We start from the raw sequence: 114195 nt of genomic DNA, 5'->3' as shown, positions 1-114195 counted from the left end.
ACAGCACACCGTAGGCGACGGTCGTCCCCGGATTGCGGTCCACATCGATCTGCACCACTTTCAGCCTGCCGTCCTCCTCGGCGGCGATGTCCCTCAGCACCGGCGCGAGCTGCCGGCACGGCCCGCACCAGTCAGCCGTGAACTGCACCAGTACGGGCAGGTCGGCCCCGATCACCTCCGCCGTGAAGTCGGCGTCGGTCACCTCGCCCAGTCCGCTCGCCAACGTCACCGTGTCGGCCCTCCCAGTTCGCATACCGGTTCCGGACCCCCCGGAACCAGCGCCTCGGCAGCCAGCTCGTCCCGCGCCCGCTCAGCCCGGGCCAACTGCCCCGCGACCTCTTCCCGGGCTGCCGTCAGCTGTCCGATGAGCGCGTCCAACTCCTCCAGCTTGCGCCGGTAGACCAGCAGCGACGCCGGGCAGGAGTCGCCCTGCGGATGCCCGGCGCGCAGACACTCCACGAACGGTCGTGTCTCCTCCAGACCGAACCCGAAGTCCTGCAACGTCCGGATCTGCGTCAGCAGCCGCAGATCGCTCTCGTCGTACCAGCGGTGCCCCTTGTCGTCGCGCCGGGCAGGCAGCAGCCCCCGCGCCTCGTAGTAGCGCAGGGTGCGGGTGGTGGTCCCGGCTCGTGCGGCCAGCTCGCCGATTCGCATAGCAACGACCGTAGGCCTTGACGCCGGCGTCAAGGCAAGGCCGGGGGCAGAAGCGGCTTGCTGCGCACCGGTGAGGTCAGCACGAGCGACGTCGTGGTCCGGCCCAGCGCCGAAGTCTGCTCCAGGATCTCCTCCAGGTGCCTGCCCGCCCGTCTCAGGACCGCCGCCGAGGTCTCGCCCAAGCGGCTCGGGCTCCCCGGTTCGTACCAGCCCCCGCGTCAGGTCAGCCACGCCGTCGGCCATCGCTGGCCGACCGGGGCCTTCAGACCATGACCCCGGCCGACTCCTCCACCTCCAGCAGGGAGGCGCTGTGCCGCTCCTCCTCAAACTTCGGGCGTCCGCCGCGCAGACCGAACAGGCGCTTGGTCAGGGCGATGTAGAGGACGGCGAGGACGTTCAGCACCAACGTGGTGATCTTCAGCCAGCTGATGTGCTCGGTGAGTTCGTAGATCTCCAACGGGAGGAAGGCGGCCGTGGCGACCACCGTCAAGTACTCCGCCCACCGCTTGGCGTACCAGAGGCCGATCGCTTCCACCAGCTCGATCAGCGCGTAGGCCAGCAGCAGACCGGCCAGCAGCAGCAGCGTGGAGTGCTTGTAGCCGAAGGCCTTCTGTAGGGATCCGACGACCGGTGAGTGGTCCAGGTCGTAGTGGAAGTGCCGGAACACCGGACGGAAGACGTCCAGGTACTCGTTGAAGAGCCGGCGCACCGCGTCCTGGCTGTTGCTGAACCTCCACACCGCGACCGCGACGAGCACGATGAACACCCCGCGTACGACCCGCTCGACGGCCAGGAAGCGGAGGATGAACAGATCGCGGAGGACCTTTCCGCGCGGTACCAGCGGGGCGTCCCCGGCCGGTCCGGAGCCGTGCGGCTCGCCGAGCACGAAGTCGCCGCAGCGCAGACAGCGCCACACGTCCCCGAGCGCGGTCCGGGCGTGCAGCCGTACCCGCAGCCGGGGATCGTCGGGCGCGTAGGTCACATGACCCTTGCGCGCGCAGGTCCGCCGGTCCCAGTCGATCTTCATCCCCCGTGCCTCCATACACAGACAGACGCCACGCACGAACGTGCCGTTCCGGTCGATCCGGAACGGCACGTTAGCGAACGGCGGTAGGAGCCGGTCAGCTGGTTCCGGTGCCCACCAGCTCCGCCTCGGCGGCCGGCTCCGGCGCGGGGGCCTCGCGGCGCGGCAGCAGGAAGGCCACCAGGATCGTGCCGGCGCCGAGGATCACGGCGCCGATCAGGCTGGTGTGGGCGACAGCATCGGAGAAGGAGGAACCGACGGCATCAGCCATCTGCCGGGCACCGGTGGCGAGTTCGGCGGCCTGCTGCTTGAGCTGGGCAGCCTGCTGCGGGTCAGACGCCTGCGCCGCCTGTGCGGCCAGTTGGTGCGCCTTGTCGCCGATGCCCTGGGCCACCGCGTACCCGGCACCGACCGAGTCCTGGGCCGTGTCCAACGCGCTCGCCGGGAGCTTGCTGCCTGCGGTGGCGTCAGTGAGGTGGTCGCCGTACGAGGTCGCGAGCAGCGAGCCGAGGATGGCGATGCCGAGGGAGCCGCCCAGCTCCAGCGAGGTGTCATTGACCGCACCCCCGACGCCCAGGTCGGACTCCGGGAACGCGCCCATGATGGCGTCGGTGCAGGGCGAGAGGGCCAGGCCGATGGCGAGGCCGAGGATGATCAGGGGCGCCAGGAAGTCGCCGTAGGTGGAGCCCGCGTCCACCCCGGTCAGCAGTGCGAGGGCGGTCGTGCCGCCGACCATGCCGGCGCTGACGGTCCACTTCATGCCCACGCGCGGGGTGAGCCAGCCGGTCAGGGCCGAGCCGACGAACACGGCTCCGGCCAGCGGGAGCATGCGGACGCCGGTCTGCAGGGCGTCGTAGCCGAGGACGAACTGCAGGTGCTGGGTGAGGTAGTAGAAGGCACCGAAGACGGCTAGGAAGAACAGGGCGACGGCGAGGTTGGAGCCCGCGAAGCGGCGGCGGGTGAAGCGGCGCACGTCCAGGATCGGACGGGGGTGGCGCAGCTCCCACAGGGCGAAGGCGACGAGGCCGGCACCCGCGGTGATGGCAGCCGTGATCGCCTTGCCGTCCCAGCCGAAGTGCGGCCCCTCGATGATCATGTACACCAGGGAGCCGGTCCAGAGCACCGACAGCAGGCCGCCGACGTAGTCGATGCGGTCGTGGTGGCCGGCCTTCGACGGAGGTACGAGGACGAAGGCGGCCACGATCGCGACGGCTGCGATGGGCACGTTGATCAGGAAGGTCGAGGACCAACCGTGGTCGCGCAACAGGGCACCGGCGACCACCGGTCCGGCCGCGATGGCGAGCCCGGCGGTGGCGGTCCACAGGGTGATCGCCTTGGCACGTTCGGCGCGCGGGAAGGTCGCGGCGAGCAGCGAGAGGGTGGCGGGCATGATCAGCGCCGCACCGACGCCCATCACGGCGCGGGCCGCGATGACGGTGGCGGCGCTACCGGCGAGGTAGCCGAAGACGGCTCCGCCGCCGAAGACCACGAGGCCCAGGACGAGCGCACCGCGCCGACTGTACTTGTCGCCGATCGCGCCGAGCAGCAGCATCAGCGCCGCGTACGGGACGGTGTAGCCGTCGATCACCCATTGCAGGTCGGCGCTGGAGAGACCCAGGTCCCTCGTCATGTCGGGAGCCGCGACGGTGAGGGCGGTGTTCGCCATCACGATGATCAGCAGGCTCAGGCAGAGCACCAGCAGCGCCCACCAGCGCCGTGCGTACGGGCGCTCCATCTTCTCGACCGGTTCGGTCATGACGAGTCGCATGGCAGGGATTGCCTTCCTCGGATCGCGACAGGACTTGCACAACGGCGTGCAATTGCACAACGATGTGCAATGTACGCTGCTGCACAGCAGTGTGCAAGTCGCTGAAGGGCGTGCAGAATGGCTGCCATGACCACGGGTAACACCAGCCGCGCCGACGCCAACCGACGTCGCATCCTCGACGTCGCCCTCGCCGAACTGCTGCGCGATCCTGACGCCTCCATGGACCAGATCGCGCGCGCCGCGGGAGTCGTGCGACGGACCGTGTACGGCCATTTCCCCAGTCGTGAGGCGCTGATCAGCACACTCGTCGATGACGCCGTGGCAGCCCTGGTGGACGCGGACGCACGAGCCCGCGCCAAGGTGACCGACCCGGCGGAGGCGGTGGCCCGTTCGGTACTCGCCGTCTGGGACATCGCCGACCGCTATCGGCTGCTGATCGCCCTGGCCCAGCGCACGGTCACCGTGCAGGGCATCCGCGAACGCCTCGCACCGCTGCGCGAGGGGAAGGTCCAACTGCTCCAGCGGGGTCTGGACGAGGGGGTGTTCCACTCCCCTCTGCCCGCGCCGGCGCTGGCGTACGTGCACGAGCAGATGCTGTTCGCGGTGATGGAGGCGGTGAACGACGGCCTGCTACCAGCGCAGGAGGCGGGCCGCTCGGCCACGGTCACCGTCCTGACCGCGGCGGGCGTACCTACGGCGAAGGCCACCGCGCTGGTGGCCGAGGTGTACCGACCGGCGTGAGCGGAGGCGCACAGAGGAACGAGACCGGGCGGCCGAGAGGGGGAGGCTCGGCCGCCCGGTGGCGGCGACCGGACGCCCGGCCCGGGTTCAGGCGGGGCCGGACGTCCGGAGATGAAGGGGGGCGGGACCCTCAGACCCCGACCGGCTCCTCCCCCCTCGACCCCCTCGACCCCCTTCGCTCCCCAGGCTCCCCAGGCTCCCTCGGCTCCGGAAGCCCGCTACCCACGGAGCGGCGCTCATCCAGCAGCGTCGTCTCGTCGAACGGCAACTCACCGGCGAGCACCCTCCGGACGCGGACCCCGTCGATCTCCTTCGTCCAGGTGCCCACCAGCACCGTGGCGACCGCGTTGCCGGCGAAGTTGGTCAGCGCCCGCGCCTCGCTCATGAACCGGTCGATGCCGACGATCAGCCCGACCCCGTCGACCAACGCGGGCTTGTGCGACTGCAGCCCGCCGGCCAGCGTGGCCAGCCCCGCCCCGCTGACACCGGCCGCCCCCTTGGAGGCCAGGAGCAGGAACAGCAGCAGCGGAATCTGTTCACCCAGCGACATCGGTGTGCCCAGCGCGTCCGCGATGTAGAGCGACGCCATGGTCATGTAGATCATCGTGCCGTCGAGGTTGAAGGAGTAGCCGGTCGGCACGGTGATACCGACGACCGGCCTGCTGACGCCCAGGTGCTCCATCTTCGCGATCAGCCGCGGCAGCGCGGACTCGGAGGAGGAGGTGGACAGGATGAGCAGGAACTCGCGGGCGAGATATCTGAACAGGGAGAGGACGTTCAGGCCGGCGACGATCCGCAGCAACGCTCCCAGCACCACGAAGACGAAGAGGAAGCAGGTGAGGTAGAAGCCGAGCATCAGCACGGCGAGACTCTTGAGCGCCTCCAGGCCGGCCGAACCGGTCACCGCCGCGATGGCACCGAAGGCGCCGACCGGCGCGGCCCACATGACCATGGACAGGACACGGAAGACCAGCCGCTGCATGTGCTCGATGCCGCGCAGCACCGGCTGTCCGGCCGAGCCCATGGCCTGCAGCGCAAACCCGGCCAGCAGGGCCACCAGCAGCGTCTGGAGGACCTGCCCCTCGGTGAAGGCGGACACGAACGTGGCCGGGATGACCGACAGTACGAAGTCGACCGGCCCGAGCGCTTCACTGGACACCTGGGCGTGCCCGGTCTGCTTGAGCGCATCAGTGAGGTGCAGGCCCTCGCCCGGGTGCAGCAGGTTGCCGACCACGAGTCCGACCGCGAGAGCGACGAACGACATCGTGAGGAAGTAGCCCAGCGCGATCCCGCCGACGGCACCGACCTTGGCGGCCTTCCGCACGGAACCGATCCCGAGCACGATCGTGCAGAAGATGATCGGCGAAATCATCATCTTGATCAGTTTCACGAATCCGGTACCCAGCGGCTTGAGCTGGACCGCGGCGTCGGGCCAGATGAGCCCCACGGCGATGCCGAGTGCGACCGCCGCGATGACGGCGATGTACAGGTAATGGGTTCGATCCCGCTCCACGCGGGGTGCGGCAGGTGCCGGGTGGGGAGTACTGGCGGCCACGACTGCCCTCCTTGACGTCTTCGTCGGCGAACAACCGGCGTGCGGCTCACGTCCGGGCGTTGTTGGGGAATGCCGCGACTATCTCCCGCCCTGTGATGGCGGTCACCCTTGCGTTCATTTAGTTCACGCCGGACCGGAAGGGCACACTGCTGGCATGCGCTTCCCCGCCCTCCGCCGGCCCCACAGCCTGGCGGGACAGCTGTTCGCCATGCAGGCCGTGCTGATAGCGGTGGTCGTGGCCGGGTACGCGCTGTTCACCTACGTCAGCGACCAGCGGCAGGCTGAGACCGCAGCGGCCCGGCAGGCCACCGCGGTGGCCCGCTCGATCGCCGACTCCCCCTCGGTGCGCTCGGCGATCCGCAGCGCGGACCCTACGGCACGGCTCGAACCGTACGCCCTGCAGATCACGCGGGACGCGAAGGTCGACTTCGTCACGATCATGACCCCGACCGGCATCCGCTGGACCCATCCCGACGAACGACAGATCGGCAAACCCTTCCTCGGCAACATCGGCCCCGCCCAGCACGGCCGCACCCTCACCGAGACCTACACCGGCACGCTCGGCCCCTCCGTCCGCGCGGTGACCCCGGTGTCCGACGGCGGAAGGATCATCGGCCTGGTGAGCGCCGGCATCACGGTGGAGACGATCAGCGAACGGGTCCAGGACCAGGTCACGGCGCTGCTCGGGGTAGCCGGCGGAGCCCTGCTGCTGGGCGCGGTCGGCACCTATGTCGTCAACGCCCGGCTACGCCGCCACACCCACGGCATGAACGCCACCGAACTGAGCCGGATGCACGACTACCACCAGGCGGCGCTGCACGCGGTTCGCGAGGGTCTGCTGATGCTGGACGGGCACTACCGGGTGGCCCTGATCAACGACGGTGGGCGGGAACTGCTGGGCGTGGACGAGGAGGAAGGCGTGATCGGCCGCTCGGTGGCGGACCTGGGCCTTCCGGCACCTCTGACGGGAGCGTTGCTGTCGTCGGAGCCCCGAGTGGACGAAGTGCATCTGACGGCGTCCCGGGTGCTGGTCGTCAACACCTCCCCGGTCTCCGGCGGGGAGCAGCGCGGCACGGTCGTGACCCTCCGGGACGTGACCGAACTCCAATCGCTCATGGGCGAGCTGGACTCGGAGCGCGGCTTCACCCAGGCTCTTCGGTCGCAGGCGCACGAGGCCGCGAACCGCCTCCACACGGTCGTGTCGCTGATCGAGCTCGGCCGGGCTCAGGAGGCGGCGGAATTCGCCACGGCAGAGCTGGAACTGGCCCAGGCGTTGACCGACCAGGTGATCGCGGCGGTACGCGAACCGGTGCTGGCCGCGCTGCTGCTGGGCAAGGCGGCACAGGCCAACGAGCGAGGCGTGGAACTGGTGGTCTCACAGGACAGCCGCCTGGACGACGGTCTGCTGCCGGAAAGTCTGTCCGCGCGGGACCTGGTGACCGTCCTCGGGAACCTCATCGACAACGCAGTGGACGCCGCGCAAGGCGGACCGGGGGCCCGGGTGACGGTGACGGCCTGCGCGAACGCCTCCGAAGTGGTGCTGCGGGTCACGGACACCGGCCCCGGTGTCGACCCCGCCCATGCCGATCTGGTATTCCAGCGGGGGTTCTCGACGAAGCCGGCCGGCCCCGGCGGGCGGGGACTCGGGCTGGCCCTGGCCCGGCAGGCGGTGGTCCGCCAAGAGGGCGCGTTGACGGTGGCCGAGTCCGACGGGGACGGCGGGGGCGGTGCGGTGTTCGAGGTGCGGCTGCCACTGCGCGCGGCGTGCCCGGTTCCGGAAGGCGGCGTGCGATGACGGACTCCACGCCCATCCGGGTGCTCGTGGTGGAGGATGATCCAGTGGCCGCCGACGCGCACGTGATGTACGTGGACCGGGTGCCGGGCTTCGTTGTCGTCGGCACGGCGCACACGGGCGCGGAGGCCCGCCGCACCCTGGACCGTACGGCTGTGGATCTCCTGTTGCTCGATCTGCACCTGCCGGACGTGCACGGCCTGCAGTTCGCCCGCTCCCTTCGGGCTGCCGGGCATCACGCTGACGTGGTAGCGGTGACCTCGGCGCGGGATCTGGCCGTGGTCCGGGAGGGCGTCTCGCTGGGGGTCGTCCAGTACGTGCTCAAGCCCTTCACCTTCGCCACGCTCAGGGACCGGCTGATCCGCTACGCCGAGTTCCACGCGGCGGTGGGCGAGGCCGGCGGCCAGGACGAGGTGGACCGGGCGCTGGCCGTACTCAGGGCACCGGCCCCGGCCGCGCTGCCGAAAGGTCTGAGCGGGCCGACGCTGGAACGGGTGACGGCGGCCCTGCGAGCGACGGCCGAGGGCCTCACGGCCGCCGGGGCAGCCGAGGCCGTGGGCACGTCCCGGATCACCGCCCGGAGGTACCTGGAGCACCTGGTCGACGCGGGCCGCGCCGCCCGGAACCCGTTGTACGGGCAGGTCGGGCGGCCCGAGCTGGTCTACCGGTGGGTGGCGCAGGGACGGTGAGAACCGGGCCGCCGACGCATCCCCACCCAAGGGATGACGCACGGTAACCCCAGGTGACGAAGGTGGCACCGAATGTCCACAACGGGACGCACGGTCCACACGTACGAACCTACGACGCGTGGTCTCGTCCGAACCCACCGTAGTCAGGACACCCGTGCGCCCCTACCTTGTCCGGGGTGCGCCAACCCTCACCCCAGCCCAGCCCCTCGACTCCCCCGTTCAACGCTCCAGCCGCCCGCAGGCTCCGCGCCGCGCTCGGCATGGGACCCGAGCACGTTGCCTACGGACTGCGTGTCTCGTACGGACTGCCGCATGCCACCCCGGAACTCGTGATCGCCTGGGAACGCGGCACCATCGCTCCCAATAACCTCGAACTCACCGCGCTGTCAGGTGTGTTGTGGTGTTCGCCGGGTGAACTCATCGGCCGGCCACGGACCCTTCGTGAGCACCGCATCGCCCGCGCTCTGGCACCGGAGGACGTCGCCCGTGCCGTCGGTGCCGATCTGCGTTCCTATCTACGGATGGAGGAGAGCGGCGACTGGCGGGGCAACGACCGGCAGACGGCCGCGCTCGCGGAGGTCCTGGACCTGTCGCTGCCCGACTTCGTCGCCGTCACCGGGCGGGAGGACAAGCTCGCCGAACTGTTGCGCAGCGCGGTCACCACACGCTGGCAGGCCTATGTCAGGCCGGTCGGGAAGGTCGCCGCGGTCGAGCGGGCGCGGCTGGAGAAGGTGCTCCAGGAATTGCACCAGGACTACCAGGGCCAGATGGTGGCCAGCCTCAGCTGGGGCGGAAACAGCGCGGCCAGGGCCTCCAGCGACTCCGGCCGCGCGTTCCTGGACCGGATCGTGGAGTACTTCTGGGACAGGGTCGAGGGCGGCGCCGAAGCCCGTTGACGGCGAGTTCACCCAGATGCGTCATCCGCTGCGCGCCTCGCCCCGGCTTTCAGGACGCTGGGCACCAGGAGGCGGGTGCCCCATCCCGTCCACGAGCAGGGAACGGCGGGCGCACATGGCAGTAGTGGGACATGACCGCGGGACGAGGAGACGCGCACTAGGCATATCCGTGTGCCTGTGTCTCCTGGCCCTGCTGACGGGCTCCTGCACCGGCTCGTTCGAAGGCTCCGCGCGCGCGGAGGACGCGCCGCTCGATCCGCGCATCCAGAAGATCATGGACAAGCCGGTCTACCGGTACGGACAGTTCGGCCTGCTGGTGGTCGACCCGGCCACCGGACGGACCATCACCTCATTGAACCCCGAACGTCTGTTCGTGCCCGGTTCGACGACCAAGCTCTTCACCGTGTCGACCGCCTGGGACACCTTCGGCAGCGACCACCGCACCACCACGCCGGTGTACGCCCAGGGTCCGGTGACCGACGGCACCCTCGACGGGAACCTGGTGCTGGTGGCCCAGGGCGACCTGACGATGGGCGGCCGGACCAAACCGGACGGCACCCTTGACTACCGGCCGGTGGACCACACCTACGCCGACGCCGTGCCCGGATACGCCACGCTCACGCCCGAGAATCCGCTGGCCGGCCTGAACAGCCTGGCCGAGCAGGTGCGCTCCAGTGGCATCACGCACGTCAACGGTGACGTGGTCATCGACGACCGGCTGTTCGCCCCGGATCCCGCACTCGTCACGGACCCGACGCCGATCATCATCAACGACAACCTCATCGACATCCTCAGCACACCCACCCAACCCGGTCAGCAGGCCACGTTCACCTGGCGCCCGCAGACCGCGCGGAACAAGGTCTCCTACCACGTCATGACCGTGGCCAAGGGGAAGCCCACCGCCATTACGGCGGAGGTGGGCGCGGACGGCGTCATCGCCGTGACCGGTACCTTGGCCGCCGATGCCAAGCCGTGGCTGGTCACCGCTCCGGTCACAGATCCGGCGGCGTTCGCCCGCACCGCGTTCATCGAGGCCCTGGACCGTGCCGGCGTCAGCGTGGCCGCCACCCCCACAGGGCCCGACCCTGCGCCCCCGGCCAAGGCCCCGAGCGGTGACCCGGTGGCCAGACTGGTCTCCGCGCCGTTCTCGCAGGAGGCCACGCTGATCCTCAAGGTGAGCCACAATCTGGGGGCCGACCTGCTGGTGTGCCTGCTCGCCGTCCAACGGGGCAGCAGGGACTGCGAGGACGGATTCGCTTCCATCAAGGCGTTCAACGACAAGGTCGGCGTCGATCCCGCCCAGGCCTCACAGGCCGATGGCCAGGGCGGAGTGGACGGCGACGCGTTCACTCCCCGTGCCTTCATCCCCCTGCTGAAGTACTGGACGACCACTCCGGAGGCCGCGCAGTTCCGCGAGGCGCTGCCCATCCTGGGCAGCAGCGGCGACCTGGCCCTGGTCGGCACGGACAGCCCGGCCAAGGGCAAGGTGTTCGCGAAGACCGGCACCCGTGCGGCGGGGAACAGCCTCACCGGCCAGGTGCTGGTCACCGCCCGCGCCATGGCCGGCTACCTAGACACCGGTGACGGCCGCTACCTGCCCTTCGTCGTGGTCTTCAACGACGCTTTGGTGGACTCGACGGACGGGGTCCTGTCCATCGCCGCCGACATCGCGCAGATCTCCGCACTACTCCAGGAGGACAACACCGCAGCCTCCGCCAGCGGTGCCGCCTCCGCCAGCCGGTGATCCACCGACTCACAGAATCCGGGTCTGGAAGACCGACTCGGCCTCGTCCATCCGGTCCCTCGGTACCGTCTTCAGCTCCGTGACCGCCTCCGCGAGCGGCACCATCACGATGTCGGTGCCGCGCAGCGCGGTCATCTTGCCGAAGTCGCCACGGTGCGCCGCCTCGATCGCGTGCCAGCCGAAGCGGGTGGCGAGCACGCGGTCGTACGCGGTGGGGACGCCGCCGCGCTGGACGTGGCCGAGGATGACCGGCTTGGCCTCCTTGCCGAGCCGCCGCTCCAGCTCGTACGCCAGCGCCGTGCCGATGCCCTGGAAGCGCTCGTGGCCGTACTGGTCGATCTCGCCCTTGCCGTAGTCCATGGTGCCCTCGGCCGGATGGGCGCCCTCGGCGACGCAGACGACGGCGAACTTCTTGCCGCGGGCGAAGCGCTCCTCGACCATCTTGACCAGGTCGGCGGGGTCGAAGGGGCGCTCGGGCAGGCAGATGCCGTGAGCACCGGCGGCCATGCCGGACTCCAGGGCGATCCAGCCGGCGTGCCGGCCCATGACCTCGACGACCATCACCCGCTGGTGGGACTCGGCGGTCGTCTTCAGGCGGTCCATGGCCTCGGTGGCCACGCCGACGGCGGTGTCGAAGCCGAAGGTGCGGTCGGTGGAGGAGATGTCGTTGTCGATCGTCTTGGGCACTCCGACGACCGGCAGGCCCGCGTCGGACAGCATGCGGGCCGCGGTCAGGGTGCCTTCGCCGCCGATCGGGATCAGCGTGTCGATGCCGAACTCCTCGACCATGTCGGTGGCCTTGTCGCAGGCCTCGCGCAGCCGGTCGCGCTCCAGACGGGAGGAGCCGAGGATGGTGCCGCCGCGAGCCAGGATGCCGCTGACCGCGTCCAGGTCGAGGGTGCGGTAGTGGCGGTCGAGCAGACCCCGGTAGCCGTCCTCGAACCCGATGACCTCGTCGCCGTACGTCGTCACGGCCCGGTGCACGACCGACCGGATCACGGCGTTCAGGCCGGGGCAGTCGCCGCCTGCGGTGAGAACTCCGATACGCATCGTGCTATGTCTCCTGCTCGCTGTTGGTGCCGGTGCGCCAGTGCCGATTCTTCCACGTCCGCGGAGGCGCCGGGTTCCTGACGGGCGCCTTATCCGGGACCAGGGGTATTGTCAAGGGGGTTCCGCTCACCTTGGTGGGCGATTTTTATGCCGAAGACTTGACAGGCGCACAAAGCGCAACCGGAACGGCAGAGACAACACGAGGAACGGAGTGGACACGTGACGCGCAGCGTGTACGTGACCGGCATCGACCGCGGCGACGGCCGCCAGGTCGTGGAGCTGGGGGTCATGGAACTCCTGACCCGGCAGGTCGACCGGGTGGGTGTCTTCCGTCCACTCGTCCACGACGGCCCCGATCGCCTGTTCGAGCTGCTGCGGGCGCGGTACCGCCTCACGCAGGACCCGGCGACCGTCTACGGCATGGACTACCACGAAGCGTCCGCGCTCCAGGCCGAACAGGGCACCGACGAGCTGGTCTCCACGCTCGTCGACCGCTTCCATCTGGTGGCCCGCGACTACGATGTGGTCCTCGTCCTCGGCACCGACTACGCCCACACCCAACTGCCGGACGAACTGTCCCTGAACGCCCGACTCGCCAACGAGTTCGGGGCCTCCGTGATCCCGGTCGTCGGCGGGCGCAGGCAGAACGCCGAGGCGGTGCGAGCGGAGACGCGCAACGCCTACCGTGCCTACGACGGTCTCGGCTGCGACGTGCTCGCCATGGTCGCCAACCGAGTGGCCCGCGAGGACCGCGACGAGATCGCGGAGCGGCTGGCGAACCGGCTGCCGGTGCCCACGTACGTGCTTCCCGACGAGCTCGCGCTCTCCGCACCGACCGTCTCCCAGATCGCCCACGCCCTCGACGCCAAGGTGCTGTTGGGGGACGACTCGGGGCTCGCCAGGGACGCCCTGGACTTCATCTTTGGCGGCGCGATGCTGCCGAACTTCCTGGCCGCCCTGACCCCGGGCTGTCTGGTGGTCACCCCGGGCGACCGCGCCGACCTGGTCGTCGGCTCGCTGGCCGCGCACAGCGCCGGCACCCCGCCGATAGCCGGTGTCCTGCTGACCCTGAACGAGGTGCCGCGCGAGGAGATCCTCACCCTCGCCGCCCGCCTCGCCCCGGGCACCCCGGTGCTGTCCGTGACCGGCAACAGCTTCCCCACCGCCGAGCAGCTGTTCTCGCTGGAGGGGAAGATGACCGCGGCCACCCCGCGCAAGGCCGAGACCGCGCTCGGCCTGTTCGAGCGGTACGTCGACACCACCGATCTGGCCCGCCGGGTCTCGGCACCGAGCAGCGACCGGGTCACCCCGATGATGTTCGAGCACAAGCTGCTGGAGCAGGCCCGCGCCGACAAGCGCCGGGTCGTCCTGCCAGAGGGAACCGAGGAGCGCGTGCTGCACGCGGCCGAAGTGCTGCTGCGCCGGGACGTCTGCGACCTGACCCTGCTCGGTCCGGCGGAACAGATCCGCAAGAAGGCGGCCGACCTCGGTATCGACCTCGGCGACACCCGGCTGATCGACCCGGCCACCTCCGAACTGCGCGACGCCTTCGCGGAGAAGTACGCCCGGCTGCGCGCCCACAAGGGCGTCACCGTCGAACTGGCCTATGACGTGGTGACCGACGTCAACTACTTCGGCACCTTCATGGTCCAGGATGGCATGGCCGACGGAATGGTGTCCGGGTCCGTGCACTCCACGGCGGCCACCATCCGGCCGGCCTTCGAGATCATCAAGACGAAGCCGGACGCCTTCATCGTCTCGTCGGTCTTCTTCATGTGCCTGGCCGAGAAGGTGCTGGTCTACGGCGACTGTGCGGTCAACCCGGACCCGGACGCCGAGCAACTGGCGGACATCGCCATCCAATCGGCGGCCACCGCCGCGCAGTTCGGGGTGGAGCCGCGGATCGCCATGCTGTCGTACTCCACCGGTACCTCCGGCTCCGGCGCCGACGTGGACAAGGTGCGCGAGGCGACCGAACTGGTGCGCAGCAGGCGACCGGATCTGAAGATCGAGGGACCGATCCAGTACGACGCGGCCGTCGAACCGTCCGTCGCCGCCACCAAGCTGCCCGGCTCCGAGGTCGCCGGGCAGGCCAGCGTATTGATCTTCCCCGACCTCAACACCGGCAACAACACCTACAAGGCCGTGCAGCGCTCGGCCGGCGCCATCGCCGTCGGCCCGGTCCTGCAGGGGCTGCGCAAGCCGGTCAACGACCTGTCCCGGGGCGCGCTCGTCCAGGACATCGTCAACACCGTCGCCATCACGGCGATCCAGGCCCAGACGCCCGCCAACTGAGCAGAGAGTATTCGAACACCGTGGCAGCAACCCGCGCGGCGACCCGCGTCCTCGTCCTCAACTCCGGTTCCTCGTCGGTGAAGTACCAACTGCTCGACATGAGCGACGCGACCCGACTCGCCGTCGGCCTGGTGGAGCGCATCGGCGAGCAGACCTCCCGACTCAAACACACCTGCCTGACCACCGGTGACTTGCGGGAGCACAGCGGGCCGATCGCCGACCACGATGCCGCCCTGAAGGCAGTTGCCGAGGAGCTGAGTCGGGACGGCCTCGGTCTGGACTCGCCCGAACTGGCCGCGATCGGCCACCGGGTGGTGCACGGCGGTCTGTTCTTCACCGAGCCCACCGTCATCGACGACGAGGTGCTCAACGAGATCGAGCGGCTGATCCCCGTCGCCCCCCTGCACAACCCGGCGAACCTCACCGGTATCCGCACCGCCCAGGCACTGCGCCCCGACCTGCCCCAGGTCGCCGTCTTCGACACGGCGTTCCACACGACCATGCCGGAGTCCGCGGCACGCTACGCGATCGACCCGAAGATCGCCGACCGTCACCGCATCCGCCGGTACGGCTTCCACGGCACCTCGCACGCGTACGTCTCCCGGGAGACGGCGCGACTGCTGGGCAAGGACCCCTCCGAGGTGAACGTCATCGTGCTGCACCTGGGCAACGGGGCCTCGGCGTCCGCGGTGGAGCGGGGCCGGTGCGTGGACACCTCCATGGGCCTGACGCCCCTGGAGGGCCTGGTGATGGGTACGCGATCCGGCGATCTGGATCCGGCTGTCATCTTCCATTTGGCGCGGGTTGGCGGAATGTCCATGGACGAGATCGACACTCTCCTCAACAAGAGGAGTGGCCTGTTCGGTCTCTGCGGGGACAACGACATGCGGGAGATCCGCCGCCGGATCGACGAGGGCGACGAAGAGGCCGCCCTCGCCTTCGACATTTACATTCACCGGCTCAAGAAGTACATCGGCGCCTATTACGCCGTCCTCGGCGAGGTGGACGCGATCGCCTTCACCGCCGGGGTGGGCGAAAACGCGGCGCCGGTGCGCGAGGCCGCGATCGCGGGCCTGGCGGGCCTCGGCCTGGCGGTCGACCCCGTACGGAACGCCGTACGCAGTGGTGCGCCGCGGCTGATTTCGCCCGGGTCCGCACGGGTGGCGGTCGCAGTGGTGCCGACGGATGAAGAACTGGAGATCGCGACGCAGACCTACGCGCTGGTCGGAAAGAACGACTGAAGAACCGCACCTGAGCGGCACGGCACTCATTTGTACTTTCCACCAGACGGAATATTCCGTAGCGAAACAAACCGATAGGATCGCCCCATGCGCCGTTCGAAAATCGTCTGTACTCTCGGCCCCGCGGTCGACTCCCACGAGATGCTCGTCGCCATGATCGAGGCGGGCATGAACGTGGCCCGGTTCAACTTCAGCCACGGCTCCCACGCCGAGCACCAGGCGCGGTACGACCGCGTCCGGGCCGCCGCCAAGGAGACCGGCCGGGCCATCGGTGTCCTCGCCGACCTGCAGGGCCCGAAGATCCGCCTGGAGACCTTCGCCGAGGGTCCGGTCGAACTCGAGCGGGGTGACGAGTTCGTCATCACGACCGAGGACGTACCGGGCGACAAGCACATCTGCGGGACGACGTACAAGGGGCTGCCGGGCGACGTCTCGCGCGGCGACCAGGTGCTGATCAACGACGGCAACGTCGAACTGAAGGTCCTGGACGTCGAGGGCCCGCGGGTGCGGACGATCGTCATCGAGGGCGGCGTCGTCTCCGACCACAAGGGCATCAACCTGCCCGGCACGGCCGTCAACGTGCCCGCGCTGAGCGGGAAGGACGTCGAGGACCTGCGCTTCGCCCTCCGCATGGGCTGTGACCTGGTCGCGCTGTCCTTCGTCCGGGACGCCAAGGACATCCAGGACGTCCACAAGGTCATGGACGAGGAGGGCCGCCGGGTCCCTGTGATCGCCAAGGTGGAGAAGCCACAGGCGGTCGAGAACATGCAGGACGTCGTGATGGCGTTCGACGGCGTGATGGTGGCCCGGGGTGACCTCGCCGTCGAGTACCCGCTCGAGAAGGTCCCCATGGTGCAGAAGCGCCTGATCGAGCTGTGCCGGCGCAATGCCAAGCCGGTGATCGTGGCGACCCAGATGATGGAGTCGATGATCACCAACTCCCGACCGACCCGCGCCGAGGCCTCCGACGTGGCCAACGCGATCCTGGACGGCGCCGACGCGGTCATGCTGTCGGCGGAGTCCAGCGTGGGCGCGTACCCGGTCGAGACGGTCAGGACCATGTCGAAGATCGTCGTGGCGGCCGAGGAGGAGCTGCTGTCCAAGGGTCTCCAGCCGCTGGTCCCGGGCAAGAAGCCGCGCACCCAGGGTGGTTCGGTGGCCCGTGCGGCCTGCGAGATCGCCGACTTCCTCGGCGGCCGGGGACTGATCGCCTTCACCAAGTCCGGTGACACCGCGCGCCGGCTCTCCCGTTACCGCGCGATCCAGCCGATCATCGCCTTCACCACGGAGGAGTCCACCCGCAACCAGCTCACCCTCAGCTGGGGCGTGGAGTCGCACGTGGTGCCGTTCGTCAGCACGACCGATGAGATGGTCGACCTGGTGGACCAGGAGGTCGCCAGGCTGGACCGTTTCGACTCGGGCGACACCGTCATCATCACCGCCGGCTCGCCGCCCGGGGTCCCCGGCACCACCAACATGATCCGGGTCCACCACCTCGGCAGCAACGACTGACCGAGCCCCGCGAGAGCACCGAACGCGTGAAGGGCACCTCCTCTGTGACGGGGAAGTGCCCTTCAGCGGTGTGCGGCTCCCGAACGGGCCTTGTGCGACCGCTCAGTCGGTCGTGTACACGTGCATGCCGGGTATGTGCAGGGTGCCGCCGAACTGGGCTGCCTGGACCACCTTGACGTGGGTGAAGTAGATCAGCGGGATGTTCAGCGGGGGCGGGCTGTCGGGGCTGAAGGTCACCGGGATCAGACCGAACAGGTTGCCCGAGATGCTCTCGGTGTACATCACGGTGTCACCATCGCGGATGGTGGACGTCGAGCCCTTGGCGGCCTGCACGTGGTAGGTCTTGTTCACCTGCTTGTCCTGCACCGTCTGGTGCAGGTCTCCGATGTCCGTGCCGCCGGAGATGACGTACTTCAGCACCCTCTTCTTCGTGCCGTTCGCCGTCTTGACCTCGACGATGCCCTGGTAGTCGGCGCCCTTGAGCAGCAGCGAGCTGGCGTTGAGGTACCAAGGGTCGTCCGCCACCGCCACCTTGTTGTCGACGCCGCTGACGTCGTCCGTGGCGATCGGGCAGTCGGACGGGGAGGCGGACGGCGAAGCGGACGCGCTGGCGGAAGGGCTCTGGGTGACCGGCTGGGCCACGCTGACGGTGTCCGCGGCCTTGCTGGACACCTTGCTGGGGGTGTTCTTGCCGGTGTCCGTGGCCGTCTTGCCGGCCTGGGCGGTGGTGCTCCCAGCGGTGCCGGCGGCTCGGGAGCCGGACGGCGACGCGGACGCTGCGGACGGCGTGGACGTGCCGGCCTTGGCAACGAGGTCCGGGGTCGGGCCCTCGGCCGCACCGGCCGACGGGGACGCGGACGGCGTCGGGGTGGTGGCGGCCGTGTCGGAGTGCCTGTCACCGCCGGTGAGGAGGCTGCCGAGTGCGTCGCCGATGGTCTGCAACAGGTTCCCGCCGTCGCTGCTGTGGGACGCGGACGGGGTGGGGGTGGGGGTCGCCGTGGTATCGGCGGAGCCCGAACCCGACGAACCGGAGCCCGCGCCGGAGGAGCCTGCGGTCGCCGTCGGCGCGGGGGCGGCCTTGCCACCGGGACGACCCGGATCCGGCGAGGAGGCCTTGCCCGTGTCCTTGGCGGTCTCGGCGGTTTCGGTGTCCTTCGCTCCGGCCGTCGCCGGAGGCCTGGTCGTGGCGGTGTCCACGGGCTTGGTGCCAGAAGAAGCAGACGGGGACGGCGCGGGCGAGGAGCCGTCAGTGCCGTCGAGCGTGTTGACGCAGTTGTTGTACTCGTCGGCCATCTGATTCTTGGACGTCGTCGACGGAGACCGGTCGCCGCCGTTATCAGCGAGGGCGAGCGACGATGTGAAGCCGAGGCCCACGATCACCGCGGTCGGCATCGCCACGGACGCTATCGCTTTGCCGCCCGGCATGTGGAACCCGTTGAACAGCGGCTTTCGGGGAGCCGCGTGGCGTGGCCCGGTCCTCGCACGGGACCCGTCCGTATCGGCCTCGCACGTCACCTCGTCAGCCGGCACTGTGCCTCCCGTTCGCCCCGTTGGCCGGGTTCGTTCCTGACAGGTCGTTCGACTCGTCCGCCCCTTCCGCCGCCTGGTGCGGCAGCGGTACGGCTTCGGGCGCGGGCTCCTCGCCCGGGGTGGCTTCGGTCGCGGGCTCCGGCTGGGCGGGCACGCCGGGCGCCCATGCGACCGCCATCGCACCGCCGATGAGCGCGAGCACAAAGCCGATAATGAAACCGCCGAGGTTGGAGACGGGGATGGACACCAGCGCGAGCAGGATCGCGGCGACTCCCGCGAACGTCCTCACATGCTTCTGGAACCAGAGGCTGATGCCCAGGACGAAGAGCAGCACACCGATGATCAGGGACCCGGCTCCCGCAGTGGTGGACATCGCAAGGGTCAGATGTCCGAGCCTGAGGTGGTAGTACGGGAAGTAGATGATCGGAAAGCCGGCGAGCAGAACGAGTAGGCCGGCCCAGAACGGCCGGGTGCCCCGCCAGGCGCGGAACTGCAACCTCCGGCGGGTGAACGGGCCGGGTGCGGCAGGAGTCTCGGCGCTCATGGAAAGCTCCCTGGTGCGGCTTGCTGTGGTGGGTGGCACTACGACGGAGACATGGGTGGTGCGTGAAGACGCGGGTGGGCGGAACGGGCGGGGAGTCCGTCGGCTCCCCGCCCGTCACCGAGTACTCAGTGAGTGACCTGGCACTCGTGGGCACCCGACGACAGCCCCATGTGGAGGCCGCTGAGCTGGAAGGTGGCCGCCGTGGTCGCCCATGCGTGCTGGCTCACGTCGGTCAGCACCGCCTTGTCGGCCTGTTGGGCGAACCCGAAGGGGTTGGCGGCGTCACCCGCGTGGATCCCCTTCTTGGTCTGGCCCGCCGCGACGCCGATGTCGATCTGGCTGAACGTGGCGTCGGCATCGAGGTCGTTGACGTCGATGTAGATGTTGTCGGCGTGCACCGGCTTGTCCTTGCCGGCGGTCAGGGTCAACGTGACCGTGCCGACCAGGGGGAGGTCCGGCGTGACCACGGACTGGCACATGTTCGTGATGTCCGCGGTCTTGAAACCGGACACGGCGACGGCGTGAGCCGCCTTGCCGCCCTTCATGTCATAGCCGGTGTCGATCGCCCCGTACTGGACGAAGTCGTGGCCCTCCAGCCGGGAGGCCGTGACCTTGAACATCTGCCCCGACACGCTGAACGACGCGGCGAGGGCACCCTGCGCGAGAGCCACACCTATGCACGCCGTGGCGGCCACGCTGGGCACCATGACCACAGCGAACCGCTTCCATCTGGTCCCGCCACGCACCTGGGACTCCATATTTCCTCCTTCTCGGACGTACATCTCCTGGCCCGGACTCGCCCCAATCGGCGGCTCGGCCGGACAGGGATGGGAGAAGTGCTACGTCCTCGGGAAGGAGAGCGCCCGCGCTCGGCGACGCGAACCGCGCCCGAACCACCGGCGATCACCCCCGAGCGACAACCACTGGTCGTGCCTGACAGGCGTCACACACGACCGTGTCGGACAGGCTTCGCCGGTCAGCGAAGACCCCCCTGTCCAAGAGCCCGCGCCACTGCCGCCGGCTCTGCTCGGTGGGGACCCAGATTCCCCTGTGGCCCGACCGGGTGCCGGGGTAGGGGAATGGACCGAGCGTCGCCGATCGTGGTGCATTCTCGCCGCCCGCACAAGGGGGTTCGTTACTCACTAGTAACGGCCGGATAACCACGGCGCGCCCCGGCAATGCCGGGGCGCGACACTCGGTGGCATCCAAGGGCAGAGCAAAGCCGTTGATCCCCGGATCAAACCAGACAGACCAACGGCTACGATTTACTCCGAGTAACAGCGGCCGCGATTACCAAGTTTTGGTAAAGCGGAGCCCGTCTCGGCGCCTCGCCGACGGGTTTTTCACCCTGGCGTCACCAACCGTGACGTTCGGCTACCGGTCAGAACAGCGCCCGCGCCAACGCCCGGCGCGCCCCGACCACTCGCGGATCCTCGGGACCCACGACCTCGAACAGCTCCAGCAGGCGACGGCGGATCGCATCCCGATCGTCACCCGCCGTGCGCCGCACGGTCTCGATCAGCCTCCCGAGGGCGTCCTCGACGTGACCTCCCACCAGATCCAGGTCGGCGGCCCGGATTTGTGCCTCGACGTCGGCCGGCTTCTCGGCCGCCTCCTGCCGCACCCGCTGCGGATCCATACCCTGCACCCGCTGCAGCAATTCAGCCTGGGCCAGACCGAGTTTGGCCTCGGGATGGCCGGGGTCCTCAGCCAGCACGTTCTGGTAAGCCTGGATGGCACCGCCCAGATCGCCCGCGTCCAGGGCCTGCGCGGCGGCGTTCAACGTCGCGTCGTACGGTCCCGCGGATACCGGAGCGGTGGCGCCACCGCCCGGCTCGGCGTCCGGATCGACGGTCAGGCCGGTCAGGCCGAACCGCTCCTCGGCGACCTGCACCAACTGGTCCAGGGTCTGCCGGATCTGCTCTTCGCCGGCCACCCCCTGGAACAGCGGCAGCGCCTGGCCCGCGACGACGGCGAACACGGCCGGGATGCCCTGCACCCCGAACTGCTGCATCAGCATCTGGTTGGCGTCGACGTCGACCTTCGCGAGGAGGAAGCGCCCGTTGTACTCGACGGCCAGCCGCTCCAGGACCGGGCTCAGCTGCTTGCAGGGCTGGCACCATTCGGCCCAGAAGTCGATGACGACGGGGACTTCGGCGGAGCGCTGCAGGACATCAGGCTCGAATCCGGCCTCATCGACGTCGATAACTAGATCGGTCGGGGAGACGGCCCCCGCACCGCCCTGCCGGGCGGCTTCGGCGCGCGTCTGCTCGGCCTTGGCCTTGGCCTCCTGGGCCGCCTTCACCGCGGCGAGGTCGACGACGCCGCTCATGGACATGTTCCGTGGCTGCATGCGTCTATCCTCCCCCGTTCTCGCACCTGAATGAAAAAGCATGGTGATCGGCAGTGCCGGGTCCCCACCCCACACCGTGGTCGCCGCCCGCGTGCGCTCGCCACGCGCTTTCGCTACGACTCGTAGCGTAATGCCATGGGGGCGCCCCGCGACACCACCCCCCGGTGATCTCCCTCACGACGGCGCGGTTACCGGCCAGTTATGGTCAGGGAATGCAGAGCCGCACTCCCGCAAGCCGTACCGGGCGCCCGCGCAGCGTCGCCGCGGACGCCGCGATCCTGGCGGCCACGCGTCAGGCGCTGGTGGAGCTGGGCTGGTCCAAGCTGACCCTGGGGGACGTGGCGATGCGGGCCGGAGTGGCGAAGACGACGCTCTACCGCCGCTGGGCCAGCAAGAACGAACTGGTCGTGGACGCCGTGGCGGAGTTGTTCGACGAACTCGTGCTTCCCGACCGCGGCAGCCTGGCGGCCGACATCGAGGATGTGGTCCTGCAGTTCGCAGCCATCCTGGACCGCCCGGAGGCACGGAGCGGGCTGATGGCGGTGGTCGCGGAGTCGACCCGCGACGGCGCCCTGCGCGAACGCATCCGCGCGTCCATCGTGGACCGCCAGATGGGCCTGGTCCTAGAAGGCCGCGCCCGCGCCCAGCGCCGCGGCGAACTCCCGCCGGAGCCGGACCCCGCCGAGTCGGCCCGCACGGTGGACCTGATCTTCGACATGGTGGCGGGTGCGGTGGTCCACCGCACCCTGGTCAGCGGCAAACCGGCGGACGAGGAATGGGTCAGCGACCTCACCCGGGTCCTGTTACTGGGCTTGACCGGAGCCACGGCCCGGGACGTCTAGGGACCCGGGGCGGCCGGCGCTGCTCGCTGCCCGCCGAGCCATCGGACAGGCGGGCAGCGCGTCAGTGGGCTGTCTGTCAGAAACCCGCAGGTTCCGTGTACACCCCCCACTCGTCCCGCAGTACCCCGCAGATCTCGCCCAGGGTCGCCTCCGCCCGCACGGCGTCCAGCATCGGCTCGATCATGTTGGCGCCGGAGCGCGCGGCCTGGAGCATCGCGTCGAGCCCGCGCCGCACCGCCGCCTCGTCCCGCACCGACTTCCGCCCGGCGAGAACCCGCACCTGCTCCCGCTCCACCTCGTGGCTGACCCGAAGGATCTCCAGGTCGCCGGTGACGGAGCCGGTGTGGACGTTGACGCCCACGACCCTCTTGTCGCCCTTCTCCAAGGACTGCTGGTACCGGAACGCGGACTCGGCGATCTCGCCGGTGAACCAGCCGTCCTCGATCCCGCGCAGGATGCCGGAGGTGATCGGTCCGATCGGGTGCCGCCCGTCCGGGTGCGCCCGCAGGCCCCGCTCCTTTATCTGCTCGAAGATCTTCTCCGCGTCGGCCTCGATCCGGTCCGTCAGTTGCTCGATGTACCAGGATCCGCCCAGCGGGTCGGCCACGTTGGCGACCCCGGTCTCCTCCATCAGCACCTGCTGGGTGCGCAGCGCGATCTCGGCGGCCTGCTCGCTGGGCAGGGCGAGGGTCTCGTCCAGGGCGTTGGTGTGCAGGGAGTTGGTGCCGCCGAGCACGGCGGCGAGCGCCTCCACGGCCGTCCGCACCACGTTGTTGTAGGGCTGCTGGGCCGTCAGCGAGACCCCGGCGGTCTGCGTGTGGAAGCGCAGCCACTGCGCCTTCTCGCTCTTCGCGCCGTACACGTCCCGCATCCAGCGGGCCCAGATCCGGCGCGCGGCACGAAACTTGGCGATCTCCTCGAAGAAGTCGACGTGCGCGTCGAAGAAGAAGGAGAGACCGGGCGCGAAGACGTCAACGTCCAGCCCGCGGCTGAGCCCGAGCTCGACGTACCCGAAGCCGTCGGCGAGCGTGTACGCCAGCTCCTGTGCGGCCGTGGCCCCGGCCTCGCGGATGTGGTACCCGGAGACGGACAGCGGCTTGTAGGCGGGAATGCCGGCCGCGCAGTGCTCCATCAGATCACCGATCAGGCGCAGGTGCGGCTCGGGCTGGAAGAGCCACTCCTTCTGCGCGATGTACTCCTTGAAGATGTCGGTCTGGAGCGTGCCGTTGAGGACCGACGGGTCCACGCCCTGACGCTCGGCGGCGACCAGGTACATGCAGAAGACGGGCACGGCGGGCCCGCTGATCGTCATGGAGGTGGTGACGTCGCCGAGCGGGATGTCCTTGAACAGGACCTCCATGTCGGCCGCCGAGTCGATGGCCACCCCGCAGTGCCCGACCTCGCCGAGCGAGCGCGGATCGTCGGAATCGCGGCCCATCAGCGTCGGCATGTCGAAGGCGACGGACAGACCCCCGCCGCCGGCGGCGAGGATCATCTTGTACCGCTCGTTGGTCTGCTCGGCGTTGCCGAACCCGGCGAACTGCCGGATCGTCCAGGTGCGCCCGCGGTAGCCGGTCGGATGGAGGCCACGCGTGAAGGGGTACTCCCCCGGCCAGCCGATCCGCTCGAATCCCTCGTACGTGTCCCCCGACCGGGGCCCGTACACCGGCTCCACGGGGTCACCGGAGAGCGTGCTGAAGTCTGCGTCGCGCTTGCGCGCGGCGTCGTAGCGGGCCTGCCAGCGTCGGCGGCCTTCCTCGATGGCGTGAGCGTCCATACCAGCAAATTTACTTGGACGTCCTAGTAAATGTCGATGGCTGGCCGCCGTACACCCTCGTACGGCGGATGAACCCTACGCCTCGGCGACGGCCGGGGCCCGGTCGGCGGCCTCGGCCTCCAGCTCGTGGCTGATCCTGCGTTCGACGAAGAAGGCGGCCGTGGGAATCGTCCCGGCGAGCAGCACCCACAGCTGCTTGCCGACCGGCCACTTCGCCTTGGACCCCAGGTCGAAGGCGAAAATCAGGTAGACGACGTACAGCCAGCCATGGGCGATGGCGACGACCCGGGTGAAGTCGGCGGCACCGTCCACGTCCAGCCCGTACTTCGCGATCATGCTCAGGCACAGCAGCACCAGCAGGACACCGGTGGTGTAGGCCATGACGCGGTAGCGGGTCAGCACGCTCTTCTTCATGACGTCGAGCGTAACCACCGGTTCCGGGAGATCTTGCCCCGGGTCATTCCTCACCGAAATCGTGTGCCGCGATCCGCAGCGGCCGGAGCATCGCGAAGATCTCCTTGCACTCCTCCGCGTCGTACACACCCAAGCCGAAGTCCATGGCCATCAGGTCACGGGTGGCCGCATCGACCACTTCGCGGCCCTTGTCGGTGATGACAGCCAGGGTGCCGCGGCCGTCGTTGGGGTTGGGCCGCTTGGCCACCAGACCGGACTTCACCAGGCGGTCCACCGTGTTCGTCACGGACGTGGGGTGCACCATCAGCCGCTCGCCGATCTTGGACATCGGCAGCTCGCCCGCCTTCGAGAAGGTGAGCAGCACCAACGCCTCGTACCGGGCGAACGTCAGCCCGTACGGCTTGACCACCGCGTCCACCTCGGCGAGCAAGATCTGCTGGGCCCGCATGATCGAGGTGATCGCGGCCATGGACGGCACATTTCCCCAGCGCTGCTTCCAGAGCTCGTCGGCACGGGCGATGGGGTCGAAGGGGAGGCTGAGAGGCTTCGGCACGGCACCAGACCCTACCGGCCGGTCATATGCCGGGCAGCCCCGTCTCGGCTTTCGGTCGCTCGATCCACCGGCCGGTGGTTCCCGGCCTCACGGCCGCCAGGGCCAGCCCGCCACAACACAGCGTGCCCAGCACACCGGCCGCGACCACCGCCGCGCGCACTCCCGCCACCTGCGCCGCCACCCCGGCCAGCGCCATACCCACCCCCTGGGCGGTCATCAGCCCGGCGCCCAGCACGGTCATGGCCCGCCCGCGCAGCTCCTCCGGCACGGCCCGGACCCACCACTGGTCCAGGCCCAGCGTGTATGCCGACCCGGCCCCGGACAACAGCAGGAGCAGCAGTGAGGCGGCGAGCCCGGGACGCAGGACGAAGCCGAGGTACGGCAGCAGGGTGAGGCACAGCAGCGGGAGGGCGATGCGCTCCCGGGTCGCGGGCCCGAGCCGCGCCCCGGCGAACAGTTCCCCGGCCACCGTGCCGATGGGCAAGGCGCTCATCAGCAGACCGAGGCCGACGGAGCCGCTGCCGAGGGCGTCCGCGTACGGCGCAGCCAAGGCCTCGGGGACGACGGAGAACGCCGGTGGCACCCAGAACAGCAGGAGCAGCAGGCGCACCCGCTGGTCGACAAAGAGCCGGCGCAGGCCAGGCGGGGTGTCCGTCCGGCCTGCGGCCCGGGCCGGACGGTGCCGGGTGCCGCAGCGGAGCAGCACGGCGGAGGCCAGGAAGGTGCCGACGGTGATCACCAGCGCATGACGGGGAGTGACAGCCACGAGGAGCAGGCCGCCGAACCCGTAGCCGACGAGCAGGGCGCACTGGGCGACGATCCGTAGCAGGGAGCGGCCGAGGACGTACAGCTCGCCGTTGCCGAGGACGTCGGCGAGGGTGGCCATGCGGGTGCCGGAGAACACCGGTGCGACGACGGCTAGGCAGCAGCGCAGCGCGAGCAGGACGCCGATGCCCGGGCCGGGGACCGCCATCAGGGCCACACCACCCGCGCACACCACATCGCAGGTCACGAGCACGCGCCGGGCCGGGAAACGGTCGGCGACCGGGGCGAGCAGCATGCCGCCGACGGCGTACGGCACAAAGCCCAGCGCGAAGGTGAGCGCGCTCAGCAGCGGTGAGCGGGTGAGGTCGTAGACCAGGACGGCCAGCGCGATCTCGCTGACGATCACGCCGAGCATGGACAAGACGTGGGCGGCGAAGACGGCCCGGAACTCGGACACGGCGAAGACGCGGCCGTATCCGGTGGGCGCCGGGGCCGCCTGGGACGGTGTGGACACCACCGCAGCGTGCCCGGGGCCGGGCCGGGCCGCGTAGAGTTTCGGCTCCAACCGAATGTTTCCTGGCCCCCGGCGGAGACCATGCCCTCGTTCCTCCACTTCGGCGACGACGACTTCCTGCGCTGCCGGTTCGCCGTGTCACCGCTGTGGGAGACGCAGGAGGCGGTGCGGACCCTCAAGCGGCCCGACCGGCACGGCTATCACGTGCCCTGGCTGCGCCGGATCCGTACGGCGGCGGACGGGCTGGACCTGACACCGTTGTGGCTGCTGATGCCGAGGCGTGGACACGCGCCGGACTGGCTGGGGCCGCCGCCGACCGGGCCGGCGGCCACCTTCGAGGAAGAGATCGCGGCCGTGCGGGCGGCCGATCCGGAGCGGGCCCGCGAGGACACCGCCCGTTCGCTCGCCTGCACGCCGGGCGCGCCGGAGTCGTCGTACGGCCGGGCCTGGCTGGCGGATCCCGTGCGGATGGTGCGGGACCTGGCGGACGCGCTGGAGGAGGCCTGGCGGGTCCTGGTCGAACCGGACTGGCCGATGCTGCGGGCGCTGCTGGAGGCGGACGTGGCCTTCCATTCCCGGCGGCTGGCCGAGGTCGGGCTCGGCGGGCTGCTGCCGGAGATCCACCGGCGCTGCGGCTGGCACGCGACCACGCTGGCCGTGGAGTCGCAGGTTGAGCACGAGCGGCACCTGGGTGGTCAGGGGCTGGTGCTGATGCCGAGCGTGTTCGTGTGGCCGGACGTGGTCAGCGGCTTCGATCCGCCCTGGCAGCCCGCCCTGGTCTATCCGGCCCGCGGCATCGGCGGTCTGTGGGCGGAGCCGGCCGAGCGGACCCCCGAAGCACTGGTGCGGCTGCTGGGCCGGAACCGGGCGGCGGTCCTTGCGGCGCTCGACGAGCCGGCGACCACCACCGCGCTGGCGCACCGGCTGCGACTCGCCGCCTCGTCGGTGTCGGCGCACCTGGCGGTGCTGCGGGACGCCGACCTGTTGACCGCGCGGCGGTACGGGCACCAGGTGTGGTACGAGCGGACGCCGCTGGGCATGGCGCTGACCTCCGGCGGCTGACGCGCCCACCGGCGCCCGGTGCCACAGCGGGCGGGCCCTTTTTTCCGTGCCCGGACCGCCGGCGGCGGCCACGCTCCACGAGGGCGGCCCGACGGTCGGCCACCCGGGTGAGGACAGGCGGTACCGCACGCGGTTGGCGGCCAGGCCGGGGTGGCTGGATACCGATGGCCGGATCAGCGGATCCGGTCGGCAGCGCGACCACGGTCAGCGGCGCACGCGGCGCAGTTGGTGCCGCACCGCCCGCTGGGCAACGGGCCCCAGCGACTCCAGCGCGGCCACCAGCGCCCCGAGCTGTTCCAGGGCGTCCAGGGCTGCGTGCGCACCGGCCTCATCGACCCCCTCGTACAACTCGATGCCCACGAAGGACGCGGCGACCGCACGGGCCAGTCCCGCCGGATCGGTGCACCCCGCTAAGGGAGTCGCCACCAGCACCCGGTCGAGCACCTGCTCGATCTCGGACGTCCACAGCCGCAGTCCCGCAGCGGTGGCTGGGCCCAGCGACGGATGCGTCGGCGCGCCGGCCAGTAGTTGCCCGAGCAGCGCCACATGGCCCTCGTCCCGCTCGCGCTCGTGGATCTCCCGGCCGACGGCGAGGAGTTCGGACAACGAGTCGACGGAGGCGAGGCGGTCGCGGTACTTGGCCACGGCCTTCTCCGCGCCGTACCGGCAAGCGGCGGCCAGTAGCTCGTCCACCGACCCGAAGTGGTAGAAGACCAGGGCCTGGTTGACCCCGGCCGTCGAGGCCACGGTACGGGCCGACGTCTTGGCGATGCCCCGCTCGGTGAGTGTCCGCAGAGCACCCTCCAGCAGCTTCGTCTTGGTCTCCTGCGCCTTCGCCGTGTCCGTACTCATGCGCGTACCTCCTCGCGTACCGGGCGCAGTCCTGGCCGTGCCCCACAGTCCGCTGGGCCCACCGGGAAACGGCGTTGCAGTCGCGGGTGCAGCCGGTCGAAACCGGCACCGAGCACCATCGGGGACATCGAGGTCAACCGTTCTCCTCCAGGGTGCGCAGCAGACAGGGCGTCCGGGTCCGCACCACTGGGGCACGCAGACAGCGGCGGGCAGCCGGGGTGCAGGCCAGCGGCGCCTTGAACAGGGCGAGGGAGAGGGCGACCACCAACAGGAGCGGGCACAGGTAGGCCATGGCGTCCGCGAGGGGCCCGAAGGGGCGGAGCAGCGACTGCAGCCCGAACCCGATCAGGCAGAGGGTGAGGACGAGCGCGCGGACCGCCAACTCGGCCAGCCAGTTGAGCAGGGCCCGCTCGGGAGTGATGCCCCGCTCCAGCCAGAGGCGGAGCCGGTCGAAGGACCAGGCGGTCGCCCAGCCCACCAGCGGGCGGAACAGCACCCGGTCGGCAGCCGCGCCCAGGGCACCCCAGCGGGGACGGTAGTCGTAGCCGGTGAGGAAGCGGACACCGTGCGCCTCGGGCACATAACGCCAGTAGCCACTGGCCTCGGCGATCAGGGACAGCGGGTGCGGGGAGGAGAAGCGCAGAGCGGAGGTACGGGTGCCGTCGGACCGCTCCTCCTCACCGGCCGCGACGCCGGTACCGGACACGGTGAGGAACGGCAGCACTCGCGTGGCGCACCGGAAGCGTTGCGGCTCGCCCTCCCCGCGCGGGAGGTAGGCGATCTCGGTGAAGCGCAGGTCCCAGCGCTGATGCCGGGCGGGGTCCTGGGTGTGCGCCCAGAGCCCGTCGAGGTCGGCGCGAATGTGTGTCTCTATGTAGAGACCCATGATGTTCCCCCACGTCATGGCGTTGTTGAGCAACTGCTCAAAGCATGGTTCGGCGAACGTACACCCCTTTGAGCGAACGCTCAAACCGGGGATACGAGAAGACCCCGGCCGCACGGACCGGGGTCTTGAGGCGTGACGGAACCGAACTCGGCGGGCCGGTGGCAGCGGGCCGAAGGCATCGACGAGACCAGGGGCACCACAGAAGTGGCTCTCGACCGGCGGCGGGACGCTCGACGCGCCCGCACGGGGATGACCGCGCGCCGCAGGCGCCCGGCCCGTCCCACCGATGTGCGAACCTCGGGCAGGCGTGCAGGTCGCCCGCGCGGGTCACCCCCGGGTGAGGTACCGCTCCACCGTTTCGACCTTGGAGGTCATCCCGTCGGAGACACCCGGCCGGATGTCGGCCTTCAGGACGAGGGAGACCCGGGGCGCCCGCTCCTCGACCGCGGCCACCGCGCGCCGGACGACGTCCATGACCTCGCCCCACTCGCCCTCGATCGAGGTGAACATGGCGTCGGTGCGGTTGGGGAGGCCGGACTCGCGGACCACGCGCACGGCGTCGGCAACGTACTCCCCCACGTCCTCGCCCACGCCCAGGGGCGTCACGGAGAAGGCGACGATCATGCGTTCACGACTCCTTCCTCGCGGGCACGGGCCGTGAGGGCCGCGTTGACCGCACTCTCGGCCTCGCGGCGTAGCTTGCGCTCGGCGAAGAAGCCGCCGGTGGGCAACACCGAGAGGACGAAGTAGAGGGCCGCGGTCTTCAGCGGCCACCTGACACGGTTCCAGGCGTCCGCCCAGAAGATCACGTACAGGACGAACAGGACGCCGTGGACCGCACCCATCACGGGCACCGCGTTGAAGTCCGTGGTCCGCTTCAGCACCGAGCACACGAGCAGGATCAGGAAGGACACAGCCTCGGGGGCCGAGACCAGACGGAGGCGGCGGAGGGCGGTGGCGGTCTTGATGTCCACGGGTCACCTTCGGGGGGGAGTGTCGACGACGGGCTACCGGTGTGCGGCCTGCCGGTTTGTGAACGTGCGCACAAGCGCTTCCCCATTGTGACAAACGGTCGCCCCGGGGGTCCGCCCAGGGTCACGCACCCCACGGCGCTCTGTTCCGCCGACCCGCCGGACCGCTACGTTCCCAGCGTGGCAATGTTGCGACTCCAGGGAAGCAAGGTGCTCGCTGTCGACCTGGCCGGAGACGCCGTGAAAGCGAAGAACGGCTCGATGGTCGCGTACGACGGGCGGATGACCTTCAAAAGGCTCAGCGGCGGCGGCGAGGGACTGCGCGGGATGGTGACCCGGCGGATCACGGGCGAGCGAATGGCGGTGATGGAGGTACGGGGGGACGGGACCTGTTGGTTCGCGGACCGGGCCGCCGAGATCAACCTGATCGAACTGCGGGGCGACCGGCTCTGCGTAGAGTCCAGCAACCTGTTGGCCGCGGACGCGGGGCTGCGCACCGGAACCACGTTCACGGGCCTGCGCGGCGCCTCGCAGGGCAACGGGCTGTTCACCACGACCGTCGAGGGTCACGGTCAGGCGGCGATCACGTCCGACGGGCCGGCAGTCGTACTGCGGGTGAGCCCGCAGTACCCGCTGATGGTCGACCCAGGCGCCTACATCGCCCATCAGGGAGACGTCCGCCAGTCCTTCCAGTCGGGCGTGACGTTCCGCACCCTCTTCGGGGAGGGCGGCGGCGAGGCCTTCCAGATCCGCTTCGAGGGCGACGGGCTGGTGTACGTGCAGCCGAGCGAGCGGAACACGATCGCGGGGGATCTGTGACATGGCTTTCAGGGAGATCAACTCGAAGATGGTCGCGGCGACCGTGCTGCCCGGGCAGCGGCTGTTCAGTCAGCGCGGGGCGATGCTCGCCTACCAGGGGGATGTGTCCTTCACACCCAGCCTCCAGGACGGGCAAGGCGGACTGATGTCCATGATCGGGCGCCGGGCGGCAGGCGAAGCGACCCCGCTGATGACCGTCGAGGGCAGCGGCACGGTCTTCTTCGGGCACGGCGGCCACCACGTGCACGTCATCAGCCTCACCGGCGACACCCTGTACGTGGAGGCCGACCGCCTGCTCGCCTTCGAGGGCACCCTGCGGCAGGGCACGATGTTCATGGGCGCCCAGGGCGGGGTCATGGGCCTGGTCCGCGGCCAGGTCACGGGGCAGGGACTGTTCACCACCACCCTCCAGGGCCACGGCTGCGTGGCCGTGCTGGCGCACGGCGGTGTCTTCGAGATCCCGGTCACCCCGCAGCGCACGGTCCACGTGGACCCGCAGGCGTACGTCGCCCACCACGGCGACGTACGCAACCGGCTCTCCACCGCGCTCGGCTGGCGGGAGATGGTCGGCCGCGGCTCCGGCGAGGCCTTCCAGTTGGAGCTGAGCGGCAGCGGCACGGTGTACGTCCAGGCCTCGGAGGAGAAGCTTTGAGCACGTATGGAACTCCCGGCGGCCCGGTGGTGCACGACCCCGCGACGCTGCCCTCCGACGACAACGTGAACGCGTACGCGTTCTGCGTCGAGCTCCGAAGCGGGCAGTGGTTCCTGCAGAAGGGGAAGATGATCGCCTACTACGGGGCGATCGAGTTCAACGGCATCGGGCACGGCCCACTCGACCGGCTCATCCGCACCTCCTTCCATTCGCCACTGCACGCAAGCGACTGGGTCGTAGCGGCGGGCACCGGCAAGATGCTGCTGGCCGACCGGGCGTTCGACGTCAACTCCTACGATCTGGACGACGGGAACTTGACCATTCGCGCGGGCAATCTGCTCGCTTTTCAGCCAAGTCTCGCGCTCAAACAGTCGATCGTGCCGGGCTTTCTGACCCTCATCGGAACCGGAAAGTTCGTCGCCGCGTCTAACGGTCCGGTGGTCTTCATGGAACCTCCGATCCGGGTCGATCCCCAGGCGCTCGTCGGGTGGGCCGACTGCCCGTCTCCGTGCCATCACTACGACCACGGGTACCTGACGGGCGTACTGGGCGGTCTACGTGCAATGACGGGCCTGGGCGGGGCCTCCGGCGAGGAGCACCAGTTCGAGTTCGCGGGCGCCGGAACGGTCCTGCTGCAGTCGACGGAGAGCCTCATGGCCGAGGTGGCCACGGGGATGCCCCCGCCCGAACCGGGGGTACCCGGCAGTGGCGGAACGACACCGGATGAACACGGTCCGCAATCACCCGGTGGAACGCGCCTTCCCGGACAGCTGGGGGGCCTCCAGCGTCGCTTCGGGCTGTGAGCGGTAGTCTGCGGAGTGTGACGTCGAACGCGTGCGCACCGTCACACCACCCGAAGTAGTTCAGATTTCAACTTCTTAGGTAGACTTCATTCATGGAGACCGAGACGGCCACGCGCTGGCTGACCGATGCGGAGCAGTGCGCCTGGCGCACCCACCTGGAGGTCAACAGGCTGTTGACGTACCAGCTCGAAAAGGATCTGCAGCCGTTCGGCCTGACGATGAACGACTACGAGATCCTCGTCAATCTGTCCGAGTCAGACGACTTGCGCATGCGGATGAGCGACCTCGCCTCTGCGACGCTGCAGTCCAAGAGCCGGCTCTCGCACCAGATCACGCGGATGGAGAACGCGAACCTGGTGCGCCGTGAGAACTGCGAGTCCGACCGCCGGGGGCTGTACGCCGTCCTCACCGACCACGGCATGGAGACGATGCAGAAAGTGGCGCCGCACCATGTGGCATCGGTGCGGCGGCACTTCATCGATCTGCTGTCGCCGGAGGCGTTGATGGAGTTGGACAAGGCGCTGAAGCCGATCGCCGAGCACCTGAGAGGACAGCGGGGACGTCCGTGACACCGGTCGCCGCCTGAGGGCGCCGCCGCTGGGTGAGGGCGGGCGTGCCCGCCTGCGCCGACGGGGTGTCTGCCCGGCCCCTTCGCCGCGACATCGTCGACGTGGCGACCTTCAGCCCTGCGTCAGCCCCGCCACCAGCTCATCCGCTGCCCGGTACGGGTCCAGTTCGCCGGCGACGATGCGTTCGGCGAGGGTGCTCAGGCGGCGGTCGCCGTGCAGGTCGCCGATGCGTTCACGCAGGGCCGTGACCGCGATGGCCTCCACCTCATGGGCCGCCCGGGCCTTGCGGCGCTCGGCGAGGACGCCGTGCTCCTCCATCCAGGCGCGGTGCTTGTCCAGGGCTGCGACCACCTCGTCCACGCCCTGCGAGCGCGCCGCCACCGTCTTGACGATCGGCGGGCGCCAGTCGCCGGGGCCTCGGGCCTCACCCAGGCCCAGCATGTGGTTCAGCTCACGGGCCGTGGCGTCGGCACCGTCCCGGTCGGCCTTGTTGACGACGTACACGTCGCCGATCTCCAGGATGCCGGCCTTCGCCGCCTGGATGCCGTCGCCCATGCCCGGGGCGAGCAATACCACGCTCGTGTCCGCCTGGGAGGCGATCTCCACCTCCGACTGGCCGACACCGACCGTCTCCACCAAGATCACGTCGCAGCCGGCCGCGTCCAGCACGCGGATCGCCTGTGGCGCTGCCCAGGCCAGGCCGCCAAGGTGTCCCCGGGTGGCCATGGAACGGATGTAGACCCCGGGGTCGGAGGCGTGCTCGGACATGCGGACCCGGTCGCCGAGCAGGGCGCCCCCGGAGAAAGGGGACGACGGGTCGACGGCCAGGACACCGACCCGCCTGCCCTGCTTGCGGTAGGTGGTCACCAGGGCGGAGGTCGAGGTCGACTTACCCACCCCCGGTGAACCCGTCAGACCCACCACATAGGCGTTGCCGGTCAGCGGGGCCAGAGCCGCCATGACCTCCCTGAGCTGCGGGGACGCCCCCTCCACGAGGGAGATCAACCGGGCCACGGCCCGCGGTCGGCCTTCCCTGGCCTGGGCTACCAGAGAGGAGACGTCCTGCATCACAGCTCCGTTCGCTCGGAATAGTTCGGCTCGGCCCCCCTGTGGGTACGGCTCAGGCCTACGGAAGGTCGGAAGGTGCGGCTCAGGCCTTCGGTACCCGCACGATCAGCGCATCGCCCTGGCCGCCGCCACCGCACAGTGCGGCCGCGCCCACCCCGCCACCGCGCCGCTTGAGCTCCAGCGCCAGGTGCAGTACCAGCCGGGCGCCGGACATACCGATCGGGTGGCCCAGTGCGATGGCGCCGCCGTTGACGTTCACCTTTTCCGTGGACACGCCGAGGTCCTTCATTGACTGCACGGCGACGGCGGCGAAGGCCTCGTTGATCTCGATGAGGTCGAGGTCGGAGACCTCCAGGCCCTCCTTGTTCAGGGCGTGCTGGATGGCGTTGGACGGCTGGGACTGCAGCGAGTTGTCCGGGCCGGCCACGTTGCCGTGGGCGCCGATCTCGGCAAGCCACTCCAGGCCCAGTTCTTCGGCCTTGGCCTTGCTCATCACGACCACGGCGGCGGCGCCGTCGGAGATCTGCGAGGAGGAGCCGGCGGTGATCGTGCCGTCCTTGGTGAAGGCCGGACGCAGCCTGCCCAGGGACTCCACGGTGGTGTCACCGCGAATGCCTTCGTCCTTGCTGAAGACGACCGGCTCGCCCTTGCGCTGGGGGATCTCGACCGGGGTGATCTCGGCCTCGAAGACGCCGTTCTTCTGCGCGGCAGCGGCCCGCTGGTGGGACAGGGCGGCGATCTCGTCCTGCTCCGTGCGGTTGATACCGAGGCGGCTGTTGTGCTTCTCCGTGGATTCGCCCATGGCGATGCCCTCGAAGGAGTCGGTCAGGCCGTCGTGGGCCATCGCGTCGAGCAGCTCGACCGCGCCGTACTTGAAGCCCTCACGGGACTTCGGCAACAGGTGCGGGGCGTTGGTCATGGACTCCTGGCCGCCGGCCACGACGATGTCGAACTCGCCGGCCCGGATCAGCTGGTCGGCCAGGGCGATCGCGTCGAGGCCGGACAGGCACACCTTGTTGATGGTGAGCGCCGGGACGTTCATCGGAATGCCGGCCTTGACCGCCGCCTGACGGGCAGGGATCTGCCCCGTTCCGGCCTGCAGCACCTGGCCCATGATCACGTACTGCACCTGGTCGCCGCCGATTCCCGCACGGTCGAGGGCGGCCTTGATCGCGAAGCCGCCCAGGTCGGCCCCAGAGAAGGACTTGAGCGAGCCCAGCAGCCGCCCCATGGGGGTACGGGCACCCGCGACGATCACCGAGCTGGTCGTTCCAGAAGACATGAGCTGCGATCCCCTTACCGGCCTGCACGGCCGAGGAGTGAACGAGGGTTTACTACGAATGTACTGAGCGGCCGAGCACGGCGTCATCGGCCCGCCGGTGTGATCGCGCGCACGTTGCGTAACCACCTCCGGCGCGCTGCACTGAATTCATGCTGACGCGAATCGACCACATCGGGATCGCCTGCCACGACCTCGACGCGACCGTCGAGTTCTACCAGGCCACCTACGGCTTCGAGGTGTTCCACACCGAGACCAACCAGGAGCAGGGCGTACGCGAGGCCATGCTCAAGATCAACGAGACCTCCGACGGCGGCGCCTCCTACCTCCAGTTGCTGGAGCCGACCCGCGAGGACTCCACCGTCGCCAAGTGGCTCGCGAAGAACGGGGAGGGCGTCCACCACATCGCTTTCGGTACGGCGGATGTAGACGCGGACGCCGCCGACATCCGCGGCAAGGGAGTACGCGTTCTGTACGACGAGCCGCGGCGCGGTTCCATGGGGTCGCGGATCACTTTCCTGCACCCCAAGGACTGCCACGGCGTCCTCACGGAACTGGTCACTTCGGCCCCGGATGAGTCGCCCGAGCACTGACCTCCGTACATAAGGGCCGGTAGGGTTGGGGGCGGTCGTCCCTCATGTGCGGGGCGGCCCGGTCCTGCCGTCGGGTCGGGACCGAGCCGGGGTCCAGGTTTCGGGGGACGAGCACCGGGGCAGCAGCCCATGCTCCGCCGTTGATCTGACACCATTTCCCCGGGGGCCCCGTTCGGTGGATGGACGGAGCTCGTTGGAGAAGCTTGCGACCAGGGGACGGATGGGACCGCGGAGTGCGGGGCTACGAGAGCCAGGAGCGAGAGCCGGCGGCTGACGTCGACCACCTCTCGCGGTTCGAGGCCGAGATGAAACGGCTGAGAACCGAGCGGGAGAAGGCGATCCAGCACGCCGAGGACCTCGGCTACCAGGTCGAGGTGCTGCGCGCCAAGCTGCACGAGGCGCGCCGCACGCTCATGACCCGTCCCGCCTTCGACGGCGGTGACCTCGGCTACCAGGCCGAACAGTTGCTCCGCAACGCGCAGGTGCAGGCCGATCAGCTGCGCCAGGACGCCGAGCGGGAGCTGAGCCAGGCCCGCGCGCAAACCCAGCGCATCTTGCAGGAGCACGCCGAGCAGGCCGCCCGCCTCCAGGCCGAGCTGCACCAGGAAGCCGTGACCCGGCGCCAGCAGCTCGACCAGGAACTCGCTGAGCGCCGCGCCACCGTCGAATCGCACGTCAACGAGAACGTGGCCTGGGCCGAGCAACTGCGTGCCCGTACCGAACAGCAGGCCCGCCGGCTGCTGGACGACTCCCGGGCCGAGGCCGAGCAGGCCATGACCGCGGCACGCGCGGAGGCCGAAAGGCTGACCGGCCAGGCCCGGGAGCGACTGCAGAGCGAGGCGGAGAGCGCGCGTGCGGAGGCGGAGCAGATCCTGCGCCGTGCCCGCGCGGACGCCGAGCGGCTGCTGAACGCTGCCTCCGCGCAGGCCCAGGAGGCCACCGAGCACGCCGAGCAGCTGCGCACCGCCACGGTCACCGAGTCGGACACCGCGCGCCGGCAGGCCACGGAGCTGAAACGGGGCGCCGAGGAACGCATGGCGCAGGCCGAGGAGGCGCTGCGCAAGGCACAGGCCGAGGCCGAGAAGGTGGTCACGCGGGCGGAGGAGGCGGCCGCCAAAGCCCTCACGAGCGCCGAGGCCGCCAACGAGACCCGTACCCGCACGGCGAAGGAGCAGGTCGCCCGGCTGGTGGAAGAGGCCACCAAGCAAGCCGAGAACACCAAGTCGGAGGCCGAGCAGCTGGTCACCGACGCGCGGGCCGAGGCCGAGAAGATCGTCGCCGAGGCCGCCGAGAAGGCCCGCACCCTCACCGCCGAGGAGACGGCCACCCAGTTGGCCAAGGCGGCCAAGACCGCCGAGGAAGTCCTCAACAAGGCGTCGGAGGACGCCCAGAAGACCACCAGGGCCGCGGCCGAGGAGGCCGAGCGGATCCGCACGGAGGCGGAGACCGAGGCGGACCGGTTGCGCGCCGACGCGCACGACATCGCCGAGCAGCTCAAGGGCGCGGCGAAGGACGACACCAAGGAGTACCGCGCCAAGACCGTCGAGCTGCAGGAGGAGGCCCGCCGGCTGCGCGGCGAGGCCGAGCAACTGCGCGCGGAAGCGGTCGCCGAGGGCGAGTCGATCCGCGCCGAGGCCCGCCGGGAAGCGGTGGCGAAGATCGAGGAGGCGGCCAAGTCCGCCGAGGAACTGCTGGCCAGGGCCAAGGCAGACGCCGACGAACTGCGGCAGGCCGCAACCGCCGACAGCGAGAAGGTACGCACCGAGGCCATCGAGCGTGCCACGGCGCTACGCCGGCAGGCCGAGGAGACCCTGGACCGCACCCGCGAGGAAGCCGAGCGGCTACGCACCGAGGCCGCCGAGCAGGCCGACGCGGTCCGGACGGCAGCCGACCAGGCCGCTCACGAGCTGCGCGAGGAGACCGAGAGGGCCATCGAGGCCCGCCGCGACGAGACCGCCAAGGAACTGGCGCGGTTGCAGGCCGAGGGGCAGGAACGCCTCGCGTCGGCCGAGCAAGCGCTCAGCGACGCCCGCGAGGAGGCAGCCCGCATCCGTCGCGAGGCCGCCGAGGAGGTCGAGCGACTGCGTGCTGAGTCCGCCGAGCGGACTCGTACGCTCCGGCAGCAGGCCGAGACCGAGGCCGAACGGCTGCGCACCGAGGCCGCGTCCGACGCGTCGGCCTCCCGTGCCGAGGGCGAGGCCGTCGCGGTGCGGCTGCGGTCCGAGGCCGCCGCCGAAGCCGAACGGCTGAAGAGCGAGGCCCAAGAGGCCGCCGACCGGGTGCGGGCGGAGGCGCAGGCCGCCGCCGAACGGCTGGGCACCGAGGCGTCCGAGACGCTGGCCGCCGCCCAGGAGGAGGCCGCCCGGCGCCGGCGCGAGGCCGAGGAGCTGCTCGGTGCGGCCCGCGAGGAGGCCGACCAGGAGCGCGAGCGGGCCCGCGAGCAGAGCGAGGAGCTGCTGGCGTCCGCACGCAAGCGGGTCGAGGAGGCGCAGGCCGAAGCGACCCGTCTGGTGGAGGAGTCCGACCGGCGGGCCACCGAGATGGTCACCGCGGCCGAGCAGCACGCCCAGCAGGTACGGGACTCCGTCGCCGGGCTGCACGAGCAGGCACAGGAGGAGATTACCGGGCTGCGCTCGGCCGCCGAGCACGCCGCGGAGCGTACGAAGCGGGAGGCCGGGGAGGAGGCGGACCGGGTCCGCACCGACGCCTACGCCGAGCGGGACCGGGTCGGCGAGGACGCGAACCGGGTCCGTCGCGAGGCGAGCGAGGAGGCGGAGGCCGCCAAGGCGCTGGCGGAGCGCACCGTCGCGGACGCCATCGCGGAGGCCGAACGGCTGCGCACGGACGCCTCCGACTACGCCCAGCGGGTGCGCACCGAGGCGTCGGACGCGCTGGCCGAGGCCGACCAGGCGGCGGCCCGTACCCGGGCGGACGCCCGGGAGGACGCCAACCGCATCCGCTCGGACGCGGCGGGCCAGGCGGACACTCTCATCACCGAGGCCCGCGCCGAGGCCGAACGGCTGCAGACCGAGACCGCCACCGAAGCCGAACGGGTACGCACCGACGCCCTCACCGAGGCGGACCGGCTGCGCACGGAGACCGCCGCCGAAGCCGAACGGGTACGCACCGAGGCGCTCACCGAGGCGGACCGGATTCACGCGGAGACCGCCGCCGAGGCCGAACGGCTGCAGACCGAGACCGCCACCGAAGCCGAACGGGTACGCACCGACGCCCTCACCGAGGCGGACCGGCTGCGCACGGAGACCGCCGCCGAAGCCGAACGGGTACGCACCGAGGCGCTCACCGAGGCGGACCGGATTCACGCGGAGGCATCGGCGAACGCCGAGCAACTCGTGGCGGATGCCACCGACGAAGCGGAGAGGCTGCGTGCCGACGCCGCCGAGACCGTCGGCTCCGCCCAGCAGCAGGCCGGTCGGCTGCGGGCCGAGGCCGAGCAGCTGAAGGCGGACGCGGAAGCGGCGGCCGAACGTCTCGTCGGCTCCGCGCGCGAGGAAGCCGAGCGGACTCTGGACAACGCCCGCAAGGACGCGAACAAGCGGCGTTCGGAGGCGGCCGAACAGGTCGACACGCTCATCACGGAGACCACGGCCGAGGTCGACAAGCTGCTCGCGGAGGCGCAGGAGCAGGCGCTGCAGACCACCGCGGACGCGGAGTCCCAGGCCGACACGATGGTCGGTGCGGCCCGCAGCGAGGCCGAGCGGATCGTGTCCGAGGCCACGGTCGAGGGGAACTCCCTGGTGGAGAAGGCCCGTACCGATGCCGACGAATTGCTGGTGGGCGCACGCCGGGACGCGACTGCGATAAGGGAGCGTGCGGAGGAGCTGCGCGACCGCCTCACCACCGAGATCGAGGAGCTGCACAAGCACGCCCGCCGCGAGGCCGCCGAAACGATGAAGTCCACCGGTGACCGCTGTGACGCCCTCATCAAGGCGGCCGAGGAGCAGATGTCCAAGGCGCAGGCCAAGGCCAAGGAGATCCTGTCGGACGCCAACTCCGAGGCGGGCAAGGTGCGCATCGCCGCCGTCAAGAAGGCGGAGGGGCTACTCAAGGAGGCCGAGCAGAAGAAGGCCCGCCTCGTGAAGGAGGCCGAGGAACTCAAGGCCGAGGCGATCCGCGAGGCACGGCGCACGGTCGAGGAGGGAAAGCGGGAGCTTGAGGTCCTGGTGCGCCGGCGCGAGGACATCAACGCCGAGATCTCCCGTGTCCAGGACGTGCTGGAAGCGTTGGAGTCCTTCGAGGCCCCATCGTCCGGCAAGGACGGCGGAGTCAAGGCGGGCGCCACGGTGGGTGCCCCCCGATCGGGTGGCAAGACGTCAGACGGCTAGCGTGCGGGGTGCATTCCGGTGTCTTCTGGGGGCTTTGCCCGACTCGTTGGCAAGTTGTCCGGTGGTCAGCCACTCAAAAGAGGTGTCATTCTCCAGATCAAACACGTATCCGCTCGATGACACACCGCTTCGGCCCCTAGGATTCCACCTATCACCTCACCGGTCTCATTCGACAGGAACCCCATGAGCGACACTTCCCCCTACGGCTTCGAGCTTGTGCGGCGTGGGTACGACCGCGCTCAGGTGGACGAACGTATCTCCAAGCTCGTCTCCGACCGTGACAGCGCTCTCGCCCGCATCACCGCCCTGGAAAAGCGCATCGAGGAGCTGCACCTCGAAACGCAGAACGCCCAGGCTCAGATCACGGACGCCGAACCGTCGTACGCGGGTCTCGGCGCACGGGTCGAGAAAATCCTGCGCCTGGCCGAGGAAGAGGCCAAGGAGCTGCGTGAGGAGGCCCGGCGCGCGGCGGAGCAGCACCGTGACCTCGCCGAGTCGGCGGCTCAGCAGGTCCGCAACGACGCCGAGGCCTACGCCGCGGAGCGCAAGGCCAAGGCCGAGGACGAGGGCGTCCGGATCGTCGAGAAGGCCAAGACCGACGCGGGACAGCTGCGCGCCGAGGCGCAGAAGGACGCGCAGTCCAAGCGCGAGGAGGCAGACGCCCTCTTCGAGGAGACCCGCGCCAAGGCCGCGCAGGCCGCCGCCGACTTCGAGACGAACCTCGCCAAGCGCCGCGAGCAGTCCGAGCGCGACCTGGCCTCGCGTCAGCAGAAGGCCGAGAAGCGCCTCGCCGAGATCGAGCACCGCGCTGAGCAACTGCGCCTGGAGGCGGAGAAGCTGCGCACGGACGCCGAGCGCCGCGCCCGCCAGACGGTGGAGACCGCCCAGCGCCAGGCCGAGGACATCGTGGCCGACGCCAATGCGAAGGCCGACCGGATCCGTTCGGAGTCCGAGCGCGAGCTGGCCGCCCTCACCAACCGCCGCGACTCCATCAACGCCCAGCTGACGAACGTCCGCGAGATGCTCGCCACGCTGACCGGTGCCGCGGTGGCCGCGGCCGGCACATCCACCGACGACGAGCCGATCTCCCGGGGCGTTCCGGCTCAGCAGTCCCGGTAACCTCACAGCAGCACGGCCCTGACAGGGGCGGCGGGGCCCGGTCCCGCCGCCCCTGTCGCGTGCGTGGGCGCCGTCTCCGGCGGCAAGCCCGGCACGGGCGGTGCGCTCGTCCCGTCGCCGTTGACGGCGGTCCAGATGCCGTCGACCAGCAGCGGTTTGGGGGTGGGGGGAGCCGTCCGTGCGCGCCCTCGTACCGTCGTCCTCGCCGATGCGGTGCCCGCCGGCACCGTCCGAGGCCACCGGCCCCCACTGCCGTTGCGCCCGCGCGGTCCCGGTGAACCGGAACCCCGTTGGCTTTTTGCGACCGTTCCGGTGGCAGAGTCGCAACGTCCGGCTTAACGTGGCCGCATGATCGAGCTGGAGGGGCTGACCAAGCGGTACGGCGAGAAGGTCGCGGTCGACGGCCTCACCTTCACGGTCAGGCCCGGCATGGTCACCGGTTTCCTCGGACCCAACGGCGCCGGGAAGACCACGACCATGCGCATGATCCTCGGGCTCGACCACCCCACCGCGGGCGACGTCCGCGTCGACGGCACGCACTACGACCAGTTGAAGGATCCGCTGAGGTGCATCGGCGCCCTGCTCGACGCCAAGGACGTGCACGGCGGGCGCAGTGCCTACAACCACCTGCTGTGCCTCGCGCAGAGCAACGGGATCCCCAAGCGGCGGGTGGCGGAGGTGCTCGACACCGTGGGACTCACCGCCGTGGCCAGGAAGAAGGCGAAGGGGTTCTCGCTCGGCATGGGGCAGCGTCTAGGGATCGCGGGCGCCCTGCTCGGCGACCCGCGCATCCTGATGTTCGACGAGCCGGTCAACGGCCTCGACCCGGAAGGCATCCACTGGATCCGCAACCTGATGAAATCGCTGGCGGCGCAGGGACGGACCGTGTTCGTGTCGAGCCACCTGATGAGCGAGATGGCGCTGACGGCCGATCACCTGGTGGTGATCGGGCAGGGGAGGTTGCTCGCGGACACCTCGATGGCCGACTTCATCCGGCAGAACTCGCGGTCGTACGTGCGCATCCGTTCCCCGCAGCGTGAGCGGCTGCTCGACGTGCTGCACGAGGCCGGGATCACCGTCGTGGAGGCGGGGGGCGAGGCGCTGGAGGTGGAGGGCGGCAAGGCGGAGCAGATCGGTGAACTGGCCGCGCGGTACGGGCTCGTCCTGCACGAGCTGAGCCCGCAGCAGGCGTCGCTGGAGGAGGCGTTCATGCAGCTGACGGCCGAGTCGGTGGAGTACCACGCCGACGCCGGAGCCGGTCCGGCCCCGCAGGACTGGGGCGCCGGCTGGAAGGGCAGGCAGGCATGACGGCCGTACGGGTCATCCGGTCCGAGTGGACCAAGATCAGGTCGGTGGCGTCCACGGTGTGGACGCTGTCACTGGCCGTGGTGGTCACCATCGCCCTCGGCATGCTCATCTCCGCACTGTCGAGGAGCCAGTTCGATTCGATGCCGGTGCGGGACCGGCTGTCCTTCGACCCGACGTTCGTCAGCTTCGCGGGCATGAGCCTCGGCCAGCTCGCCATGATCGTGTTCGGGGTGCTGGTCGTCTCGAACGAGTACAGCACCGGCATGATCCGGGTCTCGCTGGCCGCCGTACCGCAGCGCGGCACCTTCCTGTTCAGCAAGGTCGCGGTGGCCGGCGTGCTCGCACTGGCGGTCGGCATGGCCACGAGCTTCGCCGCGTTCTTCCTCGGGCAGGCGATGCTCGGCTCCCACCGCACGTACCTGGGCGATCCCGGGGTGCTGCGCGCGGTGATCGGTGGCGGGCTGTACATGGCCCTGATCGCGGTGTTCTCCATGGGCGTAGCCGCGATGCTGCGCTCGCCGATGCTGTCGCTCGGCATCCTGATGCCGTTCTTCTTCCTGATCTCCAACATCCTCGGCAACGTCAACGCCACGAAGAAGGTCGGCCAGTTCCTGCCCGACCAAGCTGGCAGCCGGATCATGCGGGTGATCCCGCGGATCGGTGACGACACGCCCTACGGCCCCTGGGGTGGGCTGGGGATCATGGTGCTGTGGGTGATCGCCGCGCTCGTGGGCGGGTACGCACTTCTCAGAAAACGGGACGCGCAGTAGCCGTTCGGCTACGGGGCGTATCGTTATGGCTTTGCTTTCTCTTGACCGGAACCGTCAGCACACCGATATCCTCCTAACCCTTACGGGGGCTTGCGCCCCGCTGTCCTGAACCATTCGATGGGTGCGGAGCATGATCGAGGCTGCAGGCCTGACCAAGCGCTACGGCAACAAGACCGCCGTGTACAACCTTTCCTTCCGAGTGCGGCCGGGAGCCGTGACCGGCTTCCTCGGGCCGAACGGCTCGGGCAAGTCGACCACGATGCGCATGATCCTCGGGCTGGACAACCCCACGTCCGGGTCGGTGACCATCGGCGGCTACCCGTACCGCAAGCTGCCGAACGCCCCCCGGCAGGTCGGTGCGCTGCTCGACGCCAAGGCTGTGCACGGTGGCCGGAGCGCCCGCAACCATCTACTCAGTCTCGCCCAGCTGTCGGGTATTCCGGCCCGGCGCGTGGACGAGGTGCTCGGAGTGGTCGGCCTGCAGGACGTGGCCAGAAAGCGTTCCATGGGTTTCTCGCTCGGCATGGGGCAACGCCTGGGCATTGCCGCCGCGCTGCTCGGCGACCCGCAGGTGCTGCTCTTCGACGAGCCGGTCAACGGCCTCGACCCCGAGGGCATCCTCTGGGTCCGCAACCTGATGAAGGCCCTCGCGGCCGAGGGCCGCACCGTGTTCGTCTCCTCGCACCTGATGAGCGAGATGGCGCTGACCGCCGACCACCTGATCGTCATCGGGCGCGGCCAGCTGCTCGCCGACATGAGCGTGCAGGAGTTCATCTCGGCCAACTCCGCCGACTTCGCGCGCGTGCGCACCCCCGACACCGAGCCGCACCTACGCGAGAAGCTGACCACGGCGCTCACCGAGGCCGGTGGCCACGTGCTGCCCGAGCAGGACGGCGCGCTCCGCGTGACCGGGTTGCCGCTGCCCCGCATCAGCGACCTCGCGCACGAGGCGGACGTGCGGCTGTGGGAGCTGTCCCCGCACCAGGCCTCGCTGGAGGAGGCGTACATGCGGATGACGCAGGGCGCCGTCGACTACCGCTCGACGATCGACCAGAAGGCGGGTCTGCAGCAGCCACTGCCGCCCGGCGCCCAGCCACCGGTGCCGGTAGCCGGTCAGGGCCAGCCGGGCTGGTACGCACCGCCGCCACCGCAGCAGGGCGGGCAGCCGTTCACGATGCCGACCACGCCCGCGGAACTGCACGGCGGGGCCCAGGCGGGTGCGTATGGCACCGCGGCGACGGCTCCCGCCCCGGGGGCCCAGAGCCCCTACGCGCCGCAGCCCACCCAGGCCGACGGTCAGGCGTCGCACGGCCCGGCACCGGTACCGCAGGACCAGGCGCCGACCGCGGCCCCGCCGGCCCCTTCCACTCCGCCGGCCCCCGCCACCCCGCCGGCTCCGCAGCAGGCTCCCACCCCCGCCCCCGCTTCGGCCCCCGCCGACCCGACCGAGCCCGAGGACGCCCGATGAGCACCCACCAGCCCCCGATGCCGCAGGCCTCCGCAGCCGCGCCTGACTGGCAGGCGGCGCCCGGCGGACCGTTCCCCGGCTACAACTCACCGATCCCGATCGTGCGCACCCACCTCGGACACGCGCTGGCCTCCGAGTGGACGAAGATCAAGTCCGTGCGGTCGACGGTGTGGACCCTCGGCATGTTCGTGCTGCTCGTGATCGGCATCGGCCTGCTGATCGGGACGTTGGTCGCAAGCCACGCGGAGCCTTCGGACAGCGGGGACGGGAACCCGCTGACGCTCGGCCTCTTCGGACTGCTCCTGGGCAGCGTCTGTGTCATCACGCTCGGCGTGCTGACCACGGCCTCCGAGTACGGCACCGGCATGATCCGCACGACGATGACCGCCTGTCCCAGCCGGGCCCGGGTGCTCACGGCCAAAGCGATCGTGTTCTTCACCCTCGCCTTCGTGGTGACCCTGGCCGCCTCCTCCCTCGTGGCCATGGCTCAGGCATCCATGCTCCAGGACGCGGGAGTTCGGCCCCCGTCCGGCGCGGAGTGGTTCAAGGCCACGGTCGGGATCAGCCTCTACGTCGCGCTGCTCGGACTGTTCTCGCTCCTCGTCGGCTCGGTCATCCGGCACTCGGCGGGCGCCATCACGATCATGATCGGTCTGGTGCTCGCGCCACTGGTGATCGCCCTGTTCATGGCCGGATCATCCTCGCTGGTCAACGTGCGCGAGTGGCTGCTTGAGTACTCGATCCCGAGCCAGATGGCCGTGTTGTACGCCAACCCCCTGACCGGATCGGGCCCGTCGGGATGGGATCCGCTGTGGATCATCCTGGGGATGACGGTGGTGGCGTACGCGGGCGCGTACGCCCTGCTGGAGAAGCGGGACGTTTAAGGCCGGGGAAGTACCTACCCCGGTCCGCTCGTCCGCTTAGAACCTCGGCGCGTTACGGGACCGCTGCACCCGCGTGGTGCGGCGGTCCTTCGCGTTCCAGCAGGCCTTGTGCCAGTGCCGGCGGTCGTCGACGCCCGCGTGCTCCGGCCAGGCCACCACGTGCGGGACGCCGGAGGGGATCAGCTGGTCGCAGCCCGGGCAACGGTAGGTCTTGCCCTCCGCGCTCGCCCCGGCCACATGGCGCACGCTCCAGTCCTCGCCCTGCCAGCTCTCCGTGGACTGCCAGCCGCCATACCGGCCGGCGCGGTCGTCCTCAGCGCTCCGGCCCGACGATCCGGATGCCTTCGGTCGGTTGCGACGCGGGGACACAGGACACCTCTCGGGGCTATACAGGAAGCACGGACTGCATCCAGCCTACGCGCCGACGGGAGGGGTACGCGTACGGCACCAACCCGTACAAGTCCCCCTCCCCCGCGCCCCATTCTGCAGACAATCCGCAAATCTCTCCGCGAGGCCGTGTCCTGTGCACGTGTCAGACGGTTATGCCGGGTGGGGGAGCTCCGGGTCGGAGCCAAGGAAGCAGGAAATGAGATGCACGTAGGAAGTTTTGTGCTGGCCGCCCAGTTCCCGGGGCAGGGCCAGGGGGAAGCTCTGCACCGGGCGGTCCGCTCGGCAGAAGTCACCGAAGAAGCCGGGCTGGACTCCGTATGGCTGGCCGAGCACCACTTCGTGCCCTACGGCACCTGTCCGTCGGCGGTCACCCTGGCCGCCTTGCTGCTCGGCCGCACCCAGCGGGTGCGGGTCGGCACGGCGGTCAGCGTGCTGCCCACCACACACCCGGTCGCCCTCGGCGAGCAGGCGGCACTGCTGCACCTGACGAGCGGCGGACGTTTCACCCTGGGGGTCGGCCGCGGCGGACCGTGGGTGGACCTGGAGGTGTTCGGCATGGGCCTCGGCGCGTACGAACACGGATTCCCGGAATCGCTCGATCTGCTGCTGCGATGGCTGAGCGAGCCATCGGTGGGGGCCAGCAGCGAGCGGTTCTCCTTCCGCGAGGTACCGGTCGTACCCCGCCCGTCGGAGGCACTGACGGACGCCGCCGGCCCCGAGGTCCTCCTCGCCTGCACCTCGCCGGCGAGCGTGCGGCTGGCCGGCGAGCGCGGACTGCCGATGCTGCTCGGCATGCACATCGGGGACGAGGAGAAGGCGGAGATGATCGCCCTGTGGCGGCACCACGCCCGCGCGGCGGGCCGGCCGGCCGAGGAGATCACGGGCGCCGCCCACGTCTCGGCCGGGGTCTGCCAGCTCGCGGACCGACGCACCGACGCGGCAGAGACCCTGCTCAAGACGATGCCGGGATGGCTGAAACAGGGACTGGACGCGCATATGACGGTGGACGGGCGGGCGCGCGCGATGCGCGACCCGCACGCCTACACCGAACTGCTCTGCGGTCTGCACCCGGTGGGCACCCCGCGGCTCGCCGCCGACCGGCTCGCGGCCACCTCGGAACGCACCGGCATCTCCCGCTTCGCCCTCCTCGTGGAGGGCTCGGGCGACCTCTCGGCCACGGAGGAGAACCTGCGCCGCCTCGGCGCCGAGGTACTGCCCCAGTTGCGCTGACAGGTCACCAGAAGGCAAGCCACCTGGGGGGCTTGCCGCCCCGGTACTGAAAGCACCTCCCGCAGGTGGAGCGGCAAGCAAGCGGCTCATCGTCCCAGCCGTACGCGGCCGGGCGTCAGCAGTCCCGGAGCTCCGGCGACTGGTTCAGCAGCTGGCTGCGCACCGAAGTGAAGCGGGCCAACGTCTCGTCCACCGAGGCCTCCAACGGGAACACCGCCACGCGGTGGCAGTTCTGGAAGGCCAGCCGCACGCCGAAGTGCCGCTGCAGCGCACCGCGTATGGCGTCACTCGCGAGCGCACGCAGCAACTGACCGCGTGCCTGCTCGTCCGGCGGAGGCGTTTGGTTGTCGGCGAAGGGTCCGCCGTCCACCTTCAGCCGGGCCACCAGGGAGCTGATCATCTCCCATGCGTAAGGCAGGGAGGTCCGGACGCAGTCGACGAATGCTGCTTCGTCGACCTCGCCTCGCTCGGCCTGTTCGAGTAGGGCCGGTGAGACGTCGAGCGACATGGGTTCTCCTCTCGCACCCCCGACGAGCAGGGGTTGCCGGACAGGTACGGGAGTTCGCGAGTCCGCGACATCGAACACGCTCAGTACATTCACCGCGACCTCCCGTTCTCTACGGTAGGCAACGGTCGGTGACCACACCAGCAGAACACGTATATGGAACGGTCGGGTTACACCCACAATCGGCCAAGGATGAACAAGAGTTTCCAGGGACAATTGGGGCGACGCACAGGGACCGAGGCAGGCGGATCGCGCACACCTGCGGACGTCGAGTAGCGTTGCCGACCATGCGTCTCGTCATTGCCCGATGCTCGGTCGACTACGCCGGCCGACTCACCGCCCACCTGCCCTCGGCACCCCGCCTGATCCTGGTCAAGGCGGACGGCAGTGTTTCCATCCACGCCGACGACCGGGCCTACAAACCCCTCAACTGGATGTCGCCGCCCTGCTCGCTGAAGGAGGGCACGGGCGACGACGAGGGCGTGTGGACCGTCGTCAACAAGGCAGGCGAGAAACTGATCATCACGATGGAGGAGATCCTCCACGACTCGTCGCACGAGCTCGGCGTGGACCCGGGTCTGATCAAGGACGGCGTGGAAGCACACCTCCAGGAACTGCTCGCCGACCGCATCGAGACCCTCGGCGACGGCTACACCCTCATCCGCCGCGAGTACATGACCGCGATCGGTCCCGTCGACATCTTGTGCCGGGACGCGGACGGTCAAACCGTCGCCGTCGAGATCAAGCGGCGAGGTGAGATCGACGGCGTTGAGCAGCTCACGCGCTACCTGGAACTGCTGAACCGCGACCCGCACCTCGCCCCGGTCCGCGGCGTCTTCGCCGCACAGGAGATCAAGCCTCAGGCCCGCGTCCTCGCCACCGACCGCGGTATCAACTGCCACATCCTCGACTACGACGCCATGCGGGGCATCGAGGACGACAAGTTGCGGCTCTTCTGAGCCCAGCCTTTCGGCGCCTCCCCCAGCCCGTACCCGCACCCCGCCGCGAAGGACACCGCGACGGGATGCGGGAGGGCCGCTACATCACCGTCCCTGGCGTCCCCGTCGCGCTCTCCGAGGCCGATACGCTGTTCGTGGGCCCGGCTGCCGAGCCGAGCGTACTCCCGCCGGTGGAACCGTCCGCCGTTCCCCCGGAGCCGCCGCCGGTCGACGCGTCTGTGCTGCCGCCGGTGGAACTACCCGGAGAAGAGCTTCCCGTGCTCCCGCCCGTCGCATCACCGGTGGAGCCGTCCGTGGCACCGCTGGAGCTCCCGTCGGTGGTACTGCCGGAACTCGCCCCGCTGGCACCACTGGAACTCGCCCCGCTCGTGGTGCCGGCCGACGAGCCGGATGAACCCGACGACCCAGGCGATTCGGACGCCGAGCTCGACTGCGTGCCCACCCCGGGCGGGGTGACGCTCTCCGACGGTCGGGCCGTGTCGGGCGGAGATACCGGGGCGTTCGTCACCCGGTACGTGCCCCTGGGCCCCGGCGAAGTGGGCCCGCCGGTGGTGCCCGGAGGCTTACCGTCGCCCGAGTCCCGGTTCGGATCCGCGCCGAGAACACCGTCGCCCACGCCCTGGCTCACGGACGGGTTGACGTCGACCTTGCCCGCCGGGTCCTTGCCGGCGTCCTCCTTGGACGTCATGCCGAGAGTGACGACCGTACCGAGCACGGCGACGAGCAGCGCCCCGGAACCGGCCGCCACCAAGTTCCGGCGGGCCAGGCGGTGGAAGCTCCCGCGCTCCTTGACAAGCGGGAGCTGATGGGTGACCGGGGGGAGGCTGACGGGCCCGTAGAGTGGCGGCGCCGACTCCTCGTACCGTATCGCCGGCGTCTCCTCGCCCGCCGCCCACATCACACCGGGCACCTCACCGGCGAGGTCGGCGACCAGTGCAAGGGCCCGGCGGCCGGCGACGGAGCCCCGTTTGTCGGCGAGCGCACCGCGCAGCCCGATGGATGCCTCCAACTCGGTGCGGGCTCGCTCCAGATGGCCACGGCACAGCGCAAGGACACCCAGCTCATGGTGGAAATAGGCTTGTTCGGCCACCTCGCCATGCGACCGGGAGGTTTCCGCACCCGAGCGCAGAACCCGTTCCCACGCCCCCCAGTGGAGTCCGGCGGCGAAGGCCGGCGCGGCCGTGCGGGCGAGCCGGACGGCGTGGTTCGCCTCCCCCTCGGCGGACGGGGAGGTGTCCGGCGCGAGGACGGCGAGCGCGGCCAGCACCGCGTCGGCCTCGGCGCACACCCGATCGGGGGTGACCGAGGGGTGGCCGGCCCACCAGGTGTAGTGCTGGGCGGCTGTGCGGGCCTGGTCGGGGACGTCGTCGGCGTATCCAGCCGCCTCCAGTTGGGCCCGCACCCCAGCGGCGAGGCGGTAGCGGGAGCCGACCGCGGAGACCAGCCCACAGCTCGCCAGCTCACCGAGGGCGGCATCGGCGTGGGTGTCACCGACGAGGGCGGGCAGGTGCGCCTGGTGGGGCACCTCGCCGTCGAGGGCGACCGCGAGGCGGAGGGCGGCGCGAGCGGAAGCGCTGAGCCGGGAGGCGAGCAGCGGGGCGGGGGCCGCAGCCTCACCGAGGGAGGGCAGCGGGACGTCCTCCTCCAGGTCCACGGGTATGCCCACGGGCACCTCGTCGACGGGTTCGTACGCGGGCACGTCGTCCACGGGTGCGTCCGCGGGTACGTCATCCACCGGTCCGTCCGCGTCCGCCGGCCCGTCCGCGGGTAGGTCGCCCATGGGTGGGGCCACCGGTACGTTCGCGGGTATGTCCCCCAGGGGTGGGGCCACCGGTACGTCCGCGGACACGTCGTCGGTGCGCCGTCGCATGTCCTCGAAGACCCCGTACACGTCGACCGCCCCGGTGCTGGCCCGCACCTGGTCCCGCTGCCGGAGGAGGGCACCGGCCTGCACGAACCTCAACGGCAGGCCCTCGGATTCGAACCACAGATCGCCGGCCCAGTTCACCTCGTCCTCGCTGAGGACGCGGCCGACGGTCCGCTCCAGGATCTCCACACCGGCAGTGCGATCCAGACCGCCGAGGAGGACCTCCTCGACCTCGGAGCCGACGGAGGGAGCGGCGACCTCGGGAGTGGCGCCCATCAGGAACGCGCACTCGGGGGTGGCGTCGAGCAGCTCGTCCAGCGCCGCGCCGCCCAGCTCCAGGTCGTCCAGGACGACGACCGCGCCGATCTCCCGCAGGAGAGCGAGGAGTTCGCCGCGTTCGGGGCGGTAGCCGGGGGCTTCGTAAACGGCGTGGAAGAGGTCGTACAAGAGATCGTCGGCCGTGCGGTGGAAGCCGTTCAGCCGGACCACTCCGTCCGGGGCGAGATCCAGGCAGTCCTCGGCGACGAGGTCGAGGAGCGCGGTGCGGCCGGAGCCGCCGGGCCCGGTCAGCCGCACGGAGCGGCCACGGGCCAGCAGCCGGACGACGCGTTCGCGTTCGTCCTGGCGCTCCAGCAGGGACAGCACCGGGCGGGCCGGCCCTGGCGGTACGGCAGGCCGGGCGCCGCGCTCACGCTCGGCGCGCTCGGCGGCGGTGCGCTTGCGGGGGCTGCCCGGGCGTTCCACCGGCGGACAGGGCTCTATCTCGCTGCCGTCGACCGGGTTGACGGTCAGTAGCAGGTCGCCGGAGACGAGCCGGGCCATACGGGCAGGCACGGGCATGTTCGGAGCGAAGTCGGAGGTGAGGGATTCCCGGGGCGGGCGACGGCTCGATGCGTGGCCGTGCTCCTCGGGTCCCGGGGTGTTCGGGTCCATGGGTTCAACCCCCCCAAAAGCGTCATGTGCTCGTGATCCGGCCCCTCCCGGCCTTGTCGCACACTGCGCTGTCGCTTCTGGTCCGGGCCCGCGCGGTCGAGGGTTGTGAGGCGGCGGGCGACCGAACCCTAAACCTTCGCCCAGTATCTCCGACAGGGCGGGGTGGCGTCCGGTCCGAGACATCACAGTCTCATGAGGATTGCCCTCGACGTGCGCTTCGGTGGCCGCGTCCGGGTCTCCCCCGTCGCCCGGTTCACACCCGATCGAGGCGTTGTGGCGCGGTCTCCCGGACGGTCACACGCGGGGCAGTGATTCCACGCCGATGCCGCCCTCGATGGCGAGGATGCGGTGCAGCCGGGTGGCCACCAGCAAGCGCTGCATCTGCGGCGGCACACGCCGCAGCACCAGGCGGCGACCACAGCGGCCGGCCCGCCGGTGGGCGCCCATGATGACTCCGAGACCGGTGGCGTCCCAGGAGTCCAGTTCGGAGAGGTCGAGCACCAGGTCACCAGCTCCGGCGTCGACGGCCGTGTGGAGGGCCGTGCGGGCGTCCGCCGCGCTGCGCACGTCGAGGCGGCCCCCGACGACCAGCTCGGCGTGGTCGCCCCTGATGTGCATATGCGCTCCCCGTTGAGTGCGGTTGGCGTACTCCATGACGGTGCTGTGCAACGTCTGACTGTGCGAGTGGCGGTGCGGTTGCTGCTTGTAAGCGATCCGATACCGAATTCACCCCTGGGAGTGATACTCCCGGGGTGAATGTCCGGCGGATGTACGTACGGATGGCTCTCAGTACGTGTAGAAGCCCTGCCCGCTCTTGCGGCCGATGTCACCGGCATCCACCATCCGGCGCATCAGCTCCGGCGGGGCGAACTTCTCGTCCTGGGACTCGGTGTAGATGTTTCCGGTGGCGTGCAGCAGGATGTCCACGCCGGTGAGGTCCGCGGTGGCCAGCGGGCCCATGGCGTGACCGAAGCCCAGCTTGCAGGCGAGGTCGATGTCCTCGGCAGTCGCGACGCCCGACTCATAGAGTTTGGTCGCCTCCACGACGAGGGCGGAGATCAGCCGGGTGGTGACGAACCCGGCGACGTCCCGGTTGACGACGATGCAGGTCTTACCGACGGACTCGGCGAACTCCCGCGCGGTGGCGAGGGTTTCATCGCTGGTCTTGTAGCCCCGGACGAGCTCGACGAGCTGCATCATCGGCACCGGCGAGAAGAAGTGCACACCGACGACCCGCTCCGGGCGCTCGGTGGCCGCTGCGATCTTGGTGATCGGGATCGCGGAGGTGTTGGAGGCGAGCACGGCGTCCTCGCGCACGAGCTTGTCGAGCGCGCGGAAGATCTCGTGCTTGACCTCCAGCTTCTCGAAGACGGCCTCCACAACGATGTCGGCGTCGGCGGCGGCGTCCAGGTCGGTGGTCGGGGTGATGCGACCGAGAGCGGCGTCGGCGTCGTGCGCCTCCAGCTTGCCCTTGCTCACGAACTTGTCGTACGAGGCCTTGATGCCGTCGGTGCCACGCTTGAGTGCCCCGTCGGTGACGTCCCGCAGGACGACGTCCCAGCCTGCCTGCGCGGCGACCTGGGCGATACCGGACCCCATCAGACCGGCCCCGATGACGGCGAGCTTCCGTGCCACTCCGACTCCCTTGAACGCTGTGAACGTCTGCCTCTCCGGCGGACCATAGCGCTCATGCGCTCCCTTGAGGCGGGTAAGTAATGCGTGTCACGGTCTCAGCGGGTGAGACACCGGTCACGTACCGCATGCCGGCCCGGCGGCGCTTCGCAGGCCACTCCGCGCACCCCCGGCCGCGGCGGCCGGAGCGCCAAGTCCTTCCACGGGAAGGCTGGTTGATCCGCCCGGAAATGCCCCCGGATACCCCCTGGATGCCCGTCCGGGAAGGAGGTCAGGTACGTTCAGATCCCGCTCTGCCGGTCAGGACACGCCCCGAACGGCGTAGTTGAGGACCTTCTCGCTCAACAACTCCTCGATGTCGTCCAGGAGGAGAAGTACCTCTCGGGACGCTTCGACCGGTTTGCGGCCGGCGAGCATCTCACGGCTGATGGCCGCGAAGACCGTCCGGTTGACCCAGCACAGCTGACCGGCGACCAGATCAGGCAGTGGATCGCCGGGAGCAGCACACGTCTCCTCGCGCAGCTCCACCTCCAGGGCGTCCTGGATCTCCTGCTCCAGGCTCCACAGTCGCGAGCGCAGCGGCGGGGCCTCGCGAATGACGCGCATGAAGCGGTCGTACCCCTCCATGAGGCCGACCCGGGGGGAGACGGCCTCGACCTCCGCACGCATTTCCCGCAGAACGGCCCGGGCGGCCGACTCCCCCGCATCCCGGCCGCGCACCCAGCGCGCGAGCCGGTCGACGACTCCGGCCGAGCGGTCGAAGAAGAGGTCCTCTTTGGCGGGGAAGTAGTTGTAGACGGTATTGACGGAGACGTCGGCCGCCTCGGCCACGTCCGCCATCGTCACTGCCGTGAAGCCGCGCTCCAGGAACAACCCCGTGGCGATGTCCGAGATCCGCTGCCTGGTCTCGCGCTTCTTCCGCTCCCTGAGCCCCTCTGCCATGCCGCCATCGTAGATCGCCACGCGATGATTGGTGGCACTTGATTTTTGGAGTCATTGCAAAAATCAAGAGACTCTGTTTTTCTGGTGTCATGACAGCAGTCATCAGCGCGGCCGGACTGGCCCGCACGTTCCAGACCAGAAGCGGTCCCGTGGAAGCCGTACGCGGTATCGACCTCACCGTCCGCAGCGGCGAGATCCTCGGATTCCTCGGACCCAACGGCGCCGGCAAGACGACCACCCTGCGCATGCTCACCACTCTGCTCAAACCCACCGGCGGCACGGCCACCATCGCCGGGCACGACCTCGCGACCGATCCGGTCGGTGTGCGCGGGGCGTGCGGGCTCGTGGCCCAGTCCGGCGGGGCGGACCCGCAGATCACCGTGCGGGAGGAACTCATCACCCAGGGTCGGCTGTACCGGCTGCCGAAGGACGAGGCGATCGAGCGCGCCGGGGAACTGGCCCGGGAACTGGACCTCACCGGACTCCTCGGCCGCAGGACGGGCGCCCTGTCCGGCGGCCAGCGGCGCCGCCTGGACATCGCGATGGCGCTCACGCATCGCCCGAAGGTGCTGTTCCTGGACGAGCCGACGACCGGCCTCGACCCCGGCAGCCGCGCCGGCCTGTGGGACCTGGTCCGCCGGCTACGCGATGGCCACGGCACGACCGTCTTCCTGACCACCCACTACCTGGACGAGGCCGATGCCCTCGCCGACCGTCTGGTGATCGTCGACCGGGGCGCGGTCGCCGCCGAGGGCACCCCGAGCGCCCTCAAACTCCGCTACGGCGGCTCGCTCGACGCCACCCTGCAGGACACCTTCCTCACCGTCACCGGCCGCGGCCCCGCCCCAGTCGACCCCGCCCCGGTATCCGTATAGGACATGGGGCCTCTAGGACATAGGACCTCTCGCATGCCACTGCACGACACGGCCCTCGTCTACGGCCGCTACCTCCGCCAGTCCCTGCGCTCCCGCTTCGCACTGCTCTTCGGGGTGCTGACGCCCCTGCTGTACCTGGTCTTCTTCGGGCCGCTCCTCACCGGCCTCCCACTGGGCGGGAAGGGCAACTCCTGGCAGGTGCTGGTGCCCGGCCTACTGCTCCAACTCGGCTTGTTCGGTGCCCTGTTCGCAGGGTTCACGATCATCATGGAGAACGCCCAGGGAGTGGTGGAGCGGATGCGCGTCACCCCCGTCAGCCGCCTGGCCCTGCTCCTTGGCCGGGTGCTGCGCGACGCCACCGTCTTCATCTTCCAGGCGGTGCTCCTGGTGCTGGCCGCGCTGCTGATGGGGCTGCGGGCACCGCTGCCGGGCATCCTCATCGGGTTCGCGTTCGTCGCCCTGCTCACGCTCGCACTGGCCTCGCTGTCCTACGCGCTGGGGATGAAGGTCCGCACCCCACAGGAGTTCGGCCCGCTGATCAACGCGGTGTCGATGCCGTCGATGCTGCTCTCCGGGCTGATGCTGCCGATGACCCTGGCGCCAGGCTGGCTGAACGTGCTCTCGCACCTGATGCCGTTCCGCTATCTGGTGGACGCGGTGCGCGACGCGTACGTCGGCCAGTACACGACCACCCACATGCTGTACGGCGCCCTCGTCGCGATCGGCTTCACGGTACTCAGCGTGACGGTGGGCACACGAGTGTTCCGGACAGCCGGAGCGTAATTACGCTGGCCGCATGGTCAATCTGACGCGCATCTACACCAGGACCGGCGACCAGGGCACCACCAGCCTCGGCGACATGAGCCGGGTGCCCAAGACCGACCTCAGGATCTCCGCCTACGCGGACGCCAACGAGGCCAACGCGGTGATTGGCACCGCCATCGCGCTGGGTGGCCTGGACGAAGCGGTCGTCAAGGTACTCACCCGGGTGCAGAACGACCTGTTCGACGTGGGTGCGGACCTGTCCACACCCGTGGTGGAGGACCCGGAGTTCCCGCCGCTGCGCGTGGAGCAGTTCTACGTCGACAGGCTGGAGGCGGACTGCGACCGCTTCAACGAACAACTGGAGAAGCTGCGCTCCTTCATCCTGCCCGGCGGTACCGCGGGAGCGGCCCTCCTCCACCAGGCCTGCACGGTTGTGCGCCGGGCCGAGCGCTCCACCTGGACAGCCCTTGAGGTCCACGGCGAGACGATGAACCCGCTCACCGCCACCTACCTCAACCGCCTCTCCGACCTCTTGTTCATCCTGGCCAGGATTGCGAACAAGGAGACCGGAGACGTGCTGTGGGTGCCGGGCGGGGAACGCTGACCGGTTCCCCGCCCGCCTCACCGGTCCGTGTCGTCGGCCGCGGCGTCGCGATCCGCCGCAGCCGCGGCGGACTCGGCGGCGTCCACCTTCTTCTCCATCTGCGCGTATCCCGAAGGCGTGCCCGAAGGAGCCGCAGAGGAGGAGGCGGGGCCGGGCGTGGCGTCCGACGACGCGTCGTGGTGCCATCCGCAGCCGGTGGTGACGGCCATGAGCACGGCTGCGAGCACCGACACCCGCCCCAGGGCGTGCATCAGCCCGCCGCCTTTTGAACGTTGTTGTCCTGGCACCACGTCTTGACGTCCGCCAGGTCCTTCTGGCGCTGCACCAGGTTCGTCCGAAGCGACGTGCGGAACGCCAGCCGGTCCTGGAGGAATGTGGCGATCTCCGTGTGCCCGGCCTTCTTCGCGTTGTCGATGCGCTTCTCCAGCCGCGCCAGCGAACCGCGCCCGTCCGCTCCGGCGTCGATCCTCTGCAGTGCCCGTTCGATCCGCCGGTCGATCCTCGGCACCCGCTTGCACAGTGCCTTGGCCCCGTCGCCGGCCGGCTTGGCGGCGGATGTGCCGTCGGCCGCGGCGGCCGCCCCCGCCGTGCCCGCCAGGACGGCCGCTGCGGCGAGCCCCGCGAGCAGCGTGCGTGTCCCGCGTCGTACCTGCATCTGCCTCTCCGTTCACTTCCGGGACGGCCCTGTGGTCCGTCCGTCGTGGCGGAGGTTAGGGACGGTCTTTGGGGAAACTCTGTGACCGGTCCGCCCCGGCCGTCCCGATCAGCCAGTCCCGCCGGCCGGGCAACCTGCCGCCCCCCGACGGCAGCCGCACCTCGAAGCGCGCCCCGCGGCCGTCCGGCCCGTCCGTCACGGTGACGCTCCCCCGGTGCAGCGCTGCCTGCTGGGCGACGAGGGTGAGCCCGAGCCCCGAACCGGCGCTCCTGGGGCCCCGTTCGAACCGTTCGAAGATCCGGGCCCGGGCGTCGGGCGGCACGCCGGTCCCGCAATCGTCCACCGTGATCCCGACCCGGTCCGGAGCACGGCGGACGCCCACCCGCACACGTACCCGGCCCTGCGCGTCGCGACCGTGGATCAGGGCATTGCCGAGCAGATTGTCCAGCAGTAGCCGCAGGCCAGGCTCCCAGCCGTGCACGACGGCCCCCGGTGCCACGTCCAGCACGATGTCGGCGTCCGGGGCCCGGCGGCGGGCCTCGGCGACTGCCGCGTCGGCGACGTCGGACACGTCGACCGCCCGGAATGCCTCCGCCTCCACCAGGTCCCCGCGGCCCAGCTCGCGCAGCATCACCAGCAGGCCAAGCAGTCGGCCGTGTTCGCGCTGCAGGTCGGTGAGGACCTCATGGCGCTCGGGTCCTGGCAGGTCAGGATGGTCGGCGAGGATGTCGAGGTTGGTACCCATGCTCATCAGCGGGGTGCGCAACTCGTGTGCCGCCGCGGAGGAGAACGAACGGGCGGTGTCCAAGGCCTCGGTCGTGCGGGCGACTTGTTCGTCGTAGCGGGCGAGGACGGTCCGCAGGGTGGCCGCCAGTTCGTCGACCTCCGTGACCCCGGTTCGCTCCTGGCCGAGCCGGGTGCTGCTGGTACGCGGATCGAGACCTGCGGCACGGCGGGTCAGACGGCGAAGCGGCACACTCACCCCGGAGGCCAGGCCCCAGGCGATCAGTCCGGACACGGGTGCGGCGAGCAGCGCGGCGAAAATCACCCGGCGCCGGACGAGACCGAGCCTGGTGCGGTCGGCGGAGTCGGACGAGAACACCCACAAGGTGCCGGTGGCGGTCGCGCCCCGGACGGGTCGGGCCAGCACCCGCCAGCTACGGGCACCGTCACGGACGGTGACCGGAACTGCGCTTCGCTCGGGCAGTCTGACCGATGCCGCGGGCTGAGGCCCGGCACTGAAGCTGGTGTCCGGTCCGACGACGCGCACGCCGACGTCCAGGGCCGCACTGAGCAACTTGCGCTCCCTGCTGTCGGCGGCCTCGGTGCGGCCGTTCGCCGAGGCCCGCAAGAGGGACCGGGCATCCGGGGCGAGGGCCACGGCCTGCTGCCGCAAGTGCTGGTCGGCAGCGCGGTGCAGATCAGGGGTGACCAGGCGCAGCAGCAACCAGCCGGATGCCAACACCAGCAGCGGAACCGTGCAGCCGACAGCGAGGCCGATCCGGGCGGACAGCCTCATCGCGTCTCCCGCAGGACGAAGCCGACACCGCGCACTGTGTGGATCAGCCGCTGCCGCCCGTCTGCCTCCAGCTTGCGCCGCAGATAGCTGACGAAGGTGTCGACGGCATCGGTGCGCACGTCGAAGTCGTAGCCCCAGACCCGCTCCAGAAGTTGGTCGCGGGTGAGGACCAGTCCGGCGTTGCGGGCGAGTACCACCAGCAGTGCGAACTCGCGCGGGGTCAGGTCCAGCGGGCTGCCGTCCCGCTCGACGGTGTGGGCCGCTGAGTCGATCACCAGGCCTGCCACCCGCAGCACGTCCCGGTCGGCCGGGGGGCGGCGGCGCAGCAGGGCGTGCAGCCGCAGCACCAACTCCTGCAGGGCGAACGGCTTGACGAGGTAGTCGTCGCCGCCCGCCTGGAGTCCGGCTATCCGGTCGGCGGTCTCGTCGAGCGCGGAGAGCATGAGTACCGGCAGGTCACGGCCCTCCGCACGGAGCCGGGCGCATACCTGGATGCCGTTCACGCCGGGCATCGACACGTCGAGCACCACGACGTCCGGGGCCGCCGTTTCCATCACGGTGAGGGCCTCGGTCCCGTCAGCGGCGGTCCGCACCGCGAAGCCACCTAGCCGGAGGCCGCGCTCCAGGGAGCGCCGGATCGCGGCGTCGTCGTCGACGACCAGGACCGTCCGTGGGCGTGCCGTGTCCTTCATACACCCTCCTCATCGCCGGCTCAGGGTACGTCCGTGAGCTGTGTCCCACGCCGAGACCACCGAGCCTCCGGGGGCGACGGAGGGCACGAAGAAGACGCACGTCAGCCACCTGATGCCTGGGCTGGAACCGCACGGTCCCAGGCAAGCAGCCCTGTCAGTGGAGGAGTTGGGGGTCCCGTCACCTCCCAGACAGCAGCTGGTCCAGACCTATTGACCTGTGGTCCAGACCTTTCTACTCTCGCAGCACCGTGGGCGTGAAGGCTCAGTCATGCCCCTGACACCCCGAGAAGAGGGAGGCGCAGCATGCGCTTCAGACACAGAGCCGCGGCAGGGTTCGCGACCCTGTTGCTCCCCCTGGCCGGCCTGGTCGGTCAAGCGAGCTCCGCCCAGGCCGCGACCGCTTCCTCGTCGGCCACTGCCACCTACACCAAGACCAGCGACTGGGGTACCGGCTTCGGCGGCCAGTGGACCATCAAGAACACCGGTACCAGCAGCATCAGTTCATGGACCGTCCAGTGGGACTTCCCCTCCGGCACGTCCGTTACTTCCGCCTGGGACGCGGACGTCACCAGCTCCGGCACCCACTGGACCGCGAAGAACAAGTCCTACAACGGCACCATCGCCCCGGGCGCCTCCGTCTCGTTCGGATTCAACGGCGCGGGCTCCGGATCACCGGCCAACTGCACCGTGAACGGAGGCAGTTGTGACGGCGGGCCCACCACCCCGGGCGATACCCCGCCCACCGCCCCCGGCACTCCGACCGCTTCGGACATCACTGACACCTCAGTGAAGCTGTCCTGGCCGGCGGCGACCGACGACAACGGCGTCAAGAACTACGACGTCCTGCGTGACGGCGCGACCGTCGCGACGGTCACCGGCACGAACTACACGGACACCGGCCTGACTTCCGGCACCGACTACTCGTACACCGTGCAGGCCCGCGACACCGCTGACCAGACCGGCCCGGTCAGTGGCTCGGTGAAGGTGCACACCACCGGTGGCGGTACCACTCCCCCGCCCTCCGGCGACAAGGTGAAGATGGGCTACTTCACCGACTGGGGCGTCTACGGCCGCAAGTACTACCCGAAGAACATCGTCACCTCGGGCTCGGCCGCGAAGCTCACCCACATCAACTACGCGTTCGGCAACGTCACCAACGGCCAGTGCGCGATGGGTGATTCGTACGCCGACACCGACATGGCCTACACCGCCGCCAACAGCGTCAGCGGTGTCGCGGACACCTGGGACCAGCCACTGCGCGGCGCCTTCAACCAGCTGCGCGAGCTGAAGGCCAAGTACCCGCACATCAAGATCCTGTGGTCCTTCGGCGGCTGGACCTGGTCCGGCGGCTTCGGCCAGGCGGCCAAGAACCCGGCCGCATTCGCCGACTCCTGCTACAAGCTGGTCGAGGACCCGCGCTGGGCCGATGTCTTCGACGGCATCGACATCGACTGGGAGTACCCGAACGACTGCGGTCTGTCCTGTGACACCAGCGGCAAGGAGGCGTTCAAGAACCTGATGGCCGCGCTACGCGCCAAGTTCGGCCAGGACAAGCTGGTCACGGCCGCCGTCACGGCCGACGGTTCCGCGGGCGGCAAGATCGACGCCGCCGACTACGCGGGCGCCGCCCAGTACGTCAACTGGTACAACGTGATGTCGTACGACTTCTTCGGCGCCTGGGACGCCAAGGGTCCGACCGCCCCGCACTCCCCGCTCACCTCGTACAACGGCATTCCGAAGGCCGGGTTCGACACGGCCGACGCCATTGCCACGTACAAGTCGATCGGGGTCCCCGCGGACAAGCTGCTCATCGGCATCGGTTTCTACGGCCGCGGTTGGACCGGCGTCACCCAGGACGCCCCCGGCGGCACGGCCACCGGACCGGCCGCCGGCACCTACGAGCAGGGCATCGAGGACTACAAGGTCCTCAAGACCACGTGCCCGGTCACCGGCAGCATCGCCGGCACCGCCTACGCGCACTGCGGGAGCGACTGGTGGTCCTACGACACCCCGTCGACCATCTCCAAGAAGATGAGCTGGGCCAAGACGCAGGGCCTCGGCGGTGCGTTCTTCTGGGAGTTCAGCGGTGACACCAGCAACGGCGAGCTGGTGAGCGCCATCAGCGACAACCTGTAGCACACTGCCCACAGGCACCGAACGAGGTCGGCCCCTCCGGATCGAATCCGGAGGGGCCGACCCACGAGCGGATACACCTACGCGACGTTCACCCGCTGTCCGGGCGGGGCCGCCTCCAGCCACGCCAGGAAACCGGTCAGCGCGTCCTCGCTCATGGCGAGTTCGAGGCGGGCGCCCCGATGCGTACAGGTGATGATCACCGCATCGGAGAGCAGCGCCAGCTCCTCCTCACCCTCGGGCAGCCGGCGACCGGCCACCTCGATCCGGTCGCGCTCCAGGACACGACGGGGGCGGAGGGCGTAGGAGAAGACGCGGTACCACTCGACGCGGTCGCCGTTGTAGCGGGCGACGCCGTAGCTCCAGCCCTTGCCGCCCGCATCCGGCCTCTCGGCCACGTCCCAGCGCAGCGAGCAGTCAAAGGTCCCGCCGGAACGCTGGATCAGCCTACGGCGCAGCCCGAACAGGAACAGTCCCACCACCACGAGCGCGACCACGATCCCGCACACAGTCAGAGCGAGGACCATCGACACCGACCTCCTCGTCTCCTTGGTAAGGGAACTGCTTCTACGACTGAGTAATGAAACGGAAAAAACATCCACATTCACCTCAGCCGCGGCCGGCACCGGATTGCTCCGGGCCGGCCGCGGCTGAGTGACGTCATACCGCGCGCTGTGTCAGCGCGCCGCCGCCGCACGCAGACGGACGTCCGCGCGGCGCTCGGCCGCGGCATCGCCCTCCGCCTTCGCGCGCTCCAGCTCCCGCTCCGTGCGCTGGACGTCGATCTCTTCAGCCAGTTCGGCGATCTCGGCCAGCAGCGACAGCTTGTCGTCGGCGAACGAGACGAAACCGCCGTGCACGGCGGCGACGACCGTTCCGCCATCACTCGTACGGATGGTCACCGGGCCCGACTCCAGCACACCGAGCAGCGGCTGGTGACCGGGCATGACGCCGATGTCGCCGGACGTGGTGCGCGCGACGACCAGGGTGGCCTCGCCGGACCAGACCTGGCGGTCGGCGGCGACCAGCTCGACATGCAGCTCAGCAGCCAAGGGTGGCTCCTCGGGTCACCACCCGGCGGTAGTGCCGGGTGTTGGGGTCAATTCTAAGGGGCGTGCGTGAGGGGGGAGGACGTACCCACCCCCCTCACGGCTCAGGCAGCGGCCCGAGTCAGGAGACGCCCAGCTCCTTCGCGTTCTGCTTGAGGTCTTCGAGACCACCGCACATGAAGAACGCCTGCTCGGGGAAGTGGTCGTACTCACCGTCGCAGATCGCGTTGAACGCGGCGATCGACTCGTCGAGCGGCACGTCCGAGCCGTCCACGCCGGTGAACTGCTTGGCGACGTGGGTGTTCTGGGACAGGAAGCGCTCCACGCGACGGGCCCGGTGGACAACCAGCTTGTCCTCCTCGCCCAGCTCGTCGATACCGAGGATCGCGATGATGTCCTGGAGGTCCTTGTACTTCTGCAGGATCGTCTTCACGCGCATGGCCGCGCTGTAGTGGTCCGGCGAGATGTAGCGCGGGTCCAGGATCCGGGACGTGGAGTCCAGCGGGTCCACGGCCGGGTAGATGCCCTTCTCGGAGATCGGACGGGACAGCACCGTCGTCGCGTCGAGGTGGGCGAAGGTGGTGGCCGGAGCCGGGTCGGTCAGGTCGTCGGCGGGGACGTAGATCGCCTGCATCGAGGTGATCGAGTGACCGCGGGTCGAGGTGATGCGCTCCTGCAGGAGGCCCATCTCATCGGCCAGGTTCGGCTGGTAGCCCACCGCGGACGGCATGCGGCCGAGCAGCGTGGAGACCTCGGAGCCGGCCTGCGTGAAGCGGAAGATGTTGTCGATGAAGAACAGCACGTCCTGCTTCTGGACGTCACGGAAGTACTCGGCCATGGTCAGGCCGGCCAGCGCGACGCGCAGACGGGTGCCCGGGGGCTCGTCCATCTGACCGAAGACCAGCGCGGTCTTGTCGATGACGCCCGAGTCGGACATCTCCTCGATGAGGTCGTTGCCCTCACGGGTGCGCTCACCGACACCGGCGAACACGGAGACACCGTCGTGGTTGTTGGCGACGCGGTAGATCATCTCCTGGATGAGCACCGTCTTGCCGACGCCGGCGCCACCGAACAGACCGATCTTGCCGCCCTTGACGTACGGGGTGAGCAGGTCGATGACCTTGACGCCCGTCTCGAACATCTCGGTCTTGGACTCGAGCTCGTCGAAGTTCGGGGCCTTGCGGTGGATCGGCCAGCGCTCGCCGTCGTAGGTCTCGTCGACGTTCAGCACCTCACCGAGGGTGTTGAACACCTTGCCCTTGGTGAAGTCGCCGACCGGCACGGAGATCGGCGCGCCGGTGTCGATGACCGGGGCCTGGCGGACCAGACCGTCGGTCGGCTGCATGGAGATGGCGCGGACCATGCCGTCACCCAGGTGCTGGGCGACCTCCAGGGTCAGCGTCTTCTTGGCCCCGGCGTTGGCCGGGTCGGCCACCTCGACGTGCAGGGCCTGGTAGATGTCCGGCATCGCGTCGACGGGGAACTCCACGTCGACGACCGGGCCGATGACCCGGGCGACGCGGCCCGTAGCCGTCGCGGTCTCAACAGTGGTGGTCATTATCGGTCACTCCCCGCGGTCGCGTCGGCCAGGGCACTGGCGCCACCGACGATCTCGCTGATTTCCTGGGTGATTTCGGCCTGGCGGGCCTGGTTGGCAAGCCGGGTGAGGTTCTCGATGAGCTCGCCGGCGTTGTCGGTGGCCGACTTCATCGCGCGCCGCGTGGCGGCGTGCTTCGAAGCGGCGGACTGGAGCAGCGCGTTGTAGATGCGGCTCTCCACGTAGCGCGGCAGCAGGGCGTCCAGGACGTCCTCCGCCGAGGGCTCGAAGTCGTACAGCGGAAGGATCTCGCCCTTCGGCGCCTGCTCCGCCACCTCTTCGAGGCGCAGCGGCAGCAACCGGGCGTCCAGCGCCGTCTGCGTCATCATCGAGACGAACTCGGTGTAGACGATGTGGAGTTCATCCACTCCGCCGTTCGCCGTCTCCTTCTCAATGGCCTCGATCAGGGGCGCTGCCACCTTCTTGGCGTCCGCGTACGACGGCTCGTCGGTGAAGCCGGTCCACGACTGAGCGATCTTGCGCTCACGGAAGTGGTAGTGGGCCACACCGCGCCGGCCGACGATGTACGCGTCGACCTGCTTGCCCTCACGCTCCAGGCGCTCGGTCAGCAGCTCCGCCGCCTTGATGGCGTTGGAGTTGAAGGCGCCGGCCAGACCGCGGTCGCTCGTGAGGAGCAGGACCGCGGCACGGGTCGGGTTCTCCGCCTCCGTGGTGAGCGGGTGCTTGGTGTTCGACCCCGAACCGACCGCCGTGACCGCGCGAGTCAGCTCGGTCGCGTACGGCGTGGACGCCGCCACCTTGCGCTGCGCCTTGACGACGCGCGAGGCGGCGATCATCTCCATCGCCTTCGTGATCTTCTTGGTCGCGCTGACGGATCGGATGCGACGCTTGTAGACCCGGAGCTGGGCTCCCATGAGTCAGGTCCCTTCCTTACGTCACTTGGCGGCAGCGGCAGGAACGTCCTCGCCGAGCAGCTTGCCGTCCGAGGTCTCGAACTGCTTCTTGAACTCCGACACAGCGTCGTCGACGGCCTGGATGGTGTCGTCCGACATCTTGGCGCCCTCGCGGATGGAGGTCATCAGAGCCTGGTGCTTGCGGTGCAGGAACTCGATGAGCTCCTTCTCGAAGCGACGGATGTCGGCGACCGGGACGTCGTCCATACGGCCGTTGGTACCGGCCCAGACGGAGACGACCTGGTCCTCGGTGGCCATCGGCTGGTACTGGTCCTGCTTCAGCAGCTCGACCATGCGCTGACCACGCTCCAGCTGAGCCTTCGAGGCCGCGTCCAGGTCGGAACCGAAGGCGGCGAAGGCCTCCAGCTCACGGAACTGGGCGAGGTCGACACGGAGGCGGCCGGAGACCTGGCGCATCGCCTTGTGCTGCGCGGAACCACCGACTCGGGAGACGGAGATACCGACGTTCAGCGCAGGGCGCTGACCGGCGTTGAACAGGTCCGACTCCAGGAAGCACTGGCCGTCGGTGATGGAGATGACGTTGGTCGGGATGAACGCCGACACGTCGTTGGCCTTGGTCTCGACGATCGGCAGACCGGTCATCGAGCCGGCGCCCATGTCGTCGGAGAGCTTGGCGCAGCGCTCCAGCAGCCGGGAGTGCAGGTAGAAGACGTCACCCGGGTAGGCCTCGCGGCCCGGCGGGCGGCGCAGCAGCAGCGACACGGCGCGGTAGGCGTCAGCCTGCTTCGACAGGTCGTCGAAGATGATCAGGACGTGCTTGCCCTGGTACATCCAGTGCTGGCCGATGGCCGAACCGGTGTACGGCGCCAGGTACTTGAAGCCGGCCGGGTCGGACGCCGGGGCGGCGACGATGGTCGTGTACTCCAGGGCGCCGTTCTCCTCCAGCGCGCGGCGCACGCCGGCGATGGTGGAGCCCTTCTGGCCGATGGCGACGTAGATGCAGCGGACCTGCTTCTTGGGGTCACCCGTGCGCCAGTTGTCACGCTGGTTGATGATCGTGTCGACGGCCAGGGCGGTCTTGCCGGTCTGCCGGTCACCAATGATCAGCTGACGCTGGCCGCGGCCGATCGGGGTCATCGCGTCGACGGCCTTGTAGCCGGTCTCCATCGGCTCGTGCACCGACTTGCGCTGCATGACCGTGGGGGCCTGCAGCTCAAGGGCACGACGGCCGTCGGTCTCGATCTCGCCGAGGCCGTCGATCGGGTTGCCGAGCGGGTCGACGACACGGCCGAGGTAGCCCTCGCCGACCGCCACGGAGAGGACCTCACCGGTGCGCTGCACCGGCTGGCCTTCCTCGACGCCGCTGAATTCACCGAGGACGATGGCACCGATCTCGCGCTCCTCGAGGTTGAGGGCGAGGCCGAGGGTGCCGTCCTCGAACTTCAGCAGTTCGTTGGCCATGGCCGAGGGCAGGCCCTCGACCTTCGCGATGCCGTCGCCGGCAAGGGTGACCGTACCGACTTCCTCGCGCGAGGCCGCGTCCGGCTTGTACGACTGGACGAAGTCCTCCAGCGCGTCCCGGATCTCCTCCGGCCGGATCGTGAGCTCCGCCATCTGGGTTCCCTGCTCTCCTTGTTGGGCCCGAAGTTTCACTTTGGGGGATGGGGACACCCCCCAATAGGAGGTGAATCCTCTGCACGGCCCAACCAGGGCCGTAAGTACGTACTGCTGTTCTCGAAGTATCGAGTTGCTGCTAGCCCGCCATGCGGCGTGCGGCGTCTTCCAGCCGGTCCGCGATGGAGCCGTTGATGACCTCGTCACCGACCTGCACCCGGATCCCGCCGCGGACCTCGGGGTCCACGTCCAGGTTGAGGTGCATCCGGCGGCCGTAGAGCTTGGCCAGGGCGGCGCCGAGGCGCTGCCGCTGTACGTCACTCAGTGGCACTGCCGACGTCACGACGGCGACCATCCGGTCCCGGCGCTCGGCGGCCAGCTTGGACAGGGACTCCAGTCCCGCTTCCAGGCTACGTCCACGCGGCGCGGTGACCAGGCGGATCACCAGGCGCTCGGTGGCCGGCTTGGCCCGCCCGCCGAGCAGCCGGTGCAGCAGCGCCGTCTTGGCCTGCGTACCGGCGGTGCGGTCGGTCAGCGCGGCGCGCAGCTCGGTGCTGGAGGCGACGATCCGGCCGAACCGGAACAGCTCGTCCTCGACCTCGTCGAGCGTGCCCGCCTTCTCCGCGGCTGTGAGGTCGGCGACGTCCGCCAGCTCCTCCAGTGCGTCCACCAGGTCGCGGGTCTGCGACCAGCGGGCACGGGCGGTGCCGGCCACCAGGTCGGCGGTCTCGCCACTGACCTGTCCGCCGATCAGGCGCCGGACCAGTTCGGCCTTGGCCTCTCCGGGCTGCGCCGGGTCGGTGAGGACCCGGCGCAGGCCGGCCTCGCGGTCGAGCAGCGCGGTGACGGCCGCCAGCTCGTCGGCAAGCTTCGCGGCGTCCACGGACGTGGAGTCCGTCAGCGCGTCGAGACGCTCACGTGCGGCTGCCAGGGCCTCGCGGCTCGCTCCGTTCATCGCGTGGCCTCGGCCTTCTCCTCGAGTTCGTCGAGGAAGCGGTCGATCACACGGCTCTGGCGGGCGTGGTCCTCAAGGGACTCGCCGACGAGCTTGCCAGCCAGGTCGGTGGCGAGCTTGCCGACGTCCTGGCGGAGCGTGGACGCGGCGGCCTTGCGGTCGGCCTCGATCTGGGCGTGGCCCGCAGCGACGATCTCCTCGCGCTGCCGCTGGCCCTCGGCCCGCATCTCGGCGATGAGCGCGGCACCCTGCTCGTGCGCCTCCTGGCGCAGGCGCGCGGCCTCGTGCCGGGCCTCGGCGAGCTGGGCCTTGTACTGCTCAAGGACGCTCTGGGCCTCGACCTTCATGGCGTCGGCCTCTTCGATACCACCTTCGATCGCCGCGCGACGCTCTTCCAGAACCTTGTTGATGTTCGGAAGAAGCTTCTTTCCCAGGAGGAAGAAGACGATGGCGAAGGCAACGAGGCCGATGACCAACTCGGGGCCGGGGGGGACGAGGGGGTTGTTCTGCTCCTCCGCCGCCAGCTGCACCAGTTGCTGTGTCAGCTGCATGTCATCAGTGCCTTTCCCTAAAGGGTGAGGATGCCGGCCGCGGTTTACTTGTAGGTGTAAACGAACGGCATAACGATACCGATCAGGGCGAGCGCCTCACAGAAGGCGAAGCCCAGGATCTGGTTGGCACGGATCAGACCCGCGGCCTCGGGCTGACGGGCGAGGGCCTGGGTGCCATTGCCGAAGATGATGCCGATGCCGATGCCGGGACCGATGGCGGCGAGGCCGTAGCCGACGGAGGCAATGGAGCCGGTGACGGCGGCAAGGGTCTCAGTGGCAGCCATGCTGATTCTTCCTTCTCTTTCAAGGACCGGTGGGGGTTGGCCACCGGACGTCTGATGACGGGAGGTTCGGACGGAGGGGCTCAGTGGTGCTCGGCGAGAGCGCCCTGAACGTAGGAACAGGCCAGGAGGACGAACACGTACGCCTGGACGGCCTGGACGAAGAGCTCGAACAGGATCATGACCAACGTCATGGTGAACGAGACAGCACCGGCCGCGATCAGCCAGCTATTCATCAGGTACCAGCTGGCGACGGTGAACATCACCAGCAGCAGGTGACCGGCGAACATGTTGGCGAAGAGACGCACTGCGTGCGTGAACGGGCGGACCAGCACGTTCGAGAAGAACTCGATGACCACCACGAGCGGTAGCACCGCACCGAGCGACTTGTCATAGCCGGTGAGGTTCTTTAGACCGCCGACGAAGCCATGCTTCCTGAAGGTGAGGATCATCCAGGTCAGGTAGACGCACGCGGCCATGGCTGCGGGGTAGGCGATGATCGCCGTCACCGGGAACTGGGCGACCGGGACGACCGACCAGAGGTTCATGATCCAGATGAAGAAGAACAGCGAGACCATGAACGGGACGTACTTCTCGCCCTCGCGCTTGCCGAGCGTCTCGTAGACGATGCCGCGGCGCACGAAGTCGTAGCCCGCCTCACCGACCATCTGCAGCTTGCCCGGAACCACCTTGGCCTTACTGAACGCGGCCCAGAAGAAGCCAACCACGACCAGGGAGGTCACGATGGCGAGCAGCATCGGCTTGTCGAAGTCGTAGCCACCGACCGTGAACATCGGCTTAAAGAGGAAGGAGTGGAGGCCCGGCGACGGAAAGCCGCAGCCGTTGTCGGCGAAGACACGGCAACTCCAGTCGAAGGCGAGCGTGGTCTGTTCAGCACTCACCGCGGGCTCCTTCAGCGTGGCGCATAGGTTCGGCAACCTCGTTGTGTCGGCGCGGCGCACGGCCGCGGATCGGCACCGGACTGGTGTTACGGATGTAGGGGCGGCTGAGGGGCATAGAGCCTCGCGATCGACCAGGCGTCAGCTCAGATGCCCGCGCCCGCGATGCCGCAGTTGGCACCGGACGATAGCAGGAGATCTCACACGCCTTTATCCCGGCCCTACCCCTCACGACGAGGAACCCGACTTCTCGGACTTCTCACTCTTACCGGATTCGGGCTCGACGTAGAAGATCTTGGCCTTCATGTGCGCGCGCGCCTGTGCGGCCATCCACACGACGGTCGCCGCGATCAGGGAGAACGCGAACGCCCGCGCGCTGAAGAGCGAAGTGCCCTTGAAAAGGGCCAAGAAGATCATGAGGAGCAGGAGTTGGGCGACGTAGAGCATGAGGCCCATCGCCTGGAAGAGCTGCGGGAGCGTTTTTGCCGTCCACTGCAGCACATAGAGACCGATCCCCATGTACAGGATGGCCAGCAATACGCCCACGGCCGCTCCGAGCGCCCCCTTGCCACCGGCGACCGCACCGCTGACCGCGACGGCGACCACGCCGACGGCCGCTGTGGGCACAGCGGTCTGCAGTAGGTTCCGGACGTCATTGGACGGCATGGCGGCAACTCCGCTTTCACAGGGGGGCAGGGTGTCGTCATGGACGAGCGTAGTCCCGGGCTGAGTGATCGAGACCTCACGCCGTTGGACCGTCGCACTCAGGTCCTTCGGCTCTATCCGGGGTTCTCGTGAACCGTATCACAAACTATTTGATGAGTCCTTTACCCAGGAGGTGTGCTTACTCTCACACCTGAGAGTGAGAGTGCGCGTCTGTGCAGCAACCGGGGGCATTTGCATGCTATTAGGACCCTTTGTACCCCCACGACTTGGCAACGCTTTAGTCAGATTCTTACCTTGCCGTCAGGGCTGCGACCTCAAGTCCCCCGTCCGAGCAGGGGTGATGGTGACTACTCGCACTCACACCACACCTCTGAGTGACCACCTAGAGAGGGCCGCGCTCAACGGACCGTCACTCGGGCGAGGGATCAACCGGGTCCCGGATCGCCGGACTTCCGGCGTTTGTACGACAGTTCAACGCGAAAGCGGGCCCCGGTGTTCGGCAAAGCCGCCGGGGCCGGCAGAAAGCATCAGCGTGACGTACCCGCTTCGTGTCCGTCGAGGCGGGAACGGGCACTGACCGCAGTCGCTCCGTTGGCTCCCAATACCCCAGCGGCGACGGGGGTGCGGTCCGCGCCCGTCCGGTGCTCAGCGGTCTCGTGCGGGGCCGGCTCAGCGGTCTCGCCCACGCCTCTCCCCCGCCGCCTGCGGTACCGCGGCGGCACGAACCGCTGCCCCCACACCGGCACGCGCGGGGTGAAGCGCGGGAGCAACAGCAGGACCAGGCCGACCGCACTGAGGAGGACCACGCCCAGCACGATCCACATGGACGCCGCCGAGTTGACCGAATACGCCAGTGCGCCGAAGGCGATCAGAGCCGACCAGAAGTACATGATCAGCACCGCCCTGCTGTGCGAGTGGCCGATTTCCAGCAGCCGGTGGTGCAGGTGGCCGCGGTCCGCCGCGAACGGGGACTGGCCACGCCAGGTGCGGCGGACGATCGCCAGGACCAGGTCGGCGGCGGGAATCGCGATGATGGTGAGCGGCATCAGCAGCGGGATGTAGACCGGCACCATCTGGTGCACCGTGTCGCGCTCCGACGCGCCGAACAAGTTGTCCGGGTCGACCTGTCCCGTGACCGAGATGGCGCCCGCGGCCAGCACCAGCCCGATCAGCATCGAGCCCGAGTCACCCATGAAGATCCGCGCGGGATGCATGTTGTGCGGCAGGAAGCCGAGACACATGCCCATGAGGATGGCCGCGAACAGCGTTGCGGGGGCAGCGGCCTCGATGCCGTACGAGTACCAGATGCGGTAGGTGTACATGAAGAAGGCAGCCGCCGCGATGCACACCATGCCGGCGGCGAGGCCGTCGAGGCCGTCGACGAAGTTGACGGCGTTGATGGTGATGACGACCAGCGCCACAGTCAGCAGGGTGCCCTGCCACTGGGTCAACGCGACCGTGCCCACACTCGGAATGGGCAGCCACAGGATCGTCAGCCCCTGAACGACCATCACGCCCGCGGCGATCATCTGGCCGCCCAGTTTGATCAGCGCATCGATCTCGAACTTGTCGTCCAGGACGCCGATCAACCAGATCAAAGCCGCTCCGGAGAGCAGCGCACGCGGCTCGTTGGACTTGGCGAACACCTCGTTGAGGTTGGTCAGGTGGTCCGCAACCAACAACCCCGCGCACAGGCCGAAGAACATCGCGATACCGCCGAGTCGCGGAGTGGGTTCCCGGTGCACGTCACGCGCCCGGATCTCCGGCATGGCTCCGGCCACGATCGCGAACTTCCGTACCGGCCCAGTCAGCAGATACGTCACCGCGGCCGTGATGCAGAGCGTCAGCAGGTATTCACGCACAGGTTGCCCCACAGGTCTCGCTGGCCATCACAACCCCACACCCTAGCGACGGACGCATATAGATGATGACTTCCGGGTAGCGACGATGGTTGCACGTGACGCTGTGCGCCGTGGGCCGGAACCGGGCCCACCAGAGTGTACGGAGACGCCTGCCGCCTGCGCTCAACCGGGATACGGCGGGAATCCGCCGGTCAGCTCGCGTACCTCTTCCCGCGCCCCGGCCGGATCTCGCTCCTCCTTCAGCACGGCTGCCAGCAGCGCGGCGATCCGCTCCATCTCCGGCTCTCCCATGCCCTGCGTAGTCACCGCGGCCGTGCCCAGCCGCAGACCGCGGCCGTCGCCGTGCGGCAGAGCACAGCAGTCCAGCACCAGGCCGGCCGCGAGGAGCCGGCCGCGCGCGGTACGGCCGTCCACGCCCAGCGGAGCCGGGTCAGCGGTGATCAGGTGGGTGTCCGTACCGCCGGTGGTGATGGTGAGCCCCTCGGCGGCCAGATGAGCGGCGAGGACCCGCGCATTGGCGACCACGTGATGGGCGTACACGCCGAACGCCGGTGCCGCCGCCTCGCCGAAGGCCACGGCCTTGGCGGCGATGGTGTGCATCTGGGCACCCCCCTGGGTGAACGGGAAGACCGCACGGTCGACGCGCTCGGCCAGCTCCGCACCGCACAGGATCATTCCGCCGCGCGGCCCGCGCAGCACCTTGTGGGTGGTCGCGCAGACGATGTCCGCGTACGGCACCGGGCTGGGTGCCGCTCCCCCGGCGACCAGGCCGATCGGGTGGGCGGCGTCCGCGATCAGATAGGCCCCGACCTCATCGGCGACCTCGCGGAAGAAGGCGTAGTCGACATGGCGGGGGTAGGAGATCGAGCCGCAGACGATGGCCTTGGGCCGGTGGTTGCGGGCCAGGTGGCGCACCTGGTCGTGGTCGACCAGCCCGGTCTCGGCGTCGACGCCGTAGCCGACGAAGTCGAACCAGCGCCCGGAGAAGTTCGCCGGCGAGCCGTGGGTGAGGTGGCCACCGTACGGCAGTCCGAGGGCGAGGACGGTGTCGCCGGGCCGCAGCAGGACCGCATAGGCGGCCAGGACAGCGGAGGAGCCCGAATGGGGCTGGACATTGGCGTGCTCGGCGCCGAAGAGCGTCTTGGCCCGCTCGATCGCCAGGCGCTCGGCCATGTCCACGATTTCGCAGCCGCCGTGGTACCTGGCGCCCGGGTAGCCCTCGGCGTACTTGTTGGCGAGCGGTGAACCGAGGGCAGCGAGGACGGCGGGCGAGGTGAAGTTCTCGGCGGCGATCAGCTGGAGCGTCGTCGACTGCCGAGCCAACTCCCCGAGCAGGATCTCGGCCAGTTCCGGGTCCTGCCGCCGCAGGACATCGGTCTCGTGGAAAGTGGTGACCGACATGACGGGCTCCGGACGGTCGACGGTGACGTATCCCCAATGTAGGCCCGGGGTACGGCTCACGCGCGATCATCTCGTCCGGCGATGTCCGCTTATGTGTGAGTGGCTACGCCTGTCAGCGCAGTGACGACCGGGTCCAGCGCCTCCCATATCTCGTCGCCGATGGACTGGAAGAACGGCAGCGGAGCACCGTAGGGGTCGTACACCTCGTCCGCCTCCGCGGTCGGGGCCAGGAGCCAGCCACGCAGTGCCGCCGCCGCCCGCACCAGGGCGCGGGCGCGCATGACCACGCCGTCCTCCAGGGACGGCAGCGTCACCGGGTCTATCGCCCGGACCAGGCGGGTGAACTCCTTCAGGGTGAAGGTGCGCAGACCCGCCGAGTGGCCCATGGAGATGACCTGTGCGCGGTGGTCGCGGGTGGCCGTCAGAACGAGGTCGGCCATGATGACGTGCTCGTCCAGCAGCTCCCGCCCGAAGAACCCGGAGGCGTCCGCGCCGAACTCCGTCAGCACGCTCTCCGCGTTCGCCTCCATGGGCGCGCCCTCGTGGCCCCAGGTGCCCGCGCTCTCCACGACCAGCCCGCCGCCGAGTACGCCGAGCCGCTGCGCGATGAGATGGCGGGTCAGCCGCTCGGTGATGGGCGAGCGGCACACGTTGCCGGTGCTGACGTGGAGGATGCGGAAGGTGTCGCGCGGAAAGCCGAAGGTCGTCGTCTCCTCCGCGACGCGTTCCCCGGTCCCTATGCCAGGCATGGGGATACCCCCTGCTCAAGCGGAGCCGAGAGCGTGGGGGACTCGGGGGCCGTCAATTCGCCACCTCAAGGTCGGGTACGACCTTGCGCAGCTCGTCCGCGGTGATCGCGCCCTCGCGCAGCAGCAGCGGCACCTCACGGGAGACGTCCACGATGGACGACGGCACGATGCCCGGGGTGGGACCGCCGTCGAGGTAGACGGAGACGGAGTCGCCGAGCATCCCCTGGGCGGCGTCGCAGTTCTCCGGCGCAGGGTGACCGCTGAGGTTCGCCGAGGACACGGCCATCGGGCCGACCTCGGTGAGCAGCTCGATGGCCACCGGGTGCAGTGGCATCCGCACGGCGACCGTGCCGCGGGTGTCGCCGAGGTCCCACTGCAGGGACGGCTGCTGCCTGGCGACGAGGGTCAGGGCACCCGGCCAGAACGCGTCCACCAGGTCCCAGGCCAGCTCGGAGAAGTCCGTGACCAGGCCGTGCAGGGTGTTCGGGGAACCGATCAGAACGGGGGTGGGCATGTTACGGCCCCGGCCCTTGGCGGCGAGCAGGTCGGCGACGGCCTCCGCGGAGAACGCGTCGGCTCCGATGCCGTACACCGTGTCGGTCGGCAGAACCACGAGCTCGCCCCGGCGGACGGCGGACGCGGCCTCGCGCAGACCCGTCGCACGGTCGGTCGCGTCGTTGGTGTCGTATCGCCGTGCCATGTCTAGCGGGCCTCCTCGTACACGAAGTACACGTACTGCGGGATGGAAGTCTGGGGGGTGCTCACGGCAGCGCCTTGCGGGCGGTCGCGAACCGGGGTCGGTTGTTGAGGTCGGGGCGGTCGGCCGCGTCGGCCCAGCCCCGTTCCTCGGTGAAGATCCACGGCACTTGGCCGCCCTGGGTGTCAGCGTGCTCGATGACGACGACCCCGCCGGGGCGCAGCAGCCGGTGTGCGGTGCGTTCGATGCCGCGGATGAGGTCGAGGCCGTCCTCGCCGGAGAACAACGCGAGTTCCGGGTCGTAGTCGCGGGCCTCGGGGGCCACGTACTCCCATTCGGTGAGCGGGATGTACGGCGGGTTGGAGACGACCAGGTCGACCTGTCCGTCGAGGTCCGGGAAGGCGGTGAGGGCGTCGCCCTGCCGCAGGTCCACCCTCGACCCGGCCATGTTCTTGCGCGTCCACACCAGGGCTTCTTCGGACAGCTCCACGGCGTGCACCCGAGAACGCGGGACCTCCTGGGCGAGGGCGAGCGCGATGGCACCGGAGCCGGTGCACAGGTCGACGATGCACGGCTCGACCACGTCCATGGCGCGTACGGCGTCTATGGCCCAGCCGACCACGGACTCCGTTTCGGGCCGGGGTACGAACACCCCCGGACCGACCTGCAGCTCCAGGTACCGGAAGTAGGCCCGCCCGGTGATGTGCTGCAGCGGTTCGCGCTGCTCACGCCGGGCGATGACCTCCCAGTACCGGGCGTCGAAGTCCGAATCCTTCACGGAGTGCAGTTCGCCGCGCTTCACGCCGTGCACGAACGCGGCGAGCTCCTCCGCGTCGGTACGCGGCGAGGGCACGCCGGCGTCGGCCAGCCGCTGGGTGGCCTGGGCCACCTCCACGAGCAGCAGACTGCGGGGGCTCGGGGGGCGCCCCCCGGATGATGACTGCACGCAAGTCCTCCGGACGTACTCGTACGTGCCCTACGCGGCTGCGAGCTTCGCCGCCGAGTCGGCGTCGACGCAGGCCTGGATCATCGTGTCGAGGTCGCCGTCCAGGACCTGGTCCAGGTTGTACGCCTTGAAGCCGACGCGGTGGTCCGAGATGCGGTTCTCCGGGAAGTTGTAGGTGCGGATCTTCTCGGACCGGTCGACGGTGCGGACCTGGCTGCGGCGGGCGTCCGCAGCCTCCCGCTCCGCCTCCTCCTGAGCCATGGCCAGCAGCCTGGAGCGCAGGATACGCAGTGCCTGCTCCTTGTTCTGCAGCTGGCTCTTCTCGTTCTGGCAGGAGGCGACGACTCCGGTGGGGATGTGCGTGATGCGCACGGCGGAGTCGGTGGTGTTGACGGACTGCCCGCCCGGCCCGGAGGACCGGTAGACGTCGATGCGGAGATCGTTGGGGTTGATCTCGACGTCGACCTCCTCGGCCTCGGGGGTGACGAGCACGCCCGCGGCAGAGGTGTGGATACGGCCCTGGGACTCGGTCGCCGGCACGCGCTGGACGCGGTGCACGCCGCCCTCGTACTTCAACCGAGCCCAGACACCCTGTCCGGGCTCGGTCTGCCCACGGCTCTTCACCGCGACCTGGACGTCCTTGTAGCCGCCCAGTTCGGACTCGGTGGCGTCGATGATCTCGGTCTTCCAGCCGACACGCTCCGCGTAGCGCAAGTACATGCGCAGCAGGTCGCCTGCGAAGAGCGCCGACTCGTCGCCGCCGGCACCCGCCTTGATCTCCAGGATGACGTCCTTGTCGTCACTCGGGTCGCGCGGGATGAGCAGCAACCGCAGCTTCTCGGTCAGCTCCTCGCGCTGCGCCTCCAGGTCCTTCACCTCGGCGGCGAAGTCGGGATCGTCGGCCGCCAGCTCGCGCGCGGTGTCGGTGTCGTCGCCGACCTGCTTCCAGGAGCGGTACGTGGCGACGATCGGGGTCAGCTCGGCGTAGCGCTTGTTCAGCTTGCGCGCGTTCGCCTGGTCGGCGTGGACCGAGGGGTCCGCGAGCTTCTTCTCCAGATCGGCGTGCTCGGCGACGAGTTCCTCGACTGCCTCGAACATCTTTCGGCTCCTGTACTGCGGTGAAGGGGAGGGCGGGCGACCAAAAACGCCGGTCCTGGGCACGCCCCGGGAGGGCGTGGCCGTGGACCGGCGAAATGGGGCTCGCTACTTCTTGGAGCCGGCGGCAGCCTTGCCGAAGCGGGCCTCGAAGCGGGCCACACGGCCACCGGTGTCGAGGATCTTCTGCTTGCCCGTGTAGAACGGGTGGCACTCGGAGCAGACCTCGGCCCGGATGGTGCCGGACTCGATGGTGCTGCGGGTCGTGAACGACGCTCCGCAGGTGCAGCTGACCTGCGTCTCGACGTACTCGGGGTGGATGTCGCGCTTCAAGGTGTCTCCTAGGTTCTCGGAGGGCGCCGGGTCGCCGCCGCGGGTGCGGGGGCGTGAACCGGAGCCGACGTACCAGTCTGCCAGGACTGGCGCCATCCCCCAAAACCGGGGGCGACGGTCAGGTATTCCCGCGAGGTCGTCCGTGGTTCTCCCGGCTTCTCACGGGGCGCTGACCACGCCCTTGGCCTCACCGGTGGCCGTCCCCTCGGTGGCCGCCTTCGGGATCGACCGGTCGTTCTTCAGGGCCTCCCAGACCAGCTGGGCCTTCGCCTCTACCGGCAGGACCCGGTTGGGGTTGGCCGGGTCGTACTGGACCGGCATGGTGACCATGCTCATATGGGACGAGCTGACGCCCTTGAGGCCGTCCGCGAAGCCCATCAGGGAGTTGACCGAGCCGAGGTCGGAGTCGGTGGTGACGGCCTTGGTCGCGGTGTTGGCGAGGTCGAACAGCTTCTTCGGGCTGGTGAGGAGGCCGACGTGCTTGACCTGGTCGATCAGTGCCTTGACGAACGCCTGCTGGAGCTGGATCCGGCCCAGGTCGGAGCCGTCGCCGACGCCGTGCCGGGTGCGGACAAGTCCCAGGGCCTGCCGTCCGTCGAGCGTGTGGGTGCCGGCCTTGAGGTCCAGGTGGCTCTTCGGGTCGTCGATGTTCTTGGTCGTGGTGACCTGGACCCCGCCGAGGTCGTCGATGAGCTGCTGGAAGCCCGCGAAGTCGACCTCCAGGTAGTGGTCCATCCGAATGCCGGTGAGTGACTCGACGGTCTTCACCGCGCAGGCCGCGCCGCCGGTGGAGTAGGCCGAGTTGAACATCGCGCCGGAGGCGGCCGGGTGGATCACACCACCGGTGTCGGTGCACGCCGGACGGTCGATCAGGGTGTCGCGCGGGATGGAGACCACACTGGCCTTCTTGTGCCCCTGGTACACGTGGACGATCATGGCCGTGTCGGAGCGGGCGCTGCCGTCGTCGGTGCCGCCGCCGAGCTTCTTGTTCTTGCCCGAGCGGCTGTCCGAACCGAGGACCAGGATGTTCTCGGAGCCGTTGTCGATCTTCGTGGGCCGGTCCGTGCCGAGGGCCTGGTTGATGTCGACGCTCTTGATGTTGCCGTTGAGCTTGAAGTACAGGTACGCCGCGCCGGTGCCGCCCAGCACGACCACCCCCGCGGCCGTCCAGGCCGTGACGCGCAGGGCCCGGTGGCTCTTGCCGCGGGCCTTGCGGCGGTGGCCCTTGCCACGGCGGCGGGGGCCCGTCTCGGCCGGGTCCGGTATGCCGGGCTCCGGCGTGCTGTCGGCGGACACATCGCTCCTAGGTCTCGTCGGTCGGCTACCCCCTGCTTTCAGGGTCGGGCGTGAACGTCACCGTTCCATGGTCGCTCCGTCCGGTCAGACGGAGAAACCGGGGAAAGGGTTGCGCAACGCAGAGTGCCCATCACCGAGGGGCTCATCACTCTCTGTGAGGTTCGATCTTGGGTGAGCAGCGCTCACCTGCGATTTCCGTGCCGGAGGTCGTACCGCTGGCAACCAGGAGGGACCGAGAACCTTGTGGTCAGGATCTCGCTTGTGGTCCTTCCGGCGCTCTTGCCGCCGTGGCGGGCTCGTTCGCCAGGGAAACCTCACCAGGGCGGGGGGTGCTGCGCGCACACCCCCCTCAGCGCCGAAGGGCCGTCCCCCGCCACTTGGTGGCGGGGGACGGCCCTTCGGCGCTCAACTACCCAGGGGGCGTGGGGTGTTCACTGTGCGACCGCGCCCCGTGGCACGCCCGGCCTTGGCCCGGCCACAACCACACCGGGGTCGCAGGAGCAGGCGCAGGCGAACCGCCGGACCGTCAGTCCCCGTTGCCCGGCGCCGGCGTCGTCTTCTGGATCTGCATCAGGAACTCGACGTTCGACTTGGTCTGCTTCATCTTGTCGAGCAGCAGCTCGATCGCCTGCTGCTGGTCGAGCGCGTGCAGCACCCGCCGCAGCTTCCAGACGATGTTCAGCTCCTCAGCACCGAGCAGGATCTCTTCCTTGCGGGTGCCGGAGGCATCCACGTCCACGGCCGGGAAGATGCGCTTGTCAGCGAGCTTCCGGTCGAGCTTGAGCTCCATGTTGCCCGTGCCCTTGAACTCCTCGAAGATCACCTCGTCCATGCGGGATCCGGTGTCCACGAGGGCCGTGGCCAGGATGGTCAGCGAACCGCCGTCCTCGATGTTCCGTGCCGCGCCGAAGAACCGCTTCGGCGGGTACAGCGCGGTCGAGTCGACACCACCGGACAGGATGCGGCCGGAGGCCGGAGCAGCGAGGTTGTAGGCACGGCCCAGACGCGTGATCGAGTCGAGCAGGACGACGACGTCGTGGCCGAGCTCGACGAGCCGCTTCGCCCGCTCGATCGCCAGCTCGGCGACCGTGGTGTGGTCCTCGGCCGGGCGGTCGAAGGTCGAGGAGATGACCTCGCCCTTGACCGACCGCTGCATGTCGGTGACCTCTTCCGGACGCTCGTCGACGAGGACGACCATCAGGTGGCACTCGGGGTTGTTGTGCGTGATCGCGTTGGCGATCGCCTGCATGATCATGGTCTTGCCGGTCTTCGGCGGAGCCACGATCAGACCGCGCTGGCCCTTTCCGATGGGCGAGACCAGGTCGATGATGCGGGTGGTGAGCACGCCGGGGTCCGTCTCCAGGCGGAGGCGATCCTGCGGATAGAGCGGGGTGAGCTTGTTGAACTCCGGGCGGCCACGGCCGTGTTCGGGCGCCATGCCGTTGACGGAGTCGAGGCGGACGAGCGCGTTGAACTTCTCGCGGCGCTCGCCCTCCTTCGGCTGTCGGACCGCACCGGTGATGTGGTCACCCTTGCGCAGGCCGTTCTTGCGCACCTGGGCCAGGGAGACGTACACGTCGTTCGGGCCCGGAAGGTAGCCGGAGGTGCGGATGAAGGCGTAGTTGTCGAGGATGTCCAGGATGCCCGCGACGGGGATCAGCACATCGTCCTCGGCGAGCTGCGGCTCGGCGATGTCGTCGCGGCCACGACGGCCCCGGCGGTCGCGGTAGCGGCCGCGGCGGCCCCGGCGCCCGCCCGCCTCGTCGTCGTAGCCGTCGTCCTGACGGCCGCCGCCCTGCTGGCCCTGCTGCTGGCGCTGGCCGCCCTGCTGGTCGTCGCCCTTGTTGCGGCGGTCACGGTCCCGGCCGCGCTCACGACGGTCACGGCGTCCGCGGCCCTCGCCGTCACCGGCATCGCTCCTGGCCTCGCCCTGCTGTGACTGCTGGGCCGGCGCCTCGGCCTTGGGCTCTGTCTTGGGCTCGGCCTTGGACTCTGTCTTCGTCTCTGCCTTGGGCTCGTTCTTCGGCTCGGCCGCGGTCTCGGGGGTACCGGCTTCCGCGGTGGCGCGGCGACGACGGCGCTCGGTCGGGGCGTTCTCGCCCCCGCGCTCGGCCTCGCTCCCGCGGGCGGTGTCCCCAGCCGGCTGACCGGGGATCTCGATCTGCTGCTGAGCCGCGGCCGCCTTCTCGGCGGCCGGAGCCTCGGTCCTGGCCTTCTTCCCGCCGTCGGCGGCAGCGCCCGTACGGGCCTTGGAGGTGGCGCGGCGCTTCGGCTTGGTCTCGGCGGCGCTGTCTGCCTTGGCGGCCGAGGTCCCTCCCCCAGAGCCCGAAGAGGCCTGGGAGGCACCCCCACCCGCCTGCGCCTCCTTGATGACCTCGATCAGCTGGCTCTTGCGCATGCGCGCAGTGCCCCTGATACCGAGGCCCGAGGCGACCTGCTGCAGCTCGGCCAGCACCATGCCCTCAAGGCCGGTACCGCGGCGCCGCCGGGAGCCGGCACCGGTGGCAGGCGCGGAGGCGTCCGTGGCGGGCGCGGCAGCGGTCTCCTCGACACGTGCGCCCATCAGATCGGTGGTGTCGCTCACGAAGGGTCCTTCCCTGGAGCGGACGTCGGCCTGTCTGGCTCGGCGACCGGTTGTGCTGTCCGACTACGGTTCTGTCTTCCATGAACCGCGCCGGGGCGGTGGTCCGCCAAAGCGGCGGAGGAAATTTGCTGGTGATGGCGCTTCCGCGAACCGTGGCACCCGGTGTCACGTGGCGTGGTAGCACCGATTCCGGAGCGCACCCGGCGGCCCGCTCAATGCCCGCATACGACGTACTGCCCAGGTACGGCGCATGGAACACAAAGAGGCGTGGGAGGCTCCCGGAAGAATGTCTGTCCCGGACGGGGACACGAGGCACCTCGCCATGGTGGGGTCGGGTGCAGACTTGAGGTTAACACTACCGGATCCAACAAACATTCCCCCTCTCGAAGTGTCCGGCAATCACAGCAGCCGGATCAGGGCGCCAGCGGCAGTACGCTCGCTCCCTGCGTGTCGAGGCTCAGCCGGTTGGCGGCCCAATCGGCCCCGGCCAGGGCCTCCACCTTGGCGGCGGTGCCGGCGTCAGCGAGGGCCATCACGGTGGGGCCGGCGCCCGAGATCACCGCCGGGATGCCGTCGGCCCGCAGCCGCTCCACCAACGCGGCGCTCTCCGGCATGGCCGGGGCGCGGTACTCCTGGTGGAGGCGGTCCTCGGTGGCGGCCAGCAGCAGCTCGGGACGCCTGGTCAGAGCCTCGACGAGCAGGGCAGCGCGGCCAGCGTTGGCCGCGGCGTCGACGTGCGGCACGGTACGCGGGAGCAGGCCGCGCGCAGTCTCGGTCAGGACCGGCTTTCCGGGGACGAAAACCACCGGAACGATGGAATGGTTCGGCTCCATCCTGATCGCCCGGGCAGCGCCGGTCTCCATCCAGGACAGGGTGAATCCGCCGAGCAGACAGGCCGCCACATTGTCCGGGTGGCCCTCGATCTCGGTGGCCAGCTCCAGCAGCGCCGCGTCGTCGAGCCGGGCTTCGCCGCCTATGGTCACGGCCCGGGCGGCGACGATGCCGGCGCAGATCGCGGCGGAGGACGAGCCGAGGCCCCGACCGTGCGGAATGCGATTGGCACAGACAATTTCCAGGCCGCGCGGCTGTCCGCCCAGCAGGTCGAAGGCGCTGCGCAGGGAACGGACCAGAAGATGGTCCTCGTCACGCGGGAGGGTCTCGCTGCCTTCACCCGCGATGTCGATGTGCAGCCCGGAGTCGGCCACCCGGACGACGACATCGTCGTAGAGCCCCAGCGCGAGGCCCAGGGCGTCGAAGCCCGGACCGAGGTTGGCGCTGGTGGCGGGAACGCGCACCCGGACGGCGGCGGCGCGGAACGCTGGACCGGCCATCGCTCGTTGACTCTCCTTGAGCTGCGTGACGGTCGAATGACACTCGATGGATTCGATGGACATTCGACCGAAATTCGGTGGACATCCGATGACGTACGAAGCCCCGTCGGACCGCGGAGACGGCGCGGCACCGTGCCGCACGCGAGGGCATATGCGGCGGGCGGTTTCAGTACAGCCTATCGAAGGAAGGTTCTGTGGCGACATAGGGCGCACAGGAGGCGCACGATGCGTGTCGTAAGCCCCCTGTGCTCCCCGGCAGGGAAGACCCGGGTTCCGGGCGCTCAGGCGAGGCCGAGGCGCTCGGCCGCGGTGGCCGCGTCGACCGGAACGGTGACCGGCTGCGGGGCTCCGGCGACGGCCCAGTCGGGGTCCTTCAGGCCGTTGCCGGTGACCGTGCACACGATGCGCTGCCCCGGGTCCACCTTGCCCTGCTCGGCGGCCTTGAGGAGGCCGGCCACCGAGGCGGCTGAGGCGGGCTCCACGAAGACGCCCTCCTGCGCGGCCAACAGACGGTAGGCACGCAGGATCTCACGGTCCGTCACCTCGCCGATGGTACCGCCGGACTCGTCCCGGGCGGCGAGGGCGTACTGCCAGGAGGCGGGGTTGCCGATGCGGATGGCGGTGGCGATGGTCGAGGGCTCCTTGACGATCTCGCCGCGCACGATCGGGGCGCTTCCGGAGGCCTGGAAACCCCACATCCGAGGAGTCCCGGCGGCGATGCCGTCGGCGGCGTACTCCTTGTAGCCCCTCCAGTAGGCAGTGATGTTGCCCGCGTTACCGACCGGGAGGACGTGGATGTCGGGCGCGTCGCCGAGCATGTCCACGATCTCGAAGGAAGCGGTCTTCTGGCCCTCGATGCGCACCGGATTAACCGAATTGACCAGCGCCACCGGATAGTTGTCGCTCAGGGCGCGCGCCAGGGTGAGGCAGTCGTCGAAGTTGCCGTCGACCTGGAGGATCTTGGCACCGTGCACCAGGGCCTGGCCCATCTTGCCCAGGGCGATCTTGCCCTGCGGCACCAGCACGGCCGACACCATGCCGGCCCGTACGGCGTACGCGGCGGCAGAGGCGGAGGTGTTACCGGTGGAGGCGCAGATGACGGCCTTGGCCCCCTCCTCCTTGGCCTTGCTGATGGCCATGGTCATGCCGCGGTCCTTGAAGGACCCGGTGGGGTTGGCTCCCTCCACCTTCAGGTGGACCTCACAGCCCGTGCGCTCGGAGAGCACCTGCGCGGGCACGAGGGGCGTGCCGCCCTCGCGGAGCGTCACGACCGGCGTGGTGTCGGACACCGGCAGCCTGTCCCGGTACTCCTCGATGATTCCGCGCCACTGGTGGGTCATTACTGGTTACTCTCCTTCAACCCGCATGATGCTGGCGACACCCCGCACGGTGTCGAGCTTGCGCAGCGCCTCGACGGTCCCGGACAGGGAGGCGTCGGAGGCTCGGTGGGTGACGACGACGAGGGAGGCCTCGCCGTCCTTGCCCTGCTGCCGAACGGTGTCGATCGACACCCCGTGCTCGGCGAAGACGTTCGCGACCTGGGCGAGCACACCCGGTTTGTCCGCCACGTCAAGGCTGATGTGGTAGCGCGTGACGACCCCTCCCATCGGAGAGACGGTCAGGTCGGCGTACGCCGACTCGCCGGGGCCGGTCGAACCGCTGAGCCGGTTGCGACAGACCGCGACCAGGTCGCCGAGGACGGCGGAGGCGGTCGGCGAACCGCCGGCACCGGGCCCGTAGAACATCAGCTGCCCGGCGGCGTCCGACTCGACGAAGACGGCGTTGTACGCGCCGCGCACGGAGGCGAGCGGGTGGCTGAGCGGGATCATCGCGGGATGCACACGCGCGGTCACGGACGCCCCGTCCGCGGCCCGCTCACAGATGGCGAGCAGCTTGATGGTGCACCCCATCTCCTTGGCCGACCGGAAGTCGGCGGCGGTGACCTCGGTCATGCCCTCGCGGTACACGTCGTCCAGGCGCACCCGCGTGTGGAAGGCGATGCCGGCGAGGATCGCGGCCTTGGCTGCGGCGTCGAACCCCTCGACATCAGCGGTGGGGTCCGCTTCGGCGTATCCGAGGGCGGTCGCCTCGTCGAGCGCCTCCTGGTACCCGGCCCCCGTCGAATCCATCTTGTCGAGGATGAAATTGGTGGTCCCGTTGACGATGCCGAGGACCCGGTTGACCTTGTCCCCGGCAAGGGACTCGCGCAGCGGCCGGATCAGCGGGATGGCACCGGCGACCGCGGCCTCGTAGTAGAGGTCCCGGCCGTGTTCCTCGGCGGCGGCGTGCAGCTCGGCACCGTCCTGGGCCAGCAGTGCCTTGTTGGCGGAGACCACGGAAGCACCGTGCTCGAGGGCGGTGGTGATGAGGGTCCGGGCGGGCTCGATACCGCCGATGACCTCGACCACGACATCGACGTCACCGCGCTTGACGAGGGCAGTGGCATCAGTGGTGACGAGATCCGGATCGATGCCCTCGCGCACCTTGCCCGGGCGCCGTACGGCGACCCCGGCGAGCTCGATCGGGGCCCCGATCCTGGCCGCGAGGTCGTCGGCGTGCGCCGTCATGATGCGCGCCACCTCTGAGCCGACCACACCACAGCCCAGCAGCGCCACCTTCAGCGGACGCGTACGCATCATCCGACCTCGTTTCCTCATACCGTCTACGGTTGGACCAGTCTCACTCACCGGACGGGAGTTTCTACCCTTCGTCCGGATCGTGAGACGTTTATTTCATTTGTGCGGGGCTGCTGGACCGTAGATCTTCCAGCCCCGAAGCGCTCCCCGGTCCGGGTCACCCGACGTCGAGGAGCAGGAGGTCCTCCTCCGTCTCCCGCCGGACGATGGCCCGGGCCGCGCCGTCCCGCACGGCGACGACGGGCGGCCGGAGCACGTGGTTGTAGTTGCTGGCCATGGACCGGCAGTACGCGCCCGTGGCCGGTACGGCGATCAGATCGCCCGGCGCCAGGTCAGCGGGCAGGAACGCGTCCCTCACCACGATGTCCCCGCTCTCGCAGTGCTTGCCGACGACCCGGGCGAGCATGGGAGCGGCGTCGGAGCTGCGGGAGACGAGCGCGACGCTGTACTCGGCGTCGTACAGCGCGGTCCGGATGTTGTCGGACATGCCCCCGTCGACGGAGACATACGTCCGCAGCCCTTCCAGCTTCTTGACGGTGCCGACCTCGTAGAGCGTGAAGGCGGTCGGACCGACGACCGCGCGCCCGGGCTCGACGGAGATGCGGGGCGTCCGCAACCGGGCGGCCTCGCACTCCCGGCCGACGATCTCGGTGAGCGCCTTGGCGATCTCGTGCGGCTCGCGGGGGTCGTCGTCACTGGTGTACGCGATCCCCAGCCCGCCGCCGAGGTCGATCTCGGGCAGTTCGATCCCGTGCTCGTCCCGGATGTCCTTCAGTAGACCGACCACACGGTGGGCGGCGACCTCGAACCCCGACATGTCGAAGATCTGCGACCCGATGTGGGAGTGGATCCCGATCAGTTCCAGCCCGTCGAGCTGCAGGGCCCGCCGGACGGCCTCGGCGGCCTGCCCGTCGGCCAGCGGGATCCCGAACTTCTGGTCCTCGTGGGCGGTGGCGATGAACTCGTGCGTGTGCGCCTCGACGCCGACGGTGACACGGATCTGGACCCGTTGGCGCTTGCCGAGCGATTGGGCGATGTGGGCGACGCGGACGATCTCCGGGAAGGAGTCGAGAACGATGCGCCCGACCCCGGCGGAGACGGCCCGCTCGATCTCCTGCGCGGACTTGTTGTTGCCGTGGAAGGCGATCCGCTCGGCGGGCATGCCGGCGGAGAGCGCGGTGGCCAGCTCCCCACCGGAACACACGTCCAGGTTCAACCCCTCCTCGTTCAGCCACCGCACGACGGCACGCGAGAGGAACGCCTTGCCCGCGTAGAAGACGTCGGCGTCGGAACCGAAGGCGGTGCGCCAGGCACGTGCCCGGGCCCTGAAGTCGGCCTCGTCGAGGATGTAGGCGGGGGTGCCGAACTCCTCGGCGAGCCGGATGACGTCGATACCGCCGACGGTGACGACGCCGTCGGCGCCCCGTGCGACGGTCTGGGCCCAGACCTTGCGGTCGAGGGCATTGAGGTCGGCGGGCGGCGCGGAGTAGTGCCCCTCGGGAAGGACGTCGGCGTGACGAGGCCCGGCGGGATGGGCGGAACGGCTCATGACGTGACTCTCAGACTCTCTGTCTCTCTCCGGGGCTCACGGATGCGTTCTCCTGCCCTCAGAGGTGTTCGGGTGCGTCGATGCCGAGCAGGGTCAGGCCACCGGCCAGCACCGTCCCGGCGGCTTCGGCGAGGGCCAGCCGGGCGCGGTGGGCGGCCGAGGGTTTCTCCTGGCCATGGGGCAGCACGGAGGGCAGGAAGGGCAGCACGGCATCGGCGACGGCGACGAGATGTCGAGCCAGCCGATCCGGAGCACGGTGGGTGGCGGCCGCGGTGAGGATACGGGGGTAGTCGGCGAGGGAGGTCAGCAGGACGCGCACGACGGCGTCCGGGCGGCGCCCCACACTCGTGGCGCGGAGGCCGTCACGGGTTTCCGCACGGGGTGCCGCGGCAGCGGCTTCCGGGCGGGGTGCCGCGGCGGTGTGGAGGGCACCCGAGCCCATGGGCGCGGCGACGGGCGTGCCGGCGTGGGCGTCACCCGTGCTCGTCCGGGCCGCGACAGGGCCGGGCTCGGCGGCGAAACCCAGGCGGGTCGCGTTGCGGCTGGTGGAGCGGACACGCGCGTGGGCGTACCGGACGCGGAAGAGGGGGTTGCCCTCGCGTTGGGCGAGGTGATCGGCGGTGATCCGGGGCCGGTCGTGCGGGGCAGGATGGAGCAGGGCCCACTGAGCCGCGTCGGCCCCGAGCGGGGCGGGGTCCTCAGGGGCCGGCACGGGCCGCAGGGTGACCGGCTCACCGTGCTCGACGGTGACCCGCCCGCCCTGCGTCGCGACGATCCGTCCCACCGCGTCGGCGACGACCTCGGCACGGACTTCGTAGGGCACGCGCAGCACGACGACCTGCCCGGCGAGCGCGTCACCGACGCCGTACGCCCCACCACGGGCACGGATCTCCCGCACCAGGCCGGTAACCGGGTCGGCCTCGGCGTCGAGGCTGATGTTGAGGAACCCCGGGCCGGTGATGACCACGTCCCGGATGCCATCGGCGCCCATGAGACGAGGCCGCAGGACCTCGGCGACCCGCCACGGAGGCTGCCCGGCCTGCCGGGCGAGCTGGAGGGCGATGGTGGTGGCGTAGTCCCCGCACCCTCCGGGCCCTGGCTCGCTCACCACGGCCCGCGCGGGCACGGTCACAGCCAGCTCCCCGTCATCGACAGCACGACGTACCGTGCGCAACACGGTGTGGGAGAGCTCGGTGGGGGTCACGGGACAAGCGTAGGGGAGGAGGGGGGTGGGTGGGCGAACCGGTTTCTCTCTGTGGACAACCGGCGTCCTCACTCCCCGCGGACAACCGGGCGTCGCCATTGCCGCCGCCACGCCCGACCGCCCCGGGCAACGGAGCCGGTGCTGCTACCGGGGACCCGCCCCGCTCACCACCCGGCTACCCCGGCCTCCTGTTCTTCGGCTACTTCTTCGGCTCTTCAGCTGCTTCTTCAGCCGTTCGGCTGTCTTCTCGGCTCTGCCGCTGCTTCTCCGACCCTTCGGCCGTTCCCTCAGTTCTGCAGCCGCTTCTCCGCCTCTTTCGCCACCGCCCGCGCTTCAGCTTCCGCCAGCGCCCGCCAATCCGGTTCTACCCGCCGAAGGAGATCCCGCCCGATACCCCGTCGGCGACCCCGCCCTCGCCCCCTTCGTCGTCACCGCCCCCGCCCTGGTCCGGGCCCTCTCCCCCCTGCCTGCCCCCTCCATGCCCCTCTCCCTCACGCCCAGTCGGGCGCCCGATCAAGCGCTTGACGAGCCGCACGAGTTCGGCCGGCTCGAAGGGCTTGGCGAGGAAGGCGTCCACTCCGACGCCGAGGCCGGTCTCGACCTCGTACTGCGTACACGCGCTGATGACGGCGAGCGGCAGGTGGCTGGTACGCGGATCGGCACGGAGCCGGGCAGCAGTGCGCAACCCGTCCAACCGGGGCATGACGACATCGAGCGTCACCAGGTCCGGCCGCACCTGGTGCACCACGTCCAGGCACTCGGCACCATCGGCTGCGGTCACGACCTCAAGCCCTTCCAGCTCAAGGTTGACCCTGATCAGCTGCCGGATGACCTTGTTGTCGTCCACAACAAGCACCCGGCCCGACGCGCCTGGCACAACTTGAGAGTAGGTCCGGACCGGCCACCGCGTCCGGGTTTTCCCCACTTCCACCCCCTACAGGGGACCCGCCCACGCCGACGCCGGTAAACGGGTTCCTGATCACTCCGCCGGACCTGCTAGTGTTCTACCCGTCGCCGCGAGCGAGCAGCTCAGCAGCCGACACGCCCCCGTAGCTCAGGGGATAGAGCAACGGCCTCCGGAGCCGTGTGCGCAGGTTCGAATCCTGCCGGGGGCACCCAGAACATGGGAACGGGATCGGGCATTATGTCCCGGTTTCCGAACCTGGGTGCCATGATCGGGCGCAAGCACTTCGGTGCGGGCGCCCGATTTTTTGTTCCCCGTGTCCAGCTCACGGGTGATGCGCTTCAGTTCGTCAACCTGGTGCCCCGGGATCGTCACCCGCAGCGTGAGTTCTTCGCGGGGGCGGCTATAGCGGACCTCCAGACCGAAGGCGTCATAGAGCTGGCGCTGCCTCTCTTCGGGCACGCGCGTGAGGTCCACCTCCAGGCATGGGAGCGCGTCGAGCAGGGTGACATTGTTTCGATCGGCTGTGGGCTCGGGGGCTTCGAGTCGGGCCAGCTGCTCGGACAGGGCTTTTCGCTGGCCGCTGAGGGTTGTGTGCTCCTTGCGAATGTCGTCCCGGAATGTCCGCTCGCGTTCCGGGTCTGGTTCTTCTCCCGGGCCGTAACCGCCCATGCCCTCGGCGAGAGCCTGGATGAGGCGGCTCTGGCGTTGTTCGATGGCTGCGATGGCCTGCTCCAAGGCCTCGCGTTCCCGGGCGATGCGTTTGGCCGGATCGTCAGTGGGCTGTGAAGCTTCGAGGGCTGCGTGGAGATAAGTGCGGCGGTTCGGGCCGAAGACATGGGTGGCGAAGAAGCGGGACACGGACGTGAGCAAGATCTCTTCGCGGACCCACAGGCTCTTGGGGTGGGAGGCGAACCACTCTCTGTCGCGGTGCTCGTTCGGGTCCAACTGGCAGGCGTAGTACGAGATCTGGTGGCGGCTCTTGCCGAACATGCGGCGGTCGCATAGATCGCACATGACGTAGGACCGCAAGATATAGGAGCGCTGGGCATCGGGATGGCTGTTCTTGCCGGGTGTCGTGCGCGAACCTTGGCGCTTCTTCGACATAGCGGAGACCGTGTCGAAGAGTTCCCGGGTGACGAGCGGCTCGTGCGTGGGGTGGGATGACCAGATCCAGTCCTTCGGGTCGTTGTTGCGGCCACCCTTTTTCGTCGCACGACGGTTCCACACTTGATATCCGGTGTATTTCGGATTCTTGAGGATCTCACGTACGGCGGAGCCGCTCCAACGGCGGAGGGACGCCTCGGCACGGGTCGGTTCCGGGGGCGGGTAGGCGGCCAGGTCGAGGTTGAGCCGGTCGGCGATAGCGTCATAGCCGAGTTTGTCCAGGCCGCGCAGATGGAAGATGACGGTGACGGCCGGTGCTCTCGCGGGGTCTGGGATAAGCCTGTGTTTGGTGCGCCCCTCGGCGCGCCGGGCGGGGACAGGGTGTGGCACCTTTTCGGCCAAATAGCCGTACGGCGGCTTGCCGGTGTTCCAACCCTGCCTGGTGTGCTCGATAAAGCCGTCCCAGGACAGTTCCAGCATCTGCAGCACGTACCACTCTGAAACGGCTTGTTTGACGCGCCGGGTGAGGGTCGGGGTGGCACGCTTCGCGCCGCGCCCCGTGACGATCGGCTCATCGGCAGCACACAGAGCGACACCGGCTTGTTCGAGCTCGTACTCGATTTTGGTTCCGAAGTACGTGCGCCGGGCAACGCGCTCAATGGACTCGCAGATGACGGCGGCGAAACGGCGGTCGGGGCGTTGGCAGGGCCCCGGCGTTTGCCCGGGTCGTCCGGTTTGATCATGTGATGCCGTAGAGGCTGAGGACGAGGGTGCGTTCGGTGTGGGCCCGGCGTCCGGCGGCGGTGTTGACGTACCCGGCAAGCTTGAGCGCACCGCGGATCAGGTCGCGGACGGCGGCGAGGACTGAGGGCGTGTTGTGGGTCCTGACCTGGGACTTGTCCTCGTTGAAGGTCACATCCCGACACCAGTGGACGATGTTCTCCACCGTCCAGTGTCCGCGAGCCCATGAAGCGATCTCGGCGGCACTCGCCTCCTCGGCGGGCAGGTCGGTGATGGCGTAGACGGTCTCGCTGGACCACTTCTTCGCGTCGTAGAGGCGGCGTCTGCGCTGGATGCGCAGGACCTGGGCCGCGGGGGGTGCCTCTATGTCTTTCGTCAAGGCACTCCTGTCGGGTTTGGGGTGGTTCGGGGTTGCTGAGGTTATGCGGCGAGCTCGACGTCCTTCGGCGTTCGGGATTCGTAGAAGGTGCCGTCGCGGAGCATGGCGAACAGGACACTGATGCGTTGGCGGGCGAGGCGGAGGAGGGCTTGGGTGTGGGTCTTGCCGCGTGTTCGTTGCTTGTCGTAGTAGGCGCGGGAGGCGGGGTCGGCGTTCATGCAGGCGAAGGCGGACAGGAACATCGCCCGTTTGAGCTGCCGGTTGCCGCCTCGGGGTGCGTGTTCGCCGTGGATCGAGGTGCCGGACGACTTTGTTGCGGGGGCGAGTCCGGCGTAGGAGGCGAGGTGGGCGGCGGTGGGGAAGCTGGTGCCGTCGCCGACGGTGACCAGCAGGACGGCGGCGGTCCTGACGCCGACGCCGGGCATCGACGTCAGGACCGGGGAAAGAGGGTGAGCCTCCAGCAGGGCGTTGATCTGGGCTTCCATGGCCCGGCGCTGGGTGTGGACTGCGGCCAGGGAGGCGGCCAGAGAAGGGATGACGATGTCGAGGGTGCCGGTTCCAGGGACGACTACGGTCTGTTCGTCGAGGGCGTCGAAGACTTCGTCGATCAGCCGCTGGGCCATGCGCGGGGCTTTCGGGCGGATCAGTTCCACGAGTCTGCGGCGGCCGGCCTTGCGCAGGGCGGCCGGGGAGCCGTAGCGCTCCAGCAGCCAGGTGACGGCCTGGTGGTCCAGGCGCGGGCCCAGGACGCGCTCCAGGGAGGGGGGGAACTGGGTGAGCAGGCCGCGTATCCGGTTGGAGGTGCGGGTGGCCTCGGCGGCCAGGTCCTGGTCGAAGCCGACCAGGACGGTCAGTTCGGCGGTGATCTCGTCGGTCAGTTCCAGGGATCGCAGGGTGTGGGGCATGGTGCGGGCTGCGTCCGCGATGACCGCGGCGTCCTTGGCGTCGGTCTTGGCCTCGCCGGGGTACAGGTCGGCGATCCGCCGCATGGCCAGGCCGGGCAGGTAGGCGACGCGGCAGCCGGCGTCCCTCGCGACGGTCAGCGGGAGGGCGCCGATGGAGGCGGGCTGGTCCACGATGACCAGGACGGTGCCGAACTTCGCGGTCAGCTTGTCGAACACGGCCCGCAGCTTGGGTTCGCTGTTGGGCAGGGGCTTGTCGAAGACCTTTTTCCCGACCGGGGTGAGTCCGTGACCGTGGTGAGCGGTCTTGCCGACGTCCAGGCCCAGGAACACGCCCACGTCTTCGATCTCGAACATCGCGCCCTTTCCGGGGTGTTGACGGTGCCGGCCTCGGCTCGGGTGTCGTGCTCGCGCATCCACGTTATGCAGACCTGCCGCCCGCGAACTGTCCGGCGTTGCGCCGGACCGGGCGGTGGCCGGACCTCTGATCAGCGTCTCCGACGAACACCCCCGGACCCGGTGACACCACCCCCCAGGTCATGCCTTCGACAGGGGGACACAGTCATACCGGGCCCGGAGGCCAGCGGCCCCGTTGCAGGACCGCGAAGAACATAACGGGGGAATAGCAGGCCGTTGACGGTGACGACCTGGACGAGACGCTGTTCGTGGCGGCCGTGACCGCGGGCGTCGTCACGGTGGATGACGGGGATCTCCTTCCAGGGCAGGGCGTGAAGTTGACGGGCTTGGCCGCGCTGGTTGTTCTTGATGGTCAGCAGGTAGTGGGCGCCGCGTTCGTGCAGGTAGGTGGCGTGGTCGCGTTGGGCGTGGAGGGCGTCGGCGGTGACGACGGCCTCCTTGAGATCGGCGTCGTCGAGCTGGTCGAGAAGGGGTTGGAACTCCGGTATTTCGTTGGTCTTCGCGCCGATCTCGCGGGAGGCGAGGGTGATGCCGTCGCCGTGCCGGACGGCGGAGAGCACGAAGACCCGGCTGCCGTCCGGGCGTTTCGCACTGCGCAGGCACTTGCCGTCCACCGCGATGGCCCGGCGCCGGGAGCGCACCGGTTCGGCGCGGGCGGCCGCCCGGTGGGCGCGGCGCTGTTCGCGTTCGATACCGCCGTCGGGCATGAGCGGCTCGGGAGAGTGGGACGCCGTGGAGAGCAGGGGCCGCAGGTGGTCGTAGCCGGCCGCGCTGACCTCCCCGGGATCGAGCCGCCCCAGAACGGTGCGCAAGGTCTTCTCGCTCGGGATCCGGTAGCGGCCGAGCAACGGATGGTAGGGCAGACCGAAGGCAGCCAGTTCCTCGGGGGCGGCGCGTCTGCACCACTCCGCCGCCGCGGTGATGGAGTCGTGGCCCGCCGGGGTCATCGCACAGACCACCAGGGCCAGCAGCGAGGAGACCCGGTAGCGCACCCCGCACGCCCCGCGAGGATCGGTGACCGACTCGAACTCGGCAACCAGGCCGCGGACATGGCCTCGCGCGGCATCCGAGCCGAGGGCCTCCAAGCGGGGCGCCACAGAGACGGGAACGACGGCAGGGGATGATGGAGGAACGAACACGGCACCTTCGTGGATCTTGCAGCGTAGAGAACTCCATGATCCACAGGTGCCGTGTTCATCTACTTCCAGGCCCCGCCAGCATGATCAACCGGCCCAGGCCGGGGCGATCCGGGCAAACGCCGGGGCCCTGGGGGCGTTGGGCCTCTTCGAGGAGATCGGAAATGCCGCCGTCGCGCGGGATGGAAATGTGGAACTGCCGGTGTGCGAGGGAGCGGCCGCGCTTGTCCAGCTCCTTTCGACCGGATTCAACGTCGTAGAAGTGGGCCACGATGACCCAGCCCGGAGGCAACGCTGCTCGGGCGTTGCGGAGCTGGCGTGGGAGGGACAGCGTGGGGTCCTGGGCATCCTCGGTGGATGTACGACCCAGCCAGGCCACCGGCACACTGACCGGGACGGCGGTCCCGTCCGGGATGCTCTGCATGGACCAGGGCCGATCGGGCACCGAGGTGGCCCAGGGCGGAGCGCCAGATGAGATCTCCGGCATTTTACTGTCCCTCTCCACAGGTCGGGGCGGGATCTCACGTCCGGCGAACCTGAGTCGCGTCGCCGCGGTGGGCGTACAGCCACTCCAGCACCTCGCGGATCGCGACCGCTTGGCGCTGAGCCAGAGCCTGAGCGTCCTCGCCTTCGACGACGACATACTCCACAACCACTCGCAAGCCGTCGGCTGAGCAGGGCAGTTCGTCAGGTATGCGGGTGGTCGTGGTCCATGGACGCTCCGCCTCGGCCGGGTCGTCAAGGCCGCGATCTTGTCCGTCGGCGCGGGATGGCTGCGGGACGGTCACAGCCCTGAACGTGTGCCGATGTCGTAGCCCGGCAGGGGCACGCGCGACAGTGCGGGCTGGCACCCGAGGTTCAAGCCCCCCACCCCGGAGAACAGACTGCTCATCAGAAGATCAGTGACCGACACAGTTCCCCCTTCCCCCTCCTGGCACAGGTGCGGGATCGGACGGCCGCTGCGGATTCCCGTGTTCGGGCGGTTCTGGCCCCGCACGCCGATGCACTCGGGCGGTACTGCATCGTCGCGGTTCGGGCAGGGAGTGTCTGACGGCGGACCACGAGGGTGTCCTCGTGCGCGATGATCGCGAGGGGGAGGCCGGTGCGGCGGGCGTCGCGGATGTTCTTCATCTGGAAGAACGACGGTCGGGCAATGAGCTGGTGGTCGCGGATGCCGGCGAGCAGGGCGACGTTGCGTTCGATGGGGGTGAGTCCGGCGGCCCGTGCTGCGGCGAGGGTGGCGGAGGGTAGGTCGATGAGTTCGCCGCGTTCTCGCCAGGGACGGGTGGTGATCACGGCGTGGCCACCGGGGCGGAGCAGGTGGCGGCACTGGATGAGGATCTCGGTGAAGGCCTCCAGCAGCGTCTCCAGCCCGACGTGGGCGAGATTGCTCGGATCGTGGCTGTAGCGGTAGTCCTTCTTCACCACGCCGCGTTCGCCGGTCTCGCGGGAGGAGCGGACCTGGCCGTGAACGCTGGGCCCGTAGGGGGGCGAGGTGACCACGAGGTCAACCAGGCCGTGGAAGACACCGGGGATCAGGGTGGTCAACCGGCGAGCATCGCCCGCGTAGACGGCCGCGTTGCCGGTGGCGCCCTGGGCGTCAGCGTGGCGGAGGTTCTGCTCGGCGATGTCGGCCCACTTCGGCTCGTACTCCGTACCCAGGGCGTGGCGGCCGAGGTGGACGGCCTCGACGAGGGTGGTGCCGATGCCGCACATCGGGTCGAGGACCAGGTCACCGGGTTTGGTGTAGGTGTGGACGGCGTGGGCGGCGATCAGCGGGAGCATCTTCGCGGGGTGGGCGGCGGAGCCGCGCACGTAGCGGTCGCCGCGTTGGGCGGGGGCCGAGGTCGGCGCGGTGTTCCACACCGACAGCGGGCTCGCGGTCACGGCCGGCTCCCTTCCGCGCGCAGGACGAGCAGGTCGGAGTGGATCAGGCCGGGCGGGGCCTCGTGCGGCGGAGCCGGCACGATCCGATCGCCGATCGCGTGGCCGTGGACGATCACGATGTGCTGCAGGTACCGGAATCCGGCCGTACGGGCGGAGGCGACCAGCAGGCCCAGCGGGTCGGTGAGCTGGTCGCTGTCGCGGCGTTGGCGGGTGGCCAGAAGCAGGAGGCCGTTGCCGCGGAGGAGACGGTGGGCGCGGTGGAAGAAGCCGGGCCAACCGTCGTCCAGGGCTCCCTGATCGTGAGGCCCGTAGCTGGTGTTCGGCTCGGTGGCGGGGAGCGTGTCCGGGTGGACTTCCGTGAGGATCACCGGCTTGGCGGGCGATCGGGTGGAGGTCTCCCGAGAGATGCCGACTTCGGTGATGCATGGGGTGCGGGCGTCCATGCCCGGTCCAGTGTCGCCGATGGCCAGGCGCAGCAGTGGCGCGGGGGTGCGACCGGGGCGGTGGGTGAACTCGGTGCGGATCTTGTTCAGGGCCCAGTCGGGCAGGACAGCCGGGGCCGGCGGCGAAGTCTGGGCGTCATGGGGGCCAGGCAGCCAGATGGTCGTCGGCAGGTGAGCCAGTGTCCGGGTTCGGGGCTTGGTCACGGGTGGGCGCGCGGTCGTCCACCAGTTGGAGCGCAGTCAGGAAGTCCTGGCCGCTGCCTTTGACCCCGACCGAGGCACCCCGGACCGGGTCGACCGCAGCGTCAAGAACCTGACCCTCACCTCCATGCTGCGCTTTTACCTGGAACGTGCCTGGCGGCACGGCACCATGGAAACCGCCCCGTACCAGTCAGCCCACGAGATGCTCGATCGGCTCGACGATGGATACGCCCTGCGCTTCACCCGCAGTGGCCTGATCTTCGACCTGGCTCGCACAGGCACCGACCGCGAACTGGACGACCAGGTCGAATTCCACCGCATCGGACGCAACCTGATCACCGAACTCATCGACGCGATCCCAACGGTGCGACCGCGGCTTCGGCCCGACGGTCTCGTACCCGAAGCTGACGAGGATGCCGCCCAGGGCGCACCGCCACCGAACACACCGACCCTGGTCCTGACGGATCTGACCGTCCCGCGGCTGGCGGACGCCGCGTTCCGAGCGCCGGACATGCCGTCTGCCCGGCCTGTGTCCCCTCCAGTCCCCGAGTCGGAGCCAGACCCTAGTCCCGCGAAGGCACCCGATACGGCGCGGGATGCCGCTCCTGGGCCTGACTCGGTTGAAAACCCCCCGCCGGATCCCAAGCCATCGGCTGCTCCGACCGTGCCCGAACCTCCGCGGCGCTCACCGCAGTCCACCGCAGAAGAGCCAGGGAACCAGACGGAAATCGAAACTCCGCACGCTCCGACGATGAGCGACGCGCCCGCGCGGTCGTTCCACGACGAACCGACACTGGGCTCGGACGACAGTGGACCGGATGCCGCCCCCGACGTCTACCTCGGGGTAACGCATCCCTCACCGCAGTACGGAGTACTCGGCCACACCGCCGGCCGTACCATCGTGCTCGACCTGTACGAGACGCACACCATCAGCCTCTTCGGCGTCCAGGGCGGCGGCAAGAGCTACACCCTGGGCAGCATCATGGAAATGGCCAGCCTGCCTGCACCGCCCGTAAACCACCTGCCGCACCCGCTGGCGACCGTGGTCTTCCACTACAGCCAGACCCAGGACTACGCTCCCGAGTTCACCTCGATGGTCCACGCCAACGACGACGCGGCACAGCTGAAGTCCCTCAAAGACCGGTACGGCGCCGAGCCAAAAGCCCTCGCCGACGTCCTGCTCCTGGTCCCAGCGGACCAGCTCGACGAGCGGCGCACCCAGTATCCAGGCATCGACGTGCAGCCACTGAAGTTTTCCGCCGCCGAACTCCAGGCCGCGCATTGGCGCTTCCTGATGGGCGCGGTCGGCAACCAGTCGACCTACATCCGCCAGCTCACCCGCATCATGCGCGCCCATCGCACCAACCTCACCCTGGATGTCATCCGCCGGGGAGTCGCTGACTCGGGCCTTCCGGACCACCTTAAACAGCTCGCCCAAGAACGCCTCAACCTCGCCGCCGAATACATCGACGACTCCGCCCACCTGACCCAACTGGTCAGGCCGGGGAGGCTCATCATCGTCGACTTGCGCGACGAATTCATCGAGAAGGACGAGGCTCTCGGGCTCTTCGTAGTCCTCATGCAGCTGTTCGCCGAGGCCAAGGATGGCGACCGGCACTTCAACAAGCTCGTCGTCTTCGACGAGGCCCACAAGTACATCGACAGCCCCGATCTGGTTGCCGGCCTGGTCGAGTCGGTGCGCGAAATGCGCCACAAGGGTATGAGCATCCTGGTCGCCAGCCAGGACCCGCCCTCCGTCCCCGTCTCACTGATCGAGCTCTCGGACCACATCATCCTGCACAAATTCACCTCGCCCGCTTGGCTCAAACACCTGCACAAGGCCAACTGAACCGCCCCGGGTTCGGTAGAGATCTCAGATTGTGGTGATGACCTGGGGTCTCGTGGATTCGGTGTAGTAGCTGGCTTCGTATTCGGCGGGCGGAACGTGACCTATCTCTCCGTGGAGCCGGTAAGGTCGGCCCGGGGCGCGGTACTGGCCTTTCGACCAGCCCGTTTCCCCGGACCGCCTTCCGAACCCGCCGTGCGCCTCGTCAACGCAACGGGCTCTCCACAAGCCCCAGTTCGGGCCCGCGTCCGGTCCTCATGCTATCGCCAGCGGCCAGGGGGACGGAATTCGTGATCCTCGGTAGCGGTAACGCGTAGTGCGCACCTTTGCCGGGTCAAATAGATCCCGTTCCTGCCCTCTGGGCCACCATTCGCCACCGCAGTAACGGCGACGCAGTTCCTTCCAGTTCATTCGGCGGTGCTTGCTACGAATCCATTTGATGACCCGACGCCATGCGTAGGCGCTCAGGTATTGGAAGGTAGCGCTAGACACCCCCGGCCGGAAGAACATGGTCCAACCTCGCAACACCGAGTTGAGTCGGCGTAGGAGTTCGTCCAATGGTTGGTTTGTGTTGACCTGTCGGCAGATCGTCTTGACCTTGGCCATGACGGCGTGAAGTGCCTTCTTGGCTGGGTAGGTGTAGACGTACCATCGGTCCGTGCCCTTCTTGCGATGGCGTTGGATGCGCCACCCCAGGAAGTCCACGCCCTCATTGATGTGGGTGATTAGGGTCTTCTCCTCTGACAGGTGCAGCCCCATTCTGCTGAGCACCTGTGCTGCCTCTTCCTTGAGGGTGTAGGCGTCTTCCTTCGTGCCAGTAACCGCAATCACCCAGTCGTCCGCGTACCGGCAGAGCCGGTAATTAGGCAGACCGCGGCGACGGCGCTTCGCTCGCTCGTTAGGTGTAGACGCTGGCCCTCCTGGCGCCTGGGCGAAGTGCTCGTCCAGGACGGCGAGGGCGACGTTGCTGAGCAACGGCGACAGGATCGAACCTTGCGGAGTACCGGATCTACTCTCCTTCAACGAGCCGTGTTCCGTGAGGATGCCCGCTTTCAGAAAGGCTTTCACCAGCACCAGGACGCGTCTGTCCCCGATCCGAAGGCGCACCCGGTCCATAAGGGCCGGATGGGCAATCTCGTCGAAGCAGGCCCGGATGTCACCCTCAACCACCCATTCGTAAGAGTGGGAAGTCAAGTGTCTTACCTCGGACACCGCGTCGTGGATCCGATAGTTGGGGCGGAATCCGTACGAGCACGGAAGAAAATCTGCCTCAAAGATTGGTTCCATCACCAGCTTCAGGGATGCTTGCACCACCCGATCGCGGATCGTACTGATTCCCAGGCGTCGACGCTTTGTCGACCCCGGTTTCGGAATCAGTCGCTCCCGTGCCGGAAGCGGCAGGAAACTGCGATCCTTCAGAGAGGAACGCAGCGCGCCGAGAAAACCCTCGACGCCCTGCTGCAGCGAAATGGACGCAGCCGTACGGCCGTCCACCCCAGCGGTTTTGGCTCCCCTGTTACTCCGAACCCGGTCCCATGCGACAAGCAAGAACGCGGGGTCGGTCACGAGGTTGTACAGGTCGTCAAACCGCCGATGAGGATCATCTACGGCCCAACGGTGCAGCTTGGTCTGGATCTCCAGTACCCGGCGCTCGGCCTTCATCAAGGCCCACTCCAGTTCGTCGGTATTCACCAACGCCCTCCCGGCATTCCAGTTCCCTCCCTGCTGACTTGCTGGCCCCCTTCGCCGTGTACGCGCCTTTCGCGCGCTCGGACTACTACGGGGCCTCCGCCCCACTCCACGGCCAACAGCCGACAACGGGCCTGCCCATCACCGCACCGGATGTCCGGCGAGAGGGCGACCGGGAGTGGTTCCCACGTTCACTAGGAGTCGTTCGGCCAGGTCGGCGTCCAGCTCTATCCCGGCAGCATCGCCACGCCTACACCGCAGGTATTCAGCGTGGCCTCTGAGCCGTTTCACCGCGGGCGGCTTCAGAGTCGGCCCATCTCCTTGGAGGACGGGTCGCGTACTGCAACCCCGGCCCATATCCGCCAGGTTGGAGCCGGGAGGTACTGTTACGGGACTTCGGACGCTGATTCACTTTCGTTACGCCTTCTGGCCTTGCTAGCCGGACCCGAGCCGTCTGGCAGTGCCGACTCGTCCCGACGTTGTCGAGGCTGCTTCCCGCCCTCCTCAGCGTTCCCTGAGTTGGACTGCCTCCAGCTTCAACCGGGCCTCTACGGCGGTCCGGCGGTGGGGATTCGCACCCGCACACGATCTCCTAGCGCCTCGTGGCGCACCCGGTGGTTGTACCAGTCGATCCACTCGGCGGTGGCCAGCTCGACCTGGGAGAGCGTCTTCCAGGGGCGCTGGGGTTTGATCAGCTCGGTTTTGTACAGGCCGATCGTGGACTCCATCAGGGCGTTGTCGTACGCGTCGCCGACCGAGCCGATGGAGGCGGCGATGCCGGCGGCGTCCAGATGCTCGGCGAGTTTGAACGATGTGTACTGCGACCCGGCGTCCGAGTGATGGATCAACTCACCCGGCTGGATGGGTTGTTGGTCGCGGTCGCGTTGCCAGACGGCCATCTCCAGGGCGTCCAGGACGAAGACGGTCTCCTTCACGGTGGCCGCCGACCAGCCGACGATCCGGCGGGAGAAGGTATCCACGACGAACGCGACATAGACGGTCGCGGCCCAGGTCTTCACATGGGTGAAGTCCGCCACCCAGCACCGGTTCGGAGCGGCGGCGACGAAGTCCCGGTCGACGAGATCGGGGGCCCGCTCGGCCTGCCCGCCGGGGATCGTGGTGATGACGCGCTTGCCGCGCACGGCGCCCTGGATGCCGAGATCGCGCATGAGGCGCTCGACGGTGCAGCGGGCCACCGCATGTCCCTGGCGGTTCAGCTCGCGCCAGATCTTCCGGGCCCCGTAGACACGGTAGTTGGACGTGTAGACCTCCCGGATCCGCATCTTGAGTTCCTCGTCGCGCACGGAACGGGCGGAGGGAGTCTGGATGCGTTTCTTGCGGGCGTAGTACGTGGAAGGGGCGATCTTGCAGTCGTGCTCGGTGAGCGTCCTGCAGATCGGCTCGACCCCGCCGAAGCGGTCCCGGTGCTCGTCGATGAACGCTACGAGCGCGTGTGTGGCCGGTCGAGCTCGGCCGCGAAGAAACTCGCCGCGGCCTTCAGGATCTCGTTCGCCCGCTTCAGCTCGGCGTTCTCCTTCTTCAACGCCTTGAGCTGGGCGGACTCCTCCGTCGTCGTTCCCGCCCGCGTACCCGCGTCGATCTCGTACTGCTTCACCCAGTTCCGCAGCGTCTCGCGGGAACCGATGTCGAGCTTGTCCGCGACCGCCTGCAAGGCGGCTGTCTCGTTCGGGTAGTCGTCGCGCACCTCGGCGACCATGCGCACCGCGCGACGGCGCAGCTCAAGCGGGTAACGGGAGGGTCGTGCCATGACTCAATCCTTACATGGAATCGAGTCTCCACTTCACCCGGGGCGGTTCAAACGCCGCTCTCACCGGTCTCAACTCCGAGCAGATGGCGCGCCTCCAACCCGGCGAGGCCTACGTCTGGGCCGGCAAGGCCACCGACCCGGCGTTCACCCACGGTGCGGTGCGCATCCACTGCCGCCCTCGGATCACCAAGCACGGCGGCGCGACCAAGACTGCTGGCGGGGGCCGTTGACCACCCGGCTGATCACACGGACAACACCCCGGAAGCCAACCTGGCTTCCGGGCACCCAGCCTGAGGTACTCGCGCACGACGCTCCCAAACATCCAGGGGGAAGCCAGTGAAGACGGTCACCGAGCAGTACGACGACGGCTACCAAGGGGCGCTGTTCACTGCCGAAACAGCCGAAAAGGCCTGGCGCCTGGGAGCGCTGGACACCTTCCTGGTACCCGCCGTCCGGCAACGACTGACCTCGTGCCATGACCTGCAGTACTCCTGCGACACCACTCACCAGCTCGCGGACGACGCACTACGGATGTCGCGTACCGCCGCCGACTACGGAGAGCTACGCAAAAACCTCTTCCTGGACGCCACCCAGCACGGCGCGGAACCACCGTGGCGTACGGCGCCCTGGGGGCCGTACGCCATACGCATCCGCCCACGTCTTTACCGCTGCACCCAGGCAGCACTCGTACTGTCCCACGGCGTACACGAGGTGCCCGCCTGGGCCCATGCCTGGAAATTCACGGCCATCGCCAACCCGTTCGATCCAAAAGACGAGGGCGTCAGTCATCCCGTGACCCTGTACCGGTTCTCGGAAGGCTTCGAGCCTGCGAAGGAGGCCTACCTGATCGACGCCCCACCCAGGGCTGTTGCAAAGTCTTTTGATCTTGCGTGGGAGCGCTGGTCAGGCAAGGCCGAGGAGGTCCAGTGGTCGGCGGAAGCCGTCGTAGGACATCTCGCGGAGTCCGGCCGCGATGTTCGCGTGGCCGGAGGCTCGCAGTGTGTTGATCGCGAAGCTGCGGAGGGTGGCCATGTTGTCCGGGCCGTGTCCGGTTCGGACCGTGGAGGCGTCCTCGGCGAAGGCGGTGTCTCGGACGAAGTGGAGACGGTTCTCGATGATCCACTGCGAGCGGACGATCTTCGCGATGCGCTCGGGGGAGGCTTCGCGGCTGGCCAGGTCCGTGATGACGTAGACCGTCTCGCGGCTGCGTTTGCCGGTCTTGCGCTGAGTGCGGTGCCGGACGATCTTCGCGACCTGGACCGCGTGGGGGAAGTCGACGCCGAGGTCGGTGATGGTCAGGGCCTGCACGACGCGGGTCTCCAGGCGTCCGTGGGCATCGGTGCGGTCGTAGAACTTCGCACTCGCCTTCTCCCAGGGCAGGGTGGCGAGTTGGCGGTGCAGGTTCTTCTGGTTGCGCTTCACGGTGAAGGCGTAGTGCGCCTTCTTCTCCTCGACGAGGAACCGGGCGTGATCGCGCTGGCAGTGCAGGGCATCCGCGGAGACCGTGACGCCGGTCAGGTCGTAGGGCGCCAGCAAGGCGTCAAAGCAGGTGATTTCGTTCGTCTTGCCGGGGACCCGCAGTTGGGTGACGGTCAGGCCGGCGCCGGTGATCGCGGCCAGCAGATGGGCGGCCGGGATCTCGCCGTGGCGCGAGCCGCGGGCGCTCTTGCCGTCCACCGCGAGGGTGTCCGCCCCGGCCGGATCGGATCCGAGCAGGTCGGCGAGCCCGCCGGGGCAGGCGGCGTTCAGGACGCGGCGGATGGTCGCCGCACTCGGCGCGATGCGCACGTTCAAGACCGTCGTGGCGCGGGCGCCGAGCCGGGCGAGCGTGTCCTGCGGGGCGCTCGCTGCCCACTGGCCGATCGCGGCGAAGGAACGGGCTCCGGTCAGCACCGCCGAGCAGGCCACCAGCAGCACGCTCACGAACGAGTGACGCTTCCCGCGCCGATGCCGGGGGTCGGCCAAGGTCCGCAGCCGCAGGGCCAGCGGTCCGATCAACCGGTGCTGACGGGTGGGCGACTTGATCAGACAGACGGTGGCAGACTGACGGCACATCGAAGCTCCGGGCGGTGCGGGCGACTTGATCGGTCACCGGCATCAACCGGAGCTTCGTTGCGTACGGACCGGGCCGACCGCGCATCGTCATACCGTCGCGACCTGCGCACTCACGTGATCACCGGGACTTTGAAACCGCCCTGACGCCCCACCTGAGCTGGAACAGCACAGCGAGTGGTACCGGCAGATGTTCTATGGCTTCCTGGCCTTGGGCCTGAAGGTATTCCTGGGCGCCGTGATGCACGAGGATGCCAGACGCCGCATCATCGAGGGGTCCGACCGCGTCGACGGGCTGCGGCCATCCACGCGGCAGAATCACCAGACATCGCTGGAGGATGCAGCATGTGACGGGAATGTCAATGGAGACTGAGGCAACCTCAGGAGCTGGGTTTAACAGGGGGAAAGCGTGACGCACAGCACGTCCGGAGAACTCACAGCGCACCGGGAACAGTGGTTCCGCGAGATTGAAGAAGGACTGCTGTGGCACGTCAAGGACGTAACGGCACTGCGCAAGGACCGTCTGCGCGACGACATCGGCGAGCCCAGGCTCATTGGCTCCCTGCTGGTCGCACGTATCGCCGTCCAACTCGCCCGGGGCGAGAGCGCGGCGAACATCCGTGACATGCTCGCCTCCTGTCCTGTCTTCGCCGCGCCCAGCCCCGATATTGACGAACTCACCGAGCTCATCGCCAAGGTCCAGTTCGGGTTGGAGCACGACGGCCTGGGCAACAGCGTTGCGGTGCTCGACGGCTTGGGCCTGTTCCCGTGGAGTCCGGAAAGCACGTACATGCTGCTGATCGAATACTGGGCTGCCCAGCGAGGTCGTACAGTGCCGCGTACACGTGTGGAACGAGAACTCGGGGAATTGTGGGACATCGCGGACTCACGTGTCCTCGCGGCGCACTCCTCGCTGCCGGCCTGCCCGCTGGAGACGTACCCCGATGTGTGGGAGAAGCTGAAGGCCGAGCCGGACTTTCGCGTCGGCAACGCCGGAGCCATGATGCTGACCCAGCACGGTGGCGGCGACCGCGCCTGGGAGCAGTGGATGTCCACCCGCCCCTGGAGCCCTCTCAAGTGCCGCCACTTGGTGAGCCTCGGTGGAGATCTCGTTCGGTGCCAGGCCGCGCAGCGCGCTCTTAACCGTCTCCTCGATCAGGCTCCGTCAGGCGATGAGTTCCGCACTGTTCTTGAACGGGCCGCGAGAATTATTGATGAGCAACTGTCACGCATCGCGTTGGCCGTGGAAGGCATGAGCGCCATCGAGTACGAGCTTCTGCGTGAGCGAACCAGTGAGGAACACTTCCAAGACGGCTGCCTCGCAACCTTCCAGGAGCACCTGCTGAAGCGATACCAGACCTACAGTCCTTTTCCTGAGCACGAGACAAAACACGGCACATGGGGCCCGCTTCCATGGTGGTCAATTGCCCTTCACGATGAACGTGAACAGCAGGCCGCGGAAGAGCTGCTCGTGCGGCGTGGCATGCAGCTGCGCATCACCGCCAAGAACCAGGACGCAGATGAGCTCGAAATCATCTGCCAGGAACCAGGGCTTGGGCCGTCGGGGCTCACAGCACGCCTCCACTTCGACCTTCGCAACGCCGTGCACGCCTGCGAGCTGCTACTTCTTGCCCGTCGGCAGTCCGTTGCGGTGGACTTCCTCACGGAGCACATCGATGAATGGGACGATCGTGAGGTCAATCTCATCGGCACCTTGGATATCGCGATAGGCAGCGATATCAGCGCGACACTCGCCGACATTTCGACGCGTGCTCTGCGCCGACTTATGCCGGGCGCATCAGGACCGGCTTTCTACGCCGAGGGAGTCCCAGCGCTTGAGCGCCTCTTGAACTCATCTCCCCTACCCGAGATCTGCCGTCACCCGAGGTAATTCCAGACTTTCGCCCCTCCATCCGGTCTGGATCCCTGGCGGTAGCAACTTGATGACTCGGCCAGGTGCCGCGTTCCATCACTACGCCTCTTCTTCACTGCCGCGTAGGGATGACAGGACCAGGCGCCCGTACCGTGTGGTGAGGGCTCCGGCAGTGGCGGCGATCGACAGTGTCAGTGCGATGAGCAGGTCTGGCACAGAGTTGTCGCCGAGGACTTGCAGGATACTGAGGGCTGTGCCGAGTGGCAGGCCGAGGATGGTGAGGACACCCAGGGCGCCGCTGATCTGCTGGCTTTCCTGGGTTTGTACGAGTCTGCTGTAGTCGGCTGCTTCTGCGAGGATTTCGTGGAAGCGCGCAGGGAGCCGGTGCTGGTTCTGAAAGGCGAGCAGGAGATCGTTGGCTGGTCCGTGTGCGGTGAGGTGCTGGCGCCAGTAGGTGCTGCGGAATACGGCGATATTCCGCTCCAGTGCGGCGACCCGGCGTGCCAGCTGTGACGAGTTGAATACCTCGGAGAGTTCGTCAGTGAGCTCGTCGATGTGATCGCGCTGGAGCGCGCCGAGGAGCAGGGCGTCGAGGTAGACGGTGCGGGAGTGCAGTGCGGCGAATTCGAAGAAGTCGCCGGCGCCGGTGTCGGTTCGGTGGCCGAGGAAGGCGGCCCCTTGGCGTAGGACGAGGGCACTCCAGTCTGCCGAAATCCTGACGGCCTCCTTGAGCTGTTCGCCAGCGGTTTCCGGAGGGAGGGGGAAGTCCTCCGGTGTGGAGCGCGATGCGAGTTGCCACAGCCAGCGGTCTGCGCTCGCTGGCATTGCCCCTTCCAGGCCGGCGCGAAGGGCGGGGGTCTGCTGCGAGGTGGGGGTCATGAAGGCGATGGTGTAGGGCCGGGCTATGGCGAACGGTGCGTCGGGATCTCGGACGTCGGCGATGCCAGCGAGCAGGCCAGCCGGGTCAAATGGCCCGGTGAGCGGCGCATCGATGGAGTTCGACCGTCGCCCCGCCAGGACCCGCAGTATGGGCAGCAAAGGTCTTTCCACGCTCAAGTGCAAGACAGCAAGGGAGTGTTCCGGATTGCGAGCGGTAGCCGCGTGGAGAATCTCCATTCCTAGCAGGTGCAGTCCATCCTGCTTGGCGTCCAGCGGCAGATGCCACCGACGTGGCCGCCCGGGCGCCCCATAGAGCGCACGGGCAGAGGCAGGCGCGAAGTAGGTCGAGCGAGTGCGGGCGTCGGTGCGACGAGCGCCCAGCTCGAAGGGAAATGGGCCTTCGGACCAATTGGGGACATGTAGCAGCCGCACTGGCAGGACGACGGTCAGTTCCTGGCGAGCACCCGTGACACTCTCGAGCAGCGGACCTCGGTAGGCGGTCACCGGTAGTACTCGGCCGGGTCTGGCTGGTCGAGGCGGATGACAAACTCAGCCCGGTCGGGGCTTTCGACGCTGACATGGAAGCGGACGGGTTCGCCCGTGCGGATGGTCCGGAACCCCTCGGTCACGATCTGTCGGTAGTCGAACGTGTAGTACCGCTCATCCTCGTCGTCCCGGACGACATAGGAGCCGAGCGCACCGCTCACCCCACCGCCACTCGGACGCCTGTCCACGATGGTCCCGTGACGCGGCCCCCCACCGCTCATGCCGTCGTCTCCTCTGTCTCGGACGTGTTGAGGTCTTGCACGCACCGGAAGCCGACTGCATTGCTTCCGCCACGTTTTCGGTAGATGCCCTTGCTGCTGGTCTGCACCGCCCGCATCGGGTTGTCGTAGCTGCCACCGCAGATGACGGCCTCACCGGGGTCATCCAGGCTGGTGGATGTCCATTCCCAGCAGTTGCCCACCATGTCGACGACCCCGAACGGAGAGCGGTTACCCGGTCGTTCATCGATGCGTGTCGCCCCGGCACGCCGAACAGCGTCGCCTGCAAAGTCCCGGTACCACGCCTGATACGTCACCACCGGACGACCGACCCAGGTGTCCGCGCAGTTGATACGGGTACTGTCGGGGGCGTCACCCCAGGGAAAAAGGCGCCCGTCGCTGCCACGTGCCGCGGCCTCCCACTCGAGGGAAGTCGGCAGCCGCTTCCCTTCGAACGCAGCAAAGGCAAACGCACTCCACCAGCTGACGCACACGGCAGGGTGGGCGTCGTAGCGAGGATTCTCGTAGTAGTCGGCCCGCCGCAGCCGGTCCGTCCAGGGACGGTGTGTGACGCCGGCCGGCTGCTCGGGGTGGTCCCAGCGGGAGGTGCCGTCCGCGTTGAGAGCGTTGAGGAAGCGACGGTAGCGGGCGACGGTCACGGCGTGACGGTCGAAGCGTGCGGGACGCTCGACACGACGGATCAGCAGCCGCTCGGCCGGCCCGACCAGGTACGCCCCGGCGGGCAGCACACAGTCGTCAGTCTCCGGAGCGCGTGGCATTCCGGCGAGGAAGGCGCGCACCTGCTCGGTCAGGAAGGCACCGCCGGGAAGGTCTGCTGCCTGATTCCGGTTCTCCGGCTCGGCCAGAAACCGGGCGGCCAGCAGTTCCTGGTATGCCGTGTGGACGAACGCGACGTGATCAGCACCGGCGGGCCGCAGCAGCGGCGCCAGGGCACAGGCGTCCAGGTCGAGGCGTCCGTCTTTGAAGGCGTCGGCCCCCACCTGCCGGTGTATGTCGAGGAGGGAGAAAACGGTGCGATCGGTGAGGAAGGCATGTCCGAACGCGGCGGGCAGCCGCTGCTCCAGATCGGGCTTCCCCTGCTCGGCCAGTGTCCGGGTGATGTGCGTGCCCAGGATGTCCGCGAGCGGCTTACCCGCGGGAAGGTGCAGCGCTGCGGTGAGGCGCTTCTCGAGAGGGGTTGCCTCGGGTTCGGCCAGGCGTACGACGTGGAAGTGCGGCACGCGGGACGGGTCGAGGCCGTTGGTGTACATCTGCTCGACCAGCTGCTCGGAGCGTCCCGCACCACTGTCCAGCAGCTGACGTACCTGGGGAGAGTCCGCGAGGAAGGACACTCGTGAACTCATCACCACGGCCGATTCGGCGGACAGGACGGCTGCGAGATCGGTGAAGAGCCGCAGGAAGCCGGCAGCGCTCGGTTCATCGACGCCCTCGTCGACGGCATCGAGCACACACAGCGCGGTTCCGGAACGGATGAGGTAGAGAAAGAGGTCGTAGGCGCGCGAGCGGTCCGACATCATCGCCGGCGCCAGAAGACGGGCCGCGTACTCCGAGAAGGGCTCGTCCTTCGGTTTGAGACCCAGGTCGAAGTAGAAGCGGAAGCGGCGGACCTCCGGGTTGACGGCCAGGGAACGTAGAAGCGTGCTCTTGCCGCTCCCCGGTCGGCCAGTGACCAGGACGTTCGCACTGCCACACGCCAAGCGGGTGACTAGCTCCGCAGCGTCACCGGACTGCTCCATCTTCGACTCACCGGTGCGCGTGTCGACGGTCAGCGCCGCCGCGGCGACGGCCGCCTGCGGCTCCGCCGGGTTGTCGTCAGAGGTGAGACCCGCCAGGTGGGTGTCGAGATTGACGATGGTGTCGACGAAGCCGTCGTAACGCACGACCCGGAAATCCAGGCCGAGTATCTGGTGGAGGGCGCCGGACCCCACGTCACCGTCGTCGTCCAGGACTACGAACCGCGTGAACTTGGGCAATTGAGTGCGAAGCAACTCCCCGCCTCTGGAGGCGAGCACGGTACTCAGATCGTCAGCGTCCCTGGAGAGCATCAACTCCACGTATTCCAGCCGCATCCCCGACTCACGGCAGAACAGCTGGTACACGGTGTCCGGGCTGAGCACGAATCGCTTCGCCTGCCGGTATCCGAGGGTGACGTACAACCCGGCGAGGAACTCGCAGCGGCGTGCCACCTCGGGCGCCACGTCGGGCTCGCCGCCGAGGAGCGCCGCGCTCCCGGTGTCGGTGAACCAGACGAGCACGTCGACGAGCCTGCGGACCGCTAGGAGGCCGTCCTCGTCGCTGATGTCGTAGCCGTCGTGTGTGGAGCGGTTGCGCAGCCGTCGAATGTCGTCGAGCGCGTCCAGGACCGTGCTGCTGCGAATGTACGGACGGCATCGCTTGACCAGGTCGTTCAGCGCTTTCGTCGAGGGATCGCCCTCGACGTCGTGATGACGCCACAGCTCTTTGAGCAGCTTCTCGGTCAGTTTCCCTACGAGGGCGACCGCGTTCTCTGGATAGCCGTCATTGAGGGACCGTAACGGACGTTCCAGATCAAGCCCCAGTCGGTCAGCGATCCGCGAGTGGTCGTCGAGTTCACTCCGCAGGCGCCGCAGCCGCTCGTCGACCATCGTGCTCACACGGACTCCCCACGTCGACGTCCGAGGATGAACGCGAATCGGTCGGGAAAGACCAGCTCGGGCTCTGGGTGAGCGATGCGCATCTCTTCGATGCCCTTCTCGATCTCGCTGTCGCTGAAGGTGGAGAGCAGGGACATGTAGCGGGCGCGCACCATGCCGAGGTACTTGTCCCGGTCGATGCGCAGCTCATGCTCGACGTAGCTGAGACTGGCTTCCAGGCCAGCCGCACGCAGATGTCCTTCGATGACGGCCGGGTCCGGCTGCAACTCCTCGAAGCGCGCAAGGGCTGCCTTGAACAGCGGGTACTGGATGGTGGCCGGGAGCATGACCACCAGCAGCCGGCCTCCGGGCGCCAGCCGGTCAGCCAGGCCGCGGAGCGTGTGTGCCGGATCGGCCACGTGATGCACCGACTCTTTCAGCCACATCGCATCGAGCTGCTCGTACGGCAGACGAGTACGCCCTTCCGCGATGTCCTCGGCGGACGCAACGATCGGTGTCAGATCTGCCGGAGGCGGGGTGCCGAGCTGACTGAGCATGGCCTCGGACGGGTCGACGCACAGAATGGGATGGCGAGGCCTGAGCTGGTTGGCCACTTCACTGGCGAACAGGCCCGTCCCGGAGCCTACGTCGGCGATCCGGTCCCTGGGGGCGAGCCGCAGCGCCTCGGCGATCCGGCTGGACATCCAGGGAACATAGTGCGGACCGTAGATCCAGTACTCGTCGTACTCGGCCGCCAGCTCGTCGTAGTGCCCTCGCACGTCGCGCCGCTCCACGATCCCCCTCGGTGCCCCTCGTGTGTCGCCGGATGTGCCGCAAAAGGCACCGGACAGGCTATCGCGCGTGGTTGTATCGCAACAGTCTGTAATTCGCCGGTCGTTGGACGTCAGTACGGCTGGGGCGACTGGCCCTCAAGTGGCGGGAGGCCCAGACTAGTTCGCGTATGCATCCTTCCCCTGCAATGATCGGCTGCGGTTGTTCTGACGTGTTCACAGAGTGGGGGCAGGGTGTTCCGCGAGCGAACTCCTAGGGTGTCCAGGCGATGGACCTGCGCGGCGGCCGTCGTGCTGTGCACCCTGTCGGGTTGCGCAGGCAACGGCAGCAGCGGGGAACACGCAAAGACAACACCATCGGCAACGGCCGACAGTGCGTCTCCGACGCCGCGGCCCGTGCACGATCCGCCGACGACCTTCGCCGTCGGCCACGGCAGGACGATGCCGGAGACGGCCGTCGCCGGACGGCTGTCCGCGGGCGGCACTTTGATGAGCAATCCGTCGGTGGCCCTGTACCGCGGTACCGCGTTCATCGCAACCACCGACCGGCTGCAGGCCGTGGACACCGCGACCGGGCAGATCACGACCACGGTCACACCCCAGGGGATGCCGGTGGGCTCGGGCGACGGATGGGCCGACACCGTCCTCGCCTCGGCCCCGGTACTGGCCACCGCACGCGGAACCGAGACCGTGATCACGCCGTTCGTGGTGCAGCAGACCGGCACGGGAACCCAGGCGGACCACACGGTCGTGGAGGTCACCGGGGTCAACGCGGCAACAGGGAAGCTCATATGGCGGCTTACGCTTCGCCCGCCGCACTGGGACGATGTCTATTCCGATCTCCGGACATCCATCGTGGGCGCGGAGGGGGGGGTGTCGCCGTGGTGCGCGTCTCCACGCAAAGCGGCGATCACGCCATGGCGTACGGCATCGATCTGAACAGCTCCCTCCAGATATGGACCATCGACCAGTTCCAGGCAAGTGCGCTGGCGGGAGGTGGCTCCGTGGTGGGTACGGCCCTCGATGACACCACCGACGTCGACCAGCATCCCTCTCTGACACCGTTGGGTGAGACGCCCTGAAATGATCAGATATTGTGGGCGTGCACGACAGGAGCACCCATCCGCATGTCCCGTACCAATTCTTCCGAGCAGGTTCCCGCTCCGCGGCCGAAGCGTCGTCGCTTCTCGGCCGAGTACAAGTTGCGCATCGTCGCCGAGTACGACGCCGCCCCCGCCGGAGACAAGGGCGCGATTCTGCGCCGGGAGAGGCTGTACCACTCCCACGTCATCGAGTGGCGTCAGGCCAGAGACGCCGGCGCGCTGGAGAAGCTGACCGACCACCGCACCAGCCCCACCCGCCCGAAGAAGCACCCCGCCGAGGCCGAGAACGACAAGCTGCGGCGTCAGGTGGAGCGGCTGGAGAAGGAGGTTGCGAAGCGGGATGCCGCGCTGGAGGTGCTGGGAAAAACACACGCGCTCTTGGAAGCACTCTCCAAGAGCGCGGACTGAAGGACGCCCTGGAGCCGCTCCTCCACGAGGCCGTGGAGGAGCTGACCCCGTACCTGGGCATCGTGGCGGCGTGCCGGATCGCCGGACGCTCCCGGGCCACCCATCACCGGCGGCTGAACCCGGCCCCGCCCAGACCCAAGGCGCCGAGGCCCACGCCGGTCAACGCCTTGTCGGACACCGAGCGGCAGGCGGTGCTGGAGCTGATGAACCGGCCCGAGTACGTGGACCTGCCACCCGCGCAGATCTACGCCCGGGAACTGGACGACGGCCGCTATCACTGCTCCGAGCGCACCATGTACCGGATCCTGAAGGAGGCCGGGCAGGACGGTGAACGCCGCCGTCAGGCCACCCACCCGCCCCACACGGTTCCCGAGCTCGTGGCCGACGGCCCCTCGCAGGTATGGAGTTGGGACATCACGCGCCTGGCCGGCCCGGCGAAGGGAATCTGGTACCACGGCTACGTCATCCTGGACATCTACTCCCGCTACGCCGTCGGCCACACCGTCGAGGCGGCCGAATCCGCCGCGCGGGCCGAGGAGTTGATCCGTGAGGCGATCGACCGCAACGGGATCGTGCCGCACACCGTGCACGCCGACCGCGGCACCTCCATGACGTCCAAGCAGGTCTCCCAGATGCTCCTCGACCTCGGCGTGACCCGTAGCCACTCCAGGCCCAGGGTCAGCAACGACAACCCGTTCAGCGAGAGCCAGTTCCGCACCACGAAGTACCAGCCGGACTACCCAGAACGCTTCGATTCCCTCGCCCACGCGCGGGAGTGGATGGACGCGTTCATCTCGCACTACAACCACGTGCACAGGCATTCCGGGATCGGCTACCACACCCCCGCCAGCGTCCACTTCGGCACCGCCGAACTCGTCCGCGAGCAGCGGGCGGCCACCCTCACAGCCGCCTTCGAGCAGCATCCCGAACGCTTCAACCGCCGCCCCGCACCACCGACGATTCCCCAGCAGGCATGGATCAACGACCCCGCCAGGCGGCGTGAACCACAGCAACACAACTCATAGCCGCACATACGTTTCATTTGACTTGACAGCTACCGGCATCCCGCCGGATACGACCTCACCACTGGCAAACTCCGCTGGCGGGGAACGCACAGCTACGACATGAGCATCGTCCCCGCCGGCCCCCGCTTGGTGCGCGTCTCCGGCAAGGACTACGACAGGGGGCACTCCTACGACCGCCTCGTGGACGCCGGATCCGGGCGCACCGTGCGCACGATGCCCGCGGACCTGGCCGGCTCCGAGTGCGACTACGACGATCGCAGCGCTCTGGTGTGTTCCGGGATGGGAGCGGAGTCGCAGGTCGCCTACGGTCTGGACGCCTCCACGGGCAAGGATCTGTGGCGGCTCCCCGACCAGCAGGCCGACCGCATCGCCCCGAAGGTCACAGCGGCCTGGCACGGCAGGGTCTACGGCACGACCGACCACGGCTCGGTCGCCCTGGACGCACGCACCGGCAAGGATCTGCCGAACCCGGGCATCGCGCCGATTCTCGTCAACGAGTCGGCTGGCCTGGCCCTGGACCAGGACGGTTCGAACCTGATCGCCTACCCCACCAGCAGCTGACACCGGGCGCGCGGCCCCGAGCCACCGTCAGCGCTCGGGGCACTGCTGACGACCGGTACGACGGGGGTTCTGTTGCGCGTCCCAGTTCCGGCCCTGTGCCGGGGACTCGTTCTGCTGGGTCTGGCCGGTGGAACGACCCTGTGCCTGAGCAGGTCGCTCGGACCTGGCACGCATGGCGCCGAGTTTGCTCTGGACACCAGCACTGCGACTGCCCCGGGTACGGCCGCTTTCCCTCTCACCACCCTGCTCAGGCACGGTCCTCTCCGCGGCCTTCCTGGCGCTCTGCTCCTTGAGGTCGGCCTGCATCTTGCGGACTCCTGGGCCCTTTCGGTGGGAACCTCAGGGTTCATGCCCTGCTCGCCGCACTGCTCTGAGTCATCTGCCCATGGCTCGGCCGCCTTCTCGTACTCAGTCCAGCTGAGCCGTCCCGGTTGCAGGCGCAAGCATCAGGGAGTACAGCCGCTCGCGGATACGTCGGACGATCAACGAGTCGGTGCCGTGGATGTCGGAGGCAATCGTCAGCAGCTCGGTACCCAGCCGCTGCCGGTCGCTGTCCGGCGGCATGGCTCGCCACAGGCTGTAGGCCCGGCGGGTGGCCGCCTCGACGTCCGGATGCTTCGGGCCCTGGATAGTGACCCGGAGCTGCATGGCGTGCAGATACCAGGACAAGCCTGTCGCGTGATTACCCATCAGCGCTGCAAGGTATCCGCGCACTTCGCGTACCTGGAGGGTATGCAGGTGCGCCTCGCCGTACTCGACGGTGACATCTTGGTCCAGCTGAGCAGCAAGCGCAGTCGCGTCCTCCAGGCGGCCTCCCTGCGCAACTTCCGCGACCTTGGCGAGGCGAGCCCGCAGTGTCTCGGGAGCCTGGCTCTGTGGGGCACCCACGGCGCCGGGAGGGGATGCGGTCCAGAACTCCGGTGTCACGGTACCCCAGGGGCGAAAGAGTGGCTCGGGCATGGGCGGTCTCCCCTGTTTTGGTGCGAGCGTCACCAGTCCACCACACGGCGGACTGCGGTGATGCGGGTCATGTAGCTGGTGGAGTTGCGCCAGCTGCTGTACGTGACGATCCGGGTCTTCACTCCGGTGTGCGGGGCTTCGATGATCATTCCG

At 69.1% G+C, this 114195-nt stretch carries 107 protein-coding genes, 1 tRNA gene and 4 pseudogenes (2 of these 112 cut by a window edge); 38 read left to right on the top strand and 74 right to left on the bottom strand.

The genetic code is table 11. The annotated features are described in order from the left end of the window. The 5 genes and pseudogenes from trxA to LK06_RS23590 all read right to left on the bottom strand — a co-directional run. Positions 1 to 253, bottom strand: partial view of a thioredoxin gene (gene trxA, locus LK06_RS23610; RefSeq protein WP_039651571.1) — the 5' portion only. The gene continues 104 nt to the left of window position 1, outside the view; the window shows 253 of its 357 coding nt (coding positions 1–253); it begins with the start codon at positions 251 to 253; its stop codon lies off the left edge, out of view. Continuing rightward, a complete protein-coding gene (locus tag LK06_RS23605) occupies positions 226 to 654 on the bottom strand; it encodes a MerR family transcriptional regulator (RefSeq protein WP_039651570.1) in 429 nt (142 codons plus the stop codon). The genes trxA and LK06_RS23605 overlap by 28 nt, the downstream gene beginning before the upstream one ends. Before the next feature lie 29 nt (positions 655 to 683). After that, a pseudogene (locus LK06_RS23600) lies at positions 684 to 794 on the bottom strand (Lrp/AsnC family transcriptional regulator); the annotation flags it as partial. A gap of 122 nt (positions 795 to 916) precedes the next feature. Beyond that, positions 917 to 1681: a DUF2127 domain-containing protein gene (locus tag LK06_RS23595; protein WP_039651617.1), complete on the bottom strand. Its 765-nt coding sequence runs from the start codon at positions 1679 to 1681 to the stop codon at positions 917 to 919. 94 nt (positions 1682 to 1775) lie between these two features. Continuing rightward, positions 1776 to 3446 carry an MFS transporter gene (locus tag LK06_RS23590; protein WP_039651569.1) on the bottom strand — a complete coding sequence of 557 codons (1671 nt, stop codon included), beginning with the start codon at positions 3444 to 3446 and terminating at the stop codon, positions 1776 to 1778. Between the two features lie 117 nt (positions 3447 to 3563). Between LK06_RS23590 and LK06_RS23585 the strand changes: the two genes are divergently transcribed. Further along, positions 3564 to 4187 carry a TetR/AcrR family transcriptional regulator gene (locus LK06_RS23585; RefSeq protein ID WP_039651568.1) on the top strand — a complete coding sequence of 208 codons (624 nt, stop codon included), beginning with the start codon at positions 3564 to 3566 and terminating at the stop codon, positions 4185 to 4187. A 130-nt stretch (positions 4188 to 4317) separates the two neighbouring features. On the opposite strand, the gene LK06_RS23580 is transcribed toward LK06_RS23585, so the two are convergent. Then, positions 4318 to 5742, bottom strand: a complete 1425-nt coding sequence (locus LK06_RS23580) for a cation:dicarboxylate symporter family transporter (RefSeq protein ID WP_043434847.1) — start codon at positions 5740 to 5742, stop codon at positions 4318 to 4320. 154 nt (positions 5743 to 5896) lie between these two features. Here LK06_RS23580 and LK06_RS23575 point away from each other — a divergent pair, with 154 nt between their 5' ends. From LK06_RS23575 to dacB, 4 genes are all read left to right on the top strand, one after another. Further along, positions 5897 to 7537: a sensor histidine kinase gene (locus LK06_RS23575; protein WP_043434850.1), complete on the top strand. Its 1641-nt coding sequence runs from the start codon at positions 5897 to 5899 to the stop codon at positions 7535 to 7537. Next, positions 7534 to 8223 carry a response regulator gene (locus LK06_RS23570; protein WP_039651565.1) on the top strand — a complete coding sequence of 230 codons (690 nt, stop codon included), beginning with the start codon at positions 7534 to 7536 and terminating at the stop codon, positions 8221 to 8223. Before LK06_RS23575 ends, LK06_RS23570 begins: the two co-directional genes overlap by 4 nt. Positions 8224 to 8399: 176 nt before the next feature. Continuing rightward, complete coding sequence (locus tag LK06_RS23565) at positions 8400 to 9119, top strand: helix-turn-helix domain-containing protein (RefSeq protein ID WP_039651564.1); 720 nt, start codon at positions 8400 to 8402, stop codon at positions 9117 to 9119. 169 nt (positions 9120 to 9288) lie between these two features. Beyond that, positions 9289 to 10863: a D-alanyl-D-alanine carboxypeptidase/D-alanyl-D-alanine endopeptidase gene (gene dacB / locus LK06_RS23560; RefSeq protein ID WP_234367488.1), complete on the top strand. Its 1575-nt coding sequence runs from the start codon at positions 9289 to 9291 to the stop codon at positions 10861 to 10863. Positions 10864 to 10872: 9 nt separating this feature from the next. Here dacB and LK06_RS23555 read toward each other — a convergent pair whose 3' ends face one another. Beyond that, positions 10873 to 11913: an ATP-dependent 6-phosphofructokinase gene (locus tag LK06_RS23555; protein WP_039651563.1), complete on the bottom strand. Its 1041-nt coding sequence runs from the start codon at positions 11911 to 11913 to the stop codon at positions 10873 to 10875. Positions 11914 to 12132: 219 nt separating this feature from the next. On the opposite strand from LK06_RS23555, the gene pta reads away from it, so the two are divergent. From pta to pyk, 3 genes are all read left to right on the top strand, one after another. Further along, the gene (pta, locus tag LK06_RS23550) at positions 12133 to 14208 is read left to right on the top strand and encodes a phosphate acetyltransferase (protein WP_039651562.1); all 2076 of its coding nucleotides are present in this window, start codon (positions 12133 to 12135) and stop codon (positions 14206 to 14208) included. Between the two features lie 20 nt (positions 14209 to 14228). Next, positions 14229 to 15449, top strand: a complete 1221-nt coding sequence (locus LK06_RS23545; protein ID WP_039651561.1) for an acetate kinase — start codon at positions 14229 to 14231, stop codon at positions 15447 to 15449. 87 nt (positions 15450 to 15536) lie between these two features. Continuing rightward, a complete protein-coding gene (gene pyk, locus LK06_RS23540) occupies positions 15537 to 16961 on the top strand; it encodes a pyruvate kinase (protein WP_039651560.1) in 1425 nt (474 codons plus the stop codon). A 102-nt stretch (positions 16962 to 17063) separates the two neighbouring features. On the opposite strand, the gene LK06_RS23535 is transcribed toward pyk, so the two are convergent. The 4 genes from LK06_RS23535 to LK06_RS23515 all read right to left on the bottom strand — a co-directional run bounded on the left by LK06_RS23535 (position 17064) and on the right by LK06_RS23515 (position 21388). Further along, positions 17064 to 18491 (bottom strand): hypothetical protein, encoded by a 1428-nt coding sequence (locus LK06_RS23535; RefSeq protein WP_174673922.1) that lies wholly within the window; start codon positions 18489 to 18491, stop codon positions 17064 to 17066. Next, a complete protein-coding gene (locus LK06_RS23530; RefSeq protein WP_039651559.1) occupies positions 18481 to 19035 on the bottom strand; it encodes a DUF6114 domain-containing protein in 555 nt (184 codons plus the stop codon). Before LK06_RS23530 ends, LK06_RS23535 begins: the two co-directional genes overlap by 11 nt. Before the next feature lie 125 nt (positions 19036 to 19160). Beyond that, complete coding sequence (locus LK06_RS23525; RefSeq protein WP_039651558.1) at positions 19161 to 19793, bottom strand: DUF6230 family protein; 633 nt, start codon at positions 19791 to 19793, stop codon at positions 19161 to 19163. 623 nt (positions 19794 to 20416) lie between these two features. Beyond that, positions 20417 to 21388 (bottom strand): tetratricopeptide repeat protein, encoded by a 972-nt coding sequence (locus LK06_RS23515; RefSeq protein WP_039651557.1) that lies wholly within the window; start codon positions 21386 to 21388, stop codon positions 20417 to 20419. A 212-nt stretch (positions 21389 to 21600) separates the two neighbouring features. On the opposite strand from LK06_RS23515, the gene LK06_RS23510 reads away from it, so the two are divergent. Then, on the top strand, positions 21601 to 22230 hold the full coding sequence (locus LK06_RS23510; protein WP_039651556.1) for a TetR/AcrR family transcriptional regulator: 630 nt from the start codon (positions 21601 to 21603) through the stop codon (positions 22228 to 22230). A 76-nt stretch (positions 22231 to 22306) separates the two neighbouring features. Here the strand turns inward: LK06_RS23510 and icmA are convergent, their stop codons facing one another. The 4 genes from icmA to LK06_RS23490 all read right to left on the bottom strand — a co-directional run bounded on the left by icmA (position 22307) and on the right by LK06_RS23490 (position 26253). Beyond that, a complete protein-coding gene (gene icmA, locus LK06_RS23505) occupies positions 22307 to 24007 on the bottom strand; it encodes a coenzyme B12-dependent isobutyryl-CoA mutase large subunit (RefSeq protein ID WP_039651555.1) in 1701 nt (566 codons plus the stop codon). 75 nt (positions 24008 to 24082) lie between these two features. Further along, positions 24083 to 24421: a DUF3817 domain-containing protein gene (locus LK06_RS23500; RefSeq protein ID WP_039651612.1), complete on the bottom strand. Its 339-nt coding sequence runs from the start codon at positions 24419 to 24421 to the stop codon at positions 24083 to 24085. Positions 24422 to 24464: 43 nt separating this feature from the next. Further along, positions 24465 to 24974 carry a MarR family winged helix-turn-helix transcriptional regulator gene (locus LK06_RS23495; RefSeq protein ID WP_039651554.1) on the bottom strand — a complete coding sequence of 170 codons (510 nt, stop codon included), beginning with the start codon at positions 24972 to 24974 and terminating at the stop codon, positions 24465 to 24467. 22 nt (positions 24975 to 24996) lie between these two features. Continuing rightward, on the bottom strand, positions 24997 to 26253 hold the full coding sequence (locus LK06_RS23490) for an MFS transporter (RefSeq protein ID WP_234367487.1): 1257 nt from the start codon (positions 26251 to 26253) through the stop codon (positions 24997 to 24999). Between the two features lie 81 nt (positions 26254 to 26334). Here LK06_RS23490 and LK06_RS23485 point away from each other — a divergent pair, with 81 nt between their 5' ends. After that, positions 26335 to 27315, top strand: a complete 981-nt coding sequence (locus LK06_RS23485; RefSeq protein WP_039651553.1) for an ArsR/SmtB family transcription factor — start codon at positions 26335 to 26337, stop codon at positions 27313 to 27315. 204 nt (positions 27316 to 27519) lie between these two features. Here the strand turns inward: LK06_RS23485 and LK06_RS23480 are convergent, their stop codons facing one another. From LK06_RS23480 to LK06_RS23465, 4 genes are all read right to left on the bottom strand, one after another. Then, on the bottom strand, positions 27520 to 28167 hold the full coding sequence (locus LK06_RS23480; RefSeq protein WP_039651552.1) for a TetR/AcrR family transcriptional regulator: 648 nt from the start codon (positions 28165 to 28167) through the stop codon (positions 27520 to 27522). A gap of 133 nt (positions 28168 to 28300) precedes the next feature. Further along, positions 28301 to 29053 (bottom strand): hypothetical protein, encoded by a 753-nt coding sequence (locus LK06_RS23475; protein ID WP_039651610.1) that lies wholly within the window; start codon positions 29051 to 29053, stop codon positions 28301 to 28303. Between the two features lie 327 nt (positions 29054 to 29380). After that, positions 29381 to 29677, bottom strand: a complete 297-nt coding sequence (locus tag LK06_RS23470; RefSeq protein ID WP_039651551.1) for an MTH1187 family thiamine-binding protein — start codon at positions 29675 to 29677, stop codon at positions 29381 to 29383. Further along, complete coding sequence (locus tag LK06_RS23465) at positions 29674 to 30027, bottom strand: DUF3817 domain-containing protein (RefSeq protein ID WP_039651550.1); 354 nt, start codon at positions 30025 to 30027, stop codon at positions 29674 to 29676. Before LK06_RS23465 ends, LK06_RS23470 begins: the two co-directional genes overlap by 4 nt. Positions 30028 to 30210: 183 nt before the next feature. Between LK06_RS23465 and LK06_RS23460 the strand changes: the two genes are divergently transcribed. The 4 genes from LK06_RS23460 to LK06_RS23445 all read left to right on the top strand — a co-directional run bounded on the left by LK06_RS23460 (position 30211) and on the right by LK06_RS23445 (position 32867). Then, on the top strand, positions 30211 to 30843 hold the full coding sequence (locus LK06_RS23460; RefSeq protein WP_043434854.1) for an AIM24 family protein: 633 nt from the start codon (positions 30211 to 30213) through the stop codon (positions 30841 to 30843). 1 nt (position 30844) lies between these two features. Next, on the top strand, positions 30845 to 31495 hold the full coding sequence (locus LK06_RS23455; RefSeq protein ID WP_039651548.1) for an AIM24 family protein: 651 nt from the start codon (positions 30845 to 30847) through the stop codon (positions 31493 to 31495). Continuing rightward, positions 31492 to 32298: an AIM24 family protein gene (locus tag LK06_RS23450; RefSeq protein ID WP_039651547.1), complete on the top strand. Its 807-nt coding sequence runs from the start codon at positions 31492 to 31494 to the stop codon at positions 32296 to 32298. The genes LK06_RS23455 and LK06_RS23450 overlap by 4 nt, the downstream gene beginning before the upstream one ends. A gap of 92 nt (positions 32299 to 32390) precedes the next feature. Further along, positions 32391 to 32867: a MarR family winged helix-turn-helix transcriptional regulator gene (locus LK06_RS23445; protein ID WP_039651546.1), complete on the top strand. Its 477-nt coding sequence runs from the start codon at positions 32391 to 32393 to the stop codon at positions 32865 to 32867. A 111-nt stretch (positions 32868 to 32978) separates the two neighbouring features. Here LK06_RS23445 and meaB read toward each other — a convergent pair whose 3' ends face one another. Both meaB and LK06_RS23435 read right to left on the bottom strand, forming a co-directional pair. Further along, positions 32979 to 33935 (bottom strand): methylmalonyl Co-A mutase-associated GTPase MeaB, encoded by a 957-nt coding sequence (gene meaB, locus LK06_RS23440; RefSeq protein WP_039651545.1) that lies wholly within the window; start codon positions 33933 to 33935, stop codon positions 32979 to 32981. An 82-nt stretch (positions 33936 to 34017) separates the two neighbouring features. After that, positions 34018 to 35217: an acetyl-CoA C-acetyltransferase gene (locus LK06_RS23435; RefSeq protein WP_174673921.1), complete on the bottom strand. Its 1200-nt coding sequence runs from the start codon at positions 35215 to 35217 to the stop codon at positions 34018 to 34020. Between the two features lie 149 nt (positions 35218 to 35366). On the opposite strand from LK06_RS23435, the gene mce reads away from it, so the two are divergent. The 7 genes from mce to LK06_RS23400 all read left to right on the top strand — a co-directional run bounded on the left by mce (position 35367) and on the right by LK06_RS23400 (position 45702). Continuing rightward, positions 35367 to 35807, top strand: coding sequence for a methylmalonyl-CoA epimerase (gene mce / locus LK06_RS23430; RefSeq protein WP_039651543.1), 441 nt, complete (start codon positions 35367 to 35369; stop codon positions 35805 to 35807). A 233-nt stretch (positions 35808 to 36040) separates the two neighbouring features. After that, positions 36041 to 40153, top strand: a complete 4113-nt coding sequence (gene scy / locus LK06_RS23425) for a polarized growth protein Scy (protein ID WP_043434857.1) — start codon at positions 36041 to 36043, stop codon at positions 40151 to 40153. Between the two features lie 183 nt (positions 40154 to 40336). Further along, positions 40337 to 41272, top strand: coding sequence for a coiled-coil domain-containing protein (locus LK06_RS23420; protein ID WP_039651541.1), 936 nt, complete (start codon positions 40337 to 40339; stop codon positions 41270 to 41272). A 348-nt stretch (positions 41273 to 41620) separates the two neighbouring features. After that, positions 41621 to 42580, top strand: a complete 960-nt coding sequence (locus tag LK06_RS23415) for an ABC transporter ATP-binding protein (protein ID WP_039651540.1) — start codon at positions 41621 to 41623, stop codon at positions 42578 to 42580. Beyond that, positions 42577 to 43350 (top strand): ABC transporter permease, encoded by a 774-nt coding sequence (locus LK06_RS23410; RefSeq protein ID WP_039651539.1) that lies wholly within the window; start codon positions 42577 to 42579, stop codon positions 43348 to 43350. Before LK06_RS23415 ends, LK06_RS23410 begins: the two co-directional genes overlap by 4 nt. A gap of 130 nt (positions 43351 to 43480) precedes the next feature. Then, positions 43481 to 44818: an ABC transporter ATP-binding protein gene (locus LK06_RS23405; protein ID WP_039651538.1), complete on the top strand. Its 1338-nt coding sequence runs from the start codon at positions 43481 to 43483 to the stop codon at positions 44816 to 44818. Beyond that, positions 44815 to 45702, top strand: coding sequence for an ABC transporter permease subunit (locus tag LK06_RS23400; RefSeq protein ID WP_039651537.1), 888 nt, complete (start codon positions 44815 to 44817; stop codon positions 45700 to 45702). The genes LK06_RS23405 and LK06_RS23400 overlap by 4 nt, the downstream gene beginning before the upstream one ends. 36 nt (positions 45703 to 45738) lie before the next feature. Here the strand turns inward: LK06_RS23400 and LK06_RS23395 are convergent, their stop codons facing one another. After that, a complete protein-coding gene (locus LK06_RS23395) occupies positions 45739 to 46071 on the bottom strand; it encodes a hypothetical protein (protein ID WP_039651536.1) in 333 nt (110 codons plus the stop codon). 222 nt (positions 46072 to 46293) lie between these two features. Between LK06_RS23395 and LK06_RS23390 the strand changes: the two genes are divergently transcribed. Then, complete coding sequence (locus LK06_RS23390; protein ID WP_039651535.1) at positions 46294 to 47322, top strand: LLM class flavin-dependent oxidoreductase; 1029 nt, start codon at positions 46294 to 46296, stop codon at positions 47320 to 47322. Positions 47323 to 47437: 115 nt separating this feature from the next. Here the strand turns inward: LK06_RS23390 and LK06_RS23385 are convergent, their stop codons facing one another. Further along, positions 47438 to 47830 (bottom strand): SCO5389 family protein, encoded by a 393-nt coding sequence (locus LK06_RS23385; RefSeq protein WP_039651534.1) that lies wholly within the window; start codon positions 47828 to 47830, stop codon positions 47438 to 47440. A gap of 284 nt (positions 47831 to 48114) precedes the next feature. Here LK06_RS23385 and nucS point away from each other — a divergent pair, with 284 nt between their 5' ends. After that, on the top strand, positions 48115 to 48786 hold the full coding sequence (nucS, locus tag LK06_RS23380; protein ID WP_043408522.1) for an endonuclease NucS: 672 nt from the start codon (positions 48115 to 48117) through the stop codon (positions 48784 to 48786). 79 nt (positions 48787 to 48865) lie between these two features. Here nucS and LK06_RS23375 read toward each other — a convergent pair whose 3' ends face one another. From LK06_RS23375 to LK06_RS23360, 4 genes are all read right to left on the bottom strand, one after another. Continuing rightward, positions 48866 to 51586, bottom strand: coding sequence for an ATP-binding protein (locus LK06_RS23375; protein ID WP_043432200.1), 2721 nt, complete (start codon positions 51584 to 51586; stop codon positions 48866 to 48868). Positions 51587 to 51880: 294 nt separating this feature from the next. Continuing rightward, entirely contained in the window at positions 51881 to 52204 is a 324-nt protein-coding gene (locus LK06_RS23370) for an STAS domain-containing protein (RefSeq protein ID WP_039651531.1), read from the bottom strand. A gap of 168 nt (positions 52205 to 52372) precedes the next feature. Then, positions 52373 to 53221 (bottom strand): 3-hydroxyacyl-CoA dehydrogenase family protein, encoded by an 849-nt coding sequence (locus LK06_RS23365; RefSeq protein ID WP_039651530.1) that lies wholly within the window; start codon positions 53219 to 53221, stop codon positions 52373 to 52375. Between the two features lie 297 nt (positions 53222 to 53518). Next, a complete protein-coding gene (locus LK06_RS23360; protein WP_039651609.1) occupies positions 53519 to 54160 on the bottom strand; it encodes a TetR/AcrR family transcriptional regulator in 642 nt (213 codons plus the stop codon). Positions 54161 to 54249: 89 nt separating this feature from the next. Between LK06_RS23360 and LK06_RS23355 the strand changes: the two genes are divergently transcribed. Genes LK06_RS23355 through LK06_RS23345 form a run of 3 tightly spaced genes read left to right on the top strand, consistent with a single transcriptional unit; the run spans position 54250 to position 56404 of the window. Continuing rightward, positions 54250 to 55035 carry an ABC transporter ATP-binding protein gene (locus LK06_RS23355; RefSeq protein ID WP_043432198.1) on the top strand — a complete coding sequence of 262 codons (786 nt, stop codon included), beginning with the start codon at positions 54250 to 54252 and terminating at the stop codon, positions 55033 to 55035. A 33-nt stretch (positions 55036 to 55068) separates the two neighbouring features. After that, positions 55069 to 55818 carry an ABC transporter permease gene (locus LK06_RS23350; RefSeq protein ID WP_043432195.1) on the top strand — a complete coding sequence of 250 codons (750 nt, stop codon included), beginning with the start codon at positions 55069 to 55071 and terminating at the stop codon, positions 55816 to 55818. Positions 55819 to 55831: 13 nt separating this feature from the next. Next, positions 55832 to 56404, top strand: a complete 573-nt coding sequence (locus LK06_RS23345) for a cob(I)yrinic acid a,c-diamide adenosyltransferase (protein ID WP_039651527.1) — start codon at positions 55832 to 55834, stop codon at positions 56402 to 56404. A gap of 17 nt (positions 56405 to 56421) precedes the next feature. Here LK06_RS23345 and LK06_RS23340 read toward each other — a convergent pair whose 3' ends face one another. From LK06_RS23340 to LK06_RS23325, 4 genes are read right to left on the bottom strand one after another with little or no spacing between them, the layout of a single operon-like run. After that, positions 56422 to 56655, bottom strand: a complete 234-nt coding sequence (locus LK06_RS23340) for a hypothetical protein (RefSeq protein WP_039651526.1) — start codon at positions 56653 to 56655, stop codon at positions 56422 to 56424. Beyond that, the gene (locus tag LK06_RS23335) at positions 56655 to 57059 is read right to left on the bottom strand and encodes a hypothetical protein (RefSeq protein WP_039651525.1); all 405 of its coding nucleotides are present in this window, start codon (positions 57057 to 57059) and stop codon (positions 56655 to 56657) included. Before LK06_RS23335 ends, LK06_RS23340 begins: the two co-directional genes overlap by 1 nt. A gap of 55 nt (positions 57060 to 57114) precedes the next feature. Continuing rightward, positions 57115 to 58578, bottom strand: coding sequence for an ATP-binding protein (locus LK06_RS23330; protein ID WP_039651524.1), 1464 nt, complete (start codon positions 58576 to 58578; stop codon positions 57115 to 57117). Next, complete coding sequence (locus LK06_RS23325; RefSeq protein ID WP_039651523.1) at positions 58575 to 59270, bottom strand: response regulator transcription factor; 696 nt, start codon at positions 59268 to 59270, stop codon at positions 58575 to 58577. Before LK06_RS23325 ends, LK06_RS23330 begins: the two co-directional genes overlap by 4 nt. Positions 59271 to 59573: 303 nt before the next feature. On the opposite strand from LK06_RS23325, the gene LK06_RS23320 reads away from it, so the two are divergent. Beyond that, complete coding sequence (locus LK06_RS23320) at positions 59574 to 61406, top strand: glycoside hydrolase family 18 chitinase (protein ID WP_039651522.1); 1833 nt, start codon at positions 59574 to 59576, stop codon at positions 61404 to 61406. 77 nt (positions 61407 to 61483) lie between these two features. Here the strand turns inward: LK06_RS23320 and LK06_RS23315 are convergent, their stop codons facing one another. The 25 genes from LK06_RS23315 to LK06_RS23195 form a co-directional block, all read right to left on the bottom strand. Next, a complete protein-coding gene (locus LK06_RS23315) occupies positions 61484 to 61930 on the bottom strand; it encodes a DUF2550 domain-containing protein (protein WP_039651521.1) in 447 nt (148 codons plus the stop codon). Positions 61931 to 62080: 150 nt separating this feature from the next. Continuing rightward, positions 62081 to 62455 carry a F0F1 ATP synthase subunit epsilon gene (locus tag LK06_RS23310; protein WP_039651520.1) on the bottom strand — a complete coding sequence of 125 codons (375 nt, stop codon included), beginning with the start codon at positions 62453 to 62455 and terminating at the stop codon, positions 62081 to 62083. A 118-nt stretch (positions 62456 to 62573) separates the two neighbouring features. Beyond that, a complete protein-coding gene (atpD, locus tag LK06_RS23305; protein ID WP_039651519.1) occupies positions 62574 to 64010 on the bottom strand; it encodes a F0F1 ATP synthase subunit beta in 1437 nt (478 codons plus the stop codon). After that, positions 64010 to 64924 carry a F0F1 ATP synthase subunit gamma gene (locus LK06_RS23300; protein ID WP_039651518.1) on the bottom strand — a complete coding sequence of 305 codons (915 nt, stop codon included), beginning with the start codon at positions 64922 to 64924 and terminating at the stop codon, positions 64010 to 64012. Before LK06_RS23300 ends, atpD begins: the two co-directional genes overlap by 1 nt. A 21-nt stretch (positions 64925 to 64945) precedes the next feature. Beyond that, a complete protein-coding gene (atpA, locus tag LK06_RS23295; protein ID WP_039651517.1) occupies positions 64946 to 66538 on the bottom strand; it encodes a F0F1 ATP synthase subunit alpha in 1593 nt (530 codons plus the stop codon). A 139-nt stretch (positions 66539 to 66677) separates the two neighbouring features. Continuing rightward, complete coding sequence (locus LK06_RS23290) at positions 66678 to 67493, bottom strand: F0F1 ATP synthase subunit delta (protein ID WP_039651516.1); 816 nt, start codon at positions 67491 to 67493, stop codon at positions 66678 to 66680. Further along, entirely contained in the window at positions 67490 to 68038 is a 549-nt protein-coding gene (locus LK06_RS23285) for a F0F1 ATP synthase subunit B (RefSeq protein WP_086083756.1), read from the bottom strand. Before LK06_RS23285 ends, LK06_RS23290 begins: the two co-directional genes overlap by 4 nt. Positions 68039 to 68088: 50 nt before the next feature. Continuing rightward, positions 68089 to 68328: an ATP synthase F0 subunit C gene (gene atpE / locus LK06_RS23280; RefSeq protein WP_018571456.1), complete on the bottom strand. Its 240-nt coding sequence runs from the start codon at positions 68326 to 68328 to the stop codon at positions 68089 to 68091. An 80-nt stretch (positions 68329 to 68408) separates the two neighbouring features. Then, complete coding sequence (atpB, locus tag LK06_RS23275; protein WP_039651514.1) at positions 68409 to 69227, bottom strand: F0F1 ATP synthase subunit A; 819 nt, start codon at positions 69225 to 69227, stop codon at positions 68409 to 68411. A gap of 225 nt (positions 69228 to 69452) precedes the next feature. Then, positions 69453 to 69890 carry a Cg1360 family ATP-synthase-associated protein gene (locus LK06_RS23270; protein WP_039651513.1) on the bottom strand — a complete coding sequence of 146 codons (438 nt, stop codon included), beginning with the start codon at positions 69888 to 69890 and terminating at the stop codon, positions 69453 to 69455. Positions 69891 to 70417: 527 nt separating this feature from the next. Further along, positions 70418 to 71752 carry an MraY family glycosyltransferase gene (locus LK06_RS23265; protein ID WP_039651512.1) on the bottom strand — a complete coding sequence of 445 codons (1335 nt, stop codon included), beginning with the start codon at positions 71750 to 71752 and terminating at the stop codon, positions 70418 to 70420. A gap of 162 nt (positions 71753 to 71914) precedes the next feature. After that, a complete protein-coding gene (locus LK06_RS23260) occupies positions 71915 to 73153 on the bottom strand; it encodes a serine hydroxymethyltransferase (protein WP_039651511.1) in 1239 nt (412 codons plus the stop codon). Positions 73154 to 73242: 89 nt separating this feature from the next. After that, on the bottom strand, positions 73243 to 73902 hold the full coding sequence (locus tag LK06_RS23255; protein ID WP_039651510.1) for an arsenate reductase/protein-tyrosine-phosphatase family protein: 660 nt from the start codon (positions 73900 to 73902) through the stop codon (positions 73243 to 73245). A 52-nt stretch (positions 73903 to 73954) separates the two neighbouring features. Continuing rightward, entirely contained in the window at positions 73955 to 74602 is a 648-nt protein-coding gene (locus tag LK06_RS23250; RefSeq protein ID WP_039651509.1) for an L-threonylcarbamoyladenylate synthase, read from the bottom strand. Positions 74603 to 74663: 61 nt separating this feature from the next. Further along, the gene (gene prmC / locus LK06_RS23245) at positions 74664 to 75503 is read right to left on the bottom strand and encodes a peptide chain release factor N(5)-glutamine methyltransferase (RefSeq protein WP_039651607.1); all 840 of its coding nucleotides are present in this window, start codon (positions 75501 to 75503) and stop codon (positions 74664 to 74666) included. 72 nt (positions 75504 to 75575) lie between these two features. Then, positions 75576 to 76643 carry a peptide chain release factor 1 gene (gene prfA, locus LK06_RS23240; protein ID WP_039651508.1) on the bottom strand — a complete coding sequence of 356 codons (1068 nt, stop codon included), beginning with the start codon at positions 76641 to 76643 and terminating at the stop codon, positions 75576 to 75578. 105 nt (positions 76644 to 76748) lie between these two features. Continuing rightward, complete coding sequence (gene rpmE / locus LK06_RS23235) at positions 76749 to 76973, bottom strand: 50S ribosomal protein L31 (RefSeq protein WP_019326867.1); 225 nt, start codon at positions 76971 to 76973, stop codon at positions 76749 to 76751. A 159-nt stretch (positions 76974 to 77132) separates the two neighbouring features. Next, complete coding sequence (locus LK06_RS23230) at positions 77133 to 78269, bottom strand: LCP family protein (protein ID WP_043432192.1); 1137 nt, start codon at positions 78267 to 78269, stop codon at positions 77133 to 77135. Positions 78270 to 78795: 526 nt separating this feature from the next. Beyond that, a complete protein-coding gene (gene rho, locus LK06_RS23225; protein ID WP_039651506.1) occupies positions 78796 to 80853 on the bottom strand; it encodes a transcription termination factor Rho in 2058 nt (685 codons plus the stop codon). Between the two features lie 413 nt (positions 80854 to 81266). Continuing rightward, complete coding sequence (gene thrB / locus LK06_RS23220) at positions 81267 to 82184, bottom strand: homoserine kinase (RefSeq protein WP_039651505.1); 918 nt, start codon at positions 82182 to 82184, stop codon at positions 81267 to 81269. A 281-nt stretch (positions 82185 to 82465) separates the two neighbouring features. Continuing rightward, a complete protein-coding gene (thrC, locus tag LK06_RS23215; protein WP_039651504.1) occupies positions 82466 to 83524 on the bottom strand; it encodes a threonine synthase in 1059 nt (352 codons plus the stop codon). Positions 83525 to 83530: 6 nt separating this feature from the next. Then, positions 83531 to 84820, bottom strand: coding sequence for a homoserine dehydrogenase (locus LK06_RS23210; RefSeq protein ID WP_052269865.1), 1290 nt, complete (start codon positions 84818 to 84820; stop codon positions 83531 to 83533). A gap of 157 nt (positions 84821 to 84977) precedes the next feature. Continuing rightward, positions 84978 to 86369 carry a diaminopimelate decarboxylase gene (gene lysA, locus LK06_RS23205; RefSeq protein ID WP_039651502.1) on the bottom strand — a complete coding sequence of 464 codons (1392 nt, stop codon included), beginning with the start codon at positions 86367 to 86369 and terminating at the stop codon, positions 84978 to 84980. A gap of 58 nt (positions 86370 to 86427) precedes the next feature. Beyond that, positions 86428 to 87573, bottom strand: coding sequence for an ArgS-related anticodon-binding protein NrtL (gene nrtL, locus LK06_RS23200; protein ID WP_043432190.1), 1146 nt, complete (start codon positions 87571 to 87573; stop codon positions 86428 to 86430). A 364-nt stretch (positions 87574 to 87937) separates the two neighbouring features. Continuing rightward, positions 87938 to 88498 carry a response regulator gene (locus LK06_RS23195; RefSeq protein ID WP_078858706.1) on the bottom strand — a complete coding sequence of 187 codons (561 nt, stop codon included), beginning with the start codon at positions 88496 to 88498 and terminating at the stop codon, positions 87938 to 87940. 118 nt (positions 88499 to 88616) lie between these two features. Between LK06_RS23195 and LK06_RS23190 the strand changes: the two genes are divergently transcribed. Beyond that, a tRNA-Arg gene (locus tag LK06_RS23190) sits at positions 88617 to 88688 on the top strand. A 56-nt stretch (positions 88689 to 88744) separates the two neighbouring features. After that, positions 88745 to 89266: a hypothetical protein gene (locus tag LK06_RS23185; RefSeq protein WP_159025333.1), complete on the top strand. Its 522-nt coding sequence runs from the start codon at positions 88745 to 88747 to the stop codon at positions 89264 to 89266. A gap of 366 nt (positions 89267 to 89632) precedes the next feature. Here LK06_RS23185 and LK06_RS35340 read toward each other — a convergent pair. The 8 genes and pseudogenes from LK06_RS35340 to LK06_RS23145 form a co-directional block, all read right to left on the bottom strand. Then, positions 89633 to 90064: pseudogene (locus LK06_RS35340) on the bottom strand (recombinase family protein); the annotation flags it as partial. 259 nt (positions 90065 to 90323) lie between these two features. After that, positions 90324 to 90683, bottom strand: a pseudogene (locus LK06_RS23175) (transposase); the annotation flags it as partial. A 62-nt stretch (positions 90684 to 90745) separates the two neighbouring features. Next, positions 90746 to 91963, bottom strand: a complete 1218-nt coding sequence (locus LK06_RS23170; RefSeq protein ID WP_043432183.1) for an IS110 family RNA-guided transposase — start codon at positions 91961 to 91963, stop codon at positions 90746 to 90748. A 260-nt stretch (positions 91964 to 92223) separates the two neighbouring features. Further along, positions 92224 to 93162: pseudogene (locus tag LK06_RS23165) on the bottom strand (ISAs1 family transposase); the annotation flags it as partial. Between the two features lie 55 nt (positions 93163 to 93217). Then, positions 93218 to 93646, bottom strand: coding sequence for a recombinase family protein (locus LK06_RS23160; RefSeq protein ID WP_159025332.1), 429 nt, complete (start codon positions 93644 to 93646; stop codon positions 93218 to 93220). A gap of 34 nt (positions 93647 to 93680) precedes the next feature. Then, positions 93681 to 93947, bottom strand: coding sequence for a hypothetical protein (locus tag LK06_RS33400; RefSeq protein WP_159025331.1), 267 nt, complete (start codon positions 93945 to 93947; stop codon positions 93681 to 93683). A 103-nt stretch (positions 93948 to 94050) separates the two neighbouring features. Further along, entirely contained in the window at positions 94051 to 95046 is a 996-nt protein-coding gene (locus LK06_RS23150; RefSeq protein ID WP_078858708.1) for a TRM11 family SAM-dependent methyltransferase, read from the bottom strand. Beyond that, a complete protein-coding gene (locus LK06_RS23145; RefSeq protein WP_043432249.1) occupies positions 95043 to 95693 on the bottom strand; it encodes a hypothetical protein in 651 nt (216 codons plus the stop codon). Before LK06_RS23145 ends, LK06_RS23150 begins: the two co-directional genes overlap by 4 nt. On the opposite strand from LK06_RS23145, the gene LK06_RS23140 reads away from it, so the two are divergent. Beyond that, positions 95686 to 97539 (top strand): ATP-binding protein, encoded by a 1854-nt coding sequence (locus LK06_RS23140; RefSeq protein WP_159025330.1) that lies wholly within the window; start codon positions 95686 to 95688, stop codon positions 97537 to 97539. The two genes, LK06_RS23145 and LK06_RS23140, sit on opposite strands and share 8 nt — an antisense overlap. Before the next feature lie 252 nt (positions 97540 to 97791). On the opposite strand, the gene ltrA is transcribed toward LK06_RS23140, so the two are convergent. Both ltrA and LK06_RS23125 read right to left on the bottom strand, forming a co-directional pair. Next, positions 97792 to 99228 (bottom strand): group II intron reverse transcriptase/maturase, encoded by a 1437-nt coding sequence (gene ltrA / locus LK06_RS23135; protein ID WP_086083388.1) that lies wholly within the window; start codon positions 99226 to 99228, stop codon positions 97792 to 97794. 545 nt (positions 99229 to 99773) lie between these two features. Beyond that, positions 99774 to 100993, bottom strand: a protein-coding gene (locus tag LK06_RS23125) for an IS3 family transposase (RefSeq protein ID WP_411572779.1) whose coding sequence is annotated in 2 segments (ribosomal slippage) — positions 99774 to 100711 and positions 100711 to 100993 — 1221 coding nt in all. Because the reading frame shifts where the segments join, the coding sequence is not laid out codon by codon here. A gap of 14 nt (positions 100994 to 101007) precedes the next feature. On the opposite strand from LK06_RS23125, the gene LK06_RS23120 reads away from it, so the two are divergent. Then, entirely contained in the window at positions 101008 to 101223 is a 216-nt protein-coding gene (locus LK06_RS23120) for a hypothetical protein (protein WP_043432034.1), read from the top strand. Between the two features lie 673 nt (positions 101224 to 101896). On the opposite strand, the gene LK06_RS23115 is transcribed toward LK06_RS23120, so the two are convergent. Then, positions 101897 to 103048, bottom strand: coding sequence for an ISAs1 family transposase (locus LK06_RS23115; protein ID WP_234367286.1), 1152 nt, complete (start codon positions 103046 to 103048; stop codon positions 101897 to 101899). A 187-nt stretch (positions 103049 to 103235) separates the two neighbouring features. Between LK06_RS23115 and LK06_RS23110 the strand changes: the two genes are divergently transcribed. Together LK06_RS23110 and LK06_RS23105 are read left to right on the top strand one after the other, a co-directional pair. Then, on the top strand, positions 103236 to 103418 hold the full coding sequence (locus tag LK06_RS23110; protein WP_043431889.1) for a hypothetical protein: 183 nt from the start codon (positions 103236 to 103238) through the stop codon (positions 103416 to 103418). A 36-nt stretch (positions 103419 to 103454) separates the two neighbouring features. Next, entirely contained in the window at positions 103455 to 104936 is a 1482-nt protein-coding gene (locus LK06_RS23105; RefSeq protein WP_043431886.1) for a hypothetical protein, read from the top strand. Positions 104937 to 105017: 81 nt separating this feature from the next. On the opposite strand, the gene LK06_RS23100 is transcribed toward LK06_RS23105, so the two are convergent. From LK06_RS23100 to LK06_RS23085, 4 genes are all read right to left on the bottom strand, one after another. Then, complete coding sequence (locus LK06_RS23100) at positions 105018 to 105956, bottom strand: ZIP family metal transporter (RefSeq protein ID WP_234367485.1); 939 nt, start codon at positions 105954 to 105956, stop codon at positions 105018 to 105020. Between the two features lie 341 nt (positions 105957 to 106297). Beyond that, positions 106298 to 106564 carry a hypothetical protein gene (locus LK06_RS23095; protein ID WP_043431883.1) on the bottom strand — a complete coding sequence of 89 codons (267 nt, stop codon included), beginning with the start codon at positions 106562 to 106564 and terminating at the stop codon, positions 106298 to 106300. Next, on the bottom strand, positions 106561 to 109206 hold the full coding sequence (locus tag LK06_RS23090; RefSeq protein WP_234367628.1) for an SUMF1/EgtB/PvdO family nonheme iron enzyme: 2646 nt from the start codon (positions 109204 to 109206) through the stop codon (positions 106561 to 106563). The genes LK06_RS23095 and LK06_RS23090 overlap by 4 nt, the downstream gene beginning before the upstream one ends. A 5-nt stretch (positions 109207 to 109211) precedes the next feature. Continuing rightward, complete coding sequence (locus LK06_RS23085) at positions 109212 to 109988, bottom strand: class I SAM-dependent methyltransferase (RefSeq protein WP_043431878.1); 777 nt, start codon at positions 109986 to 109988, stop codon at positions 109212 to 109214. A 393-nt stretch (positions 109989 to 110381) separates the two neighbouring features. On the opposite strand from LK06_RS23085, the gene LK06_RS23080 reads away from it, so the two are divergent. The 5 genes from LK06_RS23080 to LK06_RS23070 all read left to right on the top strand — a co-directional run bounded on the left by LK06_RS23080 (position 110382) and on the right by LK06_RS23070 (position 113082). Next, the gene (locus tag LK06_RS23080; RefSeq protein ID WP_086083470.1) at positions 110382 to 110924 is read left to right on the top strand and encodes a hypothetical protein; all 543 of its coding nucleotides are present in this window, start codon (positions 110382 to 110384) and stop codon (positions 110922 to 110924) included. After that, complete coding sequence (locus LK06_RS33395; RefSeq protein ID WP_159025329.1) at positions 110903 to 111067, top strand: hypothetical protein; 165 nt, start codon at positions 110903 to 110905, stop codon at positions 111065 to 111067. Before LK06_RS23080 ends, LK06_RS33395 begins: the two co-directional genes overlap by 22 nt. Before the next feature lie 45 nt (positions 111068 to 111112). Continuing rightward, on the top strand, positions 111113 to 111496 hold the full coding sequence (locus LK06_RS35335) for a transposase (protein WP_043404360.1): 384 nt from the start codon (positions 111113 to 111115) through the stop codon (positions 111494 to 111496). Positions 111497 to 111528: 32 nt separating this feature from the next. After that, positions 111529 to 112521, top strand: coding sequence for an IS3 family transposase (locus LK06_RS23075; protein WP_240103763.1), 993 nt, complete (start codon positions 111529 to 111531; stop codon positions 112519 to 112521). A gap of 99 nt (positions 112522 to 112620) precedes the next feature. Next, on the top strand, positions 112621 to 113082 hold the full coding sequence (locus LK06_RS23070; RefSeq protein WP_052319090.1) for a hypothetical protein: 462 nt from the start codon (positions 112621 to 112623) through the stop codon (positions 113080 to 113082). A gap of 27 nt (positions 113083 to 113109) precedes the next feature. On the opposite strand, the gene LK06_RS33390 is transcribed toward LK06_RS23070, so the two are convergent. The 3 genes from LK06_RS33390 to LK06_RS23060 form a co-directional block, all read right to left on the bottom strand. After that, positions 113110 to 113388: a hypothetical protein gene (locus LK06_RS33390; RefSeq protein WP_159025328.1), complete on the bottom strand. Its 279-nt coding sequence runs from the start codon at positions 113386 to 113388 to the stop codon at positions 113110 to 113112. Between the two features lie 102 nt (positions 113389 to 113490). Next, positions 113491 to 114042 carry a hypothetical protein gene (locus LK06_RS23065; protein WP_052319091.1) on the bottom strand — a complete coding sequence of 184 codons (552 nt, stop codon included), beginning with the start codon at positions 114040 to 114042 and terminating at the stop codon, positions 113491 to 113493. Positions 114043 to 114071: 29 nt separating this feature from the next. Further along, positions 114072 to 114195 carry the final stretch of a C40 family peptidase gene (locus LK06_RS23060; RefSeq protein ID WP_052319092.1) on the bottom strand. Its footprint extends 974 nt past the window's final position, so the window shows 124 of its 1098 coding nt (coding positions 975–1098); the start codon falls outside the window, past its right edge — the gene reads right to left on this strand; it ends in the stop codon at positions 114072 to 114074.

This window comes from Streptomyces pluripotens (assembly GCF_000802245.2).
GTDB lineage: Bacteria > Actinomycetota > Actinomycetes > Streptomycetales > Streptomycetaceae > Streptomyces > Streptomyces pluripotens.
The sequence above is the reverse complement of the archived record's forward strand: the minus strand, read 5'-3'. Positions and strand labels throughout refer to the sequence as shown.

What these genes read in the sequence shown, in the direction of transcription:
- LK06_RS23095 (WP_043431883.1), bottom strand. Translation starts at nt 106,564, where the DNA reads ATGAGCGGTGGGGGGCCGCGTCACGGGACCATCGTGGACAGGCGTCCG.
- LK06_RS23110 (WP_043431889.1), top strand. Translation starts at nt 103,236, where the DNA reads ATGTTCTATGGCTTCCTGGCCTTGGGCCTGAAGGTATTCCTGGGCGCC.
- LK06_RS23460 (WP_043434854.1), top strand. Translation starts at nt 30,211, where the DNA reads ATGTTGCGACTCCAGGGAAGCAAGGTGCTCGCTGTCGACCTGGCCGGA.
- LK06_RS23350 (WP_043432195.1), top strand. Translation starts at nt 55,069, where the DNA reads ATGCCACTGCACGACACGGCCCTCGTCTACGGCCGCTACCTCCGCCAG.
- LK06_RS23480 (WP_039651552.1), bottom strand. Translation starts at nt 28,167, where the DNA reads ATGAGTACGGACACGGCGAAGGCGCAGGAGACCAAGACGAAGCTGCTG.
- LK06_RS23400 (WP_039651537.1), top strand. Translation starts at nt 44,815, where the DNA reads ATGAGCACCCACCAGCCCCCGATGCCGCAGGCCTCCGCAGCCGCGCCT.
- LK06_RS23405 (WP_039651538.1), top strand. Translation starts at nt 43,481, where the DNA reads ATGATCGAGGCTGCAGGCCTGACCAAGCGCTACGGCAACAAGACCGCC.
- meaB (WP_039651545.1), bottom strand. Translation starts at nt 33,935, where the DNA reads ATGCAGGACGTCTCCTCTCTGGTAGCCCAGGCCAGGGAAGGCCGACCG.
- LK06_RS23475 (WP_039651610.1), bottom strand. Translation starts at nt 29,053, where the DNA reads ATGGGTCTCTACATAGAGACACACATTCGCGCCGACCTCGACGGGCTC.
- atpD (WP_039651519.1), bottom strand. Translation starts at nt 64,010, where the DNA reads ATGACCACCACTGTTGAGACCGCGACGGCTACGGGCCGCGTCGCCCGG.
- LK06_RS23065 (WP_052319091.1), bottom strand. Translation starts at nt 114,042, where the DNA reads ATGCCCGAGCCACTCTTTCGCCCCTGGGGTACCGTGACACCGGAGTTC.
- LK06_RS23315 (WP_039651521.1), bottom strand. Translation starts at nt 61,930, where the DNA reads ATGGTCCTCGCTCTGACTGTGTGCGGGATCGTGGTCGCGCTCGTGGTG.
- icmA (WP_039651555.1), bottom strand. Translation starts at nt 24,007, where the DNA reads ATGGACGCTCACGCCATCGAGGAAGGCCGCCGACGCTGGCAGGCCCGC.
- LK06_RS23260 (WP_039651511.1), bottom strand. Translation starts at nt 73,153, where the DNA reads ATGTCGGTCACCACTTTCCACGAGACCGATGTCCTGCGGCGGCAGGAC.
- LK06_RS23320 (WP_039651522.1), top strand. Translation starts at nt 59,574, where the DNA reads ATGCGCTTCAGACACAGAGCCGCGGCAGGGTTCGCGACCCTGTTGCTC.
- LK06_RS23070 (WP_052319090.1), top strand. Translation starts at nt 112,621, where the DNA reads ATGAGCATCGTCCCCGCCGGCCCCCGCTTGGTGCGCGTCTCCGGCAAG.
- LK06_RS23300 (WP_039651518.1), bottom strand. Translation starts at nt 64,924, where the DNA reads ATGGGAGCCCAGCTCCGGGTCTACAAGCGTCGCATCCGATCCGTCAGC.
- LK06_RS23445 (WP_039651546.1), top strand. Translation starts at nt 32,391, where the DNA reads ATGGAGACCGAGACGGCCACGCGCTGGCTGACCGATGCGGAGCAGTGC.
- thrC (WP_039651504.1), bottom strand. Translation starts at nt 83,524, where the DNA reads ATGACCCACCAGTGGCGCGGAATCATCGAGGAGTACCGGGACAGGCTG.
- LK06_RS23585 (WP_039651568.1), top strand. Translation starts at nt 3,564, where the DNA reads ATGGCTGCCATGACCACGGGTAACACCAGCCGCGCCGACGCCAACCGA.
- LK06_RS23530 (WP_039651559.1), bottom strand. Translation starts at nt 19,035, where the DNA reads ATGAGCGCCGAGACTCCTGCCGCACCCGGCCCGTTCACCCGCCGGAGG.
- LK06_RS23455 (WP_039651548.1), top strand. Translation starts at nt 30,845, where the DNA reads ATGGCTTTCAGGGAGATCAACTCGAAGATGGTCGCGGCGACCGTGCTG.
- LK06_RS23170 (WP_043432183.1), bottom strand. Translation starts at nt 91,963, where the DNA reads ATGTTCGAGATCGAAGACGTGGGCGTGTTCCTGGGCCTGGACGTCGGC.
- LK06_RS23360 (WP_039651609.1), bottom strand. Translation starts at nt 54,160, where the DNA reads ATGGCAGAGGGGCTCAGGGAGCGGAAGAAGCGCGAGACCAGGCAGCGG.
- nucS (WP_043408522.1), top strand. Translation starts at nt 48,115, where the DNA reads ATGCGTCTCGTCATTGCCCGATGCTCGGTCGACTACGCCGGCCGACTC.
- LK06_RS23500 (WP_039651612.1), bottom strand. Translation starts at nt 24,421, where the DNA reads ATGAAGAAGAGCGTGCTGACCCGCTACCGCGTCATGGCCTACACCACC.
- LK06_RS23410 (WP_039651539.1), top strand. Translation starts at nt 42,577, where the DNA reads ATGACGGCCGTACGGGTCATCCGGTCCGAGTGGACCAAGATCAGGTCG.
- LK06_RS23485 (WP_039651553.1), top strand. Translation starts at nt 26,335, where the DNA reads ATGCCCTCGTTCCTCCACTTCGGCGACGACGACTTCCTGCGCTGCCGG.
- LK06_RS23525 (WP_039651558.1), bottom strand. Translation starts at nt 19,793, where the DNA reads ATGGAGTCCCAGGTGCGTGGCGGGACCAGATGGAAGCGGTTCGCTGTG.
- LK06_RS23345 (WP_039651527.1), top strand. Translation starts at nt 55,832, where the DNA reads ATGGTCAATCTGACGCGCATCTACACCAGGACCGGCGACCAGGGCACC.
- LK06_RS23115 (WP_234367286.1), bottom strand. Translation starts at nt 103,048, where the DNA reads ATGTGCCGTCAGTCTGCCACCGTCTGTCTGATCAAGTCGCCCACCCGT.
- LK06_RS23160 (WP_159025332.1), bottom strand. Translation starts at nt 93,646, where the DNA reads ATGCCGGAGATCTCATCTGGCGCTCCGCCCTGGGCCACCTCGGTGCCC.
- LK06_RS23335 (WP_039651525.1), bottom strand. Translation starts at nt 57,059, where the DNA reads ATGCAGGTACGACGCGGGACACGCACGCTGCTCGCGGGGCTCGCCGCA.
- pyk (WP_039651560.1), top strand. Translation starts at nt 15,537, where the DNA reads ATGCGCCGTTCGAAAATCGTCTGTACTCTCGGCCCCGCGGTCGACTCC.
- LK06_RS23510 (WP_039651556.1), top strand. Translation starts at nt 21,601, where the DNA reads ATGCAGAGCCGCACTCCCGCAAGCCGTACCGGGCGCCCGCGCAGCGTC.
- atpA (WP_039651517.1), bottom strand. Translation starts at nt 66,538, where the DNA reads ATGGCGGAGCTCACGATCCGGCCGGAGGAGATCCGGGACGCGCTGGAG.
- mce (WP_039651543.1), top strand. Translation starts at nt 35,367, where the DNA reads ATGCTGACGCGAATCGACCACATCGGGATCGCCTGCCACGACCTCGAC.
- LK06_RS23355 (WP_043432198.1), top strand. Translation starts at nt 54,250, where the DNA reads ATGACAGCAGTCATCAGCGCGGCCGGACTGGCCCGCACGTTCCAGACC.
- LK06_RS23570 (WP_039651565.1), top strand. Translation starts at nt 7,534, where the DNA reads ATGACGGACTCCACGCCCATCCGGGTGCTCGTGGTGGAGGATGATCCA.
- LK06_RS23290 (WP_039651516.1), bottom strand. Translation starts at nt 67,493, where the DNA reads ATGAACGGAGCGAGCCGCGAGGCCCTGGCAGCCGCACGTGAGCGTCTC.
- LK06_RS23515 (WP_039651557.1), bottom strand. Translation starts at nt 21,388, where the DNA reads ATGCAGCCACGGAACATGTCCATGAGCGGCGTCGTCGACCTCGCCGCG.
- lysA (WP_039651502.1), bottom strand. Translation starts at nt 86,369, where the DNA reads ATGAGCCGTTCCGCCCATCCCGCCGGGCCTCGTCACGCCGACGTCCTT.
- LK06_RS23370 (WP_039651531.1), bottom strand. Translation starts at nt 52,204, where the DNA reads ATGCACATCAGGGGCGACCACGCCGAGCTGGTCGTCGGGGGCCGCCTC.
- LK06_RS23435 (WP_174673921.1), bottom strand. Translation starts at nt 35,217, where the DNA reads ATGTCTTCTGGAACGACCAGCTCGGTGATCGTCGCGGGTGCCCGTACC.
- LK06_RS23250 (WP_039651509.1), bottom strand. Translation starts at nt 74,602, where the DNA reads ATGGCACGGCGATACGACACCAACGACGCGACCGACCGTGCGACGGGT.
- LK06_RS35335 (WP_043404360.1), top strand. Translation starts at nt 111,113, where the DNA reads ATGTCCCGTACCAATTCTTCCGAGCAGGTTCCCGCTCCGCGGCCGAAG.
- LK06_RS23330 (WP_039651524.1), bottom strand. Translation starts at nt 58,578, where the DNA reads ATGAGGCTGTCCGCCCGGATCGGCCTCGCTGTCGGCTGCACGGTTCCG.
- LK06_RS23255 (WP_039651510.1), bottom strand. Translation starts at nt 73,902, where the DNA reads ATGCCTGGCATAGGGACCGGGGAACGCGTCGCGGAGGAGACGACGACC.
- LK06_RS23325 (WP_039651523.1), bottom strand. Translation starts at nt 59,270, where the DNA reads ATGAAGGACACGGCACGCCCACGGACGGTCCTGGTCGTCGACGACGAC.
- LK06_RS33395 (WP_159025329.1), top strand. Translation starts at nt 110,903, where the DNA reads ATGGCGTACGGCATCGATCTGAACAGCTCCCTCCAGATATGGACCATC.
- LK06_RS23385 (WP_039651534.1), bottom strand. Translation starts at nt 47,830, where the DNA reads ATGTCGCTCGACGTCTCACCGGCCCTACTCGAACAGGCCGAGCGAGGC.
- thrB (WP_039651505.1), bottom strand. Translation starts at nt 82,184, where the DNA reads ATGGCCGGTCCAGCGTTCCGCGCCGCCGCCGTCCGGGTGCGCGTTCCC.
- LK06_RS23470 (WP_039651551.1), bottom strand. Translation starts at nt 29,677, where the DNA reads ATGATCGTCGCCTTCTCCGTGACGCCCCTGGGCGTGGGCGAGGACGTG.
- LK06_RS23555 (WP_039651563.1), bottom strand. Translation starts at nt 11,913, where the DNA reads ATGCGTATCGGAGTTCTCACCGCAGGCGGCGACTGCCCCGGCCTGAAC.
- LK06_RS23420 (WP_039651541.1), top strand. Translation starts at nt 40,337, where the DNA reads ATGAGCGACACTTCCCCCTACGGCTTCGAGCTTGTGCGGCGTGGGTAC.
- LK06_RS23270 (WP_039651513.1), bottom strand. Translation starts at nt 69,890, where the DNA reads ATGCCGTCCAATGACGTCCGGAACCTACTGCAGACCGCTGTGCCCACA.
- LK06_RS23575 (WP_043434850.1), top strand. Translation starts at nt 5,897, where the DNA reads ATGCGCTTCCCCGCCCTCCGCCGGCCCCACAGCCTGGCGGGACAGCTG.
- LK06_RS23390 (WP_039651535.1), top strand. Translation starts at nt 46,294, where the DNA reads ATGCACGTAGGAAGTTTTGTGCTGGCCGCCCAGTTCCCGGGGCAGGGC.
- LK06_RS23120 (WP_043432034.1), top strand. Translation starts at nt 101,008, where the DNA reads ATGGAATCGAGTCTCCACTTCACCCGGGGCGGTTCAAACGCCGCTCTC.
- LK06_RS23210 (WP_052269865.1), bottom strand. Translation starts at nt 84,820, where the DNA reads ATGCGTACGCGTCCGCTGAAGGTGGCGCTGCTGGGCTGTGGTGTGGTC.
- LK06_RS23375 (WP_043432200.1), bottom strand. Translation starts at nt 51,586, where the DNA reads ATGGACCCGAACACCCCGGGACCCGAGGAGCACGGCCACGCATCGAGC.
- LK06_RS23415 (WP_039651540.1), top strand. Translation starts at nt 41,621, where the DNA reads ATGATCGAGCTGGAGGGGCTGACCAAGCGGTACGGCGAGAAGGTCGCG.
- LK06_RS33390 (WP_159025328.1), bottom strand. Translation starts at nt 113,388, where the DNA reads ATGCAGGCCGACCTCAAGGAGCAGAGCGCCAGGAAGGCCGCGGAGAGG.
- atpE (WP_018571456.1), bottom strand. Translation starts at nt 68,328, where the DNA reads ATGGCTGCCACTGAGACCCTTGCCGCCGTCACCGGCTCCATTGCCTCC.
- LK06_RS23590 (WP_039651569.1), bottom strand. Translation starts at nt 3,446, where the DNA reads ATGCGACTCGTCATGACCGAACCGGTCGAGAAGATGGAGCGCCCGTAC.
- LK06_RS23595 (WP_039651617.1), bottom strand. Translation starts at nt 1,681, where the DNA reads ATGAAGATCGACTGGGACCGGCGGACCTGCGCGCGCAAGGGTCATGTG.
- LK06_RS23090 (WP_234367628.1), bottom strand. Translation starts at nt 109,206, where the DNA reads ATGGTCGACGAGCGGCTGCGGCGCCTGCGGAGTGAACTCGACGACCAC.
- LK06_RS23185 (WP_159025333.1), top strand. Translation starts at nt 88,745, where the DNA reads ATGATCGGGCGCAAGCACTTCGGTGCGGGCGCCCGATTTTTTGTTCCC.
- LK06_RS23340 (WP_039651526.1), bottom strand. Translation starts at nt 56,655, where the DNA reads ATGCACGCCCTGGGGCGGGTGTCGGTGCTCGCAGCCGTGCTCATGGCC.
- LK06_RS23605 (WP_039651570.1), bottom strand. Translation starts at nt 654, where the DNA reads ATGCGAATCGGCGAGCTGGCCGCACGAGCCGGGACCACCACCCGCACC.
- prfA (WP_039651508.1), bottom strand. Translation starts at nt 76,643, where the DNA reads ATGTTCGAGGCAGTCGAGGAACTCGTCGCCGAGCACGCCGATCTGGAG.